The sequence below is a fragment of the Micromonospora sp. NPDC048907 genome, assembly GCF_055586885.1.
The window spans coordinates 945,804-1,039,242 of sequence record NZ_JBVJHI010000001.1; the positions used below are offsets into that span (position 1 = coordinate 945,804).

General features: G+C 73.9%; 85 protein-coding genes, 1 tRNA gene and 1 other RNA gene (1 of these 87 running past the window's edge). 59 read left to right on the forward strand and 28 right to left on the reverse strand.

Annotated features, from left to right (window positions below; all coding sequences use genetic code 11):
* The 6 genes in view from ACZ6PY_RS04720 to speB are tightly spaced (each overlapping or abutting the next) and all read left to right on the forward strand, a layout consistent with a single transcriptional unit that may run on beyond the window.
* Positions 1-760 carry the 3' portion of an ABC transporter ATP-binding protein gene (locus tag ACZ6PY_RS04720; protein ID WP_466069196.1) on the forward strand. It extends 410 nt beyond the left edge of the window, so 760 of the gene's 1,170 nt are visible here — the last part of the coding sequence; the start codon falls outside the window, past its left edge; its stop codon occupies positions 758-760.
* On the forward strand, positions 757-1,668 hold the full coding sequence (locus ACZ6PY_RS04725) for an ABC transporter permease (RefSeq protein ID WP_466069197.1): 912 nt from the start codon (positions 757-759) through the stop codon (positions 1,666-1,668). The genes ACZ6PY_RS04720 and ACZ6PY_RS04725 overlap by 4 nt, the downstream gene beginning before the upstream one ends.
* Positions 1,668-2,504 (forward strand): ABC transporter permease, encoded by an 837-nt coding sequence (locus tag ACZ6PY_RS04730; protein ID WP_466069199.1) that lies wholly within the window; start codon positions 1,668-1,670, stop codon positions 2,502-2,504. Before ACZ6PY_RS04725 ends, ACZ6PY_RS04730 begins: the two co-directional genes overlap by 1 nt.
* Positions 2,501-3,922 carry an NAD(P)/FAD-dependent oxidoreductase gene (locus tag ACZ6PY_RS04735; RefSeq protein WP_466069201.1) on the forward strand — a complete coding sequence of 474 codons (1,422 nt, stop codon included), beginning with the start codon at positions 2,501-2,503 and terminating at the stop codon, positions 3,920-3,922. Before ACZ6PY_RS04730 ends, ACZ6PY_RS04735 begins: the two co-directional genes overlap by 4 nt.
* Complete coding sequence (locus tag ACZ6PY_RS04740; RefSeq protein WP_466069203.1) at positions 3,922-5,124, forward strand: saccharopine dehydrogenase family protein; 1,203 nt, start codon at positions 3,922-3,924, stop codon at positions 5,122-5,124. Before ACZ6PY_RS04735 ends, ACZ6PY_RS04740 begins: the two co-directional genes overlap by 1 nt.
* Positions 5,121-6,134: an agmatinase gene (gene speB / locus ACZ6PY_RS04745; protein WP_466069204.1), complete on the forward strand. Its 1,014-nt coding sequence runs from the start codon at positions 5,121-5,123 to the stop codon at positions 6,132-6,134. The genes ACZ6PY_RS04740 and speB overlap by 4 nt, the downstream gene beginning before the upstream one ends.
* Before the next feature lie 3 nt (positions 6,135-6,137).
* Here the strand turns inward: speB and ACZ6PY_RS04750 are convergent, their stop codons facing one another.
* The 4 genes from ACZ6PY_RS04750 to ACZ6PY_RS04765 form a co-directional block, all read right to left on the reverse strand.
* Complete coding sequence (locus ACZ6PY_RS04750; protein WP_466069206.1) at positions 6,138-6,581, reverse strand: hypothetical protein; 444 nt, start codon at positions 6,579-6,581, stop codon at positions 6,138-6,140.
* A gap of 99 nt (positions 6,582-6,680) precedes the next feature.
* Positions 6,681-7,028: a DUF779 domain-containing protein gene (locus tag ACZ6PY_RS04755; protein ID WP_262286605.1), complete on the reverse strand. Its 348-nt coding sequence runs from the start codon at positions 7,026-7,028 to the stop codon at positions 6,681-6,683.
* A complete protein-coding gene (gene adh / locus ACZ6PY_RS04760) occupies positions 7,028-8,533 on the reverse strand; it encodes an aldehyde dehydrogenase (protein ID WP_466069208.1) in 1,506 nt (501 codons plus the stop codon). The genes ACZ6PY_RS04755 and adh overlap by 1 nt, the downstream gene beginning before the upstream one ends.
* Before the next feature lie 40 nt (positions 8,534-8,573).
* Positions 8,574-9,857 carry a GAF domain-containing protein gene (locus tag ACZ6PY_RS04765; protein ID WP_466069210.1) on the reverse strand — a complete coding sequence of 428 codons (1,284 nt, stop codon included), beginning with the start codon at positions 9,855-9,857 and terminating at the stop codon, positions 8,574-8,576.
* Between the two features lie 130 nt (positions 9,858-9,987).
* Here ACZ6PY_RS04765 and ACZ6PY_RS04770 point away from each other — a divergent pair, with 130 nt between their 5' ends.
* The 7 genes from ACZ6PY_RS04770 to ACZ6PY_RS04800 all read left to right on the forward strand — a co-directional run bounded on the left by ACZ6PY_RS04770 (position 9,988) and on the right by ACZ6PY_RS04800 (position 17,481).
* Positions 9,988-10,848, forward strand: a complete 861-nt coding sequence (locus ACZ6PY_RS04770; RefSeq protein WP_466069212.1) for an SCO6745 family protein — start codon at positions 9,988-9,990, stop codon at positions 10,846-10,848.
* Between the two features lie 182 nt (positions 10,849-11,030).
* On the forward strand, positions 11,031-11,696 hold the full coding sequence (locus ACZ6PY_RS04775) for a response regulator transcription factor (RefSeq protein WP_466069214.1): 666 nt from the start codon (positions 11,031-11,033) through the stop codon (positions 11,694-11,696).
* Positions 11,693-12,745 (forward strand): sensor histidine kinase, encoded by a 1,053-nt coding sequence (locus ACZ6PY_RS04780; protein WP_466069216.1) that lies wholly within the window; start codon positions 11,693-11,695, stop codon positions 12,743-12,745. Before ACZ6PY_RS04775 ends, ACZ6PY_RS04780 begins: the two co-directional genes overlap by 4 nt.
* Before the next feature lie 100 nt (positions 12,746-12,845).
* A complete protein-coding gene (locus ACZ6PY_RS04785; RefSeq protein ID WP_466069218.1) occupies positions 12,846-14,951 on the forward strand; it encodes a pyridoxal-phosphate dependent enzyme in 2,106 nt (701 codons plus the stop codon).
* Complete coding sequence (locus tag ACZ6PY_RS04790) at positions 14,948-16,084, forward strand: D-alanine--D-alanine ligase family protein (protein WP_466069220.1); 1,137 nt, start codon at positions 14,948-14,950, stop codon at positions 16,082-16,084. The genes ACZ6PY_RS04785 and ACZ6PY_RS04790 overlap by 4 nt, the downstream gene beginning before the upstream one ends.
* Complete coding sequence (locus ACZ6PY_RS04795; RefSeq protein WP_357947533.1) at positions 16,081-16,716, forward strand: M15 family metallopeptidase; 636 nt, start codon at positions 16,081-16,083, stop codon at positions 16,714-16,716. The genes ACZ6PY_RS04790 and ACZ6PY_RS04795 overlap by 4 nt, the downstream gene beginning before the upstream one ends.
* Positions 16,717-16,797: 81 nt before the next feature.
* On the forward strand, positions 16,798-17,481 hold the full coding sequence (locus tag ACZ6PY_RS04800; protein WP_466069222.1) for an RlpA-like double-psi beta-barrel domain-containing protein: 684 nt from the start codon (positions 16,798-16,800) through the stop codon (positions 17,479-17,481).
* A gap of 70 nt (positions 17,482-17,551) precedes the next feature.
* On the opposite strand, the gene ACZ6PY_RS04805 is transcribed toward ACZ6PY_RS04800, so the two are convergent.
* The 5 genes from ACZ6PY_RS04805 to ACZ6PY_RS04825 all read right to left on the reverse strand — a co-directional run bounded on the left by ACZ6PY_RS04805 (position 17,552) and on the right by ACZ6PY_RS04825 (position 22,921).
* On the reverse strand, positions 17,552-18,541 hold the full coding sequence (locus tag ACZ6PY_RS04805) for an ABC transporter permease (RefSeq protein WP_466069224.1): 990 nt from the start codon (positions 18,539-18,541) through the stop codon (positions 17,552-17,554).
* Entirely contained in the window at positions 18,538-19,428 is an 891-nt protein-coding gene (locus ACZ6PY_RS04810; protein WP_466069413.1) for an ABC transporter ATP-binding protein, read from the reverse strand. Before ACZ6PY_RS04810 ends, ACZ6PY_RS04805 begins: the two co-directional genes overlap by 4 nt.
* A gap of 11 nt (positions 19,429-19,439) precedes the next feature.
* Positions 19,440-19,856, reverse strand: coding sequence for a GntR family transcriptional regulator (locus tag ACZ6PY_RS04815; protein WP_466069226.1), 417 nt, complete (start codon positions 19,854-19,856; stop codon positions 19,440-19,442).
* Positions 19,857-20,208: 352 nt separating this feature from the next.
* Positions 20,209-21,480, reverse strand: coding sequence for a 4-aminobutyrate--2-oxoglutarate transaminase (gabT, locus tag ACZ6PY_RS04820; protein ID WP_466069228.1), 1,272 nt, complete (start codon positions 21,478-21,480; stop codon positions 20,209-20,211).
* Positions 21,481-21,484: 4 nt separating this feature from the next.
* A complete protein-coding gene (locus ACZ6PY_RS04825) occupies positions 21,485-22,921 on the reverse strand; it encodes a gamma-aminobutyraldehyde dehydrogenase (protein ID WP_466069230.1) in 1,437 nt (478 codons plus the stop codon).
* Positions 22,922-23,063: 142 nt separating this feature from the next.
* Between ACZ6PY_RS04825 and ACZ6PY_RS04830 the strand changes: the two genes are divergently transcribed.
* Positions 23,064-24,503 carry an aldehyde dehydrogenase family protein gene (locus ACZ6PY_RS04830; protein WP_466069232.1) on the forward strand — a complete coding sequence of 480 codons (1,440 nt, stop codon included), beginning with the start codon at positions 23,064-23,066 and terminating at the stop codon, positions 24,501-24,503.
* 3 nt (positions 24,504-24,506) lie between these two features.
* Here ACZ6PY_RS04830 and ACZ6PY_RS04835 read toward each other — a convergent pair whose 3' ends face one another.
* A complete protein-coding gene (locus ACZ6PY_RS04835; RefSeq protein ID WP_466069233.1) occupies positions 24,507-25,739 on the reverse strand; it encodes an SUKH-3 domain-containing protein in 1,233 nt (410 codons plus the stop codon).
* Between the two features lie 80 nt (positions 25,740-25,819).
* Here ACZ6PY_RS04835 and ACZ6PY_RS04840 point away from each other — a divergent pair, with 80 nt between their 5' ends.
* The 15 genes from ACZ6PY_RS04840 (at position 25,820) to efeB (ending at position 43,441) form a co-directional block, all read left to right on the forward strand.
* Complete coding sequence (locus tag ACZ6PY_RS04840) at positions 25,820-26,233, forward strand: YbaB/EbfC family nucleoid-associated protein (protein WP_466069235.1); 414 nt, start codon at positions 25,820-25,822, stop codon at positions 26,231-26,233.
* 4 nt (positions 26,234-26,237) lie between these two features.
* Entirely contained in the window at positions 26,238-26,594 is a 357-nt protein-coding gene (locus ACZ6PY_RS04845; protein ID WP_466069237.1) for a hypothetical protein, read from the forward strand.
* Between the two features lie 24 nt (positions 26,595-26,618).
* Positions 26,619-30,902, forward strand: a complete 4,284-nt coding sequence (locus tag ACZ6PY_RS04850; protein WP_466069414.1) for a toxin glutamine deamidase domain-containing protein — start codon at positions 26,619-26,621, stop codon at positions 30,900-30,902.
* A 20-nt stretch (positions 30,903-30,922) separates the two neighbouring features.
* A complete protein-coding gene (locus ACZ6PY_RS04855; protein WP_466069238.1) occupies positions 30,923-31,342 on the forward strand; it encodes a hypothetical protein in 420 nt (139 codons plus the stop codon).
* Between the two features lie 54 nt (positions 31,343-31,396).
* Complete coding sequence (locus ACZ6PY_RS04860) at positions 31,397-31,975, forward strand: DinB family protein (protein WP_466069240.1); 579 nt, start codon at positions 31,397-31,399, stop codon at positions 31,973-31,975.
* Between the two features lie 143 nt (positions 31,976-32,118).
* Positions 32,119-32,874, forward strand: coding sequence for a deoxyribonuclease V (gene nfi / locus ACZ6PY_RS04865; protein WP_466069242.1), 756 nt, complete (start codon positions 32,119-32,121; stop codon positions 32,872-32,874).
* A gap of 363 nt (positions 32,875-33,237) precedes the next feature.
* Entirely contained in the window at positions 33,238-34,221 is a 984-nt protein-coding gene (locus tag ACZ6PY_RS04870; RefSeq protein WP_466069244.1) for a hypothetical protein, read from the forward strand.
* Between the two features lie 177 nt (positions 34,222-34,398).
* Entirely contained in the window at positions 34,399-34,608 is a 210-nt protein-coding gene (locus ACZ6PY_RS04875) for a Trm112 family protein (protein WP_262286580.1), read from the forward strand.
* Entirely contained in the window at positions 34,605-35,801 is a 1,197-nt protein-coding gene (locus ACZ6PY_RS04880) for an SIS domain-containing protein (RefSeq protein ID WP_466069247.1), read from the forward strand. The genes ACZ6PY_RS04875 and ACZ6PY_RS04880 overlap by 4 nt, the downstream gene beginning before the upstream one ends.
* A gap of 28 nt (positions 35,802-35,829) precedes the next feature.
* A complete protein-coding gene (locus ACZ6PY_RS04885) occupies positions 35,830-36,843 on the forward strand; it encodes a cation diffusion facilitator family transporter (protein WP_466069249.1) in 1,014 nt (337 codons plus the stop codon).
* A 2-nt stretch (positions 36,844-36,845) separates the two neighbouring features.
* Positions 36,846-37,997 (forward strand): mannose-6-phosphate isomerase, class I, encoded by a 1,152-nt coding sequence (gene manA / locus ACZ6PY_RS04890; protein ID WP_466069251.1) that lies wholly within the window; start codon positions 36,846-36,848, stop codon positions 37,995-37,997.
* A 297-nt stretch (positions 37,998-38,294) separates the two neighbouring features.
* Complete coding sequence (ahcY, locus tag ACZ6PY_RS04895) at positions 38,295-39,794, forward strand: adenosylhomocysteinase (RefSeq protein ID WP_466069253.1); 1,500 nt, start codon at positions 38,295-38,297, stop codon at positions 39,792-39,794.
* A gap of 212 nt (positions 39,795-40,006) precedes the next feature.
* On the forward strand, positions 40,007-40,957 hold the full coding sequence (gene efeU / locus ACZ6PY_RS04900; protein ID WP_466069255.1) for an iron uptake transporter permease EfeU: 951 nt from the start codon (positions 40,007-40,009) through the stop codon (positions 40,955-40,957).
* A 28-nt stretch (positions 40,958-40,985) separates the two neighbouring features.
* Positions 40,986-42,116: an iron uptake system protein EfeO gene (gene efeO, locus ACZ6PY_RS04905; RefSeq protein ID WP_466069257.1), complete on the forward strand. Its 1,131-nt coding sequence runs from the start codon at positions 40,986-40,988 to the stop codon at positions 42,114-42,116.
* On the forward strand, positions 42,113-43,441 hold the full coding sequence (gene efeB / locus ACZ6PY_RS04910; protein ID WP_466069258.1) for an iron uptake transporter deferrochelatase/peroxidase subunit: 1,329 nt from the start codon (positions 42,113-42,115) through the stop codon (positions 43,439-43,441). Before efeO ends, efeB begins: the two co-directional genes overlap by 4 nt.
* A gap of 9 nt (positions 43,442-43,450) precedes the next feature.
* Here efeB and ACZ6PY_RS04915 read toward each other — a convergent pair whose 3' ends face one another.
* Positions 43,451-44,425 (reverse strand): RDD family protein, encoded by a 975-nt coding sequence (locus ACZ6PY_RS04915; protein ID WP_466069260.1) that lies wholly within the window; start codon positions 44,423-44,425, stop codon positions 43,451-43,453.
* A 35-nt stretch (positions 44,426-44,460) separates the two neighbouring features.
* Between ACZ6PY_RS04915 and ACZ6PY_RS04920 the strand changes: the two genes are divergently transcribed.
* On the forward strand, positions 44,461-45,414 hold the full coding sequence (locus tag ACZ6PY_RS04920) for a stage II sporulation protein M (RefSeq protein ID WP_466069262.1): 954 nt from the start codon (positions 44,461-44,463) through the stop codon (positions 45,412-45,414).
* Here the strand turns inward: ACZ6PY_RS04920 and ACZ6PY_RS04925 are convergent.
* The 5 genes from ACZ6PY_RS04925 to ACZ6PY_RS04945 are packed head-to-tail and all read right to left on the reverse strand — an operon-like array spanning position 45,392 to position 50,433.
* The gene (locus ACZ6PY_RS04925; protein WP_466069264.1) at positions 45,392-46,702 is read right to left on the reverse strand and encodes a DUF58 domain-containing protein; all 1,311 of its coding nucleotides are present in this window, start codon (positions 46,700-46,702) and stop codon (positions 45,392-45,394) included. The two genes, ACZ6PY_RS04920 and ACZ6PY_RS04925, sit on opposite strands and share 23 nt — an antisense overlap.
* Positions 46,699-47,673: an AAA family ATPase gene (locus ACZ6PY_RS04930; RefSeq protein ID WP_466069416.1), complete on the reverse strand. Its 975-nt coding sequence runs from the start codon at positions 47,671-47,673 to the stop codon at positions 46,699-46,701. The genes ACZ6PY_RS04925 and ACZ6PY_RS04930 overlap by 4 nt, the downstream gene beginning before the upstream one ends.
* 11 nt (positions 47,674-47,684) lie before the next feature.
* Positions 47,685-48,977, reverse strand: a complete 1,293-nt coding sequence (locus ACZ6PY_RS04935) for a DUF4350 domain-containing protein (protein ID WP_466069266.1) — start codon at positions 48,975-48,977, stop codon at positions 47,685-47,687.
* Complete coding sequence (locus ACZ6PY_RS04940; RefSeq protein ID WP_466069268.1) at positions 48,974-49,603, reverse strand: DUF4129 domain-containing protein; 630 nt, start codon at positions 49,601-49,603, stop codon at positions 48,974-48,976. The genes ACZ6PY_RS04935 and ACZ6PY_RS04940 overlap by 4 nt, the downstream gene beginning before the upstream one ends.
* Positions 49,600-50,433: a hypothetical protein gene (locus ACZ6PY_RS04945; RefSeq protein WP_466069270.1), complete on the reverse strand. Its 834-nt coding sequence runs from the start codon at positions 50,431-50,433 to the stop codon at positions 49,600-49,602. The genes ACZ6PY_RS04940 and ACZ6PY_RS04945 overlap by 4 nt, the downstream gene beginning before the upstream one ends.
* Positions 50,434-50,631: 198 nt before the next feature.
* On the opposite strand from ACZ6PY_RS04945, the gene mtrA reads away from it, so the two are divergent.
* From mtrA to hpf, 5 genes are all read left to right on the forward strand, one after another.
* The gene (gene mtrA, locus ACZ6PY_RS04950) at positions 50,632-51,321 is read left to right on the forward strand and encodes an MtrAB system response regulator MtrA (RefSeq protein WP_046564340.1); all 690 of its coding nucleotides are present in this window, start codon (positions 50,632-50,634) and stop codon (positions 51,319-51,321) included.
* A 46-nt stretch (positions 51,322-51,367) separates the two neighbouring features.
* Positions 51,368-53,086 carry an MtrAB system histidine kinase MtrB gene (mtrB, locus tag ACZ6PY_RS04955; protein WP_466069418.1) on the forward strand — a complete coding sequence of 573 codons (1,719 nt, stop codon included), beginning with the start codon at positions 51,368-51,370 and terminating at the stop codon, positions 53,084-53,086.
* On the forward strand, positions 53,083-54,882 hold the full coding sequence (locus tag ACZ6PY_RS04960) for an LpqB family beta-propeller domain-containing protein (RefSeq protein WP_466069272.1): 1,800 nt from the start codon (positions 53,083-53,085) through the stop codon (positions 54,880-54,882). The genes mtrB and ACZ6PY_RS04960 overlap by 4 nt, the downstream gene beginning before the upstream one ends.
* A gap of 7 nt (positions 54,883-54,889) precedes the next feature.
* Complete coding sequence (locus ACZ6PY_RS04965) at positions 54,890-55,585, forward strand: ComF family protein (RefSeq protein WP_466069274.1); 696 nt, start codon at positions 54,890-54,892, stop codon at positions 55,583-55,585.
* A 251-nt stretch (positions 55,586-55,836) separates the two neighbouring features.
* Positions 55,837-56,481 (forward strand): ribosome hibernation-promoting factor, HPF/YfiA family, encoded by a 645-nt coding sequence (gene hpf, locus ACZ6PY_RS04970; protein WP_466069276.1) that lies wholly within the window; start codon positions 55,837-55,839, stop codon positions 56,479-56,481.
* Positions 56,482-56,548: 67 nt separating this feature from the next.
* Here the strand turns inward: hpf and ACZ6PY_RS04975 are convergent, their stop codons facing one another.
* Both ACZ6PY_RS04975 and ACZ6PY_RS04980 read right to left on the reverse strand, forming a co-directional pair.
* On the reverse strand, positions 56,549-57,655 hold the full coding sequence (locus ACZ6PY_RS04975) for a GNAT family N-acetyltransferase (protein WP_466069277.1): 1,107 nt from the start codon (positions 57,653-57,655) through the stop codon (positions 56,549-56,551).
* A complete protein-coding gene (locus tag ACZ6PY_RS04980; protein WP_466069279.1) occupies positions 57,652-58,818 on the reverse strand; it encodes a GNAT family N-acetyltransferase in 1,167 nt (388 codons plus the stop codon). The genes ACZ6PY_RS04975 and ACZ6PY_RS04980 overlap by 4 nt, the downstream gene beginning before the upstream one ends.
* Positions 58,819-58,978: 160 nt before the next feature.
* Here ACZ6PY_RS04980 and secA point away from each other — a divergent pair, with 160 nt between their 5' ends.
* Positions 58,979-61,882 carry a preprotein translocase subunit SecA gene (gene secA, locus ACZ6PY_RS04985; RefSeq protein ID WP_466069281.1) on the forward strand — a complete coding sequence of 968 codons (2,904 nt, stop codon included), beginning with the start codon at positions 58,979-58,981 and terminating at the stop codon, positions 61,880-61,882.
* A gap of 73 nt (positions 61,883-61,955) precedes the next feature.
* On the opposite strand, the gene ACZ6PY_RS04990 is transcribed toward secA, so the two are convergent.
* Both ACZ6PY_RS04990 and ACZ6PY_RS04995 read right to left on the reverse strand, forming a co-directional pair.
* Complete coding sequence (locus ACZ6PY_RS04990) at positions 61,956-62,579, reverse strand: Rv3235 family protein (protein ID WP_466069283.1); 624 nt, start codon at positions 62,577-62,579, stop codon at positions 61,956-61,958.
* 102 nt (positions 62,580-62,681) lie between these two features.
* Positions 62,682-62,909, reverse strand: a complete 228-nt coding sequence (locus ACZ6PY_RS04995; RefSeq protein ID WP_262286558.1) for a helix-turn-helix transcriptional regulator — start codon at positions 62,907-62,909, stop codon at positions 62,682-62,684.
* A 208-nt stretch (positions 62,910-63,117) separates the two neighbouring features.
* On the opposite strand from ACZ6PY_RS04995, the gene ACZ6PY_RS05000 reads away from it, so the two are divergent.
* On the forward strand, positions 63,118-63,627 hold the full coding sequence (locus tag ACZ6PY_RS05000) for a DUF6912 family protein (RefSeq protein ID WP_466069286.1): 510 nt from the start codon (positions 63,118-63,120) through the stop codon (positions 63,625-63,627).
* 12 nt (positions 63,628-63,639) lie between these two features.
* On the opposite strand, the gene ACZ6PY_RS05005 is transcribed toward ACZ6PY_RS05000, so the two are convergent.
* Positions 63,640-64,665: a hypothetical protein gene (locus tag ACZ6PY_RS05005; RefSeq protein WP_466069288.1), complete on the reverse strand. Its 1,026-nt coding sequence runs from the start codon at positions 64,663-64,665 to the stop codon at positions 63,640-63,642.
* 416 nt (positions 64,666-65,081) lie between these two features.
* On the opposite strand from ACZ6PY_RS05005, the gene pruA reads away from it, so the two are divergent.
* The 10 genes from pruA (at position 65,082) to ACZ6PY_RS05055 (ending at position 73,788) form a co-directional block, all read left to right on the forward strand.
* The gene (pruA, locus tag ACZ6PY_RS05010; RefSeq protein WP_466069290.1) at positions 65,082-66,710 is read left to right on the forward strand and encodes an L-glutamate gamma-semialdehyde dehydrogenase; all 1,629 of its coding nucleotides are present in this window, start codon (positions 65,082-65,084) and stop codon (positions 66,708-66,710) included.
* 176 nt (positions 66,711-66,886) lie between these two features.
* Complete coding sequence (locus ACZ6PY_RS05015; protein WP_107078404.1) at positions 66,887-67,402, forward strand: PadR family transcriptional regulator; 516 nt, start codon at positions 66,887-66,889, stop codon at positions 67,400-67,402.
* A 99-nt stretch (positions 67,403-67,501) separates the two neighbouring features.
* Complete coding sequence (prfB, locus tag ACZ6PY_RS05020) at positions 67,502-68,623, forward strand: peptide chain release factor 2 (RefSeq protein ID WP_091313477.1); 1,122 nt, start codon at positions 67,502-67,504, stop codon at positions 68,621-68,623.
* Positions 68,624-68,742: 119 nt separating this feature from the next.
* Complete coding sequence (ftsE, locus tag ACZ6PY_RS05025) at positions 68,743-69,423, forward strand: cell division ATP-binding protein FtsE (protein ID WP_466069292.1); 681 nt, start codon at positions 68,743-68,745, stop codon at positions 69,421-69,423.
* Between the two features lie 65 nt (positions 69,424-69,488).
* Complete coding sequence (ftsX, locus tag ACZ6PY_RS05030; RefSeq protein ID WP_313722926.1) at positions 69,489-70,364, forward strand: permease-like cell division protein FtsX; 876 nt, start codon at positions 69,489-69,491, stop codon at positions 70,362-70,364.
* A 130-nt stretch (positions 70,365-70,494) separates the two neighbouring features.
* Entirely contained in the window at positions 70,495-70,974 is a 480-nt protein-coding gene (gene smpB / locus ACZ6PY_RS05035; protein WP_154230133.1) for an SsrA-binding protein SmpB, read from the forward strand.
* Positions 70,975-71,079: 105 nt separating this feature from the next.
* Positions 71,080-71,455, forward strand: a transfer-messenger RNA (tmRNA) gene (gene ssrA / locus ACZ6PY_RS05040).
* A gap of 81 nt (positions 71,456-71,536) precedes the next feature.
* Positions 71,537-72,199, forward strand: coding sequence for a hypothetical protein (locus tag ACZ6PY_RS05045; protein ID WP_466069295.1), 663 nt, complete (start codon positions 71,537-71,539; stop codon positions 72,197-72,199).
* Positions 72,200-72,317: 118 nt separating this feature from the next.
* Positions 72,318-72,770 carry a hypothetical protein gene (locus tag ACZ6PY_RS05050; protein WP_466069297.1) on the forward strand — a complete coding sequence of 151 codons (453 nt, stop codon included), beginning with the start codon at positions 72,318-72,320 and terminating at the stop codon, positions 72,768-72,770.
* A 40-nt stretch (positions 72,771-72,810) separates the two neighbouring features.
* A complete protein-coding gene (locus tag ACZ6PY_RS05055) occupies positions 72,811-73,788 on the forward strand; it encodes a hypothetical protein (RefSeq protein ID WP_466069299.1) in 978 nt (325 codons plus the stop codon).
* Between the two features lie 3 nt (positions 73,789-73,791).
* Here the strand turns inward: ACZ6PY_RS05055 and mdlC are convergent, their stop codons facing one another.
* The gene (gene mdlC, locus ACZ6PY_RS05060; protein WP_466069300.1) at positions 73,792-75,387 is read right to left on the reverse strand and encodes a benzoylformate decarboxylase; all 1,596 of its coding nucleotides are present in this window, start codon (positions 75,385-75,387) and stop codon (positions 73,792-73,794) included.
* 109 nt (positions 75,388-75,496) lie between these two features.
* Positions 75,497-76,300: an S-methyl-5'-thioadenosine phosphorylase gene (locus ACZ6PY_RS05065; RefSeq protein ID WP_466069302.1), complete on the reverse strand. Its 804-nt coding sequence runs from the start codon at positions 76,298-76,300 to the stop codon at positions 75,497-75,499.
* Between the two features lie 131 nt (positions 76,301-76,431).
* On the opposite strand from ACZ6PY_RS05065, the gene ACZ6PY_RS05070 reads away from it, so the two are divergent.
* A complete protein-coding gene (locus ACZ6PY_RS05070) occupies positions 76,432-77,022 on the forward strand; it encodes a YqgE/AlgH family protein (RefSeq protein WP_357822034.1) in 591 nt (196 codons plus the stop codon).
* A gap of 89 nt (positions 77,023-77,111) precedes the next feature.
* Positions 77,112-77,184 (forward strand) — tRNA-Ala (locus tag ACZ6PY_RS05075).
* A 45-nt stretch (positions 77,185-77,229) separates the two neighbouring features.
* Here ACZ6PY_RS05075 and ACZ6PY_RS05080 read toward each other — a convergent pair.
* Both ACZ6PY_RS05080 and ACZ6PY_RS05085 read right to left on the reverse strand, forming a co-directional pair.
* Positions 77,230-77,673, reverse strand: coding sequence for a MerR family transcriptional regulator (locus ACZ6PY_RS05080; RefSeq protein ID WP_466069304.1), 444 nt, complete (start codon positions 77,671-77,673; stop codon positions 77,230-77,232).
* Entirely contained in the window at positions 77,670-78,026 is a 357-nt protein-coding gene (locus ACZ6PY_RS05085; RefSeq protein WP_466069305.1) for a hypothetical protein, read from the reverse strand. The genes ACZ6PY_RS05080 and ACZ6PY_RS05085 overlap by 4 nt, the downstream gene beginning before the upstream one ends.
* Positions 78,027-78,144: 118 nt before the next feature.
* Between ACZ6PY_RS05085 and ACZ6PY_RS05090 the strand changes: the two genes are divergently transcribed.
* Entirely contained in the window at positions 78,145-78,792 is a 648-nt protein-coding gene (locus tag ACZ6PY_RS05090) for a dihydrofolate reductase family protein (RefSeq protein ID WP_466069307.1), read from the forward strand.
* 99 nt (positions 78,793-78,891) lie between these two features.
* Positions 78,892-79,233 (forward strand): VOC family protein, encoded by a 342-nt coding sequence (locus ACZ6PY_RS05095; protein ID WP_466069309.1) that lies wholly within the window; start codon positions 78,892-78,894, stop codon positions 79,231-79,233.
* A 54-nt stretch (positions 79,234-79,287) separates the two neighbouring features.
* Here the strand turns inward: ACZ6PY_RS05095 and ACZ6PY_RS05100 are convergent, their stop codons facing one another.
* On the reverse strand, positions 79,288-80,355 hold the full coding sequence (locus ACZ6PY_RS05100; protein WP_466069311.1) for a glycerophosphodiester phosphodiesterase family protein: 1,068 nt from the start codon (positions 80,353-80,355) through the stop codon (positions 79,288-79,290).
* Positions 80,356-80,514: 159 nt separating this feature from the next.
* Positions 80,515-82,788: a DUF4153 domain-containing protein gene (locus ACZ6PY_RS05105; RefSeq protein ID WP_466069313.1), complete on the reverse strand. Its 2,274-nt coding sequence runs from the start codon at positions 82,786-82,788 to the stop codon at positions 80,515-80,517.
* A 174-nt stretch (positions 82,789-82,962) separates the two neighbouring features.
* Here ACZ6PY_RS05105 and ACZ6PY_RS05110 point away from each other — a divergent pair, with 174 nt between their 5' ends.
* Positions 82,963-83,886, forward strand: a complete 924-nt coding sequence (locus tag ACZ6PY_RS05110) for a lytic polysaccharide monooxygenase auxiliary activity family 9 protein (protein ID WP_466069315.1) — start codon at positions 82,963-82,965, stop codon at positions 83,884-83,886.
* A 10-nt stretch (positions 83,887-83,896) separates the two neighbouring features.
* On the opposite strand, the gene mgrA is transcribed toward ACZ6PY_RS05110, so the two are convergent.
* Complete coding sequence (gene mgrA, locus ACZ6PY_RS05115) at positions 83,897-84,886, reverse strand: L-glyceraldehyde 3-phosphate reductase (protein ID WP_466069317.1); 990 nt, start codon at positions 84,884-84,886, stop codon at positions 83,897-83,899.
* A 96-nt stretch (positions 84,887-84,982) separates the two neighbouring features.
* Here mgrA and ACZ6PY_RS05120 point away from each other — a divergent pair, with 96 nt between their 5' ends.
* The 7 genes from ACZ6PY_RS05120 to ACZ6PY_RS05150 all read left to right on the forward strand — a co-directional run bounded on the left by ACZ6PY_RS05120 (position 84,983) and on the right by ACZ6PY_RS05150 (position 93,085).
* Positions 84,983-86,005 (forward strand): aldo/keto reductase, encoded by a 1,023-nt coding sequence (locus ACZ6PY_RS05120; RefSeq protein ID WP_466069319.1) that lies wholly within the window; start codon positions 84,983-84,985, stop codon positions 86,003-86,005.
* A 5-nt stretch (positions 86,006-86,010) separates the two neighbouring features.
* A complete protein-coding gene (locus ACZ6PY_RS05125; RefSeq protein WP_466069321.1) occupies positions 86,011-86,508 on the forward strand; it encodes a hemerythrin domain-containing protein in 498 nt (165 codons plus the stop codon).
* Between the two features lie 58 nt (positions 86,509-86,566).
* On the forward strand, positions 86,567-87,817 hold the full coding sequence (locus ACZ6PY_RS05130; protein ID WP_466069323.1) for a sensor histidine kinase: 1,251 nt from the start codon (positions 86,567-86,569) through the stop codon (positions 87,815-87,817).
* On the forward strand, positions 87,814-88,464 hold the full coding sequence (locus tag ACZ6PY_RS05135) for a response regulator (RefSeq protein ID WP_466069325.1): 651 nt from the start codon (positions 87,814-87,816) through the stop codon (positions 88,462-88,464). Before ACZ6PY_RS05130 ends, ACZ6PY_RS05135 begins: the two co-directional genes overlap by 4 nt.
* Before the next feature lie 76 nt (positions 88,465-88,540).
* On the forward strand, positions 88,541-89,635 hold the full coding sequence (locus ACZ6PY_RS05140) for a hypothetical protein (RefSeq protein WP_466069327.1): 1,095 nt from the start codon (positions 88,541-88,543) through the stop codon (positions 89,633-89,635).
* A gap of 58 nt (positions 89,636-89,693) precedes the next feature.
* Complete coding sequence (locus ACZ6PY_RS05145) at positions 89,694-91,130, forward strand: magnesium chelatase (RefSeq protein WP_466069328.1); 1,437 nt, start codon at positions 89,694-89,696, stop codon at positions 91,128-91,130.
* Between the two features lie 2 nt (positions 91,131-91,132).
* Positions 91,133-93,085, forward strand: coding sequence for a vWA domain-containing protein (locus ACZ6PY_RS05150; protein WP_466069330.1), 1,953 nt, complete (start codon positions 91,133-91,135; stop codon positions 93,083-93,085).
* The last annotated feature ends 354 nt before the right edge of the window (positions 93,086-93,439 follow it).

Genomic DNA, 93,439 nt, shown 5'->3' on the forward strand with positions numbered 1-93,439 from the left:
GCGCAAGCCGGCCCAGCTCTCCGGCGGCCAGCAGCAGCGCGTGGCGCTGGCCCGGGCGCTCATCAACCACCCGCAGGTGCTGCTGCTGGACGAGCCGCTCGGCGCGCTCGACCTCAAGCTGCGCCGGCAGATGCAGATCGAGCTGAAGCGGATCCAGACCGAGGTGGGCATCACCTTCGTGCACGTCACCCACGACCAGGAGGAGGCCATGACCATGGCCGACACCGTCGCGGTGATGAACGCCGGCCGGATCGAGCAGCTCGGCGCACCCGCCGACCTCTACGAGTACCCGGCCACCGCGTTCGTGGCGAACTTCCTCGGCCAGTCCAACCTGCTGGCCGGCGAGGCCGCCGGCCGCAGCGGCGAGGACGTGGCGGTCACCGCACACGGCGCGCGCTTCTCGGTGCCCGCCGGGCGGGCCCGGACCGACCAGGGAACGGTCTTCCTCGGGGTACGTCCCGAGAAGCTGCACCTGGCCGGCGGCCCCGACGAGGTGCCCGCCGGCCACCAGCACGTCGGCGGGGTGGTCACCGACGCCTCGTACGTCGGGGTGAGCACCCAGTACCTCGTGCGCACGGCGTGGGGCAGCGAGCTGTCCGCGTTCGCCGCGAACAGCGGGGACGGCGCACGGCTGCCCGTCGGCGCCCCGGTGACCGCGCACTGGGACCCGCGGCACGCCTTCCTGCTGCCCCGGGCGGCCGGCGAGGACGACCAGACCAGCCCGGTGCTCGACGAGCCGCCGGTGGGTGCGCTGTCATGAGCGCCCTGGCCCACGTACCGACCTCGGCGGGGCAACCGGCCGCGCCGCCGGGGCCCCGGCGGGGGCGGAGCAGATTGCTGCCGTACCTGCTGCTTCTGCCGGGCGCCGCCTGGCTGCTGGTGTTCTTCGTCCTGCCGCTGCTCCAGCTCGCCGCGGCCAGCCTCTACGACCCGAGTGGATCCCTGGCCACCGGCTACGCCATGACGGGGGAGGTCGGCAACTACTGGGACGCGCTGAGCGCGTACTGGCCGCAGTTCGCCCGGTCGTTCGTCTACTCGGCCATCGCACTGGTGCTGGCGCTGCTCCTGGGCTACCCGCTGGCGTACGCGATCGCGCAGAAGGCCGGCCGGTGGAAGAACCTGCTGCTGGTCGCCGTGGTCGCGCCGATGTTCACCAGCTTCCTGGTCCGCACCCTGGCCTGGAAGACCATCCTGTCCGACAACGGCGCCCTGGTCGGCCTGCTGCGGGACGTGCACCTGCTCGGTGCCGACGGCCGGCTGCTGGCCACCCCGTTCGCGGTGGTGCTCGGCCTGACGTACAACTTCCTGCCGTTCCTGGTGCTGCCGCTGTACGCGAGCCTGGAGCGGCTCGACCCCCGGCTGCTGGAGGCGGCGAGCGACCTGTACGCGAGCCCGCTGCGCGCCTTCCGGCGGGTCACCCTGCCGCTGTCGATGCCCGGGCTGATCGCCGGCACGCTGCTCTTCTTCATCCCGGCCACCGGCGACTACATCAACGCCGAGCTGCTCGGCACCCCGAACGAATACATGATCGGCAACGTCATCGACTCGGCGTTCCTGGTCCGGCTGGACTACCCGCAGGGCGCGGCGCTGTCGTTCCTGCTGATGGCGGCGATCCTCGCGATCGTCTTCGTCTACCTGCGCAAGGCCGGCACGGAGGAGGTGTTGTGATGCGACGTTGGCTCGCCGACCGGTGGGTGATGGGCGTGGCGCTGCTCGTCCTCGGCTACCTCTCGCTGCCGATCCTGGTGGTCGCCGGGCTCTCCTTCAACCGCCCGTCGAGCCGCCTCTCCTACGACTTCAACGAGTTCACCCTCGACAACTGGACCCACCCCTGTGCCACCTCCGACATGTGCGACGCGGTGGTCCGCAGCATGGAGATCGGCCTGATCGCCACGGTCGTCTCCACCATCCTCGGCACGCTCATGGCGTTCGCCCTGGTCCGGCACGGCTTCCGCGGGCGGTCCGGGATCAACGGCCTGATCTTCCTGCCGATGGCCACGCCCGAGCTGGTGATGGGCACCTCGCTGCTCGCCCTCTTCGTGGCCGCCGGGGTGCCCCAGGGCTTCTGGACCATCGTCATCGCGCACGTGATGTTCTGCGTGTCGTTCGTGGTGGTGACCGTGAAGGCCCGGCTCGCCGGCATGGACCGGCGGCTGGAGGAGGCCGCCATGGACCTCTACGCCAGCGAGTGGCAGACCTTCCGGCGGATCACCCTGCCCCTGGTGCTGCCCGGCATCGTGGCCGCCGCGCTGCTGGCCTTCTCGCTGAGCTTCGACGACTTCATCATCACGAACTTCAACGCCGGCACCACCGTCACCTTCCCGATGTACGTCTGGGGCGCCGCCCAGCGGGGCATCCCGCCACAGGTCAACGTCATCGGCACGGCGATGTTCGCGATCGCGCTGCTGCTGGTCGGAGCCACCTCCCTGCGGGGCCGCCGGGCCCGGCGGGCCGCCCTCGCGGCCCCCGTCGCCGCCGTCGGGGCACCCGAGAGCGCGTCATGAACCTCCCGCATACCGGCCGGGCGCTGGCCGACGCGGCGCCCGTCCCGTACTGGCTCGACCGGCCGGACCGCCCGGACCCGCTGCCGCCGCTGACCGGCGCCCACGACGCCGACCTGCTGGTGGTGGGCGGCGGGTACTCCGGACTCTGGACCGCCCTGCTGGCCAAGGAGGCCGACCCCGACCGGGACGTGCTCCTGGTCGACGCGGGCACCTGCGGCTGGGCGGCGTCCGGGCGCAACGGCGGGTTCTGCGCCGCCTCGCTCACCCACGGCCTCGCCAACGGGGCCGAGCGGTGGCCCGGCGAGATCGACGAGCTGGAGCGGCTCGGCCGGGAGAACCTGGACGCCATCGCCGCCACCGTGGCGAAGCACGGCATCGACTGCGACTTCGAGCGCACCGGCGAGCTGGCGGTGGCCGTCGAGCCGTACCAGCTCGCCGGCCTCGCCGAGGACGCGGACCTGGCCCGCCGGTACGGCCACGACGTCCGGCTGCTCGACCGGGACGAGGTGCGCGCCGAGGTGGCCTCGCCGACGTTCCTGGGCGGCATGTGGGACCGGGACCGGGTGGCCCTGCTCGACCCGGCCCGGCTGGCCTGGGGGCTGCGCCGCGCCGCCCTCGACCTGGGCGTCCGCATCCACGAGCACACCCGGGTCACCGGGCTGGCCCGCGAGGGCGGCGCGCTGCGCGCGGCCACGGCCGGCGGCCCGGACGCCGCCCCCGGGGCGGTGCGGGCCCGGCAGGTGGTGCTCGCCACCAACGCGTTCCCGCCGCTGCTGCGCCGGCTGCGTGCCTGGGTGGTGCCGGTCTACGACTACGCGCTCATGACCGAGCCGCTGACGCCCGCGCAGCGGGACGCCATCGGCTGGCGCAACCGGCAGGGGCTGGCCGACACCGGCAACCAGTTCCACTACTACCGGATGACCGCCGACGGCCGGATCCTGTTCGGCGGCTACGACGCGGTCTACCACTACGGCAACCGGGTGGCCCCCGAGCTGGAGCAGCGCCAGGCCACCTTCACGGCCCTGGCGTCGCACTTCTTCACGACCTTCCCGCAACTGGACGGGCTGCGCTTCAGCCACCGCTGGGGCGGCGTCATCGACACCTGCACCCGGTTCTGCGCGTTCTTCGGCACCGCCTACGAGGGACGGCTGGCGTACGCGGGCGGGTACACCGGGCTCGGCGTCGGGGCGACCCGGTTCGGCGCCCGGGTGATGCTCGACCTGCTCGGCGGGGAGGAGACCCCGCTGACCCGGCTCGACCTGGTCCGCCGCAGGCCGCTGCCGTTCCCGCCGGAGCCGATCCGGGCCACCGGCATCCACCTCACCCGCTGGTCGCTCGCCCGCGCCGACGCGCGGGAGGGGCGGCGCAACCTCTGGCTCCGTACTCTCGACCGTCTTGGACTGGGGTTCGACTCCTGATGCGTATCCTCCTCGTCGGCGCCGGTGGCGTCGGCTCCGCCGCCGTATCCATCGCCGCCCGCCGCTCCTTCTTCGAGACCATGGTGGTCGCCGACCACGATCCCGCCCGCGCCGCGCGGGCGGTGGCCGGCCACGGCGACCGGTTCGTCGCCGCGACCGTCGACGCCTCCTCGGCCGAGGCGGTCGCCGCGCTCTGCCGGGAACACCGGATCACCCACGTGCTGAACGCGGTCGACCCGCGCTTCGTCATGCCGATCTTCGACGGCGCGTTCGCCGCCGGGGCCGACTACCTGGACATGGCGATGTCGCTGTCCCGGCCGCACCCGGACGCGCCGCACGCCGAGACCGGCGTGAAGCTCGGTGACGAGCAGTTCGCGGCGGCCGCCGCCTGGGCGGAGGCCGGCCGGCTGGCGCTCTGCGGCATCGGCGTCGAACCCGGCCTCTCCGACGTCTTCGCGCGCTACGCCGCCGACGAGCTGTTCACCGAGATCGACGAGATCGGGGTACGCGACGGCGCCAACCTCACCGTCGACGGCTACGACTTCGCCCCCTCGTTCTCCATCTGGACCACCATCGAGGAGTGCCTGAACCCGCCGGTGGTCTGGGAGGCCGACCGGGGCTGGTTCACCACCCCGCCGTTCTCCGAGCCCGAGGTGTTCGAGTTCCCCGAGGGGATCGGCCCGGTCGAGTGCGTCAACGTGGAGCACGAGGAGGTGCTGCTCATCCCGCGCTGGGTCAAGGCGAAGCGGGTCACCTTCAAGTACGGCCTCGGCGACGAGTTCATCGAGGTGCTGAAGACCCTGCACAAGCTCGGCCTCGACGCGGTCTCCCCGGTGCGCGTCCGCGGCGTCGAGGTGTCGCCCCGCGACGTGGTGGCCGCCTGCCTGCCCGACCCGGCCACCCTGGGCGACCGGATGCGCGGCAAGACCTGCGCGGGCACGTACGTGACCGGGACCGGGGTGGACGGCCGGCCGCGCCGGGTCTACCTCTACCACGTGGTCGACAACGAGTGGTCGATGGCGGAGTACGGACACCAGGCGGTGGTCTGGCAGACCGCCGTCAACCCCGTCGTGGCGCTGGAACTGCTGGCCACCGGGGCCTGGTCCGGCACCGGCGTGCTCGGCCCCGAGGCGCTGCCTCCGGTGCCCTTCCTCGACCTGCTCACCGGCTACGGCTCGCCGTGGGGAATGGAGGAGCGGTGACCCGCTACGGCCCGATGTACGGCCCCGACGTGACGTTCCTCGGCGTGCCGCCGTGCACCCTCGAGGAGCCGGTGACGTACGCCGACGCCGACGTGGTGATCGTCGGGGCGCCCTTCGACGGCGGCACCTCGCACCGGCCGGGCACCCGGTTCGGGCCGTCCGCCATCCGGCAGGCCTGCTACCTGCCGCACGACGGCTCCCGCCCCTCCCTGGCCCTGCGCGTGGACGCGCTGCGGGACCTGTGCGTCTACGACGCGGGCGACGTCGAGATGTTCTCCGGCGACATCGAGCGCTCCCTGGCCGCGCTGGAGACCGCCGTGCACGCGGTCGCCGCCGCCGGGGCCATCCCGATCGTGCTCGGCGGCGACCACTCGATCGCGCTGCCGGACGCCACCGGGGTGGCCCGGCACCACGGGCTCGGCCGGGTGTCCCTGGTGCACTTCGACGCGCACGCCGACACCGGGGACATCGAGTTCGGCTCGCTGCACGGGCACGGCCAGCCGATGCGCCGGCTCATCGAGTCCGGCGCGGTACGCGGCGACCGCTTCCTCCAGATCGGCCTGCGCGGCTACTGGCCCGGACCGGAGACCCTGTCCTGGATGGCCGGGCAGCGGATGCGCTCGTACGAGATGACCGAGGTGGTGGCGCGCGGGCTGGATTCCTGCCTCTCGGAGGCGTTCGTGATCGCCACCGACGAGTGCGAGGGCGTCTTCCTCTCGGTCGACGTGGACGTGGTCGACCCGGGCATGGCCCCGGGCACCGGCACCCCCGAGCCGGGCGGGTTCACCTCCCGACAGCTCCTCGACGCCGTCCGCCGGGTCTGTTACGAACTGCCGGTGGTCGGCGTGGACGTGGTCGAGGTCGCCCCGCCCTACGACCACGCCGACATCACCGCGTACCTCGGCAACCGGGTGGTGCTGGAGGCCCTGTCGGCCATCGCCCGCCGCCGCCGCGACGCCGCCGGCGGCGACCCGTGGAACCCGCGACAACCCCTCCTCGACGCCCGCTGACCGTCAGGGTCGGGCGCAGTGTCGGACGAGGCGGAGTGGTTCGGTGGTCTCGGTGAGCGAGTTGGGCTCGACGACGAGGCGGGCGATGGCGGTGGCGGGCCCGCCGCGGAAGGCGCCCCGGTCGGCGGGGATGGTCGCCGTCCAGGTGCCGGCGGTCCGGTCGTCGGTGCACGCCCCGATCACGCCGAACCCGAAGCCGGTGATCGAGCCCCGGCGGACCCGCTGGTCGAGGTGGACCTCGATGTACGCCAGGCCCCGCTCGGCGCCGCAGGCGTACCGGCCGCCGATCGTGGCGGTGTGCGCGGGGGCGTCGGCCGTGCCGAACCAGTTGACGGAGATCCTCGGGGCCGGCGCGGCGACGGCGGCGCCGGGTGCGAGGCCGAGCGTGGCGGCGGTGGCGATCGTGGCGAGGCCGCCGGCGAGCAGGGACTGTCGGACCGGGCGCATGCGCGGGCTCCTGTCTGGCGGTGGTGCGGGCTGATCCGGTGTGGACCGGCGTCAGCATCCCACCACCGCGGCGCCGGTGAGCTGGAAGATCTCGGACAGTCAGCGGGCCAGGTGGGAGCGGATGAGGAAGCGGACGCCCTCCGGGGCCTCCAGGGAGAAGCCGCTGCCCCGGCCGGGCACCACGTCGACCGTGAGCCGGGTGTGTTTCCACAGCTCCCACTGGGCGGTGGACATCCAAAACTCGACCGGCTCGGGCACGCCGTCGACCTCGAGCGAGGCGAGCAGCACGTCGGAGCCGCCGGTGCGGAACTCGCCGGCCGGGTAGCACATCGGGGCGCTGCCGTCGCAGCAGCCGCCGGACTGGTGGAACATGATCGGCCCGTGGGCCGCCCGCAGCGACCGGATGAGGCCGGCCGCCGCGGGCGTCAGGGTGACGGGGTCGCCCATCAGAAGAAGCCCAGCTTCTTGGGGGAGTAGCTGACCAGCAGGTTCTTGGTCTGCTGGTAGTGCTCCAGCATCATCTTGTGGTTCTCCCGGCCGATGCCGGACTGCTTGTACCCGCCGAACGCGGCGTGTGCCGGGTAGGCGTGGTAGCAGTTGGTCCAGACCCGGCCGGCCTGGATCGCCCGCCCGGCCCGGTACGCGGTGTTGATGTCCCGGGTCCAGACGCCGGCGCCGAGGCCGTAGAGGGTGTCGTTGGCGATCTTCACGGCGTCGTCCAGGTCGGCGAAGGAGGCCACCGAGACGACCGGACCGAAGATCTCCTCCTGGAAGATCCGCATCGAGTTGTCGCCCTCGAAGATCGTGGGCTCGACGTAGTAGCCGCCGGAGAGTTCGCCGCCGAGGTCCGCGCGTGAGCCGCCGGTGAGGACGCGCGCGCCCTCCTGCCGGCCGATGTCCAGGTAGGACAGGATCTTCTCCAGCTGGTCGTTGGACGCCTGCGCCCCGATCATCGTGTCGGTGTCCAGCGGGTGCCCCTGCTTGACCTGCTGCGTCCGGTCGACGGCCGCGGCCAGGAAGTCCGAGTAGTGGCCCTGCTGGATCAGCGCCCGTGACGGGCAGGTGCACACCTCGCCCTGGTTGAGCGCGAACATGGTGAAGCCTTCGAGGGCCTTGTCCCGGAAGTCGTCGGAAGCGGCGCTGACGTCGTCGAAGAAGATGTTCGGGCTCTTGCCGCCCAACTCCAGGGTGACGGGTTTGATGTTCTCGCTGGCGTACTGCATGATCAGCCGCCCGGTGGTGGTCTCCCCGGTGAACGCCACCTTCGCCACGCGGGGCGAGGACGCGAGGGGCTTGCCCGCCTCGACGCCGAAGCCGTTGACCACGTTGACCACGCCGGGCGGGAGCAGGTCGGCGACCAGCGAGAGCAGGTAGTGGATCGAGGCCGGGGTCTGCTCGGCGGGCTTGAGCACCACGGCGTTGCCGGCGGCGAGCGCCGGGGCGAGCTTCCAGACCGCCATGAGGATCGGGAAGTTCCACGGGATGATCTGCCCGACCACGCCGAGCGGCTCGTGGAAGTGGTACGCCACCGTGTCGTCGTCGATCTCCCCGAGTGAACCCTCCTGGGCCCGGACCGCGCCGGCGAAGTAGCGGAAGTGGTCGATGGCCAGCGGGATGTCGGCGGCCAGGGTCTCGCGTACCGGCTTGCCGTTCTCCCAGGTCTCGGCGATGGCGAGGGATTCCAGGTTCTCCTCCATGCGGTCGGCGATCCGGTTGAGGATCAGCGACCGTTCGGCGACCGAGGTGCGGCCCCAGGCGTCGGCGGCGCCGTGCGCGGCGTCGAGGGCCTTCTCCACGTCCTCGGCGGTGCCCCGGGCCACCTCGCAGAAGGTCTGCCCGGTCACCGGGGTGGGGTTCTCGAAGTACCGGCCGCCGTGCGGCTTCACGTACTCGCCGCCGATGAAGTGGTCGTAGCGGGACTGCCAGTGGGTGGGGGCGTCGTAGCGCGTCATGGGTACCTCCGCCGTCCGTCAGGGGTGGACGGCGGGGACGTTAGTTTCCGCGACGTTGCAGCAACGTTGCGCGCGGCAGGTCGTACTCCTCGGCGAGCTGGCGAGCCCGGGCCAGGGCGAGCGGCCGGCGCGGGGCGCCCGGCGGCAACGCCCGCGCCAGGGCCTGCCAGGCGGCGAGGTCGTCGGCGCCGGTGGGCGTCGCGGTCCAGGCCGTGAGCAGCGCCGGGTCCGCGGCGGCCAGCACGGCCGCGCGGAGCTGGCCGTCGATCAGCCGGCGCAGTCGCGTCACTCCCGGCGCGTCCGACCCGGGCAGCAGGGGCCCGGCGTACGCCCGCAGCGCCCCCGCCGCGTCGCCGCCTTCGAGCAGTTCGGTGACGGTACGGAAGTCGGCGCGCACGGCCGGCCGCAGCCGGTACGGGCGGGAGTCGAGCAGCTCGTCGCCGAGGGCCCGGCGCAGCCGGGACAGTTCGGCGCGCAGGGTGACGGGGTGCAGCCGGTCGTCGCCGTAGAGGTCGAGGCCGAGCTGTTCCCCGGTGCGGCCCTCGGGGTGGTCGAGGAGCAGCACCAGCAGCTCGCTGTGCCGGCGACCGAGCCGGATCCGCCGGCCGGCCACGCGCAGCTCCGCCTCGTCCCGGCCCAGGGCGGCCACGTGCAGCACGTCGGGTTCGGCGGGCGCGGCGCCGGCCAGGAACGCCTCGGCGGCCCGGGCGGTGGCCCGGACCAGGGCCAGGCTCTGCGGGGTGGCCAGGTGGTCTCCGCCGGTGATGTCGATGGCGCCGAGCAGCCGGCCGGTGGTCGGGTCGTGGATCGGGGCGGCGGCGCAGGTCCAGCGCTGCACCGGCCGGACGAAGTGCTCGGTGGCGAAGATCTGGACACTGTGGTCGACGGCCAGGGCGGTGCCGGGCGCGTTCGTGCCGGCGTGGGCCTCGTCCCAGCGGGCGCCGGGCACGAAGTTCATCCGCTCGGCGTGCCGGAGCACGCCGGGATGCCCCTCCACCCAGAGCAGCCGTCCGTCCGCGTCGCAGACCGCCATGAGGTGCGCGCCGTCCAGGGCGATGCCGCCGAGCAGGTCGCGGAAGAGGGGCAGCACGCGGTGCAGGGGGTGGGCGGCGCGGTAGCTCGCCAGCGCGTCGTCGGTGAGGTCGACCGGGGCGGTGGCCTCCGGGTCGAGCAGCGCGGACCGCTCCCACGACCGGCGGACCACGTCGCGGACCCGGCCCGTGGTGGTGCCGGCGGTGAGGAACGCTTCGTGGGCGGCGCCGACCTGAGCGATCCGCTCGGCCGGATCGGCGCCGAATTCCAGGGCGAGCCACGGGTCAGCCATCGGCGACCTCCTCGCGCCCATGGTGACCCAGCTCACCGCCGATCGCCAAGCCGTCGCCGAACTTGTCATTGACAAGTTGCGGGCCGGCTCCCAGACTTGACGACGACAAGATGTGATCGGGGAGGCCGGGATGGAACTCGCGATGGTCCGCACGATGTGGCAGCTCATCGAGCCCGTGCACGCGCTGGTCTACTACGCGCCCGAGCTGACCGAGGAGGCCGCCGGCCTCGGCCTGGCCACCGACGAGCGCTGGCCCGGCTACTTCGCCCTGCGCAGCGCCCCGCTCGGCGCGGCCGGCCCGAACCTGGTCGCCGCCACCTACTACAGCTTCAGCCCCCGGATGGTCGCCGAGTACGTGCCGGCCGTCTGGGCCGCCGCCGACCCCGCGAAGGTGCTCGCCGCCCGGCTGTCCGGCGTGGACCGGGCGCTGCGCGCCCTGCTCGGCGACCGGGTCGAGTCGGCCGAGCTGGCCGAGGCCGCCACCCTGGCCCGCCGCGCGGTGCGCGCCGCCGACCTGGGCGGCCGCCCGCTGGCCGCCGCCAACGCCGACCTGCCCTGGCCGGACGCGCCGCACCTGGCGCTCTGGCAGGCGGTCACGATCCTCCGCGAGCACCGGGGCGACGGCCACGTCGCCGCGCTGCGGACCGCCGGGCTGGACCCGGCCGAGTCGCTGGTCTCCTTCGCCGCGGTCGGCGCCGCCCCGGTGGAGGTCTTCGCCAGCCGCCGGTGGACCGCCGACGAGTGGGCGGCCGCCCGGGACCGGCTGGCCGCCCGGGGCCTGGTCGACGGCGACGGCGTGGCCACCGAGGCCGGCCGCCGGCTCCGCGACGACGTGGAGCGGAGGACCGACGAGCTGGCCGCCGCGCCGTGGCGGGCGCTCGGGCCGGCGGTCGGCCGGTTCGCCCAGCTCGTGGCCCCGGTCACCCAGGCGGTCGTGGCCAGCGGCCTGCTCCCCGCGCAGAGCACCCTCGGGATCACACGCCCGCGGTGATCCGGGTCACTCCTCGGTCACCCGTGGCCCCTCCCGGTCGGGACGAACGCCCCAGACGGCGCGACGGGCACCGGCGCCCGGCCGCCGACGTGGAGGATTGCTCCGGCGGCGCTTACGGAACCCTTATCTCCTGCCTGGGACCGTATGCGGGACGGACGAGGAGCACGGGGGAGCGGACAGCGGTGCGGGTGTTGGTGGCGGACGACGAGCGGTTGCTGGCGGACACGGTGGCCGAGGGGCTGCGCCGGTTCTCGATGGCGGTCGACGTCTGCTACGACGGCGACGGCGCGCTGGAGCGGATCGGGGTCAACCGGTACGACGTGGCCGTGCTGGACCGGGACATGCCCGGCGCCACCGGCGACGAGGTGTGCCGCAGCCTCGCCGGGTCCGACGCCGGCACCCGGGTGCTGCTGCTCACCGCCGCCGCCGGCATCCGGGACCGGGTGGCCGGTCTCGGGCTGGGCGCCGACGACTACCTGACCAAGCCGTTCGCCTTCGCCGAGCTGGTGGCCCGGGTGCAGGCGCTGGGCCGGCGGTCCGCCCCGGCGGTGCCGCCCGTGCTGCAGCGGCACGGGGTGGTGCTCGACGTGGCCCGGCACACGGTCACCCGGGACGGGCGACCGCTCGGCCTGAGCCCCAAGGAGTTCGCCGTCCTGCACGTGCTCATGCGGGCCGGCGGCGGCGTGGTCAGCGCCGAGGAGCTGCTGGAGCAGGCCTGGGACGAGTTCGCCGACCCGTTCACCAACGCGGTCCGGGTCACCGTGATGACGCTGCGCAAGAAGCTCGGCCAGCCCTCGGTCATCCACACCGTGCCGAAGGCCGGTTACCGCATCGGCGAGCCGGCATGAGCCCCCGCCGCCGCGTCCTGCTGGTCGGGGCGCTCGCCCTGCTCGGCGGTTACTGGCTGCCCGGCCTCGGCAAGCAGCTGCTCGGCCAGGTGTGGTGGCGGGCTCAGGAATTCTGCGACCTGCAGACCGTCGGCGCGGTGTGCGAGCCCGCCCGCCCGTTCGTCCCGGTGCTGCCCGGGCTGATCGAGCTGCTGATCCTGCTGGCCGGTGTGTTCGCGGTCTGGGGCGCGGCCCGCTGGTGCCTGCGCCCGGTGCGCGACCTCGCCGACCCGATCGCCGACCTCGGGCCGCAGAACCTCGGCCACCGGATCCGCCGTGGCGGCCGGGACGAGCTGGCCCGGCTCGCCCGCGCCATCGACGACATGATGGACCGGGTCACGGCCGGCTACGAGGGGCAGCGGCGGTTCGCCGCGAACGCCTCGCACGAGCTGCGTACGCCGCTGGCGGTGCAGCGGACGCTCATCGAGGTCGGCATGGCCCAGTCGCTCACCGCCGAGCAGCTCGACCTGCTCACCGCCCAGCTGCTGGCCACCAACGAGCGCAACGAGCGGCTCATCGAGGGCCTGCTCGCGCTCAGCGAGAGCGACCAGGGGCTGCGCTCCTCCACCCCGCAGCGCCTCGACGAGATCGTCACCGCCGTCCTGGCCGCGTACGCGGACCGGGCGGCCGAGGCCGGGGTGACGGTGGAGAGCCGGCTGGCGCCCCGGGTCGTGCCGGGCGAGCGGGTGCTGCTGGAGCGCCTGGTCGGCAACCTCGTGGAGAACGGCATCAAGTACAACCGGCCCGGCGGCCGGCTCACCGTCACCGTGGGCGGGGACCCGGCGTTGACCGTCCTCAACACCGGCCAGACCGTGCCGGGCGAGGCGGTCGCCGGCCTCTTCGAACCCTTCCGGCGCCTGGCCCGGGACCGGACCAACCAGGGCGGCGGCGCCGGGCTCGGCCTGGCCATCGCCCGCTCGATCACCCAGGCGCACGGCGGCATCATCGCCGCCCGGCCCGGTGAGGACGGCGGCCTGCGGGTCGACGTCCAGCTACCCGCCGTGCGCTGACCCACCCCTTCCGGCCTCCGGGAGCCGCCCTCGCGGCGTCCCGCGATGCCCCCTGCCCGAAAACGACCGACGGCGTGCGACGCCGGGAGAGGAGACCGCCGTGCCGACCCGTACCGATCAGGCCGTGACGCCGGCCGACCGGGTGGTCTGGGCCGACGTGGCCAAGGGCGCCTGCATCATCCTCGTGGTGCTCTGGCATGTCATCGTCAAGCACTACCTGCGGATCGACTGGCGGATCGACCTGCCCGTGCCGGGTGCCTGGGGGTTGCTCGGCGAGCAACTGCTCCCGCTGCGGATGCCGCTCTTCTTCACCCTCTCCGGGATCTTCGCGGCGAACGCCGTCGCCCGGCCGTGGCGGGTCGCCGCCCGCCCCCGGATCGCCCGGAACCTCCACCTCTACGCGACCTGGCTGCTCATCCACACCGCCCTGCTGGCGCTCGTCCCGGACTTCCCGACCGACCGGGCCACCAGTCCCGGTGGCCTGCTGGCCCAGCTCACCGTCACGCCCTCGAACCTCTGGTACCTGTACGCGCTGGCGCTCTACTTCGCGCTGGCCAAGGCGCTGCGCCGGGTCCACCCGGCGGTGCTGCTCGCGGCCTCCGGCGCGCTCTCCGCGGTGGCGGCGACCGGCCTGCTGGACAGCCCGGGCAACCGGGGGCAGGTCTACCAGAACCTGGTGTTCTTCCTGGCCGGCGTGCACCTGCGGCCGTACCTCCAGCGCTGGGCGGCCGGCGCGACCAGCGGCCGCCTGGCCGCGACCGGGACGGCGTACGCCGTGGCGCTGGCGGCCATGGCCCTGGCCGGGGCGGAGAGCCGGCCCGGCGTGTGGCTGCTGGTGTCGGTCGTCGCCGTGGCGTTCGGCGTCACGGCCGCGGCCCGCGCGGCCCGGCTCCGGGTGGTCGGCGGGGCGCTCGCCCGGCTCGGCCGCCGCACGCTGCCGATCTACGTGATCCACATGCCGGTGCTCGCGCTGCTGCACCGGCTCCTCGCCGCCCCGGTCGCCGAGCTGAACCGACCGGGGCGGGCGCTGCTCGTCGCCGGCTACCCGGTCCTGCTCACCGCGCTGGTGCTGGCGCTCAGCCTGGCCGTCCACCGCGGACTCACGGCGGCCGGCGCGCGCTGGCTGTTCGACCTGCCGCGCCGCGCCGGCACCCACCACAACCGAGAAGGAGAGACCATGTCCACCAGCCACGCTCCGGCCCTGCCGGACCGGGCCCGCGTCGAGGAGGCCGCCTGGTGGCTGTCCGGCCGGGTGGTGCGTACCCCCGTGCTGAACTGCCCGGCGATCGACCGGCTGGCCGGCGCCCGGATCCTGCTCAAGGCGGAGAACCTCCAGACCGGAGGCTCCTACAAGATGCGCGGCGCGATGCTGGCGGTCGGCCGGCTCGCCGCGGACGGCCACACCGGGGTGGTCGCGCAGAGCACTGGCAACCACGCCGTCGCGGTGGCCCTCGCCGCCAACCGGCACGGGCTGGCCGCGACCGTGGTGCTGCCCGTCGACGCGGCGCCGGTCAAGGTGGCCCGGGCCCGTGCGGCCGGGGCGCGTGTCGTCCTCGCCGGCACCACCGTCGAGGAGCGGCTGGCCGTCGCCCGGCAGGTCGCCGGCGCCGACGGTCACCCGCTGGTCGACGCGTACGACCACCCGGACGTGGTCGCCGGGCAGGGCAGCGCCAGCCTGGAGCTGATCGAGGAGGCGGAGCGCGCCGGCACCCCGCTGGACGCGCTCGTGGTGCCGGTGGGCGGTGGCGGCGGCGTCGCGGGCGCCTGCCTGGCCGCCGCCGGCACCCCCATCGAGGTGTACGGCGTCGAGCCGGTCGGCTGCGACTCGCTGGCCCGCAGCCTCGCCGCCGGCCGGCCCACCCCGGTCGTGCCGGCCCCCACCATCGCCGACGGGCTCCGCCCGAGCTGCGTGGGCGACCTGCCGTTCGCGGTGGCGCGGGACGCCGTCCGGGGCGTCGTCCGGGTCGACGACGACGCGATCGCCGACGCGTTCCGGCTGCTCCTGCTGGAGCTGAAGGTGCTCGTCGAGCCGTCCGGAGCGGCCGGGCTCGCCGGCGCGCTGCGGCTCGCGGGCGGCCCGGAGGGCGGGCGGTACCGGACGGTCGGCGTGGTGCTGACCGGCGGCAATGTCGAAGCGGAGCTGGTGGCCCGGCTGGCGGGCGCACCCGTCGCCGGCCTGGCTCGGAGGGAAGGGGTGGCGGCGTGAGCGCTGCGATTCGGATCGGTGTCCTGTTCGGTGGCCCGTCGGCGGAGCACGAGGTCTCCTGCGCCTCGGCGCTCGGCGTGACCCGGGCGCTGGTCGAGCGAGGTCATCAGGTGGTCGCGCTCGGGATCACCCGAGCCGGCGGGCTGCGGCTGGTGCCCGAGCCGGTGCTGGTCGAGCGCTGCGCCAGCGTGGGCGCCGGGCTGGCCATCGACGACCGGTTGCCGGTGACCGGCCCGGCCGTGGAACTGCGGGCCGGGGCGCGCGCCGGAACGGTGGCCGTCACCGCGGCCGACGCGCCCGGTGCGGTGCACGCCGAGTTGGACGTCGTCTTCCCGGTGCTGCACGGCCCGTACGGCGAGGACGGCGTGGTGCAGGGGCTGCTCGAATCGCTCGGGGTGCCGTACGTCGGGTGCGGGATCCTCGCCTCCGCCGTCGGGATGGACAAGGTGGCGATGAAGCGGGCGCTGCGGGCCGAAGGCGTGCCGACCACCCCGCACGTCTGGTTCGACGCGCCGACCTGGCGGGCCGCGGAGGACCCGGAGAAGCTGGTCGTCGGGCTGCGCCGGCCGCTGTTCGTCAAGCCGGCCCGGATGGGCTCCTCCATCGGGATCTCCCGGGTGGCCGAGGGCGACGACCTGGCGGCGGCGGTCGAGGAGGCGCTCCGGCACGACCACGTGGTGCTGGTCGAGCAGGGCGTGACCGGCCGGGAGCTGGAGTGCGGGGTGCTCGGCGGCTGGCACCCGGAGGCGTCGGCGGTCGGCGAGGTCCGGGTCGAGGGCGGCTGGTTCGACTACCGGCAGAAGTATTTCGGCGACGCCGACCCCATGACCGTCCCGGCGCCGCTGCCCGACGAGGTCACCGAGCGGATCCGGGAGCTGTCCGTGCGGGCGTTCACGGCGATCGGCGGCTGGGGCCTGGCCCGGGTCGACTTCCTCTACGACGAGACGACCGGGGAGCTGTTCGTCAACGAGCTGAACACCCTGCCCGGCTTCACGGCGCACTCGATGTACCCGAAGGTGTGGGCCGAGTCCGGCGTCGACTACCCCGAGGTGGTGGACCGGCTGGTCGCGCTCGCCTTCACCCGGCACGAGGCCCGGCCGGCGGGTGCACACCCCCGGGGCGGTGCGGCATGATCCTGCTCTCCGATCCCCGGGTCGCCGCCGTGTCCAGCCGGGACGACGGCGATCCGCTCGTCGACCTGCGGGACCTGCCGGAGCTGCGGCTGGACACCCGGGCCGCCGACCCCGCCGGTGCGTACGCCCGGGTGCGGCGCGGGGTCGCGGACCGGTTGCTGGCCGCGCAGCGCGCGCTGCCGGCCGGCCTGCGCCTCCTGGTCGTCGAGGGGTACCGGCCGTACCGGGCGCAGCTCGACATCTTCACCGGCTACCGGGACGAGCTGCGCCGGCGCTACCCGGACTGGCCGGCGGACCGGCTGCACCGGGAGACCACCAAGTTCGTCTCGCCGGTCGAGGTGGCGCCGCACAGCACCGGTGGGGCGGTCGACCTCACCCTGTGCGACGCCGACGGGATCGAGCTGGACATGGGTACGGCCCTCGACGCCACCCCCGAGGAGAGCGCCGACGCCTGCTTCACGGCGGCCCGGCACATCCCGGTGAGCGCGTGGCGCAACCGGCAGGTCCTGGTGGCCGCGCTCAGCGGTGCGGGCCTGGTGAACTACCCGACCGAGTGGTGGCACTGGTCCTACGGCGACCGCTACTGGGCGCTGCTCACCGGAGCGCCACACACCCGTTACGGTCCGCTGTGATCGGCTGCCCCGACTGAACGGTCCGGCCCTCCCGTCCGTACCAGGCGTCGAACGAGACCACCGGACGACGGGAGAGACAACGTGAAGGTGCAGCGCAAGCACGTGCTGGCGGCGACCGTGGCACTGGCCGCCTCGGCGGTCGTCGCGGTGGGCACGGGGATGGGGTTCGCGGAGACCACCCCGGCCGGGCAGTCGGCCTGTGCGGGGTCGGTGACCTTCTCGGCGGAGCGCGGAGTGCCGGCGGCCACCAGCGACCGCTTCCCGGTGGGCACCCGGCTGCGGGTGACCAACCTGGACAACCGCAAGGTCGCGACCGTCACGGTGACCGGGCCGTCGGGCAGCTGCGTCCTGCTCAACGCGGCGGCCATGGACCTGGTCCGCGAGCCCGGCAAGAACGTCATCCGCCGCAACCTGGTCGAACGCCTCGACGGCGGCGCTCCGGCGGCCGGCGCGGCGGGGCCGGACGGCGGCGCCCCGATCGGCGAGGCCCGGCCGGGCAACGCCCGGCCCGGCGGCGCGCCCGCCAGCGTCTGCAGCGGGGCGATCACCTTCTCCGCCGAGGGCGGGGCGCCGGCCGCCACCAGCGGGCAGTTCCCGGTGGGCACCCGACTGCGGGTGACCAACCTGGACAACGGCAGGGCGGCGACCGTGACCGTCACCGGGCCGTCGGGAAGCTGCGTGCTGCTCAACGCCGCGGCCATGGACCTGATCCGGGAGCCGGGCAAGAACCTGGTCCGCCGCAACGTGGTGGAGTTGCTGCGCTGACCGCGCCCGGCCCGGCGCCGGGTGGAACGCCGGGGCGGCTGCCACGGGGCGTTCCACCCGGCCGGGCCGCTCAGGCGATCCGGCGGAGCCGGCGTACGGCGAGGTAGAGCAGCAGGGCGGCGAGAGCGACGAAGATGCCGGTCTCGATCCACTGGAACAACCAGAACCGACCGGCCGGCTGGTAGAGCTCCCAGTTGTAGGCACCGGGTTCGACGCCGAGTTCTGCCCCGCAGCGGCGGCCGTCCGGTCCCTGGCCGCCCGGCGGGCACATGATCCGGGTGTCGGCCGCCACCATCTTCCCGTCGGCGTTGCGCACACCGTTGGCGAGGACCCAGTTGCCGCGGTCCTCCTGCAGCGGTTCGGCCCCCTCGATCGGGAAGGTGCGGGTGAGGGCGGGCTGGTAGTGCGGTCTGGCCAGGATCGCCACCGCCGCCCGGACCCCGATGAACGCGGCCAGGGTGACGCCCATGGCGGGCAGCATCCGGCGCCAGAGGGTGCCGGCGAAGATGCCGAGCGCCACCGCGAAGAGGGTGTAGCCGATCGGGGCGATGCCCTGCAGGTCGAAGACGATGAAGCCGAGGCGGCCCTCGTGCGCGGCCTGGGTCAGCGGGCTGACCCACCAGGCCATGCCCAGTCCGTAGCCGATGGCCAGGGTCAGCGTGACGACGACGACCAGGCCGAACTTCACCAGGGCCCATCGCGTCCGGCCGACGCCCTGCGTCCAGGCGAACCGGTGCGTGCCGTGCTCCACCTCCCGGGCGACCAGCGGGGCGCCCCAGAACAGACCGACGAGCACCGGCAGGACCACGAGCAGGACCGCCATCAGGTTCAAGCTCTGGTACTGGTTGGTGAACCGGCGGAACCCCGACTCGCAGCCGTCCGCGGTGGCCTGGTCGGCCCCCGGACGCGCCAGCTGGCTGACGCAGTCCGGCAGCCCGAGCTCGGTGAAGCTGTGCCGCATGGACAGCCCGATAGGGATCATGAGGGCCGCCAGCGCGGCGAACCCGAGGAGGGTGAAGAGCAGCTGCTTGCGGTGCTGCCGCCAGGCCAGCCAGATCATGCCGGCACCTCCCAGGCCGCGTGGCTCGTGGTGGTCTCACCCTCGGCGAGGTGCGCCAGCACGAGGTCTTCCAGCGTCACGTCGTGCACCGTCCACTCCGGAGACAGGGCAGCACCGTTCGTACGGACCAGCAGCGTCGACTGCCGGGCGGTGTGGCTCGCCCGGACCACGGCGTCCACCCCCTCGATCGGTTCGCCGTCGTGCCGGGGCCCGACCAGCCGCCGGTGTGCGGCGACCAGGTCGTCGACCGCGCCCGCCAGGTGCACCCGGGCGGCCTGCAGCACGACCAGGTAGTCGCAGACCCGTTCCAGGTCGGCCAGCAGGTGCGAGGAGAGCAGCACGGTCGTCTCGGACTCGGCGACGCTGCCCATCAGCGACTGCAGGAACTCCCGGCGCGCGAGCGGATCGAGGCTGGCGACCGGTTCGTCGAGGAGCAGCAGCCGGGGCCGCTTCGCGAGTGCGAGCGCCAGCGCGACCTGCGCCCGCTGGCCGCCGGACAGCTTGCCGACGGGCAGCTTCGGCGGGATGCCGAGCTGGGCCAGCCGGTTGCGGGCGAGCGCACCGTCCCAGCGCTTGTTCATCCGGCGGCCCACCTCCACCAGTTCGGCCGCGGTGAAGTCCCGGTAGAGCGGGGTGTCCTGCGCGACGAAGCCGATCTCGGGCAGCACCGACGGGTTGGCGTACGGCGCTTCGCCGAAGATCCGCACCGTGCCGGCGTCCGGCCGCAGCAGGCCGACCGCGAGGTGCAGCAGGGTGCTCTTGCCGGCACCGTTGGGGCCGACGAGGGCGGCGATCCGCCCGGCGGGCAGGCGCAGCGAGCAGTCCCGCAGCGCCCAGGTTCGTCCGTACCGTTTGCCGAGCTGCTCGGCCTCCAGCGCGATCTCCATCAGCTGTCCTCTCATCCTGCTGAGGCGGGTTCGGCACGATTCGTGCCGGCGACGAGCGCGGCCCGCATGGTGGTCTCGACCAGGGCGGTGACGTCTTCCGGGGTGAGTCCTGCGGCGCGGGCGCGGTGCAGCCAGGACACCAGCTCCTCGCGGAGCTCGGCCTGATCGGCCAGGGACGAGCCGGCGATGGTCCGGCGGACGAAGGTGCCGACGCCGGGGCGTCCCTCGACCAGACCTTCGATCTCCAGCTCGCGGTACGCCTTCAGCACCGTGTTCGGGTTGATGGCCAGCGACTGTGCGACCTCGCGGACCTTCGGCAGCTGGTCGCCAGGCGTCAGCAGCCCCACCCGCAGGGCCTGTTTGACCTGCTGGATCAGCTGCACATAGGTGTTCACCTTGGACCGGCCGTCCAGTACGAACTCGATCACGCGACGCCCTTCTATTGTCCTACGACAGTAGGACTATAGAACAGGATCCGCTGTCGTGGTGTCTCTCGACGGGAGTGTCGGGGGTGAGTCGCAGCGTGCCGGGCGTGGGCATCCTGACCGGATACCTCGCGGCCACCCCCGAGCGGGCGCGAGCCGCCGCCGCGACCGGACCGGACGACGACCTGGATCCGCTGCGTTGTGAGAACGAGCTGCGCCGGGTGCGCGGGCGGCGGGCGCGGAGAGGCTCGACGCCTACTGCTGGATGTGCCTGTAGGCGGGGCGGGTGGAACACCACGGGCGGCACCTGGGGGATCGACACCCGTGGTGTTCCACGATCGAGGGCTGACCCCGGTCAGCCGAAGGCGGCCTCCAGGATGTCCAGGCCGCGGGCCAGCTCGTCGTCGGAGATGACGAGCGGGGGCAGGAAGCGCAGCACGTTGCCGTAGGTGCCGCAGGTCAGGGTGAGCAGCCCGGCCGCGTGACAGGCCGCCGAGATCGCCGCCGTGGCGGTCGGGTCCGGGGTCAGCGTGCCCGGCTGCCCGATCTCCACGGCGAGCATCGCGCCACGGCCGCGCACCTCGGCGACGCGCGGGTCGCGGGCGGCGACGGCGCGCAGCCGGTCGACCATCACCGCGCCGATCCGCCGGGCGGCGGCGGCCAGGTCCAGCTCGTGCATGGTCTCGATGGCCGCCAGCGCGGCCGCGCAGGCGATCGGGTTGCCCCCGTACGTCCCGCCGAGGCCGCCCACGTGAACCGCGTCCATCAGCTCCGCGCGGCCGGTGACCGCGGCGAGCGGCAGCCCGCCCGCGATGCCCTTGGCCAGGGTGATCAGATCGGGCTCCACGCCCTCGTGCTGGCAGGCGAACCAGTCGCCGGTCCGGCAGAACCCGGTCTGGATCTCGTCGGCCACGAACACCACGCCGGCGGCGGTCGCCCACGCGCGCAGCGCCGGCAGGAACCCCTCGGCCGGCACCACGAAACCGCCCTCGCCCTGGATCGGCTCGATCAGCAGCGCGGCCACGTTCTCCGCGCCGACCTGCTTCTCCACCATCTCGACCGCCCGGGCCGCCGCGGTCGCCCCGTCGAGGCCGCCGTCGCGCAGCGGGTACGACATCGGCACCCGGTAGACCTCACCGGCGAACGGCCCGAACCGGTGCTTGTACGGCATGTTCTTCGCGGTCAGCGCCATGGTCAGGTTGGTCCGACCGTGGTACGCGTGGTCGAAGACCACCACCGCCGGCCGCCCCGTGGCGTGCCGGGCGATCTTCACGGCGTTCTCCACGGCCTCGGCGCCCGAGTTGAACAGCGCCGAGCGCTTCTCGAACTCGCCCGGGGTCAGCGCGTTGAGCTGCTCGCAGACCGCCACGTACGACTCGTAGGGCGCGACCATGAAACAGGTGTGCGTGAAGCGCTCGACCTGCGCGCGGACCGCCTCGACCACCCGCGGCGCCGAGTTGCCCACGTTGGCCACCGCGATGCCGGCCGCGAAGTCGATCCACTCCCGCCCGTCGACGTCGGTGATCGTGCCGCCGCCCGCGCGGTCGACGTAGGAGGTGATCGTGCTGCCGACGCCCCGGGCCACCGCCGCCCCGCGCCGCTTGTGCAACTCGTCCGAACTCGGCATCGGTTCAGCCCTCGATGTTGTGCATGACGTGCTTGATCCGGGTGTAGTCCTCCAGGCTGTAGACCGAGAGGTCCTTGCCGTGCCCGGAGTGCTTGAAGCCACCGTGCGGCATCTCCGACACGAACGGGATGTGGGTGTTCACCCAGACGCAGCCGAAGTCCAGCCGCCGCGTCATCCGCATGGCCCGGCCGTGGTCCTTCGTCCACACCGAGGCGGAGAGGCCGTAGTCCACGCCGTTGGCCCAGCGCACCGCCTCGTCCTCGTCGGAGAAGCGCTGCACGGTGATGACCGGCCCGAACACCTCGTCCTGGATGATCTCGTCGGCCTGGCGGACCCCGGACACCACGGTCGGCGCGTAGAAGTAGCCGCGCTCGCCGAGCTGGGAGCCACCGGTCTCGACGGTCGCGTGGTCCGGCAGCCGGTCCACGAACCCGCGTACCCGGCCGAGCTGGTTGGCGTTGTTCAGCGGGCCGTAGAGCACGTCCTCGTCGTCCGGCGCGCCGGTCTTCGTGTTGCGGGCCTGCTCGGCGAGGGCCGCCACGAAGTCGTCGTGGATGCCCGGCCCGGCCAGCACCCGGGTGGCGGCCGTGCAGTCCTGACCGGCGTTGAAGTAGCCGCCCACCGCGATGGCCTCGGCCGCCGCCGCCACGTCCGCGTCGTCGAAGATCACCACGGGGGCCTTGCCGCCCAGCTCCAGGTGGGTGCGCTTGAGGTCCGGCGCGGCCGCCGCGGCGACCTCCATGCCGGCCCGGGTCGACCCCGTGATCGAGACGAACTGCGGGGTCGGGTGCGACACCAGCGCCCGGCCGGTGTCCCGGTCGCCGCACACCACGTTGAACACGCCCGGCGGGAGGAACTCCGACGCGATCTCGGCCAGCAGCAGCGTCGACACCGGCGTGGTGTCGGAGGGCTTCAGCACCACCGTGTTGCCCGCCGCCAGGGCGGGGGCGATCTTCCAGACCGCCATCATGAGCGGGTAGTTCCAGGGCGTGACCTGGGCGCAGACGCCGATCGGCTCCCGCCGCACGTACGAGGTGTGCCCGGCCATGTACTCGCCGGCCGAGCGCCCCTCCAGCAGGCGGGCGGCGCCCGCGAAGAACCGGAACTGGTCCACCGCCGGCGGCAGCTCCTCGTCGGCCGTGAGCTGGCGGGGCTTGCCCGTGTTGCGGACCTCCGCGTCGACCAGTTCGGCCGCCCGGGACTCCACGGCGTCGGCGAGCTTCAGCAGGGCCTTCTGCCGCTCGCCCGGCGTGGCGTCGCGCCAGCCCTCGAACGCGGCGGCGGCCGCCTTCATGGCCGCGTCCACGTCCGCGGCCCCGGAGACCGGCGCCTGGGCGAAGACCTCGCCGGTGCACGGGTCGATCAGGTCGGCGAAGCCGCCGTCCACCGGGTCGACGTACTCGCCGTTGACGAAGTTGCGCAGCTGCTGCTGATCGCTCATCAGGTGTCTCCGAGGGGGTGGCCGGGGCGAATGTCAGCGGAGGTTATCGCAATCTGACTGCCATCTTGGCTACTAAATCCGAGGCAGACAAGGGTTTGGGCAACTGTTTCCGCGCGGCCTTGCGTGGTCTACGCTGCGCAGCGTGGAGCCGAGAGCCTTCTATGTCGCCGGCCGCCCCGCCCACGGCGAGGGCGAGCTCACCGTCACCCACCCGTACGACGGCCGCACGGTCGGGCGTACCACCCTCGCCACGCCCGACCAGGTCGAAGTCGCCGTCGCGGCAGCCGCCGGCGTGGTGGCGGCGGCCGCGGCCCTGCCCGCGCACGCCCGCGCGGCCGCCCTCGACCACGTCTCCCGGCGGCTCGCCGACCGGGCCGACGAGGTCGCCGCGCTGATCACCGCCGAGAACGGCAAGCCGGTGAAGTGGGCGAAGGCCGAGGTGGGCCGCGCGGTCTCCACCTTCCGCTGGGCTGCCGAGGAGGCCCGGCGCTTCTCCGGCGAGCTGCAACGCCTCGACACCGACCCGGCGGCTACCGGCCGGATCGCCCTGGTCCGGCGGGTGCCCCGCGGCCCCGTCCTGGGGATCGCGCCGTTCAACTTCCCGCTGAACCTGGTCGCGCACAAGGTCGCCCCGGCCATCGCCGTCGGCGCACCCATCGTCGTCAAGCCGGCCCCGGCCACCCCGCTCTCCGCGCTGCTGCTCGGCGAGATCCTGGCCGAGACCGACCTGCCCGAGGGCATGTTCTCGGTGCTGCCGCTGCCCAATGAGCGCGCCGCCGACCTGGTCGCCGACCCCCGGCTGCCCGTCGTGTCGTTCACCGGCTCCGGGCCGGTCGGCGCGGCCATCCGCCGGGCCGCCCCCGACAAGCACGTCACCCTCGAACTCGGCGGCAACGCCGCGGCGGTGATCTGCGAGGACTGGTCGTCCGACGGGGACCTGACCTTCGCCGCGCACCGCATCGCCACCTTCTCCAACTACCAGGCCGGCCAGTCGTGCATCGCCGTCCAGCGGGTGTACGTGCACGAATGGCTCTACGACGGCTTCCTGCCCCGGCTCGTCGCGGCCGTCGAGGAGTTGCGCACCGGCGACCCGACCTCCGAACTGACCGACGTGGGGCCGCTGGTGTCCGTCGAGGCCGCCGAACGCGTCGAGGCGTGGGTCGACGAGGCGGTCGCCGCCGGGGCCACCATCGAGGTCGGCGGGCGCCGCGACGGCGCCACCTACCCGCCCACCGTGCTCAGCGGGGTGCCGTCGTCGGCCAAGGTGTGCACCGAGGAGGTGTTCGGGCCGGTGCTGGTGGTCGCCCCGGTCACCGACGCCCAGGCCGCGTTCACCGCGGTCAACGACTCGGCGTACGGGCTGCAGGCCGGCGTGCTCACCCACAACCTGCAGACCGCGTTCCTCGCGGCCCGGACGCTCGAGGTCGGCGGGGTGATCGTCGGAGACGTGCCGTCCTACCGGGCCGACCAGATGCCGTACGGCGGGGTGAAGGGCTCGGGCGTGGGGCGGGAGGGGCTGCGCAGCGCCATGGACGACTACACCGAGCCGCGGGTCATGGTGCTGACCGGGGTGAAGCTCTGAGGCTCACCAGGTGCCGTCGTCCCGGACCCGGGCGGGAGCCCGACCGAGCAGCAGCGTGGTGAGGGCGGCGTCGATGTCCGGGCCCAGGAACCACTCGCCGGCCTGATCGAGCGCGAAGATCCGGCCGTGCTCGTCGACGGCGATGATGCTCTCCTGCCGCTCGCTGCCGAGCGGGAACAGCCGGACGCCGAGCACCGCCCCGAAATCGGCGAGGCTGTCGGCGGTGTGGGCCATCTTTCGGGGACGGATGTCGAACCGGGAGATCCACACTTCTTCGCCCGGCCCTTGTCGGGCACCGACCAGGCCGGGAAAGGCGGTGATGGCCTCCAGCGCGGCCGGAAAGGCGTGGTGTGCGTGCCGGCGCCCGCTGACCTCCGTGACCTTCTGGATGGAGGCGGCGGCTGACACCTCGTCGCCGAAGTGCGGCTGCCAGCCGGCGACCACGAGGGCGTTCGCCACCTCGGCCGGGAACCGGCCGGGTTCGGGGTCGTTCTGCGGCTCCGCGTGCCACTCCTCGGCGTAGGCCAGTTCGGGCCAGGGGAGTACGTTGAAGTGCACCAGGAATCTGATGCAGGACTCGCAGCGAAGTTCGCACGGGCCGCCGGCTGGGTCGCCCGGTTCCCGGATGCGGAAGAACTCCATCCGGGCCTTGCCGAGAAGTGATCTGGCCTCTTCCAGGCCGAGCGGGGTGCGACCGGCGGACGTCAGTGCGTGGTCGTGATCGTGCAGGACGTCGGAGACGACGATCATCTCGGCGTGCCGCTCGCCGCCCCGGACCAGGTGGCCGGCGAGCAGATCGTCCAGATAGGACGCGACGAGCGGATGGTGGCGCAGCTCGACGTCGCCCTTGGCGCCCTGCGCTACGTGCGTGCGACCGTCGACGGTGAGGTGGGCCGCGGCGCCGGGCGTGGGCAACCGGGTGATCTGCCGGAGCAGTTGGCCGGCCGGGTCGACGGTGCGCGGCGCCCGGGGTGCGGCCGGGCGGCGCTGCCGGAACATCTGCTCGACGGCGGCGGCCGGCACGCGTGGCCAGGTCGACAGCTCGCCGGTCTCCTTGTCGATGACCGTGGTCGGCAGGTCGCCCGGGAGGGCCCGGGCCTCGGGGGCCACCGTGGACGTGACCAGGTAACCCATGTCGAACTCCTCGACGAACGGAGTGCACGGGAATCCCAGACGCTCGGAATCCCGTCGAGCCCAGACGGCGGCGAGTTCCTCGACCTGCTGTCGTTCGATCACAGCCTGAAGTTACCGGACCCCACGGATTCCGTGGCGCCCGGTATGGTCGGCCCTACTGACGGTGACGGAAGGGGAGCGGCGTGGCCGAGAGCGCGGACCGGGATGCGAACCGCGCGCTGCGTGCGCGGTTCGACGAGGTATACGGCCAGTACCAGCGACTGCGGTCCGGTTTGGACGAACTGCAGAGCAGGCTCGCGGAGCTGCGGGTGACCGAGCGCTCCGACGACGGGCAGGTGACGGCGGTCGTGGGCGCCCGCGGCGAGCTGATCAGCGTCGAGGTCGCTCCCTCGGTGTTCCGCGACCGTGACGCCGGCGCGCTGAGCCGGAAGATCACCGACACCGTGCTGCGGGCGTCCCGCGCCGCGGTCACCGCGACCCGTGAGCTGGTCGCCGGCTACCTGCCGCCCGGCTCGCCGTCGGTGGAGTTCCTGCGTACCCATGATTTCGGGTCATTGCTGGGCCGGGCCGACGCGGTCCTGTCCCGCGGCGAGTGACCGCATGTCCGGCGGGGAGATCTGGCTGAACCCGGACCGGGCCCGGCGCGGCGGCGCCGACCTGGCCCTGGCCGGTGAGGCGGTCACCGCCTCCCGGCGCGAGGCGGGCGACCCGATCGCGGCGGCCGGCGCGCGGCGCCCGTGGGGCCGGGACGACATCGGCGCCGCCTTCGACAAGCACTACCAGGGCTACGCGGAGACCCTGCTGCGCGCCTGGGAGATTCTCGGCCGGTCGCTCGAAGGTCTGGGCGCCGACGTGGTGCGTTCCGTCGTCGCCACTGTCGAGACCGACCTGACCAACGCCCGCCAGATCGGCGGGATCCCGCACCAGCAGCACAACCCGCACCGGCCCTGGCGCTGACCACCGGAGGATCCGCGCGTGAGCATGCTGCCCAGCCCGATCCCGCACCCGCTCGACTACTGCCCCTGGGACGTGCCCGGCTGGATCTACGAGGCGCTGGACTGGGTCGTCGGCGTCGAGTGGCCGGAGGGCGACGAACGGGCCGTCTGGGACCTGGCCGACCAGTGGTACGGCGTCGCCGACGTCCTGGCCGGCCCGCGGGACGACGCCACCACCGCTGCCGGCGAGGTCCGCAGCGGATATGGCGGCGTCGGCCTGGTGGCGCGGGCGTTCGACATCGCCTGGGGCAAGGTCGCCGAGGGGGAGGACGCGCCGCTGCACGTCCTCGTGGCGGCGACCGGCGAGCTGGGCAAGCTGGTCGACTCGTGCGGCTGCGACATCGAGGGCGCCAAGCTCGAAGCCTGGATCGAGCTGGGCATCCTGGTCGTCGAGTTGCTCTCGCTCGCGGTGGCCACCGTGCTGACCATGGGCGCCGCGTCGCCGGCGGCCGGCGCCGCGATCACGGCCAGCCGCGTCGCCGTGCAACAGATCTTCAAGCGGCTGGTGGCGCAGTTGGCCCGTAAGGCCGTCAAGGAGGGGTTGAAGGAGGCCGGCGAGCGGGCCGCCAAGGAGGTCGTCACGAGCGGCGCCCGCGGGCTCGCCCGCCGGGCCGTGCTGGCCGGACTCGTCGAGGCGGGGCAGGAGGCCGGCACCAGCCTGGCGACGCAGGCCTACCAGAACTCGACGGGCCGGCGTGACGGCCTGGACCTGACCGACGTGGGCACGTCGGGGCTCGGTGGCTTCGCCGGCGGGGCGGCGGCGCCGCTGGCCGGCCTCGGTCGGCACGCGCACGGGCGGTTCGCCCGGGTCGGCGAGCACTTCGGGCGGGAGATGGCCGGCGAGACCCTGGCCGAGAGCGCGGCGGGGCTCGCCACCGGTCAGGACCTGTCGCTGGAGGACATCGCCCGGGCCGCGGCCTCCGGCGCCAGCGGCTCCGCCACCGGCCAGGCCGACAACGCACTCCACCACCGGCTCGACGAGAAACTGGCCGGTCTTCCCGCGCAGCCGGTGGACCTGGGGCTTCCGCCGTCCGCCGGTGCCATCCCCTCCCAGCGGATGCCGGACCCGGTCACGCTTTCCGGGGATCCCGGCCCGGTGCCTCATCCCGGAACGGCCGATCCCGCCTCGGTGTCGGACCCTCCGTCGTCGCTCGCGAGCGACGGTCCTCCGGCGATCGCGTCCGTCGACGTTACGGCGGGCGCCGGCGCGACCCCGGATCACCGGGTGGACGTGGCGGTGACAACCGATCCTCCGACGGCGGACGCGACGACGACCCCAGCGCGGGCCTCAGCTGGCCCGGCGCTCTCGGCCGTGGCCGTCGACACTCCCGTTGCCGGGGCGCCCAGTTCCGACACCGCCGAGCCGACGTCCGGCTCCGTCAAGAGCTCCGGGCTGCCCGGCGTCGGCACGTCGACCCAGGCGGCGCCGACGCAGGCGGCGGCCCCGCCGACCGTGGCCGGCCTGCCTGCCGCCGTTGCCCCACCCGCGCACGGGCCGACACCGGCGCCCGCGGACCAGACACCGGTGGGCACCATGACCGGGCAGGTCGGTTCGCCGGCCGCCCCGTCGGCGCACCCGAACCCCGCACCGGCTGCTGGCCCGGGGCCGGGGGCACCGGTCAGCGGACCTGACCCCCGACCCGCGCCGAACCCCCGCTTCCCTCTGCTGGAGGCACTGGCCCCACAGCGTCCCGCGTCCGACCCTCCGTCGACACTGCCCGGCCCCTCTGACCCGCCGCCACCGCGCCGGACGAACCCCCGGGAACGGGCTGCGCGACTCGCCGCCGACCGGGAGGCCCTCGACCGGCGTCGGTACCAGGGCTATTACCGGTCGCAGCGGGAGTGGTACGAGGAGAGCCGCCGCCAGCAGCGGGCGGACTGGCTTCGCGAGCGCGCTGACTACCACGAGGAGCGGGCAAGCGACTGGGGTGCCCAGGCCACCCAGTTTGATCGCGCCGGCCGGGAGTTGGCCGCCGCCCGGTGGCACCGAGAGGCGCGCGAAGCCAGCATCGAGGCTCTTGATCTGCGTGAGGAGGCACAGCGCGTCCTCGCCGGATCAGTGGTGCCAACCGAGGTGGTGGTCGAGGACGACGTCGACTTCTATCGGATCAATGACGATGTCGCCGACCTCGCACTCGGTGCCGTCGAGACAGCAAACCACTCGGCGCTGACCGGCGACGGTCATCCACCGCCCATCGACCGCTCGCGCCGGTACGGCATGCGGGGCGGCCTCCGGCCACCGCTCGCGCTGCACCAGACCGACCTGGAGCGCCAGATGCCGCGGCATCCCGACGGCAGCGTGGTGCGGACGGCCGATCCGCGCCGGGGCGGATGGTTCCGGCTGGCGAACGACGGCGGGCCCGCCGCGGACGCCACCCGAGGCATCAACTGCCTGGACTGCACGTTGTCGCTCTTCGAGACCTGGATGCACGGCCGGCCGCGGGTCTCCGCGCCGCGTACCTTCGACGGCTACCTGCTAGGGGACGTCCATCGGCCGGTGGGCGGTGAGGCGGACGGACCGCGCCGGGTCGAGGAGACCACCGGCGGCCGGTTCCAGAATCTCTGTCCCGCCGCACTGCCGGACGCCCCTCATCACGAGGCGCGCGGAGTGATCGAGGGCGGTTACCGCGACCTGCACGGGCAGCTCCTGGCGGGCGGCCACGGGAGCTACGCGTTCCTCATCACCACCTTCGAGGGCGGGGGCTCGCATGCCTGGGTGGCGCTGAACCAGGACGGCGCGGTCCTCTACCTCGACCCGCAGACCGGCCGGATGAGCACACATCCGCTCTACACCCACAGTGGTGTCCGCGACCCGCACAACGTGGTGGGCGTCGACGCGCTGGTGCTCGGTCCCGACGGTCGTCCGATGCCGCTCGCGGGCCGGCCGCCAGGCGACTACAACGTCCTGCCCGACCCGGTGGAACCATCGCCGCCGCCCCGACCGCTCGAACCACCACCACCGCCCGAGGATGGCGATTCGCCGGACTTCAACCACGTCCACCTGCTCGGCGAAACCGCCACCTTCCACCACCGGCCGGACGGCACCTCGTTCCCCGGCAGCGCACCGGACAGCGAGCCGCAGGCGGTCCGGACATGGAACGCGCACCGCGACGCGCACGCCGACCGGATCGCCGCCGGCCTGTACGTGCGGGATGCGCTGGTCGCGAGCGCCAGCCTGGACGAGGTCTTCGCCGCCGGGGTGACGCCTGTCGAACTGGCGCAACACGTCGACGGGCCGACACTGCAACGGCTGGTGCCGGAGCTGGACCCGGCGGCGGCCGGTGACCTGACGCGACTGCTCGCCGACCCGCGCGTCAGGCAGATGCTCGACCACACGTGGGAGGCGCCACCCCGCCACGAGGAATTGCTGGCCGAGACGCTGGTCCGGCAGCTCACGCAGCGCCCCGACCTGGTCCGGATGATCCTCTCGACACCGGAACTCGCCAACTCGCTGACCGCCCGCCCGGTGACCCTCCACCACCTGGCCAGCCATCAAGAGGCGATCAACGTTCTGGGCGGAGTGCTGAATGACATCGCAGCACAAGGGCCCAAGGCGGTGATCACGCCGGAACCGCCGGAGCCGCTACCCACGCCCGTCACCGAACAGCAACGCCGGATTTCTGCTGCTATAGCGGGTCGCGGACAGGCTAACGTGCAGTTGAGTTTCGACATTTCCCGGCGTGATGACGAGACCTACCTGCTTGCCTACGTCGATCAGCTCTATGCCGACGCCGCTGTGGCGCAGCGCGAACTTAATGAGCTCGCCATCGCCGTTGCCGGGGACCATGGGCAGCCCCATTGGAGGACGGAGCCCAAGAGCCGTGAACGGGTGCAGGACAAGCTTGTGGAATACGCCAACGACGCATCCCGGCTCAAGGACCTCGCTGGCGCCAAGGTGCAGTTTCGCAGACTCGATGACGTCTACCGAGCCCTGGCGCAACTGGCCGACGACCCGGAGGTGGTGATCCTCCACATCAAGGATCGATTCCTCAAGCCGCAGGAGAGTGGCTATCGCGACATGCTGTTGAACCTCCGCATGTCGAACGACCATGTTGCGGAGCTTCGGCTGCACCTTGCTGCGCTCGACGAGGTGGCGGAGTGGGAACATGCCCTGTACGAAGTTCGGCGAGATCTTGAAGTGCTGCCCGAGGCGGGCGGCCGTCCGTTGACGGATGGTGAGCGAGCTGTCCGGGACGGACTGTTACGGCGGGCGCAAGACATCTACTGGCAAGCATTGAGTGAAACGCTCGGGGAGGCACCACCACGATGAGCCGGCCGAGAGGTTTGATCTTGCCCAGGTTCTTCAACTACTACGATTCCCCGCTGAAACTGGTCGAGACTGCCGAGGGTGGCGTCGCGGCGTGGCGGCTGTCCAGAGACACAGGAGGTTGGAACCACGCGAACAACCTCATCGACAAAGTGCTTTTTCTTGGCGGTGACGAGGTTAACCAGATTTCGCGGGACGAGTTCGTGCAACTCACGGAGCATAACCGCGGTTACTACCTCCGCGGCGAGGGAGCAGTGTTCGCTCTGTACGAGACGGTGAGGGCCATTGAGGAGACCCTGGGTCGTGAGCGCCGCTACCCGACCCTGGAGGAGCAGGCCCTCATCAGGGGAGTCAGGCGGCGGACGTTTGTGATGTTCGAGGAGCAGCTTCAGCAGGCCGGTGATCCGGGCGCCGACCCCACCATCGCCACCGCCGCGTCCTGACCCCGCCGGCAAAATCCCTTGCCGGCCGCCGCCGCGCAGCGAGAGGGTCCGGGCATGTCTGACGAGGGTACCGATACCGATCGCCCCACTCCGCACTTCGCCTGGTCGAACATGTTCGTCAAGCCGGAGGACGACCCCCGTTCGGAGGGCGGGTTCGACGACGAGTTGAGCGTCCTGGTCAACTACCTGCGGGACCAGCGCCTCACCCTGGAACTCAAGTGCGCGGGCCTCGACGCCGAGCAGTTGGCCCGGCGGTCGGTTCCCCCGTCGCCCATGTCGCTGCTGGGGTTGGTCCGGCACATGGCGGAGGTGGAGCGGGGCTGGTTCCGCCGCACCATGGCGGGCGAGGCCGCCCCGCGGATCTGGCGGCACGAGACGGACCGGGACGCCGACTTCCACGGCGCGGTGGGTGACCCGGCCGTGGTCGAGGAGGCCTGGGCGGCCTGGCGGGAGGAGGTCGCGTACGCGGAGCGGTTCGTCGCCGCGGCCCCGAACCTGGACGTCAAGGGGCGGCACGGTGACGGGGAGATCTCGCTGCGGGAGCTGCTGGTGCACATGATCGAGGAGTACGCCCGGCACAACGGCCACGCCGACCTGCTGCGCGAGCTGATCGACGGCCGCGTCGGCCAGTGACCCGGGCAGGTTGGCTACGGTGAGGCGATGACGGGCATTGGGGCCGATGCCGGCCGGCCTGCCAACCGGTCCGGCCGGCCGGAGCCGGGCCGGGGCGGCGGGGCGGACGGCCGCCGCGACGCCGGCCGGAGAGACGGCCGCTCGTGACGGGCGGTGGAGTGCCCTACCGCCCGCCGACCAGTGTGGCGGAGGCGCTGCGCGTCCAGGAGGAGTTGCGGTCGCGGGTCGATCTGGTGGGTCCGGGGCCGACGGCGCCCGCGACGGTCGCCGGGCTGGACGTCGCCTACGCCGAGAGCGGTGACCGACTCGCGGCCGCCGTCACGGTGCTGGACGCGACCACGCTCGCCGTGGTGGACGAGGCGGTGAGTGTGGGCCGGCCGGCGTTCGACTACGTGCCGGGGCTGTTCGCCTTCCGCGAGCTGCCGGCGTTGCTGGCGGCCCTGGACCGGTTGACCGTCCGGCCGGACCTGTTGATCTGCGACGGGCACGGGTTGGCGCATCCGCGCCGGTTCGGGCTGGCCTGCCATCTCGGGCTGGTGACGGGGCTGCCCGCGATCGGGGTGGGGAAGACGCCGCTGGTCGGGGTCTGGGACGAGCCGGCGCCCGAGCGGGGCGCCTGGACGCCGCTGCGCGACGGCGGTGAGGTGGTGGGCCGGGTGCTGCGGACCCGCGACGGGGTGAAGCCGGTGTTCGTCAGCGTCGGGCACCGGATGAGTCTGGACAACGCGGTCGACCGGGTGCTGGCGTCGACGCCCCGGTACCGGCTGCCGGAGACGACCCGCACGGCCGATCGGCTCTGCCGCCGGGCCCTTCCCGCGGGCCGCCCGGCCGCCGCGCCGACCGACGAGGCAGTTGCGGCCGCCGCGCCGACCGACGAGGCAGTTCCGGACGCCCGCTGAGGCAATTCCCCGGACGCCCGCGCCGGCCGACGAGGGCGACCCGGCCGCGAGCGCCTGACGGCCGGCCGCCGCACCCGGCTCGCTCCGATCGTGCGGGCGCCGATGTGAATCTTGGACAGTTGTCGTTCGTGCCGAACGGTAAGTGTCCAAGATTCGCACCGCGTCGCCGGTCATCGGCGATGGCGACCGTCGCTGTTGACGGCCGGAATTGATCATGCGGGCGGGCCGGGTCGCGTCGAGGATGGAGCGGGTGTCGCGGGGTGTCGCGGCACACATGCGGGGTGCTCGATGGGCGGGTGCTCCTCGGGGCCGGTAGTAACCTGACCGGCGGATCCCGTCCGGGACGGAAGCGGTGAGGTGGAGATGTCGGTGAGGCGACACGCGGCGCGGTGGGCCACGGTCGGTGCGATGCTGGGCGGCCTGGTGGCCGGCGCGGCGTCCCCGGCGCTGGCCGCCGACGACCGGGTGGAGGTGCGCTCGGCGAGCCGCTTCACGGCAGGTGGCTCGGCGGGCACGGTGGCGGTCGAGGTGCGCAAGCGCACCGACGGCTGCGTACTGCTCCGCACCGCGCTGGGGCTGCGGCTCGACGGCCTGCGGGCGGACCAGGTCCACGTGCAGGTGGCCAGCGGTGGCCGGTGGGTGCCGGTGCCGGTGTCCGGCGGCGGCGGCGCGGTCGCCACGGGGCAGACGTCGCCCGCCAACGCGGCTCTCTGCAAGGGCAAGGGGATCACGGTCCGCTACCGGGTGGCCTTCCTGGCCGGCGTGACTGGCGGGCGGTTGGACGTGGTCGCTGAGGCGAGCGCCGCGAACGGACGGGTCCTCGGCCGGTCCGCCACCGCGGCCCGTGTGGTGGGTGCGGAGCCCACCGCCAGCCCCAGCCCGACGCCGTCCCGCAAGCCGTCGCCGACCCCCACCCCGAGCGCCGTCGCGACCACGCCGGCGGAGTCCGGCACCACCGCGGCGGTGGCCGCCGCGCTCGACCCGGCCGCCGGCACCGAGGCCGACGACTCGTCCTCCGGAGGTTCCCCGATCATGTGGTTCGGCATCGCACTGGTGCTGGTCGGCGTCGCGCTGATCGTGCTGCTGGTCCGCCGCAACCGCGCGGAGAAGACGGACGGGCAGCCGGACGCCGGTCACCCGCCGGTCCCGCTCCCGCGCGGCAGCACGACCTACCGTTCCGGGGCGCCCGCCGGTCAGGTGTACGGGCAGCAGCCGCCCACCCCGACACCCCGCCCGTCGGGAAGCGTCTACGGCGCTCCCTCGGCCGTGACCGACCGGCCGGACGGCGAGCCTCCGGCCGCCGCGGGTGGTGACGCCACCACGGTGTTGCCCCGCATGCCCCGCTGAACCGGAACCCGGCCGGTCGCCGGGGTTACGGTGACGGTGGGTGACGGTGACCTGACCGGTCGCCATGCACCCGGTGCCGAGATGTGACGCGGTGGCCGGGCTGGTTCGCCGATAAGATCGCGTGCGCCGGACGGCACCGCCGACCGGTGAGACCGCATACGTGGAAGGAGCCGCGCCGTGGCCCTGGACCCGCAGTTGCTCGAGATCCTCGCCTGCCCGGACACGCACCACGCACCGCTCGACTACGACCCGCAGGCCCAGACGCTGACCTGCACCGAGTGCGGTCGGATCTTCGAGGTCCGGGACGACGTCCCGGTGCTGCTCCTCGACGAGGCCCGCGGCGGCCCCGCCGCGGACGACACGCGCGGCTCCGGGTCGCCGCGATGATGGAGGGTACGGCCGGGGTCAGCGGGCACCGGCACGCGGACGAGTCATTGCTGGACAGTCCGGACCGGCTGGCGGAGCACGATCCGGGCGGCATGCTCCGGTTCACCGCCTCCGCTGGCGCGCAGGTCCGTGAGTCGGCGGCGCTGGCCGCCGAGGCGAACCTGACCGTCCTCGCCGACGAGGGCCGCCCCCGGGCGGTGGTGATCGCGGGCATCGGCACGGCCGGGCGTACCGGCGACGTGCTGGCCACGGTGGCCGGGCCGCGCTGCCCGGTGCCGGTGATCCCGCACCGCAGCGCCGGCGTGCCCGGCTGGGTGGGCGCGGCGGACGTGGTCATCGCGGTGAGCGCCTCCGGCCGCAGCCCCGAGGCGCTGGGCGCCGCCGAGGCCGCACACCGGCGGGGCGCCCGCCTGGTCGCCGTCGGCGCGCCGGACTCGCAGCTCCAGTCGGTGGCCGAGCGGGCCCGCGCGCCGTTCATCCCGGTGCCCCGGCGCGCCCCGGCCCGGGCCAGCCTGTGGGCGCTCACCGTGCCGGTCCTGCTCGCCGCCCGTACGCTCGGGCTCGTGAAGGTCAACGAGGCGGACCTGGCCGAGACCGCGGCCCGGCTGGACGCCGACGCCGACCGGTGCCGGCCCACCGCCGAGTCGTTCGTCAACCCGGCGAAGTCGCTGGCCCTGGGCCTGTCCGGGTCGATCCCGATCGTCTGGGGCTCGTCGCCGCTGGCGACCGTCGCGGCCCGCAGGTTCGGCGACACGCTCTCCGCCAACGCCCGCTACCCGGTGGTCACCGGGGCGTTGGGCGAGGCGGGCCGGGGCCGCGTCGGCCTGCTCGACGGCGTCTTCGGCGGCCTGGTCGAGGGGGAGCGGGACATCTTCGCCGACCCCGAGGAGACCGACGGTGACGCCACCCGGCTGCGGCTGGTGCTGCTGCGCGACGGTGGCCTCAACGCCGAGGACGACACCGACGAGCCGCTGGCCGTGGAGGAGCGCCGGGCCGACGCGGTGCAGACCCTCGCCGAGCGGCGCGGGGTGCGCTGCGACGTGGTCACCGCGGAGGGCGGGTCCGCGCTGGAGCGGCTCGCCTCGCTGATGGCGGTCCCGGACTTCGCCTCGGTCTACCTCGCCCTGGCACACGGACTGGACCCGATGGCCGTGCCGGCCATCACCGAGATGAAGGAGCTGGCGAACCAGTGAGCACGTGCGGCATCGGGCGGGGAGTGGCGTGAGCGCCAATGGTGGGACTCGGGCGATCGTCGCCGCCCTGGCGGCCAACATCGGCATCGCCGTCACGAAGTTCATCGCGTTCCTGCTGACCGGCTCCTCGTCGATGCTTGCCGAGTCGATCCACTCGGTGGCCGACTCGGGCAACCAGGGCCTGCTGCTGCTCGGCGGCCGGCGGGCCAAGCGGGAGGCCACCCCGGAGCACCCCTTCGGCTACGGCCGGGAGCGCTACATCTACGCGTTCATCGTGGCGATCGTGCTGTTCAGCGTCGGTGGCCTCTTCGCGCTGTACGAGGCGTACCACAAGGCGCAGCATCCGGAGCCGATCACCGAGTGGCAGTGGGTTCCGGTGGCCGTCCTGGTGATCGCGATCGGCATGGAGGGCTTCTCGTTCCGGACCGCCATCCAGGAGTCCAACCAGATCCGCGGCAACCAGTCCTGGGTGCGGTTCATCCGCCGGGCCAAGGCCCCGGAGCTGCCGGTGGTGCTGCTGGAGGACTTCGGCGCGCTGATCGGTCTGGTGTTCGCGCTGTTCGGCGTGGGGATGACCCTGATCACCGGGAACGGCATGTGGGACGCGGCCGGCACTGCGATGATCGGTGTGCTGCTGGTGATCATCGCGATCACCCTGGCCATCGAGACCAAGAGTCTCCTGCTCGGTGAGGGCGCGGAGCGGAGCGACCTGGCCAAGATCGAGCGGGCGGTCACCGAGGGGCCGGAGGTCGAGCGGATCATCCACATGAAGACGCTCTACCTGGGCCCGGAGGAGCTGATGGTGGCCGCGAAGATCGGGGTGCCGGCCTGCGAGACCGCCGAGGAGCTCGCCCGGGGCATCAACGCCGTCGAGGCGCGGATCCGCGCGGCCGTGCCGATCGCCCGGGTCATCTACCTGGAGCCGGACATCTACAGCGCGGCGGCGGACCGGGCGGGCACCGGGCAGGCGGCGCACACCGCCGTCCCGCAGCCGGACGGCGACGCGGGGGGCGACGAGGTCGCCGGACGGCCCGGGAGCTGACCGTGGAACTGCTGCAGGGCCGGATCCGGGACTACGCCTGGGGCTCCCGCACCGCGATCGCCGAGTTGCAGGGGCGTGCGGTGCCGAGCGCCGGGCCGGAGGCCGAGCTGTGGCTGGGTGCCCACCCGGGCGCCCCGGCCACCGTGGACCGGGACGGCAGCCCTGTCAGCCTCACCGACCTGCTGGACGCCGAGCCGGCGCACTGGCTCGGCGAGCACCTGGTCGGCCGGTTCGGCACCCGGCTGCCGTTCCTGTTGAAGGTCCTGGCTGCGGACGCCCCGCTGAGCCTCCAGGCCCACCCGGACGCCGCGCAGGCCCGGACCGGCTACGCCGCGGACGCCGACCGGGTGAACTACGTCGATCCGTACCACAAGCCGGAGCTGCTGGTCGCGCTGTCGGAGTTCGAGGCGCTGTGCGGTTTCCGCGACCCGGCCGAGTCGGCCGCGGCGATCGCGGCGTTCGGCGTACCCGGGCTGGAGCCGGTGGTGGCGGCGCTGCGCACCGGGCCGGCGGGGCTGCGGGAGGCCGTACGCCTGCTGCTGAGCTGGCCGGCGGCGGAGCGGGCCGGGCTGGTGGCGGATGTGCTGGCGGCGGAGGCCGCCGGGCCGGACGCCGACCTGGCCCGGGCCCTGGCGGCCGACTACCCGGCCGACCCGGGTGTGGTGGTGGCGCTGCTGCTGCACCACGTCCGGCTGGCGCCCGGCGAGGCGATCTGGATGCCGGCCGGCAATCTGCACGCCTACCTGCGGGGCACGGGCGTCGAGATCATGGCGGCCAGCGACAACGTGCTCCGCGGTGGTCTCACCCCGAAGCGGGTGGACGTGGACGAGCTGCTGCGGGTGCTGCGCTTCGAGGTGCTCGACGAGCCGGTGGTCCGGCCGGAGCCGGTGGCGCCCGGGGTGGTGACCTGGCCGGTGCCGGTGGACGACTTCGCGCTGCACCGGGTCGAGGTGACGCCCGGCGGCCCGGAGGCGCGGCTGGCGCTGCCCGGCCCGCGGGTGGTGCTCTGCCGCGCCGGCGAGCTCGTCGTGGACGACGGGGTGGGTCGCGTCACCCTGGCGGCCGGCCAGGCGGCGATCGGCGCCGCGGCGGGCGGCCCGCTGGTGCTCGGCGGCGACGGCGAGGGGTTCGTCGCCACCGCCGGCGTGCGCTGAGCGATCCGCCCGCCCATCAAGTCCGACTTTCCCGAAATGGCTTGACGGGGTCGTGACGCGGTGTGACTCTATGGGTACGCAGCGTTGTCGCGACGAAGGTCTCGGTAGCGCGCGGGGGAACCAAACCGGGGGGATGCACGGGGCGGCCGGGCCGTGAGCGGAAAGTCCGTTCACGACCGACCGCCCCGTGCGCTGTCCGCCGACCGGTCACCACGCGGTCGGCCAACCGGGCCGGGGAGAAGAAGTCCACGCGCGTAAGGTGGAAGGCTGCGCAGTCATCGTTCGACAGGAGCTTCCATGACCAGCACCCTCCCGGCGGCCCCCCGTGGCGCGTCGTCCGGAGCCCGGCCGAGCACCCTCGCCGAGGGCGACTACAAGGTGGCGGATCTGTCGCTCGCCGCGTTCGGGCGTAAGGAGATCCGGCTCGCCGAGCACGAGATGCCCGGGCTGATGTCGATCCGTCGCGAGTTCGCCGAGGCCCAGCCGCTCGCCGGCGCCCGCATCACCGGCTCGCTGCACATGACCATCCAGACCGCCGTCCTGATCGAGACCCTCGTCGCGCTCGGCGCGCAGGTCCGCTGGGCGTCCTGCAACATCTTCTCCACCCAGGACCACGCCGCCGCCGCGATCGTCGTCGGCCCGGAGGGCACCCCCGAGGCCCCGGCCGGTGTCCCGGTCTACGCCTGGAAGGGCGAGAGCCTGGAGGAGTACTGGTGGTGCACCGAGCAGGTGCTCACCTGGCCCGACGGGCAGGGCCCGAACATGATCCTCGACGACGGCGGCGACGCCACCCTGCTCGTGCACAAGGGCGCCGAGTTCGAGAAGGCCGGCGTCGTGCCGCCGGTCGAGTCGGCCGACTCCGAGGAGTACGCGGTCATCCTCCAGCTGCTGCACCGCTCGCTCGCCGAGGACGGCCAGCGCTGGACCCGGATCGCCGCCGGCATCAAGGGCGTGACCGAGGAGACCACCACCGGCGTGCACCGGCTCTACGAGATGCACCGGGCCGGCACCCTGCTCTTCCCGGCCATCAACGTCAACGACTCGGTGACCAAGAGCAAGTTCGACAACAAGTACGGCTGCCGCCACTCGCTCATCGACGGCATCAACCGCGCCACCGACGTGCTGATCGGCGGCAAGATGGCCGTCGTCATGGGTTACGGCGACGTGGGCAAGGGCTGCGCCGAGTCGCTGCGCGGCCAGGGCGCCCGGGTCGTGGTGACCGAGGTCGACCCGATCTGTGCCCTGCAGGCGGCGATGGACGGCTACCAGGTGGCCACCCTGGACGACGTGGTCGAGCAGGCCGACATCTTCATCACGGCGACCGGCTGCTTCAACGTCATCACCCACGAGCACATGGCCCGGATGAAGCACCAGGCCATCGTCGGCAACATCGGCCACTTCGACAACGAGATCGACATGGCCGGCCTGTCGAAGCGCGCCGACGTGACGCGGGAGAACATCAAGCCGCAGGTCGACGTGTGGCGCTTCGAGGACGGCCACGCCATCATCGTGCTCTCCGAGGGTCGCCTGCTGAACCTGGGCAACGCCACCGGGCACCCGAGCTTCGTGATGTCGAACTCGTTCGCCAACCAGACCATCGCCCAGATCGAGCTCTTCACCAAGACCGACGAGTACCCGGTCGGGGTGTACGTGCTGCCCAAGCACCTGGACGAGAAGGTCGCCCGGCTGCACCTGGACGCGCTCGGCGCCAAGCTGAGCACGCTCACCAAGGAGCAGGCCGCCTACCTGGGCGTGTCCCCGGAGGGCCCGTTCAAGCCGGAGCACTACCGCTACTGAGTTCCGCACCCGGAGGGGACCGGTGCCGGCCGCCGCGCGGCCGTCCCGGTCCCCTTCGCGTACGCGGGGGAAAGCCGCGGTGATCTGCGCGTGTCGGGCTGCGGACGGTCCGGGTGACATGGCCATGAACGACTTGACGGCCGGCCGGATCAGGAGGAAGGTATGGCTGCCCTAAGTTAACTGAGGCGTGCCTTACCGACTACGGAGTACCGATGTTCGCCACGTACCTGATCGGCCTGCGGGAGGGCCTGGAGGCGACCCTGGTGGTCAGCATCCTGGTCGCCTTCCTCGTGAAGTCGCAACGGCGTGACCGGCTGCCGCAGGTGTGGGCCGGTGTCGGCCTGGCCGTGGTGCTCTCCGTCGTCTTCGGCTGGCTGATCGAGTACACCTCGACGTCGCTGCTGGCCCGCTCCGAGGACCGCGAGCTGTTTGAGGCCGTCACCTCGGTGGCCGCCGTGGTCTTCGTGACCTGGATGATCTTCTGGATGCGCAAGGCCGCCCGGACGATCGCCGGCGAGTTGCGCGGCAAGCTCACCGAGGCGCTCGCCGTCGGCTCCCTCGCGGTCGCCGGCATGGCCTTCCTCGCGGTGATCCGGGAGGGCCTGGAGACCGCGCTCATCTTCTACTCCGCCGCGCAGAGCGCGGCCGGCGGCACGGGCGTCGGCGCGCTGCTCTCCCTGGCCGGCGGCGTGGCCACCGCCGTGGTGATCGGCTTCCTGCTCTATCGCAGCGCCCTGAAGATCAACCTGAGCAGGTTCTTCACCTGGACGGGCGCGCTGCTCATCCTCGTCGCCGCCGGCATCCTCAAGTACGGCGTGCACGACTTCCAGGAGGCCGGCGTGCTGCCCGGCCTCAACAACCAGGCGTTCGACATCTCCTCGACGCTCGACCCGAACGCCTGGTACGGGGCGCTGCTCGCGGGCATGTTCAACATCACCGCCGCGCCGACCGTGCTGGAGACGATCGCCTGGGTGGCCTTCGCGGTCCCGGTGCTCGTCCTCTTCCTGCGCAAGCCGGCCACCCCGGCCCGGCCCGCCACGCCCGCCGCCCCGCCGGCCACCGCCGCCGCGCCCGAGCCGACCCCGGCCGGCGACGCCGCGACCACGCCGGCCGAGCCGGCCGCCACCGAGGCCTCCACCGACACCGCGCCCCAGCGCGCCTGACCCGCCCGTTTCCGAGGAGACACCACCGATGCGTACCACTCGATTCGTCGTGCCCGCCGCCGCCGGGGTGCTCGCCGTCGCCGGACTGGCCGGGTGCGGGGGCGGTGACGACGCCGACGCCAAGGCGGGCGGCCCGATCGCCGTCAAGGCCACCGACAGCGCCTGCGAGGTCGACAGCACCGAGATCGAGGCCGGGCAGGTGACCTTCAAGGTGACCAACTCCGGGTCCAAGGTCAACGAGTTCTACGTCTACGCCGCGGGCGACCGGGTGATGGGCGAGGTGGAGAACATCGCCCCCGGCCTCAGCCGCGAACTGCGCGTCGAACTGCCCGCCGGCACGTACGAGACCGCCTGCAAGCCCGGCATGAGTGGCCGCGGCATCCGGGGCGCGCTGAAGGTCAGCGGCACCGTCGCGACCGTCGCACCCGACGCCGCCCTCGGCGAGGCCACCGCCAGCTACCAGCGCTACGTGCAGAGCCAGACCGTTGCCCTGCTCACCAAGACCGAGGAGTTCGTGGCCGCGGTCAAGGCCAACGACGTGGCCCGGGCCAAGGAGCTGTACCCGGTGGCCCGCACCTACTGGGAGCGGATCGAGCCGGTCGCCGAGAGCTTCGGCGACCTCGACCCGAAGATCGACGGCCGCGAGGAGGTCGTCGAGGAGGGCATGCAGTTCACCGGCTTCCACCGGATCGAGAAGGACCTGTGGACCACCGGCGACGTCAGCAAGGACGGCGCCATCGCCGACCAGCTGCTCGTCGACGTGAAGGCGATCGTGGCCAAGGCCAACGCCGAGAAGCTCACCCCGCTCCAGCTCGCCAACGGCGCCAAGGCCCTCCTCGACGAGGTCGCCAGCGGCAAGATCACCGGCGAGGAGGAGCGGTACTCGCACACCGACCTCTGGGACTTCAACGCCAACCTGGAGGGCTCGAAGGCCGCCATCGCCGCGCTGCGTCCCGCCCTGGAGCAGCGCTCCCCCGACCTGGTCAAGCAGCTCGACACCGAGTTCGCCGCGGTCGAGACCGCCCTCGGCAAGCACCGCGCCGGCGACGGCTGGAAGCTGCACACCCAGCTCAGCAAGGCCGAGCTCAAGGAACTGTCGGACAGCATCAACGCCCTGGCCGAGCCGATCAGCAAGGTGGCCGCGGTCGTCGCCCGATGACGACCGGGTACGGAGGTGACGTGATGAGCGAAGCGAGCACCGACGAGGCGACCCGCGGGACCGGGGTGTCCCGGCGCCGGGCCATCACCCTGGCCGGAGCCGGCGTGGCCGGCGTGGCCGGGGTGGCGGTCGGCGCGGGCACCCTGTTCGGCGGCGGGGAACAGGCCTCCGCCACCGAGACGGCGGCCGGCGCGGTCCCGTTCTACGGCGAGCACCAGGCCGGCATCACCACCCCGGCCCAGGACCGGCTCCACTTCGTCGCGTTCGACGTCATCACCAAGGACCGGGCACGGCTCGTCGCGCTGCTGCAGGAGTGGACCGCCGCCGCGGCCCGGATGACCGCCGGCAAGGACGCCGGGCTGATCGGCGCCGTCGACGGCATGCCGGAGGCCCCGCCGGACGACACGGGCGAGGCGCTCGGGCTGCCCCCGTCGCAGCTCACCATCACCGTCGGCTTCGGCCCGACGCTGTTCCGCGACGCCCAGGGCCGGGACCGGTTCGGCATCGCCGACAAGCGGCCCGCCGCCCTGGCCGACCTGCCGCACTTCGCCGGTGACGCGCTCAAGCCGGAGCTCTCCGGCGGCGACATCTGCGTCCAGGCCTGCGCCAACGACCCGCAGGTGGCGGTGCACGCCATCCGCAACCTGGCCCGCATCGGGATGGGCGTGGTCAGCGTCCGCTGGTCCCAGCTCGGCTTCGGGCGTACCTCCTCGACGTCGCGGGGACAGGCCACCGCACGCAACCTGTTCGGCTTCAAGGACGGCACCGCCAACCTCAAGGCCGAGGACGCCGACCTGCTCCGCGAGCAGCTCTGGGCCCAGCCCGGGGACGGCGCCGACTGGATGACCGGTGGGTCCTACCTGGTCACCCGCAAGATCCGGATGCTGGTCGAGACGTGGGACCGCAGCCCGCTGGCCGAACAGGAGATGATCGTCGGGCGGACCAAGGGCACCGGTGCGCCGCTCGGCAAGCGCGCCGAGTTCGACGAGCCGGACTTCGCGGCCAAGGGCGACGACGGCGAGCCGGTGATCGCCGAGACCGCGCACGTCCGGCTCGCCCACCCCGACCAGAACGACGGCGCCCGCCTGCTGCGCCGCGGCTACAACTTCGTGGACGGCTCGGACGGGCTGGGCCGGCTCGACGCCGGGCTCTTCTTCATCGCCTACCAGCGGGACCCGCGCCGGCAGTTCGTGCCGATCCAGACCCGGCTCGCCCGCAACGACGCGATGAACGAGTACCTGCGGCACGTCTCCAGCGGCCTGTTCGCCTGCCCGCCCGGCGTCCGTGACGCCGCCGACTGGTGGGGCCGGCCGCTCTTCTCCTGACCCCGGGGGTCAGCGCCGGGTGTCGACCGAGGCGGGCTGTCCGCGTACCGGATCGGGCTGGTGGGGAACGGCGCGTGACGGCGCGGCGGGCCGCAGCACGGCCGGCGCCGGCGCGGTGGCCGGCGCGGGCACCAGCTCGGGCCAGAGCATGGCGGTGACCGCCCGGGACCGCCCCAGCCGGTACGCGGCCCGGCGGCCCCGCTCGGCCAGCACGGCGGCCAGGTAGGCCGGCTCGGGCGCGGCCCACGGCGGGGGCGGCGAGGTGACCGCCGCGACCTCCGCCCACAGCTCCCGGCCCAGCCGGACCCGGTCCGGCCCGGCGAGCTGGTGCACCCGGCCCAGGTACTGCCGGACGGCCAGCGCCAGCCCGTCGTCCATCCGGGTCAGGTCGAGGGTGCCGGCCCAGCCGAGCAGCGGCGGCACGGGCAGCGGGGCCCGCCGCCACCCGCCGGCGGCCCGGGTGTGCACCACGAGCGTCCCGGCCACCAGATCGCCCAGCCGCCGCCCCCGCGGGTCGCTCAGCATCACGGTCACGCTCGCCGCCCAGCTCAGCAGCGGCAGCACCAGCCCCGGCCACTCCACCGCCACGCCCACCAGCGCCCGGGTCAGCGATTGGCCGACCCCGACCGGGCCGCCGTCGGCGCGGACCACCCGCAGCCCCACGGCCAGCTTGCCCAGCGTCCGGCCGCCCGCGAAGCGCTCCATCAGCACCGGGTAGCCGACCAGTACCAGCACCACCAGCACGAGCTGCATCCCGCCGGCCAGCGCGGCGTCCATGACGTCCGCCGGCAGGCTGCGCACCAGCACGGACAACGCCGTGCCGAGCACCAGCGCCACCGCGAGCTGGGCCACCAGGTCGATCAGCAGGGCGAGCACCCGGGAGCCGAGCCGGGCCGCCCGGACGTCCAGCTCCACGGCCTCGCCGCTGACCAGACCGGCGTCGGCCCACGGTGCCGGAGGGGGTGGTTGCGCGCGCACTCGCACAGTGAACACTATGGGCGCCGGACGGGGGAGGACGAGTGGATCTCGACGCGTACGTGGCCGAGCACGGCGCCGAGTGGCGGCGGCTGGAGCAGCTGACCGGCCGGCGCAGGCTGGACGCGGCGGAGGTGGACGAGCTGGTGGCGCTCTACCAGCGGGCGGCCACCCACCTCTCCGCGCTGCGCAGCCGGGCCCCGGAACCGGCGCTGGTCGGCCGCCTCTCCCATCTGGTGCTCGCGGCGCGGGCCCGGATCACCGGCCGCCCCCGGGCCTCCTGGGCGGCGGTGGGCCGGTTCCTCGTAGCCGACCTGCCGGCCGCCCTCTATCGGGCCTGGCCCTGGTGGTGCGCGGTGGCCACCGGGTTCAGCGCGCTCACCGCATTCCTCATCTGGTTCGTCGCCGGCCACCCGGACACCGCCGCCGCGTTCATCGGGGCCGAGGCGGCCCGGCAACTCGTCGACTCCGGCTTCGCCGGCTACTACACCGAGTTCACCGCGCCGACCTTCGCGTTCCACCTGTGGACGCACAACGCCTGGCTGGCCGCGCAGTGCCTGGCGGCCGGTGTGCTCGTGGTGCCCGTGTTCTGGCTGCTGTGGCAGAACGCGCTCAACGTCGGCGTGGTCGGCGGCGTGATGGTCTCCTACGGCCGGGCCGACGTGTTCTTCGGCATGATCACCCCGCACGGGCTGCTGGAACTCACCGGCATCTACGTTGCCGCCGGGGTCGGGCTGCGGACCGCCTGGGCCTGGATCGCGCCGCCGGCCCAGCTGAGCCGGGGCCGGGCGGTCGCCGAGGCGGGCCGCTCGGCAATCGTGGTCGCCGCCGGCCTGGTCGGGCTCTTCGCGGTCTCCGCGCTGCTCGAGGCGTTCGTGACCCCGGCGCCGCTGCCGGTCGCCGTCCGGGTGGCCATCGGCGCCACGGCCTGGCTGGCCTTCCTGGCGTACGCGCTGCTGCTCGGCGGGCGGGCCGTCAGAGCTGGCCGAGGGACTTGAGCCGCAGGTAGGTGTCGGCGACCGCCGGGGCGAGCCGGTCGGCGGGAACGTCCACCACGGTCACCCCGTGCCGGGACAGGGCGGCCCGCACCCGGTCCCGCTCGGCGAGGGCCCGCCAGGCCGCCGCGGCGGCGTACGCGTCGTCGGGGCTCGCGGGCGGGGCGGTGGTGAGCCCGGCCAGCACCGGATCGTGGGTGGCCGCGAGCACCACCCGGTGCCGGGCGGCCAGCCGGGGCAGCACCGGCAGCAGGCCCTCGCCGAGCGCGCCGGCCTCCAGGGCGGTGAACAGCACCACGAGGCTGCGCTGCCGTTCCCGGCGCAGCACCTCCCCGGCGACCAGCTCGAAGTCGGTCTCTACGAGCGCCGGCTGGAGCGGCGCGACCACGTCCACCAGCCGGGCGAGCAGGGCGGGCCGGCCGCTGCCGGTCACCCGCGCCCGGATCGCGGTGTCGGCGGCGAGCAGGTCGACCCGGTCGCCGGCCCGGGCGGCCAGCGCGGTGAGCAGCAGCGCCGCGTCGATCGCGGTGTCCAACCGGGGCTCGTCGCCGAGCCGGACCGCCGAGGTGCGCCCGGTGTCCAGCACGCACACCAACCGGCGGTCCCGCTCCGGCCGCCAGGTGCGGACGAGCACGTCGGAGCGGCGGGCGCTGGCCCGCCAGTCGATCGAGCGCACGTCGTCGCCGACCACGTACTCGCGGAGGGTGTCGAACTCGGTGCCGTGGCCGCGCCCCCGGGTCACCTGGACGCCGTCGATGACCCGCAGCCGGGCCAGCTTCTCGGGCAGGTGCCGCCGCGAGTCGAAGCGGGGCAGCGCCCGCAGCGTCCACGGTGGTGTGGCGGGGTGGCCGGTGCGCTGCCGGAAGGCCAGCCGCAGCGGCCCGAGCGAGCGGACGGTCAGTGCCACCGCGGGCCGGTCGCCGCGCCGGGTCGGGGTGAGCCGGACCGGCAGGGTGGCCGTGCCGCCGGGTGCGACGGTGAGCACCTGCCCGGCGGGGACGTCGGGCCGCGCCCCGGCCGAGGGCACCCAGGCGTCGCGTACCTGGGCGTGCAGGGTGCGGGCGGAGGTGTTGGCCAGGTGCAGGGTGACCGTGGCGGTCCCGCCCAGCCGGACGGCGCGGTCACCGGCGCGGGTGGCGGTGACCGCGTGCAGCGGCGCCGCGAGGGCCCAGTCGAGGGCGGCCAGCAGCAGCACCGCCGCGGTCAGCACGGCGACGCCGAGGAACGGCTCGGGCCAGGCCGGCAGGGTGGCCGCGCTCACGGCGAGCAGCAGACCCGCCCGCCAGGTCATCGCGGTGTCGGCACGGTGGCCAGCACCGTGTCCAGCACGGCGTCCACGGTGACGCCCTCCAGCTCCACCTCCGGGCGCAGCCGGAGCCGGTGCCGCAGGGTCGGTCGGGCGACCGCCTTCACGTCGTCCGGGGTGACGTGGTCCCGGCCGGCCAGCCAGGACCACGCCTTGGCGGTGCCCAGCAGGGCGGTGGCGCCCCGGGGCGAGGCCCCCAGCTCCAGCGCCGGGGCGGCCCGGGTGGCCCGGCACAGGTCCACGATGTAGCCGAGCACGGGCTCGGCCACGTGCACGGCGTGCACCGCCGCCCGGGCGGCGGCCAGGTCGGCGGCGGTGGCCACCGGGCGTACGCCGGCGGCGCGCAGGTCACGCGGGTCGAACCCGGCGTGGTGGGCGCGGAGCACACCCAGTTCCTCGTCCCGCCCGGGCAGCGGGACGGTCAGCTTGAGCAGGAACCGGTCGAGCTGCGCCTCGGGCAGCGGGTAGGTGCCCTCGTACTCCACGGGGTTCTGGGTGGCCGCCACGATGAACGGGTCGGGCAGCGGGCGGCGCTCCCCCTCGACGGAGACCTGCCGCTCCTCCATGACCTCCAGCAGCGCAGACTGGGTCTTCGGCGGGGTGCGGTTGATCTCGTCGGCGAGGAGCAGGTTGGTGAAGACCGGCCCCTCGCGGAAGGTGAAGGCGGCGGTGCGCGGGTCGAAGATCAGCGACCCGGTGACGTCGCCGGGCATCAGGTCGGGGGTGAACTGCACCCGCTTGGACTCCAGGTCCAGCGCGCCGGCCACCGTGCGCACCAGCAGGGTCTTGGCGACCCCGGGCACGCCCTCCAGCAGCACGTGCCCCCGGCAGAGCAGCGCGATGACCAGGCCGGTGACGACGGCGTCCTGGCCGACGACGGCCTTGGCCACCTCGGCCCGCAGGCGGTGCAGGGCGGCGCGGGCGTCGGGCTGCGCGGTGGGCGACGCGGCGGCGATGACGGGTCCGGTCACCGGGGGTCTCCTTCGGTCGGGTGGGGGGCCAGGGTACGGGTCAGGGCGTCCAGCTCGCGGGCCAGCTCCAGCAACTCCCGGTCGTCCTCCGGGACGGCGCCGTGCAGCAGCTCGGCCACCCGCTCCGGGGCGGCCCCGGTGTGCGCGGCGACCCGGGCGGCCACCTCGTCGGGCGGCGTGTCCGGGGGCAGGTTGAGCCGGGGCAGCAGCCGGTCCAGGGCGGCGGTGCGCAGCGTCGCGGCGGTGGTGTCCCGGGCGCCGGCCCGGCGGTAGAGGCGGGCCCGGCCGAGCACCGTCTCGGCGGCGCGGACCGTCACCGGCAGCGGTTCCGGCACGGGCGGGCCGAGCCGGCGGGCCCGCCACAGCACCAGCAGCAGCCCGGCCACGGCGAGCTGCGCCAGTATCGCCCAGAACCAGGGCGGGAACGCGTCCCAGAGCGGGTTGTGCCAGCTCGGCGGCGGGTCCGCCCGGTCGTCCCCGCGTCCGCCGGTGTCCCGGGGCCGGGGCGTCCCGCCGTCGTCCGGGCTCGGCGACCAGCCCGGGCCGGTCGGCGCCGGCGCGGGGCCGGGCAGGTCGAGCCAGACCAGCGGGCGGCCGCCGCCGAGCAGGCCGGTGGCGAGGGCACGGTTGCCCCACTCGTCGATCCGGTCGTTGCGGAACGGGTCGCTGGCCCCGATCACCACCACGTCGGTGCCCCAGGAGATGCGCCGCAGCGCGCCCGCGTAGCACCGGTCGGTGCCGGACGGCCCGGCGTAGCGCTGGTGGTCCACGGCGGCCGTGCCGGCCCGGAGCGCCTCGGGCAGCCGGCAGGGCCCGCCGTCGGCGTCGGGCGGCACGGCCCGGCTGGCCCACCGGCGGTCGGTCGGTTCGAGCGGCAGACCCACCCCGGCCAGCACCCGGCGGGACGGCTCGACCAGCACCAGCCGGCTGCCGGGCGGCAGCACCGTCAGGGCGGCCAGGGTGTCCGGGTGCACCAGGTCCGGAGCCGGCACGAAGAGAGTGGTGGGACCCGCTCCGGCGGCCCGCAGGGCGTCCAGCGTGTCGGTCTCCCGGCGGATCGGCACCCCCTGCCCGCGCAGCGCCTCGGCCAGCCGGCTGCCCCCGTCGTCGCCGGTGGCGGCCGGCGCGAGGAAACCCGGGTCGTCCGGGTCGGGCTGGTCCACGGCGTGCAGGACCAGCGTTGTCACGATCAGCAGCACGGCCAGCCCGGTCGGGACCAGCACCCGGTGCCACCGGCGGCGGGGCGTGGGCGGGGCCGCCGGCCGGGCCGGGTCGAGGGTGGCGGTCACCGGGGGTCCCCGTCGGCGGCCAGTTCGCGGCGCAGGTCGGCGGCGAGGTCCCGCATCCGGTGGTCGTGCGCGGCGGTGGCCGGGCGCTGGGCGTACCAGAGGTCGGAGAAGATCGCGCCGGCGGTGTGCACGGTGGGCCGCACCTCGGGCCGGGCCCGGCCCACGGCCGCGGTCAGTTCGGTGACGGTCAGCCCGGGGCGGGGCTCCACCAGTTGCCGTGCCACCAGGAGGCGGACCATCTCGCGCAGCCGTTCCCGGACCGCCTCGGCGTACCGGCCCTCGGCGGCGAGCCGGTCGGCGAGGCCCGCCCACGCGACCGTCGCCGGCTCGGCCGCCCGGGGCGCGGGCACCGGCACCACCGGGGCGTCCGACCGGGCCCGGCGCCGCCGCCGGGGCAGTCGCAGCCTCGGCAGTCGCAACGTCGGCCGCCGCAACCGGGGCAGCCGCAGCCGGAGCCGGGGCAGCCGGGGCCGGCCGATCCGGGGCAGCCGGCGGGGCACCCAGGCCGGAAAGAAGTACCAGGCCAGCGCGACCAGCAGCGCCCCGGCCAGCAGGAGCAGCGCCGCCAGCGGCAGCGGCACGGCGTCGCCCAGCGCGGCGGCCGTCTCGGTCCACCACCGGCTCACCGGGGCACCGCCAGCAGGACGGGTTCCGCGGCCGGGGCCCGGGAGAGCCGGATGTCCAGCCCCTCGGTGCGCATCCGGGTCTCCAGGTGCAGCACCGCGTCCAGGCAGGCCAGCGCCGGGTACGCGACCGCGTTCACCGCCACCCAGGCGACGGTGGCGACCGGCAGGGCCCAGGCGGAGACGTCGAAGAGGCCCAGCAGCCCGAGCCCGTGATAGGCGCCCAGCCCGATGCCGAGCCGGATGAGCCACCAGCCCAGGTAGCCGAGCAGCCGGATCGCGGCGGCCCGCCCACCGACCCGGACCGCCAGCCGCAGCGCCCGCCCCGGCGCCCGGTACGCCGGCACCCGGTCCACCACGAGCACCGGCACCAGCGCGCCGAGCAGCCCGTACGCGACGAACCAGGCCGGCCCGGCCAGCCCGGCGAGCAGGATCGTGCACCCGACCGCGGCGCCGGCCAGCAGGGTAGCGGCCCAGCGGGCGTCGCGGAGCAGCTCGCGTGGCCCGCTGCGGCGGCCTAGCAGCGCGGCTCCGGCGGCCCGGGCGGCCGGGTTGCCGAGCAGCGCGATGATCATGGCCTCGGTGCCGGCGCCGAGGGCGAGCAGCAGCCAGTACCACCCGAACCGGTCCGGGTCGGGCCACCACTCGGGCGGCCGGGCGCCGGCCAGCACCCGCAGCGGGTGCAGGAGGGCCTGCTCGCCGAGGGCCAGCAGGACGGCGAGCGGGACGAGCGCCCGAGCCTGGTCGCGCAGCAGCAGGACGGCCGAGTCGAGCAGTTCGCCGACGGTCAGCGGGCGGCGTGGGAGCACCGCGGTCGGGCCGGCGTCGGGCACGGGTACTCCTGGCGGGCGGGCGGAGGTGGCGGGCGGCGACACGCCCGAGGGATCATGGTTGCACGGCGCGTCCCCGTCCGGTGGACCCGTCCGTCCGGGCGCGCCACCCGGTCAGCTGTGGTGCCGGACCGTCCTCGGCGCTACGGTGCCGTGAAGACGCCGACCCTCCGAACGAACGGGGATGGAACGATAAACCCCATGAGAGCCCGGGTACTGGTGGTCGACGACGACCCCGCACTCGCCGAGATGCTCGGCATCGTCCTGCGCAGCGAGGGCTTCGTGCCGTCCTTCGTGGCGGACGGGGAACGGGCACTGGCCGCGTTCCGGGACAGCCGGCCCGACATCGTCCTGCTCGACCTGATGCTCCCCGGCATGAGCGGCATCGACGTGGCCCGGGCCATCCGGGGCGAGTCCGGCGTGCCCATCGTCATGCTGACCGCCAAGAGCGACACGGTCGACGTGGTGCTGGGGCTGGAGTCCGGCGCCGACGACTACGTGGTCAAGCCGTTCAAGCCCAAGGAGCTGGTGGCCCGGATGCGGGCCCGGCTGCGCCGGGGCGAGGACGTGGCGCCGGAGCTGCTCACCATCGGACCGCCCGGCAACCAGATCACCATCGACGTGCCGGCGCACACGGTCAGCCGGGACGGCGAGGAGGTGAAGCTGACCCCGCTGGAGTTCGACCTGCTGGTCGCGCTCGCCCGCAAGCCGCGCCAGGTCTTCACCCGCGAGGTGCTGCTGGAGCAGGTCTGGGGTTACCGGCACGCCGCCGACACCCGCCTGGTCAACGTGCACGTGCAGCGGCTGCGCGCCAAGATCGAGCCGGATCCGGAGCGACCCGAAATCATCCTCACCGTTCGGGGCGTGGGTTACAAGGCGGGCACCGGATAGCCTGGTCAGCACTGTGGTGACCTCCCCGCTCCGCGACTCGCCGACCATCGCGCCCCGCCGGCTCCGTGCCGCGCGGGCGCTGTGGCGCCTCCTGGCGGGTCGTACGGCCCGGCTCGTCGCCGGGGCGCACCAGACCTGGCGGAGGTCGCTCCAGCTCCGTGTGGTGACCATCACACTGGTGGCGTCGAGCCTGCTGGTGGGCGGTTTCGCGTACCTGATCGCCGACAAGCTCACCAACATCCTGCTGGAGAACGCCGAGACCGACGTGCTGCTGCGGCTGCAGAACGGCAGCGACTACGCCTCGAAGCAGTTCAACCTCTACAGCCAGCCGCAGGAGGCCCAGCTCCAGGACACGATCGACGGCACGGTCAACTACCTGGCCGGCGGTGACCCGGCGCAGACCAGCGGCGTGGTGGTGGCGATCACCGCCGACAACTTCACCAACATCGCGCCGCGCACCTCCCCGGATGTGCAGGTGCGCCCGATGATCAGCCAGGAGTTGCGGGCCTCGGTGGCGGCCGGCAACGTCGCCCACCAGATCCGCACCGGCTACCTCGGCGGCCAGCGCACCAAATACCTGGTCTACGGCTCGCCGGTGCCCACCCGGTTCGGCCAGCTGGAGCTCTACTACCTCGTACCCCTGTCCCGGCAGGACGCCACCGCGGCCGACGCCCGGGCCACGGTGGTGGCCACCGGCGCGGCCCTGGTGCTGCTGCTCGGCCTGCTGGCCGCCCTGGTCACCCGCCTCGTGGTGACCCCGGTGCGGGTGGCCGCCCGGACCGCCCAGCGGCTCTCCGCCGGCCTGCTCGACCAGCGGATGGTGGTCAACGGCGAGGACGACCTGGCGCTGCTCGCCGCCTCGTTCAACCAGATGGCGACCAACCTGCAACGGCAGATCCTCCGGCTGGAGGAGATGTCCCGGCTGCAACGCCGCTTCACCTCCGACGTCTCCCACGAGCTGCGGACGCCGCTGACCACGGTCCGGATGGCGGCCGACCTGATCTTCGCCGAGCGGGACGAGTTCGACCCGGCGGTGGCGCGCAGCGCCGAGCTGCTCCAGGCCGAGCTGGACCGGTTCGAGGAGCTGCTCACCGACCTGCTGGAGATCAGCCGCTTCGACGCCGGCTTCGCCATGCTCGACAGCGAGCCGACCGACCTGGTGCCGGTGGTGCACCGGGTGACCGAGCGGCTGGCCGGGCTGGCCGAACGGGTCGGGGTGGCCATCGAGCTGGACCTGCCGGACAGCCCGGTGATCGCCGAGGTGGACCCGCGCCGGGTCGAGCGGGTGCTGCGCAACCTGGTCGGCAATGCCGTCGAGCACGGCGAGGCCAAGCCCGTGCGGATCACCCTCGGCGTCGACCAGAGCGCGGTGGCGATCACCGTGCGGGACCACGGCGTCGGGCTCAAGCCCGGCGAGGAGAAGCTGGTCTTCAACCGGTTCTGGCGGGCCGACCCGTCCCGGGCGCGGCAGACCGGCGGCACCGGGCTGGGCCTCTCGATCAGCCTGGAGGACGCCCGGCTGCACGGCGGCTGGCTGGAGGCGTGGGGAGCGCCGGGGCAGGGCGCCCAGTTCCGGCTGACCCTGCCGGCCCGCGCCGGGGACCGGCTGACCACCTCGCCGCTGCGGCTCGTGCCGGCCGACGCCACCCTGCCGTTCGGCGGTCCGCGCGACGGCGGCCCGCTCGCCATCGGGCCGGGCAGCGGCGCGGGCGCGCTGGCCATCGGGCCGGCGGAGCCGGGCGACCGGGCCGAGGTGACGTCATGAGGCGGCGGGCGCTGGCCGCGCTGCTGGCCGGCCTGCTGCTCCCGGCCGGCGTGGTCGGTTGCGGGATCCCGGCCGAGAGCGAGGTGCAGGTCGACGGCTCGGGTCCGGCCGCCGAGGCGGGCGCGGTCAACGGCAGCCCCGCGCGGCCGCCGACCCCGACCGACAGCGACGAGCCCGGCCCGTTCATCGAGAACTACCTGCGGGCGGCCGCCGCCGGCGAGCGCGAGCAGGCGTACGCCCGGGCGAAGGAGTTCATCGCGCAGGAGGCCAAGAGCCTGCTCCCGGAGAAGCAGCAGAGCAGCGAGATCGGGCTGACCGTGGTCCGGCTCCGGGAGAAGCCCGAGGTCACGCCGCCGAACAACCAGGGCACCAGCACGGTGACCATCAAGGTGCAGCAGGTCGGCGTGCTGCGGGCCAACGGCACCCTGGCGCCGCCGGAGGCCAGCGAGACCGAGTACGTGTTCCAGCTGCGCCGGGCCGATCCGGGCGCACCCGGGCTGCTGCTCACCGCCGTGCCGAACGTGCTGCTGGTCAGCGACACCGCGCTGCTGGCGTACTACCGGTCGCACACCATCTACTTCTGGAACCCGGACCAGACCCGGCTGGTGCCCGACCTGCGCTACCTGCCCTCGTCGGTGCCCACCGAGCGGCGGGTCACCGAGGTGGTGAAGTGGCTGACCGGGGATCCGTCCGGCTGGCTGGCCACCGGCGTCACCGGGCTCCCGGACGGCACCCGGCCGATCAACAACGCCACCGGCGCGGACGGGCACTGGGAGGTCAACCTCAGCATGCCGGGGGCCGACGACAAGAAGCTCGGTCTGCTCGCCACCCAGCTCGCCTGGTCGCTGCCCGAGTTGAGCGGCCAGCTCGACCTGAAGATCCAGAACCAGAAGCGGCGCACCGTCGACCTCCAGCAGGAGCGGACGACGCACGCCGCGTACCCGACCGGGGACGTCCCGGCGCGGTTCAGCGTCTACGACGGTGCGATCCGCCCGCTGGCCATCGGCAACGAGCCGCGGGCCGCCGTCCCGCTGGCGCCCGCCGACAACCGGAACGTGGTCTCCGCGGCGCTCGCGCACGCCGGCGACCAGATGCTGGCCGCCCTGGTGGTCACCGGCGCGGACCGCCGGCAGCGGCTGCGGGTCGGCTCGGGTCCGGCACCGGTCGCCGTGTTCAACCCCAGCGGCCGGTCCTACGGCGCCATCAGCCGCCCCACCTGGCTGCGCTCGCTGGACAAGAACCATCCGGCCGGCCTGGTGGCGGCCGACGGCAAGCTCTACCGGTTCGACGGTGCGGCCGCGATGAGCCAGGTCCCACTGAACGTCACCGGCCCGGTCGTGGCGGTCGCCGGGTCTCTCGACGGGCACCGGATCGCCCTGGTCGTCGGGGGCGCCCTCTACGTGGCCGCGGTCAGCGTCGACGGCGGCGTGGTGAGCGTGGGCCAGCCACGTCGGGTGGTCACCCTGCTTACCGGCATCAGCGCCGTCGACTGGCTGACGGAGAACGAGCTGGTCCTCGCCGGGAACGAGCCGGACCGCCGGCCGGCGATCCACCAGGTCAGCGTCGACGGCACCGAGGAGACCGCACTCAAGCGGGACATCGGGGCCGAGGTGACGCAGCTGGCCGCGTACCCGGGCGGCGCGGTCGGCGGGCTGCCGTCGCTGTCGTACATGTACGAGGCGAACCGGGCGGCCTACCGGAACAACCCGTTCGACATCATCAGGCGGGAACAGGTGCTGGACGTGCCGGCGGGCAGCCGGGCGACCAACCCGACCGCACCCTTCTTCCTCTACTGAGGCGCCGGTGCCGGGCCTGGGTGGACTCTGGTCGGATCTGACCGACCTGGTGCTGCCGGCCGGGTGCGCCGGCTGCGGGGAGCGCGTCCCCGGCCTGCGGCAGGGTTTCTGCCCGGGCTGCGCGCGTGACCTGGAGGCGCTGACCCCCGCGCTGACCCGGCCCGATCCGGCCCCGGCCGGCCTGCCGCCCTGCGTCGCACTCGGCCCGTACGCGGGCGCGCTGCGGAACGGGCTGCTGGCGTACAAGGAGCGGGGCCGGCACGGGCTGGCCCGGCCGTTGGGCGCGTTGCTGGCCGAGGTGGTCGCCGCGGCGGCCGGCGGGCGACGCCCGGTGACCCTGGTGGCGGTGCCGGACACCGCGCGGGCGGCCCGGGCCCGGTACGGCGACCACCTGGACCGGCTGACCCGCCACGCGGCGGCCCGGCTGGGCGCGGCCGGCTGGCCGGTACGCGTGCTCCGGCCGCTGCGCGCGCTGCCCCGGCCCGACTCGGTGGCGCTGGACAGCGCCGGCCGGGCCGCCGCGGCCGAGGCGGCGTTCCGGCTGCGCCGGACCGGTGAGGTGGCCGGTCCGGTGGTGCTGCTGGACGACATCGTCACCACCGGGGCCACGCTGGCCGCGGTGAGCCGCGTCCTGCGCGAAGCGGGAATGACGCCAAAGGCCGCGGCGGTGCTCGCCGCAACGCAAAAGCGGCACCATCAGTGACGCTTCGTGTTTCCGTTTCACCCCATGGTGTATGAGCTGTTAAATTTCGCGGCCTCTCCCGGCAACTGGGGGTGACTGGTGGCCGAACAGGAGTTAGCGTTTTCGTGTCGGGGGTAGGAGGGTTGCCAACCTTCCCCCGGCATTGGAAGGAGGCGTAGCCGTACATCATCGGTCGACGCCGAACGGGGTTCTCCCAGGGCGCGTCGACCGGAAGATCCGGACCGAACGACCGTCCGAACAAGGGAGGTCACGTGGACATCGTGGTCAAGGGCCGTAACGTCGAAGTGCCGGACCATTACCGGGTGCACGTAGCCGAAAAGCTCGCAAAGATCGAACGCTACGACCACAAGCTCATTCGCGTGGACGTCGAGTTGTTCCACGAGCGCAATCCGCGCCAGGCCGATCATTGCCAGCGGGTGGAAATCACCTGCGTGACGCGCGGTCCGGTGATCCGGGCCGAGGCCTGCACGAATGATTTCTACAGCGCGCTCGACGCCGCCATCGCCAAGCTGGACACCCGCTTCCGCCGGGCGGCCGACCGCCGCCGCGTGCACCGCGGCCGGCACGCGCCGCTGTCCGTCGCCGCCGCCACCGCGGACCTGCCGGTGGCCGACCTGGAGGGGCCGGGCCTGGCGGCCCTGAACGGGCACGGGACGGCCACCGCCGTCGCGGAACGGCCCGACGAGGGCGGCTACGAGGAACACGACGACCAGCCGTGGCACATCGCGCGGGCGAAGGTGCACCCCGCCGAGCCGATGACGGTCGACGACGCGCTGTTCCAGATGGAGTTGGTCGGCCACGACTTCTACCTGTTCCAGGACAAGGAGTCGGGCCGCCCGAGCGTGGTCTACCGCCGGCACGCCTACGACTACGGGATCATCTCGCTCGACACCTGACCCCTGACCACCCCGCGGGACACAACCGGCCGGAAGCCGTGGTGGGCGACCACCGCGGCTTCCGCCGTCAGTCGGCGCGGTCGCCCGCCAGCCGGCCGAAGACGAGCGTGTCGACCCGGGTCCCGTCCGGACCGGGTAGCCGGCCGCGCAGCAGCCCCTCCCGCCGGAAGCCGGCCTTCGCCAGCACCCGCTGCGAGGCGATGTTGTCCGGCCCGGTGCCGGCCCAGAGCCGGGCCAGGCCGATCTCGAACGCCCAGGCGGCGACGAGGCGTACCGCCCGGGTGGCCAGCCCCCGGCCGCGCGCCTCGGGCAGCAGGCTGTAGCCGAGCATGGCCTGGCCGGTGGCGGGCTCGTCGTGGACGAGGGCGCAGCCGCCGGCCACCGCGCCGGTCGCCGCGTCGACGATCGCCAGGTCGGCCGAGCGGCCGGCCAGCCAGTGGCTCTCCGCCAGCCGGCAGCGCCGCTCGATCGCCTCCCGGGCCGGCGCCACCGGCGGGACCCGGTTCGCCACCACCTCGGGCCGGGTGTGCAGCCGGTACAGCGGGTCGGTGTCCTCCGGCCCGAGCCGCCGCAGCGTCACCACGCCGTCGGTGAGCCGGCCGCCGGGCAGGTCCGGCAGCAGCCGCGCGGTCGGGCCGGGCGGGTCGCCGGCGAGGCGTACCCAGACGGCCAGGTCGTGCCGAGCGTCCCGGCCCTGGCCGGCCGACCGGCGTACCCCCTCGTGCCGGAATCCGGCGGCCAGCGCCACCCGCTGGCTGGCCGTGTTCTCCTCGTGGGCGAGCAGTTCGAGTCGGACGGTGCCGGCGGCGAAGGCCGCCTCGGCCAGCGCGCGGGTGGCGGCCGTGGCGACGCCCCGGCCGCGCGCCCACGGCGCGACCCAGAAGCCGATCTCCGCCTGCCGGCGCTCCGCCACCGGGTGGCTGAGGCCGGCCGCGCCGAGCAGCCGGTCGGTGGCCGGGTCGGCGATCGCGTACGTCGCGCCGCCGGTGGCCCGGGCCGCCGGCGCGCCCTCGGTGATCCACCACCTGGCGCTCTCCTCGGTGTACGGGTCCGGCAGGCCGGGCAGGAACCGCCGGATGACCGGGTCGGCGCACGCCGCGGCCAGGTCCGTCACGTCGGTGAGCCGGTCCGGCCGCAGCCGCACCCCGTACGCCTCGATGGTCTCCGGCGTCACCGCAGGTCCTGCGGGAGCAACCCGCCGATCCAGACGTCCTGCCGTTCGCCGCGGTGCTGGACGCCGCCGCGGAGGGTGCCCTCGACGGCGAAACCGGCCTTCTCGGCGGCCCGGCGGGACGCGGTGTTGCCGACGTTGGCCCGCCACTCGATCCGGGCCAGGCCGAGCGTGGTGAAGCCCCAGGCGCAGAGCGCGGCCAGCGCGGCCGGCAGGTAGCCCCGGCCCCGGGCGTGCGGCGCGGTCATGAAGCCCACGTCGGCGACGAGCGGGTCGCCGGGGGAGACGCGCAGGTCGATCGAGGCGACGTAGCGGTCCTCGGCGTCGGCGACCGCGTAGGAGGCGCCGGTGCCCCGGGCCCAGGCCGCCTCGGCGATGTCCCGCAGGAAGCCCTCGGCGTGCTCCCGCCGGTAGGGGTGCGGCACCGTGGTCCAGCGGATGGTGTCCTCGTCCCGGCAGGTGGTCACGAGCGCGTCGATGTCACGCTCCTCGAACGCGCGCAGCCGCAGCTCGGTGGGGCCGGCGGTGGCGAACAGGACCGGCTGGGGCCGGCCGAAGACGGCCGCCCGGCGGGCCTGGAGGGTGTCCGGGCCGTACGGGGCGGGCTCGCCGGGCGCGGCCAGGTCGGCCGGGAAGAGGGAGCCGATCCAGCCCTCGGGGCGGCCGTCGACCGCCGGATGGGCCATCCGCAGCTCGCCCTCGACCCGGAAGCCGGCCCGGAGCGCGACCAGCCGGGAGGCGTGGTTGCCGACCTCCGCCTGCCAGATCATCCGGCGCAGCTTGAGCGCGTCGAACGCCCAGCGGGCGACCGCCCGGGTGGCGCGCACCGCCACGCCCCGGCCCCGGGCCCAGGGCGCCGTCCAGTAGCCCACCTCGGCGGAGTCCAGGCCGCGGTCGACGGAGACGAGCCCGCAGGAGGCGAGCAGTTCGCCGGTCTCCGCGTCGCAGACCGCGAAGGGCGCACCGGTGCCGGCCGCCCAGGCCGCCCCACTGATCGTGGTCACGAAGGCGAGGGCGTGTTCGGGTAGGTACGGGCGAGGTACGGTGGTCCAGCGCTGGATGTCCGGATCCTGGCAGGCGCGGTGCACCGCGTCGGCGTCCTCAGCCCGCCAGGGTCGCAGCAGCAGGCCGTCCTCGACGATCTCCACAGGCTCCACCCGAGCCATCGTGCCGGATCGTTCGCGTACGGCGTAACCCGATTACCGCCGCTCGGCGCCCCCGCTTGGCGTTATGTCGGGTTCGCCGCCCCGGACCGCCGCCACCAGTGACCATCGCCGGGTCGGAGCGCCTACGATGGTTCGAGACTGTCTAGGGGAGCGTTGATCCGTGTCGATTCTGGAAAAGGTCCTTAGCGCTGGCGCGGGCCGTATGGTGCGTCGGCTCAAGGCCATCGCCGCCGCCGTCAACTCGATCGAGGACGACTACGTCAACCTCAGCGACGACGAGCTGCGGGACATGACCGACCAGTTCAGGGAGCGGCTCGCCGACGGTGAGACCCTCGACGACCTGCTGCCCGAGGCGTTCGCGGTGTGCCGGGAGGCCGCCGCCCGCGTGCTCGGCCAGCGGCCCTACGACGTCCAGGTGATGGGTGGCGCGGCGCTGCACTTCGGCAACATCGCCGAGATGAAGACCGGTGAGGGCAAGACCCTGACCTCGGTCATGCCGGTCTACCTCAACGCGCTCGCCGGCAAGGGCGTGCACGTGATCACCGTCAACGACTACCTGGCCGAGCGCGACGCCGCCTGGATGGGCCGGGTGCACGAGTTCCTCGGCCTGACCGTGGGCGTGGTGCTGCCCAACCGGCCGGCCACCGAGCACCGCGCGGCCTACGAGTGCGACATCACCTACGGCACCAACAACGAGTTCGGCTTCGACTACCTGCGCGACAACATGGCCTGGTCGAAGGAGGAGCTGGTCCAGCGCGGCCACTTCTTCGCCGTGGTCGACGAGGTCGACTCGATCCTCATCGACGAGGCCCGGACCCCGCTGATCATCTCCGGTCCGGCCGAGCACTCCGCCCGCTGGTACCAGGAGTTCGCCGCCGTGGTGGCCCGCCTCCAGCCCGGCACCGACGGCGAGGGCGACTACGAGGTCGACCACGCCAAGCGCACCATCGCCATCACCGAGCGCGGTGTCGCCAAGATCGAGGACCGGCTCGGCATCGACAACCTCTACGAGTCGGTGAACACCCCGCTCGTCGGCTACATGAACAACGCGATCAAGGCCAAGGAGCTCTACAAGCGCGACAAGGACTACATCGTCAGCGACGGCGAGGTCCTCATCGTCGACGAGTTCACCGGCCGCATCCTGCACGGCCGCCGCTACAACGAGGGCATGCACCAGGCGATCGAGGCCAAGGAGGGGGTGGAGATCAAGCAGGAGAACCAGACCCTGGCCACCATCACCCTCCAGAACTACTTCCGCCTCTACGAGAAGCTCTCCGGCATGACCGGCACGGCCCAGACCGAGGCGAGCGAGTTCAACAAGGTCTACAAGGTCGGCGTCGTGACCATCCCGACGCACCGGCCGATGGTCCGGCTCGACCGCGCGGACGTCATCTACAAGACCGAGAAGGCCAAGTTCAACGCCGTGGTCGAGGACATCGCCGAGCGGCACGAGCACGGCCAGCCCGTGCTGGTCGGCACGGTCTCGGTGGAGAACTCGGAGATCCTCTCCCACATGCTGCGCCGCCGCGGCATCCCGCACTCGGTGCTCAACGCGAAGTTCCACGCCAAGGAGGCGGAGATCGTCGCCCAGGCCGGGCGCAAGGGCGCGGTCACCGTCGCCACCAACATGGCCGGCCGCGGCACGGACATCCTGCTCGGCGGCAACCCCGAGTTCCTCGCCGCCAACGAACTCCGCCAGCGCGGCCTCGACCCGGTCGAGCAGCCGGAGGAGTACGCCAAGGCGATGGAGGAGGTCCTGCCCGCCTGGAAGCAGGCCTGCGACGCCGAGGCGGAGGAGGTCGCCGCCGCCGGTGGCCTCTACGTGCTGGGCACCGAGCGGCACGAGTCCCGCCGGATCGACAACCAGCTGCGCGGTCGCGCCGGCCGCCAGGGTGACCCCGGCGAGTCCCGCTTCTACCTGTCCCTGCAGGACGACCTGATGAAGCGCTTCCGGGCCGGCGCCGTCGAGGCGGTGATGGACCGCTTCAACATCCCCGAGGACGTGCCCATCGAGTCGAAGATGGTCACCCGCCAGATCAAGAGCGCCCAGGCCCAGATCGAGGGCCAGAACGCCGAGATCCGCAAGAACGTCCTCAAGTACGACGAGGTGCTCAACAAGCAGCGCCAGGTGATTTACGCCGAGCGCCTCCGGGTGCTCAACGGCGAGGACCTCTCCGAGCAGGTCCGCAACATGATCGACGACGTGGTCGGTGCGTACGTGGTGGGCGCCACCAGCGACGGCTACGCCGAGGACTGGGACCTCGATCAGCTCTGGTCCAACCTCAAGCAGCTCTACCCGGTGGGCATCACCATCGACGAGCTGGAGGAGGAGGTGGGCTCCCGGGCCGGCCTCGACCAGGACTTCCTGCTCGCCCGCCTCAAGGAGGACGCGCACGCCGCGTACGACCGGCGCGAGGAGCAGCTCGGCGAGGAAGCCGTACGCCAGCTCGAGCGGATGGTCCTGCTCCAGGTGATCGACCGCAAGTGGCGCGAGCACCTCTACGAGATGGACTACCTCCAGGAGGGCATCAGCCTTCGGGCGTACGCCCAGCGCGACCCGGTCATCGAGTACCAGCGCGAGGGCTTCGACATGTTCGCCACCATGATGGACGGCATCAAGGAGGAGACGGTCGGCTTCCTCTACAACCTGGAGGTGCAGGTCGAGGAGCCCGAGCCGGAGGCCGAGGAGGTGCAGCTGCTGGAGAAGCCGGTGGAGGTCCGGGCCAAGGGTCTCAACCGCACTCCGCAGCAGCAGGGCCTGCAGTATTCGGCACCGTCGGTCGACGGCGAGGCAGGCCGTGGCGCGCCGGTGCTCGAACGGGCCGAGGAGCAGGCGCCGGCGCTCGGCATCGGCCGCCCCGAGACCTCGGAGCGCCCCGCCGCCTCCACCCCGCGCCGGACGGCCGGGATGAGCGGCCAGGCGGTCGCGGCGAGCACGGCCCGGCGGGCCGCGCCCGGCCAGGTCGACGGCGCGGGCGAGGGCCCGTCCCGGAACGCGCCGTGCCCGTGCGGCTCCGGCCGCAAGTACAAGCGCTGCCACGGCGCCCCCAACGGCGGCAACTGACCAGCGTCAGCCCCGACGGGCCCCGGCCACCGGCCGGGGCCCGTCGCCGTCTCCACCCCCGGTCGGGCCGGGATCAGAGGGCGTCGAGGACGGTGCAGAGCCAGGTGCCGCGGCGGTGTTCCAGGCGCAGGGCGATCGCCCAGCTCGCGCCGCCGGCTCCGGCGAGCACGGCGGCGGCCTCGACCGCGCCGGTCCGGGGCTCGCACACCCGCAGCCGGCGGAGGTGGAGGACCGGCCGGGCGGTGCGACGGCGGGCCGGACCCACCCGGCGGGCGGCGCGGGTCAGCTCGGCGGTCACCCGGGCGGCGGCCTCGGGGAGGCACAGCGGCCGGAGCTGCCCGGGTGGGCGGTAGCCGTTGGCGATCTCCAGGAAGGTGCGGACGAACCGGTGGGCCGCCCGGGCCGCCTCGGGGGTCGCGGTCACCAGGGCGGCGGGCGGCGGGCCGGCTGAGCGCCCCGGCCCGGCGGGCACCGGCCGGACGTCGGCGCCCCGGCCGGTCGACCGGTCGGCGGCCCGGCCGGCGGGGCGGTCGGGGTCCCGGCGACGCGCGTCGAAGAGGTCGAGGGCGAGCTGGTCCACGTTGCCCCAGGTGTCGCCCCAGGTCGGATCCTGGTCGGTGCAGGGCGGGTCGAGGGGCGGGGCGGGCCGGAGCCGGACGGGGGGACGCGGTGCCAGCGGGCGGCGGGTGTCGGCCATCCTCAACCCCTGTTCATTGCGTTTGCCTTCGTTTGCCTTCGATGATTCCTCATTCTCGGGCAAGGCAACGCCGACCGTCAATGCCGGTGCGGCATCGGGCGGTCACTCCACGTCGCGATCGGTGAGCGGATTCCCGCGCACCCACTCGGCGGTCTCGGCGTACTTCCGCTGGATGTACTGCTCCAGTTGCGCGCGCTCGACGCGCCACTGGCCCCGGCCGCCGATCTTGATGGCGGGCAGCTCCCCGCTGCGCACCATGTGGTAGACCTGCGAGTCCGAGACGTTCAGCTCGGCGGCCACGTCGGACAGCAGCAGGAACCTCGGCTCCACGGTGACTCCCGGGGTTGGCTACGTTTGCTTCAGTTTGCCATCAGGAGCCGGATCGCCCCAGGCCACGCCGGCGAATCCGGCCGGGGGACACACCGGCGTGGAACTTCTCCGCGACGGGTGCGGGGTGTATGACGGTCACGGCGTACGGCATGATCGGCGCCCGGAGCCGGCGTCCGCCGGCCGGCGGCCTGAGGGCGGGGAGACACCGGTGACCGACGAGCTTGTCCGGGTGTACGTCCCGGCGACCGTCCCCATGCTGGCCCGGCTGCGCGAGGAGGGCCTGGCCGGCGACGAGGCGCACGCCGTCACCCCGGAGCTGCGGGAGTGGTACGCCGAGGGCGACGAGGAGGAGCTGGAGTACGTCGCCTTCACCCGGGCGGCCCAGGAGGCACTGCTGCTGCTCCGGGCCGATCCGGGCGCGCCCCGCCGGCGGGTCGTCGTCTCGGTGGACCTGCCGGCCCGCGCGGTCGGCCGGGTCGGCGGCGAGCTGGGCTCCAGCGTGGTCCGGCTCTCCGGCCCGGTGCCGGTGAAGTCCGTCGCCGCGATCCACGTGGACGGCGGGGACGCGATCGAGGACGTGGCCGCCGCCGCCGAGGTGGTGGCCGAGGCGCAGGCCGGTGACCCGGACGCCCAGTTCACCGTCGACGGGGCCGAGGACCACGAGCTGGAGTGGTACGACGTGACCGAGCTGGACCTGCTGCTGCGCGAGGTCTCCTGACGCCGCGGCGCCTCAGGAGTCGGACTCGTCCTCGTCCTCCGCGGCGCGCGGGCCCAGGGTGCGGCCGAACAGGATGAGCGTGGTGAGCGCCCCCACGAAGAGCACCCAGATGCCGTTGTCCACCCGCGAGGTGCCCAGCGCCGTCTGCGCCACCTGGTCCGCCTCGCTGAGCGCGGCGGCAAGGTCGAGCAGCCCGCGCCCGCCGACCCGGATGATCACCTCGGTGAGCAGCAGGAGCAGGCCCGCGCCGGCCCCGGCCACGAGGTACGCCGGCCAGCGCAGCTCCGCGACGGCCCCACCCCACCGCTCGGCGCGGCGGCGGGCCCAGGCCAGGTAGAGATAGGCCACGAGACCGGCGATCAGCCCGGCCAGCAGGGATTCGGTCCGGGACACCCACTTCGCGGCGTCGAGCACCGACTGCTGGGTGTCGCCGGCGCCGAAGAGGTCGGAGAGCGGGTCCCGGGCACGGCTGAACAGCACCACGAAGACCTGCGCGGCCAGCGTGGCGGCGGCGAGCCCGCCGACCACCCGGGCGGTGCGCGCACCGGCCGCCGCCCCGCCGATGATCGCCGCGGCGGCGGTGGTGCCGGCGATGGTGTTGGTGGTCGCGTTGTCGGCGTACGTCAGGTTGACCGCGACCGCGGCGGCGAGCCCGACCAGCAGGCCGGCGCCGGCGGCGACGAGGAAGCGCAGGGTGGCCCGGTCCAGCCGGTTGGTCGCCGCCAGGGCGACCGCGGCGCCGGCGACCAGCGCGGCGGTGATCACGCCGGGCAGGGCGTACGCGGAGAGACTGAGCGCGGTGACCCCGGCCGCGGCCGAGGCGATCGCCTCCCGGGTGGACCAGAGCATGGCGGCCAGCCAGCCGAGCGACAGCACGGCCAGCACCAGGGCGCCGGGCGCGTGGGCGAGGTGGCCACCGGCGGCGGGCGCCGCCCCAACGCTCCCGTCCGAGGGGGATCCGGCCGGCGTGGCGGCCGTCGGTTCGGTGGCGGGCTGGTCCGGCTCCGCGGCCGTGGAGCTGCCGGGCTGCTTGCTCATCGTCTCCCTCTCGACGGACGCCGGTCGGCCGCGACGGCCGGGCAGGTCACCGGTCATCCAGCGTACGCGGCCCGCCGGGCACCCCTCCCGGCCCGGCCGGCCGGTGCCGTCGGTCCCGGGCGACCGCGCCGTGCGCTGACGGATCGCAGGCGAGCGATCGGGCTGACCGAGGATCCGTCGGGAGGGGGTGGCTTGTCGCCTACGGTCCGGTGTGCGGCGTGACGTCCGGGTGCACCGGCCGGGGCGGCCCGAACCGGGGCGGTGCGGGCAGGGCCGGCCCCCTCGCATGGAAGAATTGGCCGAGGTCCCGCCGCCGCGACCGGTACCCCGCGAGCGGCGCCCGGCGACCCGGCCACCCGGCCGGCGCCCGCGGGTCCGGTTTCGCCACCGCCGTCGAGATCGCACAGGAGCCTGTGATGGACGCCGTGTTCTCCGTACCCGAGCCGCGCAACGAGCCGGTCCACACCTACGAGCCCGGCAGCGCCGAGCGGGAGCGGCTCCAGCGGCGGCTGGCCGACCTGGCCGCCGAGCGGATCGACCTGCCGATGACCATCGCCGGCGAGCAGCGGATGGCCGCCGGTGACCCGATCAACGTCGTCCAGCCGCACAAGCACGCCCACGTGCTCGGCGTCACCGGCCACGCCTCCCACGACGACGCCCGCGCCGCGGTCAAGGCCGCCAAGGACGCCGCGCCGATGTGGCGGGCGCTGCCGTTCGAGGAGCGCGCCGCGATCTTCCTGCGCGCCGCCGACCTGCTCTCCGGTCCCTGGCGGGACACGCTCAACGCGGCCACCATGCTGGGCCAGTCCAAGACCGTGGTCCAGGCCGAGATCGACTCGGCCTGCGAGCTGATCGACTTCCTCCGGTTCAACGTCTACTTCGCCCGCAAGCTCCTGGCCGAGCAGCCGCTGTCCTCGCCGGGCGTGTGGAACCGCTTCGACCACCGGCCCCTGGAGGGCTTCGTCTACGCGGTCACCCCGTTCAACTTCACCGCGATCGCCGGCAACCTGCCCTCGGCGCCGGCCCTGCTCGGCAACACCGTGGTCTGGAAGCCGGGCCCGACCCAGCAGTTCGCCGCCCACTTCACCATGCGGCTGTTCGAGGCGGCCGGCCTGCCGCCCGGTGTGATCAACATGGTGACCGGGCGCGGCGAGGAGGTCTCCGACGTCGTACTCGCCGACCCGGACCTGGCCGGCATCCACTTCACCGGCTCCACCAAGGTCTTCCAGCACCTCTGGAAGACGGTCGGCGACAACATCGCCCGCTACCGGGGCTACCCCCGGCTGGTCGGCGAGACCGGCGGCAAGGACTTCGTGGTCGCGCACACCAGCGCCGACGTGGACGCCCTGCACACCGCACTGATCCGGGGCGCCTACGAGTACCAGGGCCAGAAGTGCTCGGCCGCCTCGCGGGCGTACATCCCCCGGTCCATCTGGGAGGGCGGGCTGCGCGACCGGCTGGCCGCCACCGCCGACTCGCTCACCTACGGCGACGTCACCGACTTCAGCAACTTCGGCGGCGCCGTGATCGACGACAAGGCCTTCGGCCGGCACACCGCCGCGCTGGAGCTGATCAAGGGCGACGACAGCTGCCGGGTCCTGGCCGGCGGCACGGCGGACGACTCGGTCGGCTACTTCGTCCGGCCGACCCTCTTCGAGTGCTCGGACGCCGCGCACGAGACCTTCACCACCGAGTACTTCGGCCCGATCCTCGGCGTGCACGTCTTCGACGACGCCCGCTTCGACGAGGTGGTCCACCAGGCCGAGTCGATCGCGCCGTACGCGCTGACCGGCTCGATCTTCGCGACCGACCGCCGGGTGGTCGACCAGGTGGCGGAGAAGATGCGGTACGCGGCCGGCAACTTCTACATCAACGACAAGCCGACCGGCGCGGTGGTCGGGCAGCAGCCGTTCGGCGGCGCCCGGGCCAGCGGCACCAACGACAAGGCCGGCTCGTGGCACAACCTGGTCCGCTGGATGTCGCCGCGGACGATCAAGGAGACCTTCGTCCCGCCGACCGAGCACGGCTACCCGCACATGGGCTGACCTGCGCGCGGTCGCCGGTGGCGCACCCAGCGTCACCGGCGACCGGCCGGGCGGGGGAGGGGCCGGACGTCCCCGGCGGACTGTCGTCGGCCGACAGTGCACATCGGACGACCCGAAGGGCGGCGAAAACGGCAAATCCTGGACGGCAGGTCCGACAAAGTGGCAGCTTAGAGGGCATGGCGGAATCCGGAGTCAACCCGACGGCGGCGGCCCTGCTGGGCCTGCTGCACGACGGCCCGATGACAGGCGGTCAACTGATGGCCGCCGCCGAGCGCCGGCTGGCGCCGTACTGGTCGATGACCCGCAGCCAGGTCTACCGCGAGCTTCCGGTCCTGGCCGAGAAGGGTCTCGTGCGGCTGGGCAAGCCCGGGCCGCGGTTGAGCCAGCCGTACGCGATCACGGCGGCCGGAAAACGGACATTCTCCCGCTGGCTCGCGGAGAACCCGGGCCGGGACACCATCCGTAACCCGATAGCGCTACGGATCGCCTTCGGCAACCTGCACTCGGCGAGCCAGCTCAAGAACCTCTACGCCTCGGCGAACGAGTACCACACCGAGGCCCTGGCGGCGGTGCGCGAGCAGGTCAAGAACGCCAAGAAGGAAGGCGACGACTACGACGCCAGCGCGCTGGAGTTCGCGGTCGCCTACCACCGCGCGGCGCTGTCCTGGCTCAAGAGCGCCCCGGTCGGCTGACCACCCGCCGCAGCCGGGGCGACCTGGCGGTGCGACTTTTCGCGCCTGCCTGCGGGGCTCGCAAGCTCACTGCTCGCACGCGCAGTAGTCTTGTCTGTCGTGACCGCTGCCGATTACGCCGAACAGCTCAAGGAACTCGACGCCACCCTACGCAACATCGAGGCCGTGCTCGACCTCGACAAGCTTCGCGAGCAGAAGGCTCGCCTGGAGCAGGAGGCCTCCGCGCCGGACCTGTGGGACGACCAGGCCAAGGCGCAGCAGGTGACGTCGCAGCTGTCGTACGTCAACGGCGAGATCTCCAAGCTCGGCAGCCTCCGCTCCCGGCTCGACGACGCCGGGGTCCTGCTGGAGCTGGCCCAGGCCGAGTCCGACCCCGGCACCCTCACCGAGGTCGAGTCGGAGATCACCGGGCTGACCAAGGCCATCCAGGAGATGGAGGTCCGCACCCTGCTCTCCGGCGAGTACGACTCCCGGGAGGCGCTGGTCGCCATCCGGGCGGGCGCCGGCGGCGTGGACGCGGCGGACTTCGCCGAGATGCTGCTCCGGATGTACCTGCGCTGGGCCGAGCGGCACGGCTACCCGACCGAGGTCTACGAGACCTCGTACGCCGAGGAGGCGGGCCTCAAGTCGGCCACCTTCACGGTCAAGGTGCCCTACGCGTTCGGCACGCTGAGCGTCGAGTCCGGCACCCACCGGCTGGTCCGGATCAGCCCGTTCGACAACCAGGGCCGCCGGCAGACCAGCTTCGCCGGTGTCGAGGTGCTGCCGGTGGTGGAGCAGACCGACCACATCGAGATCCCCGAGAACGAGATGCGGATCGACGTCTACCGCTCCTCCGGCCCGGGCGGCCAGAGCGTCAACACCACCGACTCGGCGGTCCGGATCACCCACATCCCGACCGGCATCGTGGTGACCTGCCAGAACGAGAAGTCCCAGCTGCAGAACAAGGCGTCGGCGCTGCGGGTGCTCCAGGCCCGGCTGCTGGAGCGCAAGCGGCAGGAGGAGCAGGCCAAGCTCCAGGGCCTGAAGACCGACGCCGCCGGCTCCTGGGGCGACCAGATGCGCTCGTACGTTCTGCACCCTTATCAGATGGTGAAGGATCTGCGGACCGAGCAGGAGACGGGCAATCCGTCCGCGGTCTTCGACGGCGAGCTGGACAGCTTCATCGAGGCGGGTATCCGCTGGCGGAAGCAGCAGCAGCTCACCGCTGACGGTGCGTGATCGATCTCCGACGCAGCGCGTCATCGATCTCTGTCTGACCGGCTGAATCGATGACGCGACTCGCTTCGGAGGGGCGGGGGGGCTTGGCTCCCCGGTTACACCGCGTAGACTCTCGACCCGTGATTCAGCTTGAGCAAGTGACGAAGACGTACCCGAAGGCGTCCCGGCCTTCGCTCGACAACGTGTCCGTCTCGATCGAGAAGGGCGAGTTCGTCTTCTTCATCGGTCCATCCGGCTCCGGCAAGTCCACGATCATCAAGTTGCTGCTGCACGAGGTCACCCCCAACAAGGGGCGGGTCATCGTCAACGGCAAGGACGTCACGTCGATGCGTTCCTGGAAGCGACCCCACTTCCGGCGTTCCATCGGCTGCGTCTTCCAGGACTTCCGTCTCCTGCCGAACCGCACCGCCTACGAGAACGTGGCGTTCGCGTTGGAGGTGATCGGCAAGACCAAGGCGGTCGCCCGCCGGGTCGTGCCGGAGGTGCTGGAGCTGGTCGGTCTCGGTGGGAAGGAGCACCGCTACCCCCACGAGCTCTCCGGTGGTGAGCAGCAGCGTGTCGCGGTGGCCCGGGCGTTCGTGAACCGGCCGCTGATCCTGCTGGCGGACGAGCCCACCGGAAACCTGGACCCGGACACCTCGATCGAGATCATGCGCCTGCTGGACCGGATCAACCGCACCGGCACGACCGTCGTGATGGTCACGCACGACTCCAACATCGTGAACCAGATGCGCCGCCGCGTCGTCGAGATCGAGAGCGGCCGCATCGTGCGCGACCAGGCCCGCGGCGTCTACGGCTGAGCGGCTGACGACCCGCAGCCCCTGACGACGAACACCTCACGCCGGAGAGCCGGAGGAATATCCCGATGCGGATGAAGTACGTCCTGTCCGAGGTACTGGTCGGACTGTGGCGAAACGTCACCATGACCCTCGCCATGATCATCACCATGGCGGTGTCGCTGTTCATGCTGGGCGGCAGCGGCCTTCTGTACCAGAAGGTCGGTGACATGAAGGACCTCTACTACGAGAACGTCGAGGTCTCGATCTTCCTGAAGACCGACGTCAACGAGCAGCAGCGCACCGACCTGGAGACCAAGCTCAAGGCCGACCCGCTGATCAAGGAGGTCACGTACGTCGACAAGACGGAGGCGTACAAGCGCTTCCAGCAGATGTACGCGGACGCGCCGGACCTCGTCAACGCGGTCAAGCCGGACCAGCTGCCCGAGTCGTTCCGGCTCACGCTGAACAACCCGGAGCAGTACAAGAACATCTACGACGAGTACAAGGCCTCCGAGGGCATCGACACGATCGTCGACCAGAGCAAGCTGCTCGACAAGGTCTTCGGCGTGCTCACCGGCTTCCAGAACGGCGCGCTGGCCATCGCGATCGTCATGGCGATCGCCGCCCTGCTGCTGGTCGCGAACACCATCCAGGTGGCCGCGTACAGCAAGCGGCGTGAGGTCGCGGTCATGAAGCTGGTCGGCGCCTCCAACTGGTTCATCCAGGCGCCGTTCGTGCTGGAGGCGGTGGTCGCCGGTCTGATCGGCTCGATCCTCGGCCTCATCGCGTTGATCGTGTTGAAGACACTCGCGGCGGGGAGTTCGATGGCGGCCCTGGAGGGCCTGATCACCCCGATCTCCTGGTCCGAGATCTTCCTGACGTTCCCGCTGATGGCCGCCGTCGGTGGTCTGGTCAGCGCGGTCACCGCCTGGGTCACGCTCCGCTTCTACCTGCGGGTCTAGTTACCGGTACGGCTCTCCGAGGGCCCTCCCGCGCCGGAATAAACGGCGCGGGAGGGTCCTTGTCATTCGGGTAGCATGATCTCGCTCCGCGGCCGGTGGTCGCGGGACGGACCGGAAGGGGGTGGCGCCGATGCCACGGGAAAAGGGTCGCAAGGTGGTCGCCTCCAACAAGAAGGCGCGGCACGACTACGCCATCCTCGACACGTACGAGGCGGGCATGTCGCTGACCGGCACCGAGGTCAAGTCGCTGCGGGCCGGGCGGGCGTCGCTTGTCGACGCGTTCGCCCAGGAACGCGACGGCGAGCTCTACCTGCACGGCATGCACATCCCGGAGTACACCCAGGGCACCTGGACCAACCACGAGCCCCGGCGGACCCGGAAGCTGCTGCTCAAGCGGCTGGAGATCGACCGGCTGATCGGCAAGACCAGGGAGAGCGGTCTCACCATGGTGCCGCTGCAGGTCTACTTCTCTGACGGCTGGGCGAAGGTGGAGATCGGCCTGGCTCGGGGTAAGAAGTCGTACGACAAGCGCCAGGACCTGGCCAAGCGGGACGCCGACCGGGAGATCGCCCGGGTGGTGGGCCGGCGCGGCAAGGGCATGGCTGAGTAAGATGTCCGGGTTTGTCCGGATGCCGGCTTCGCGCCGGCCTCGGAATGAATCCGGTTGCGCCAGGCGTTAGGCTTGGTGATGCTGCCGACAGGGGCAGCCCGTCGAGGGGGTGACTGGTTTCGACTTCGTACGTTGCGGCAGGGGAAGCGAGCCGAGGAAGCCGACGTCGTCTCGAGAATCGTTCGTCGGAAACCAATAAGCGCCAAGAACAATCGCGCTGACTTCGCTCTCGCCGCCTGAGGCGAGTAGCAAGTCTGTCGGCCTGGGAGCGCCTTCGACCCAGTTAGCCGGCATCAGCTAGAAGGCTGGCCAACCGGACCCGGTCGCGGGGTCCGTGCGGCGAGATCAATCAGCGACTGGGCCCGTCACACCGACTCGCTCGCGTGATCGGAGGGGCCGAGTAGAGGCACAGCGAGCTGCGCTCGGAGAAGCCCTGACAAGGCGGCGAAGGACCCGGGTTCGATTCCCGGCACCTCCACCACCACCTGTGCGCCCCGGTCCACCGGACCGGGGCGCACAGTCGTGTCCGGACCCGGTTGCGCCGGCGCTCTAGGCTCCGCCCGTGACGAACGAGCGGATCCGACTCTCCGTCGGCGCGGCATCCGGCCAACGCGCGCCGGCCGTCGTGGTGGGTGTCCTGTTCACCGCCTCCGGCGCGGCCTTCGTGCTGCTGCCGCTGGTCGCCGGCGGCCTGCTGCGCCGGGTCACCGGCTTCGGCGACCCGGTCCCCTCGTACGACGACGTCCGGGACCTGCCGCCCGAGCTGCTCCCGCCGGACCTGCACGACGGCGCCGCCGCCCCGCCCACGCCGCTGCGCTACGCCGGGCTCTGCGGGCTCCCGTTCGTGCTGCTGGGGCTCTACCTGGTCCTGCGGGTGCTGCGCACGGCCGCCTGGCTGGACGGGACGCGGGCGTCGGTCCGGGGCGCGTTCGGCACCCGTACCGTCGACCTGGCCACCGCCGAGGTGCGCGGCGGCACGATCGCCCACCGGGTCGGCGACGACGGCGTGGTGCGGGTGCCCAGCCTGATCGCCCGGGACCGGGACAGCGGCCGGCGGGTCACCATCCCGTTGCGGGGCCCGGGGCTGGGCAACCTCCCGGCGTACGAGCTGCGGGCGCTCGCCGAGGCGATCACGGCGGGCCGGCCGGACCAGGGCCGGGACGCCGACGCGCACGTCCTCGCCGGCCGGTTGCGCACCATGGCGGGGAATCCGCTGGGGCTGTAGGGGCCGGTGTGACTGGTGGGGTGGATGGGGCAGATGAGGCGTCCACCCCTCCTGGACAGGTCGGGGACCCGGGTTCACCATCGCTGTACGCGGTAGCACAGCAGCGCGGGAGGTGCCCATGGTCACCAATCCGATCCAACAGCCCTCGACCGTCACCGCCGTGCCTCGTCCGCGGCCCGCCCTCGCCGGCGACCTGTGTGCTCTCGTGCGGGCGCTCGCCACGCCGCCGGCGGAGCCGGGCTGGCGGGAGCAGATGGTCGGCCGGCTCGGCCCGGTCCGGCGGGGCTTCGCGGAGCACGTACGGCTCACCGAGGGCCCGGCCGGCCTCTACGCCGAACTGCTCCACCAGGCGCCCCGGCTGGACCGGGGCGTACGGCTCCTGGCCGACGAGCACGTCGCCATCGCGGCGGCGATCGTCGCGCTCCAGCACGCGGTGCGGCTCCCCGCGGTGCCCGCCGAGGAACTGCGGGAGCTGGTCCGGACCCTGCTGCGGGCGCTGGACCGGCACCGGCAGCGCGGCGCGGACCTGCTCTGGGAGGCGTACCAGGCCGACCTGGGCGGGGAGGACTGACCGGGGGGAACCGGCCGGGGAAGCCCCGCGTCCAACCCGCATGCGTCGCTCTCTCGCCCTGCTCGGGCTACCGCTCCTGGTCCTGGCCGGCTGCGCCGCGCCCGGCGCCGACCCGGCCGGCCCGCCGGCCGCCGGCGGTCCGTCGGTCTCCGGCCCCGATCACCGGTGGGAGGCCTTCGACCAGCGGGCCGCCGAGGTGGCCGACGCGTGGCGCCCCGGGCCCGCGTGGCGCAGCGGGTACGTCCCGCTCGACGAGGCCACCGTGCTGACCGGCGACCCCGGCTTCACCGACGAGACGAAACAGGCCTTCCTCAACGGCTGGTACCGCGACCAGATCGCCCTGCCGACCGCCCGGCCCGCCGACGGGACGATCCGCTTCCCGGACGGCACGCTGCGCGTCCCGCTGGTCAGCGCCGCCGACGCGTACGCTCAGCTCGACCAGGGCGACCCGCCGCCCTGCGAGGGCCGGCCGAGCACACCCGGTCCGGGGCGGCCCAAGGGCGGCCCGACCATCGAGCCCGGCCCGGACGGCTGGGTCGCCACCCAGGCGCCCAGGCCGTGCATCCCGCTCACGGTCACCGGGGTGACGCTGGGCAGCGCGTCGGTGCGTACCAGCCGGGGCGGGGCCGACGTGCCGGCCTGGCTGTTCACCGTGGAAGGCCTCCGGGTGCCGGTGGCCCGCCTCGCCGTGGCGCCCGGCGCGGTCGGGACCGCGCCGGAGGGGATCGCGCCGAGCCGCCCGGCGGACGACGGTGTCGTGGGGGCGACCGACCTGCGCGCGGTGACCGGGAACCGGATCGACTACCGGGTCGGCACGGGCGCCTGTGACGGGCCGCCGACCCCGCTGGTACTGGAGCGGGACGACGTGGTGGTGCTCGGGGCCGGGCTGGTCCGGTCCACCGGGCCGTGCACCATGCAGCTCGTCCTGAAGCCGCTGACCGTCACGCTGAAGGCGCCCCTCGGCGACCGGGCGGTGCTCGACGTGGCCAGCGGCACCCCGCTCGTCGTGCGCCGCTGACCGCTACAGGATCCGTGGCACCTCGGTGCTGATCGGCACCGGCAGCACGGTCGGCCGATCGGCCGCGAGCGCGGCGGCCAGCGCCGGGCCGAGCGCGTCCAGCGACTCCACCACCTCCGCGGCGCAGCCGTAGCCGCGCGCCACCGCGGTCACGTCCAGCCCCGGCAGGTCCAGCGCCGGCACCCCGGGGGTGTGCTTCAGCTCGGCGAACGCCTTGAGGATCGCGTACTGCCGGTTGACCGGGACCACGACGGCGAGCGGCAGGCCGAGTTGCGCGGCGGTCCACAAGGCCTGCACCGAGTAGTGGAACGAGCCGTCGCCGATCACCGTGACCACCGGCCGGCCCCGCCCGCTGTCCCGCTCGGCCAGCGCGATGCCCACCGCCGCCGGCAGGCCGAACCCGAGGCCGCCGCTGGCCATCGTGAAGTACGACCGGGGCCGGCCGATCCGCAGCCGGCGGCGCAGCGCCGCCAGGTTGGACGGCGACTCCTGCACGAGCACCCCGTCGGCCGGCCACTGCCCGGCCAGCGCGGTGAAGAGGGCGTCGGCGCTCGGCGGGTCGGCCGACCCGGCCGGCGCCGGAGCCTCCCGGGCCGGCGGCGGCGACCGGTCCGTCGGGGGCAGCAGCTCCACCAGCCCGGCCATGGTCAGCCCGGCGTCGCCGAGCAGGCTCTCCCCGACCGGGGCCCGGGCCGCCTCGTCCGGGTCGTCGGTGACGTGCAGCAGCCGGGCGTCGCCGGGCAGGTAGTCGCCCGGCACGTGCGGGTAGTAGCGGAACACCGGCGCGCCGACCACCAGCACCGTGTCGTGGCCGCGCAGCGCCTCGGCCAGCGGGCCGATCGCGTACGGCAGGACACCCCGGAAGTGCGGATGGTCCTCGGGGAACACGGCCCGCTCCGGCGCCGGGGCGGCCCAGACCGGCGCGGCCAGCCGCTCGGCCAGCGCCACGGCGACCGGCCAGGCGTCGGCCCGGTCGACCGCGGCACCGAGCACCACCACCGGAGCGCGGGAGCCGGCCAGGGTGGCGGCGAAGCCGCGCAGCCGGTCCGGGTCCGGCGCGATCCGGGTGGCCACCGTCCGCACCTGCGGCGGCGGGTCGGTCGGCCGGTCCCAGTCGTCCATCGGCAGCGAGAGGAAGACCGGCCCGGTCGGTGGCTGCACCGCCGAGGCGTACGCCCGCATGAAGGCCGCCGGGATGTCCTGCGCCCGCGCCGGCTCGTGGGCCCACTTGACGTACGGGTGGGCCAGCTCGACCGCCCGGGGGTTGGCCAGGCGGGGTTCGATGAGCAGCATCTCCCGGGTCTGCTGGCCGGCGGTGACGATCAGCGGCGTCCGGTTGTGCCAGGCGGTGACCAGGTTGCCCATGCCGTTGCCGAAGCCCGGGGCGGTGTGCAGGTTGACGTGCGCGGGCCGGCCGGTGGCCTGCGCGTAGCCGTCGGCCATGGCCATGGCCGACGCCTCCTGCAGCGCGTGCACGTAGCGGAAGTCGGCCGGGAAGTCCTTGAGGAACGGCTCCTCGGTGGAGCCGGGGTTGCCGAAGACGGTGGTCAGGCCCAGGGCGCGGAGCAGGTCGTAGGTCGTGTCGCGGACCGTTGCCATCGCCGGCTGCCTCCCGTCCCCCGCGCGAGCCGGGGACGGCCCGGTGATCAGCTCCCCGACCAGCCGAATCTATCGGGCCGAGCGTGATTTTTCGGGCGCTTCCCGGCGCTCAGGGCAGCGGGAACGGCAGCTTGATCCCGTCCAGCGCCCGCCCGCAGGGGCAGTCCCGCTCGGCGGGCAGCGCGGCGACCGCGTCCAGCAACACCCCGCGCAGCCGGTCGGTGTTCTCCGCGAAGACCCGGAAGACCTCCTCCTGGGTGACCGACTCGCCCGCCTCGACGCCCGCGTCCAGGTCGGTGACCAGGGCGATCGAGGTGTAGCAGAGGGCCAGCTCGCGGGCGAGCACCGCCTCCGGGTGGCCGGTCATGTTGACCACCGTGCCGCCGATCGAGGCGAACCAGCGCGACTCCGCCCGGGTCGAGAAGCGCGGCCCCTCGACCACCACCACCGTCCCGCCGTCCACGGCGGGCACGCCCCGCCCGGCCGCCGCGTCGAGCAGCGTCCGCCGCCCCACCGGGCAGTACGGGTCGGCGAAGGACACGTGCACGGCGCCCTGGTCGTAGTAGGTCTGGACGCGCCCGCTGGTGCGGTCGACGAGCTGGTCCGGCACCACGAACGTGCCCGGACCCAGCTCCGGCCGGAGCCCGCCGACCGCGCAGGGGGCCAGCACCTGGCGTACGCCCAGGGACCGCAGTGCCCACAGGTTGGCCCGGTAGGGGATCAGGTGCGGCGGATAGCGGTGGTCGCGCCCGTGCCGGGGCAGGAACGCCACCCGCCGGCCGGCCACCTCGGCGATGGTGACCGGATCCGACGGCGCCCCGTACGGCGTCTCCAGCACGTGCTCGGTGGCGCCGTCGAGGAGGGCGTAGAGGCCCGACCCGCCGATCACCGCCAGTTCGGCCGTAGCCGCCATCCGACCCTCCCTCGATCCCACACGATCACCCGCCGGTCAGACCTTAGCCAGCGGGCGGACCGCAGGCTATGGTGCCTTGCATGGCGTTGACAGCGCGGCTGGTCGCGGCGTACGGCTGACGGGTGTCGGACATGCAGGGTGAGGGACAGGCGATCGGTGGCCGAGCCATGGACTCCATGACCGGGCGGCTGCTGGTCGCGACGCCTGCGTTGAAGGACCCGAACTTCGACCGCACCGTCGTGCTGCTGGTCGCCCACGAAGCCGGCGGCGCCCTCGGCGTGGTGCTGAACCGCGCCACCGAGGTGCCGGTGGCCGACGTCCTGGGCGACTGGAGCGACCTGGCCCGGCACCCCGCGGTGCTCTTCGAGGGCGGCCCGGTCCAGCCCGACTCGGCGATCTGCCTGGCCCGGATGCGCCACCCGATCAAGCCGGTGAAGGGCTTCCACCGGGTCTCCGGCGCGGTGGGCACCATCGACCTCTCGGTCGACCCGGAGAAGCTGCGCGACGCCGTCGGCGGGATCCGCGTCTTCGCCGGTTACTCGGGCTGGGGCGCCGGGCAGCTGGAGCGGGAGATCGAGGACGGGTCCTGGTTCGTGCTCGACGCCCTCCCCGGCGACGCCTTCGTCGACCGCCCGGACGACCTCTGGCCGATGGTGCTGCGCCGGCAGGGCGGCATGATGGCGGCGGTCGCCCACTTCCCCCCGGATGTGGCCCTGAACTGAGTGGCCGGCCGGGAGACCCCCGCGAGATGACCATGCCAACCGGCGTGTGTATAGTTCTTTCCGTGCCCGGGCGACCGGGGACGACGCAAGGGGCCGTGGCGCAGCTGGTAGCGCACCACACTGGCAGTGTGGGGGTCAGGGGTTCGAGTCCCCTCGGCTCCACCCTTCGCGATCAGGGCGTTCGTCAGACATGACGGACGCCCTTCGTCATTCCGGACACGGTTCCCGCCGTCCCTCGGTGAGCTCGGTGAAGGGAAGCGGGCAGCTGGAGCTGCCGGCGCAGGTGACCAGATCGTCACAACCGGCCGAGACGGCGGCGCGGAGCGTATCGCGGATGACGGTGAGGTCGGTCAGCTTCTGTTCCACCTCGACGAGCTTCTCCCTGGCCTGTGCCCGGAGGCCGCTGCCGGGTCGGCGGTGGTGCCGGCCGGCGTCCAGCAGGTCGGCCACCTCCTTGAGGGTGAACCCGAGGCGCTGGGCGATCTTGATGACCCGCAACAGGGTGACCGTGTCGGACGGGTAGAGCCGGTGCCCGCCCGGCGACCGCCGCGGGGCGGCGAGCAGCCCTCGGCGCTCGTAGTAGCGCAGCGTCTGCGGGTTGACGCCGGCCGCGTCGGCCAGCTCGCCGCTGCGCAGCCCCGATCCGGTCATCTCGGGGCTCGGACAACCGCGGCCCGCGCGGCGAGGGCGTCGAGCACGTCGACATGTTCGGCTGGTACCCGGACGTCCAGCGTCAGCAGGTCCGGGCCGTGTCGCGCGATGTCGAAGGCGAAGAACGAGCAGCACGACGACTCACGGGCCGTCAGAGCCCGCGCCGTCTCCTCGACGTGCTCCGCGCCGTCGAGCCGCAACCGCAGGTGCTGTGCCGAGACCCGATCGGTACCCCGGACCGCGGCGCGGAAGAACTGGTCGAACTCGGCGAGCCGCAGCGGCCGTTCGGCCGTCGGCAGGGTGCACGCATCCGGCACCCAGGATTCGTCCGTCGTGATGTCGTGGTCGCTCATCCTCCGACGGTAAGCCTGTACCGAGGTACCGGATGCAAGCCCCGAGCCGGGGGAGGCCTCCGGGCCCGCCGTAGGTGGGGCGTAAGTTGCAATCACAAGGCTCGTCGGAGGGGAATTCGTGCCACAGCAGCGGTTGAGGGTGCAGAGCTTCGCCGTGTCGCGCGACGGGTTCGGCGCCGGCGAGGGGCAGAGCCTGGAGCGGCCCTTCGGCCACGCGGACCCCACCGCCCTGTTGGCCTGGCGTGCCGCCACCGCCAGCTTCGTGTACCGCACCGAGCCCGGGGGCACCCGCGGCCTGGACGACTACCTGACCCGCGACTACGACCGCAACATCGGCGCCGAGATCATGGGCCGTAACAAGTTCGGCCCGCAGCGCGGCCCCTGGGAGAACCACGACTGGCAGGGGTGGTGGGGGGACAACCCACCGTTCCACGTGCCGGTCTTCGTGCTCACCCACTACGAGCGCCCGTCGTTCACCCTGGCGGACACCACGTTCCACTTCCTCGACGCGAGCCCGGCCGAGGCGCTGGCACGTGCGAAGCAGGCCGCCGACGGCCGGGACGTACGCCTCGGCGGTGGAGTCGCCACCATCCGCGAATTCCTCGAGGCCGACCTGGTCGACGAGATGCACATCGCCGTCGCGCCGGTCGACCTCGGTCGCGGCGAGCGGCTGTGGGAGAGCCACCAGGAGCTTCTCGACCGCTTTCACCTCGAGTCGGTGCCGAGCCCCAGCGGAGTCACCCACCTCCTGTTCTGGAGGCGATGACCCCGCTCCCGGTGGCCGTCGGGTTGGTGGCCATGGGTGGCGCCCGCTGGCACGACGGAGAGCCGGAGGAGAAGCCCGGCTGATCCCTAGCATGGGCTCATGACCGTAGACCTGTTCGCGGGCCTCCCCGTCCGCGACCGCCGCGCGGCGGCGGCCTGGTACGAGCGGCTCCTCGGCGCGCCGCCCTCGTTCCTGCCGAACGACACCGAGGCGGTGTGGGAGCTGGCCGAGCACCGGTTCCTGTACATCGAGGTGCGGCCCGAGCACGCCGGGCACGCCATGCACACCGTCTTCGTCGACGATCTCGACGCCCGCCTCGCGCAGATCGCCGAGCGCGGCCTGGCACCCGCCGAGCGCGAGACCTACGACAACGGGGTCCGCAAGGCCATCTTCCGCGACCCGGACGGCAACGAGATCGGCTTCGGCGGCGGCCCGGCCTGACCGGGCCCGCCCGTGGCGGCGTCCGCCCGGTCGACCGGGCGGACGCCGCGGGCCTCAGCGCGGCTCGTACGCCTTCGGCAGCCGCATGCCCCGCTCGGCCATGAGCTGCCGGACCCGGTTCGGGTAGTTGGTGATGATCCCGTCGACGCCCAGATCCATCAGCGCCGCCACGGTGGCCGGGTCGTCGCAGGTCCACGGCACGACCTTCAGGCCGCGGGCGTGCGCGTCGGCGATCATCTTCCGGTCCGGGTAGAACCGGAAGGCCGGGTCGGCGACCGTGCCGTTCTGCGGGAAGCCGTAGTTGGGGGACAGGGCGGTCACGCCCGGGATCGCGGCCGCCGCGCGGACGAAATCGCCACCGAAGTCGTCGGCGTCCAGGCCGCCCAGCCACGGCGAGGCGCCGGGCTTACCGACCTGGAGGAAGTCGTAGTTGGTGAGGGCCACCAGCGGCCACCGCGGCGCGAGCCGGTGCATCACCCGCAGCGAGCCCCAGTCGAAGGACTGGATGGTGACCTGGTCCTCGATGCCGGAGGCGCGGATCTCCTCGAAGACCCGGCGGACGAACAGCTCGCGCGGGGCGGTCTGCTCGGGCGCGCCCGCCTCCACCTTGGTCTCGATGTTCAGCGTGAGCTGGTGAGCGTGGTAGCTCTTCACCAGGTCGAGCACGTCCCGCAGCTCGGCCATCCGGACGCCGGCGATCTGCTCCTGCTCCGGGAAGCCGGGCAGCTGCTGGTAGCCGCAGTCCATGGTCTTGATCTGGGCCAGGGTGAGGTCCTTGACGTACTTCCCGACGTACGGGTACTGCGGGTCGCCGGCGGTCACCGGGGCGGTGTCGCGGCACTTCTGCGCGCTGACCTGTCGGTCGTGCGTGACGACCACCTTCTCGTCCCGGGTGACCTGGGTGTCGAGCTCCAGCGTGGTGACGCCGAGGCGCATGGCCTTGGCGAAGCCGGCCAGCGTCTCCTCGGTGGTCAGCCCGATCCCGCCCCGGTGCGCCTGCAGGTCGAAGTGGGTCTTCTGCGGCAGCACGCCGGGACCGGCGCCGGGGGCCGCGTGGGCGGCCGTGGGCACGGCCAGCGCCGCCCCGGCGGCCAGCACCGTCATGAGCTGACGGACGGACATGGAGGAACCTCCGCTACTTCGGTTGACGTTCGCGCAGCCGAAGGTAGGTGCGGTGTCGGTGTCCGCCGTGGCCCGCACGTGAGGGGCCGGTGAACGTTCACGGACGGGCCGGGTGCGCCCCCGGCCGGGCCACGGCGTGCCGCGGCCCGGCCGGCAGGGTCACCGGCGGGACTTGGGCAGGTCGAACTGGTCGGCCCGGCGGCAGTCCTTCGGGCCGCCGATCGCGCCCGGCCCGACCCGGTCGAGGGCCTGGCGGGCCCGGTGCCGGCCCAGGTTCCAGGCGTACCAGGGGTCGGCTTCCTCCAGGTCGTCGGCGATCCAGCTCAGCGTGCAGCGGCGCACCGGGTCGGGGAGCCGGGTCAGCGCGGGCGTCGCGTCGGCCGAGAGTGCCCGCAGGTACCACGCGTCGATCTTGCCGGTCTGCTCGTAGCGGAGTATGTTGCGCTTCGCCGCGTAGTCCTCGGGGTTCAGGACGGCCAGGCCGAGCAGCATCGCCACGGCCAGCGCGACGGTCGTGCCCGGGATCCACCGGCCCTGCCACCGCACGCCGGCCGCCAGGATCATCAGGAAGACCGCGCCGAGCAGCAGCTCGAACGCCATCACGAAGATCCGCTCGCCGGTGAAGCTGTAGACCTTCTGGTACGTCCACATCCGGGACAGCGCGGACACCACGATGACCACGCTGAGCGCGCTGAGCAGGCCCAGCAGCACGCGCAGCAGGTGGCGCTCGACCGGCCGCTCGCGGCTGGCCCAGCGGCTCACCCCGCCCAGCACGGCCAGGGTCAGCAGGGTGACGAAGAGGAGCTGCCAGAAGCCGCTGCGGGCGTACTCGGAGTAGCTCAACCCGGCGACCTTCTGCACGTGCCGCTGACCGCCGAAGAGCACGGTGAACTGCACGATCACGAAGCCGGCGAAGAGCAGCGTCAGCGCGCCGATGGCCGGCGCCCACTCCAGCGCGCCCAACCGGCGGCTGCTCGGCCGGTCCACGGTGGACAGGTCGGGCGGGGCGGCCAGCGTGTAGACCGCCGCGACGGCGATCAGGCCACCGACCGCGGCCAGGAAGACCCAGCGGAACACCGTACCGATGTTGATCTCGGGCACGATCGCGGTGAGCACCTCGGAGAAGGCCGCGTCGGCCGAGGCGAGCAGGCTGCCGAAGACCAGCAGCACCAGCACGGTGGCGACCACCGAGCCGGTGATCTTGCGGACCGTCCCGGCCTCCGGTGAGGCGGTGACGTGCCGCCGCACCCAGGGCAGGCCGCGGAGCGCCGCGAACGGCGTGGCGACCAGGCCGAACAGGATCGAGCGGACCAGCCGGCCGCCGACGATCGCCAGGGTGGCGCAGCCCAGTGCGCCGAGCACGCAGAACGTCACCAGCCACCAGGCGTTGCGGAACGCCAGCACGGCGAGCAGGACCAGTGCCGCCGCCGCCCACCCGCCACGGATCAGCCGCTCGGCGCGGGGCAGGCCGGCGGTGCGCCGGCGTACCGCGACCAGCACGCCGAGGGTCAGCGTGAGCCAGCCCAGGAACCAGCCGATGCCGACCCGGCTCAGCGGCACGAAGAACGCGGCGCCGAGTGCCCCGGCCAGCACGGCGAGGGGGACGGCCCGGCCGGTGGCCGGCTTCGGGCCCGGCCAGCGCGCGCCGAGGAACGAGGTGCGGGGGGTGCGAGGCCGGGGCGTCCAGCCGGGCTGGGGCGGGTAGACGCCCCAGGGCTGCATCCCGTGCCCCGGGTACGGCGGGGCGGCGGCCGGCTGCGGCGGGACGGCGGCGGCCGGCTGAGCCGGAACGGCGGCGGCCGGCCGGGCCTCGGCGGCGGCCGGTGTCGCCGGCGAGCCGGCCGGCGGAGCAGGGGCCGTCGAGGTCGCCGGGCCAGCCCCGGCCGTCGGTTCCGGCTCGGTCTCCGCCTCCGGCTCGACCTCCGCGGCCGGTGTCGGCCCGGCGCCCGCGCTCGGCGGCCCGGCGGAGGAGGGTGCCTGCGTGGGCGCATCGTCGGTCGCCGTAACGGCCTCAGCGCCACCGGCCGGGGACGCCGCCGCCGGGGGCGCGCCGGCGGGCGCCGGGCCGGTCGCCGAGGTCGTCGGGGTCGAGCCGGCCGTGGCCGCGACACCCGGGGTCTCGACGGCCGGCGGGGCGGCCTGGGTGGGCACGCCGGGCGCGGGGACCAGCAGCCGCGGGGCGGCCGGTTGTTCGGCGGACGCGGCCGGCTGGCCCTCCGCCACGGGCACCAGCGGCACGAACAGCGCGTAGCCGCGGGTGCCGGCCGGGACGACCACCGGGATCGCCCAGGCGGGCTGCCCCTCCGGGCCCGGCCACGGCACCGTGGGCGGCGCGCCCGCCACGTCGGGCACGACGAGCAGGTGCGGCGTGACGTCCGACCCGGCCGCCGGAGCGGGTCGGGGCGCCTCTGGCGTCTGTGGCGGCTCGGACACGGCTCGCTCCTTGATCGCGGGGTTTCGTCACTCTAGGGCCCACGCCGCTCCGCCGCCGCCCCGTCCAGCCGTTCGGTCAGCACGCCCGAGCCGGCCGTGGGGTCCGGCGCGCCGGACGCGCGGATCGAACCTTTGCCGCCCGGCGCCCGTACCAGTGCGCGGGAGGTCGATGACATGGCCGTACGCCGCACGCTCGCCGGGCTCGCCGCCGTCACCGCGACCCTGCTGCTCACCGGCGTGCCGGCGAGCGCGCACGGCGCCCCCACCAGCCCGTTGAGCCGGGCCGCCGCCTGCGGACCGGAGGGTGGCCGGGCGGACACGCCGGCCTGCCGGGCCGCGATCGCCGAGGGGGCGGCCGTGCGGGAGTGGGACAACATCCGGGTGGCCCGGATCGACGGGCGGGACCGGGAGCGCATCCCCGACGGGGAGCTGTGCAGCGGCGGGCTGTCGGCGTACCGGGGGCTGGACCTGCCCCGGACCGACTGGCCGGCCACCACGCTCACGGCCGGCGCCCGGTACACCTTCCGCTACCGCACCACGATCCCGCACAAGGGCACGTTCCGGTTCTACGCCACCACCGCCTCGTACGCGCCGACCCGGCGGCTGACCTGGTCGGACCTGGCGGAGAAGCCGTTCCTCACGGTCACCGACCCGCCGATCCGGGACGGCGCCTACCAGATGCCGGGGCGGCTGCCGGCGGGCCGCACCGGGCGCCACATCATCTACACGATCTGGCAGAACTCCAACACCCAGGACACCTACTACTCCTGCTCCGATGTGGTGTTCCGGTCGCCGTCCGGCGGGGCGGCGACCACGCCGCGTGCAGAGCCGTCGCCGCCGGCGAGCGCGGCGGCCCCGCGTACCGTGCCGAGGGCCGCGACCGGCGACGCGGCCGGCGACCCGGCGGCGGGGGTGCCGGTGGCGGCCGTGACCGACACCGGACGGTTCCCCCGGCCGCTCGTGGTCGGCGCGGCGGCCGGGGTCACCGTGCTGCTCGTCGTCGTGGTGGCGATGCGGTTGCGGCGGGCCGGCAGCGTGCCCGTGGGCCGGCCGTGCGGGGTCCGCAGTCACCGCGCCGGCCGCCGCCGGGTCTGGTGAGCGCCCGCCGTCAGCCCAGGTGGCGGTCGATCTCGGCCAGGTCGTCGGCGCCGAGGTCGAGGTTGTCCAGCGCGGCCACGTTCCCCTCCAGTTGGGCCACGCTGCTCGCCCCGATGATCAGGCTGGTCATGCGCGGGTCGCGCAGCGCCCAGGCCAGCGCGAGCTGGGCCAGGCTCTGGCCGCGCCGCTCGGCGACCGCGGCGAGCCCGCGGATGGTGGCCATCCGCTCCTCGCTGAGGTCGCTCTCGTTGAGGAAGACGCTGGTGCGCACCCGGGAGTCGGCGGGGATGCCGCCCAGGTAGCGGTCGGTGAGCAGGCCCTGCGCCAGCGGGCTGTAGGCGATGCAGCCCGCGCCGGCCTGCTCCAGGGTGTCCAGCAGCCCGTCGGCCTCGGTCCAGCGGTTGAGCATCGAGTACGACGGCTGGTTGATCAGCAGTGGGGTGCCCAGCTCGCGGAGGATCCCGGCGGCCCGGGCGGTCTGCTCCGAGTCGTAGTTGGAGATGCCCACGTAGAGCGCCTTGCCGGAGCGCACGATCGCGTCCAGCGCGCCCATCGTCTCCTCCAGCGGGGTGTCCGGGTCGAACCGGTGGGAGTAGAAGATGTCGACGTAGTCGAGGCCCATCCGGCGCAGCGACTGGTCCAGCGACGAGATCAGGTACTTGCGCGAGCCCCACTCGCCGTACGGGCCGGGCCACATCAGATAGCCGGCCTTGCTGGAGATGACCAGCTCGTCCCGGTACGGCTTCAGGTCGGTGGCGAGCAGCCGGCCGAAGTTCTCCTCGGCGGCGCCGGGCGGCGGGCCGTAGTTGTTGGCCAGATCGAAGTGGGTGATCCCGAGGTCGAAGGCGCGCCGGACGATGTCCCGCTGCCGCTCGTACGGGCGGTCCGGCCCGAAGTTGTGCCACAGCCCGAGCGAGATGGCGGGCAGGCGCAGGCCGCTGCGGCCGGTGCGCCGGTAGATCATCGAGTCGTAACGGTCTTCGCTGGCGAGGTAGGTCACGCCTCCGACCCTAGTCCGGGGCCGCGCCCAGGCCGGCGCGGAGGTGGGCCGCCGGAACCGGCGTGCGGTCCCGCCCGCTTGGGTAGCTTCGAGTCCATGCGCTACGTCCCGCTCGACACCCCCAAGCCCATCTCCAAGATCGGCCTCGGCACGTGGCAGTTCGGCTCGCGCGAGTGGGGCTACGGCCCCGACTACGAACGCCGGGCGGCGCAGATCGTCCGGCGGGCGCTCGACCTGGGCGTCACCCTCTTCGACACCGCCGAGATCTACGGCTTCGGCCGCAGCGAGCGCATCCTCGGCGCGGCCCTCCGACCACTCCAGCACGGCGCGTCGGACGCCGCGCTGCCACCCGGAGCAGTCGTCGGCGACGACCGGGCCAGGGTCGTGGTCGCCAGCAAGGTATTCCCGGTGCTGCCGCTCGCCCCGGTGGTGCAGCAGCGGGCGGTCGCCTCCGCCGCCCGGCTCGGCGTCACCGGCATCGACCTCTACCAGGTGCACCAGCCCAACCCGGTGGTCGCCGACACCACCACGATGCGCGGCATGCGCGCGCTCCAGGACGTCGGGCTGGTCGGCGAGGTCGGGGTCAGCAACTACACGCTGCGCCGCTGGCGGTTCGCCGAGGCCGCGCTGGGGCGCCGGGTGCTGAGCAACCAGGTCCGCTACAGCATGGTCGACCGCCGCCCCGAGGAGGACCTGATCCCGTACGCGGAGCAGGCCGGCCGGATCGTCATCGCGTACAGCCCGCTGGGGCAGGGCTTCCTCTCCGGCCGCTACGACGCCCGGAACCCGCCCGCCGGGGCGATCCGGCGGGCCAACCCGTACTTCCTGCCGGAGAACCTGGAGCGGGGCACCGAGCTGATCGCCACCCTGCGCGAGGTCGCCGGCGCGCACGACGCCACGCCCAGCCAGGTCGCCCTGGCGTACCTGCTCCGGCACCCCAGCGTGGTGGCCATCCCCGGCGCGTCGAGCGTCGAGCAGGTGGAGCGCAACGCGGCCGCCGCCGAGATCGACCTGGCCGACGACGAGTACGCCGCGCTGGCCACCGCCGCCCACGCGTTCCGCCCGGTCACCGGGCTGGCCGCCGTACCCAAGCTCATCCGCGCCCGAACCCGGAAGTGACCACCATGGACGACATCACCGCACTGATCCTCGACGACCACGCCGCCTTCCGCCGCGGCTTCGCCCGGCTGGACGACGCCCGGGACCCGGCCGAGCTGCTGGCCGTCTGGGAGGCGCTGGCGCTGCACCTGGACATCCACGCCGAGGCGGAGGAGGCCATCCTCTACCCGCACCTGGTCAAGCACGGCGACGACGGCGCCGAGGAGACCGAGGACGCCATCGGCGACCACAACAAGATCCGCGACGCCGTCGCCGAGTCCAAGCTCCACGAGGTCGGTTCCGACGCGTGGTGGGCGGCCGTGTGGCGGGCCCGCCGGGAGAACAGCGAGCACCTGGCCGAGGAGGAGGACGAGGCGCTGCCGGACTTCCGCCGGCACGCGAGCGTCGAGCTGCGGGCCGAGCTGGGGCAGCGCTGGCTGACCTTCTACGGCGAGCACAAGAACGGGCGCAACCTGCCGTTCCGCGACAAGGACCCGCAGCGGTACGTCCAGGACCACCGCTGACCGGATCTCCCCGTCTCGGGGGAGTCGGCGGGCCGCTGCCGGGCGGCAGAATGACCGGGTGACGGTCCCGGGCGTGCTGGCGCCGCTGGTGCGCGGGAGCACCTGGCGGCGCGCCGTGTTCCTGCTCCTCGGCGGGGTGCTCGCCCTGCCGTACGCGCTGCTCGCGGCGGCGTTCGCGCAACTGCTCGGCAACGCCGACGTGCCCCGCCCGGTCGGCGGCGGGCTGCTGCTGGTCGCCGCCGGGCTCGCCGCCGTGCCGGTGTTTCTCGCCGGCAGCCGGGCACTGGAGATCGCCGCCGCCCGGGCGCTGCTCGCCGTCGACCTCCCCGATCCCGCCCCGGGCCACCGGATCGACCGGGAGACCCGGGTACGCGCGGCGCTCTGGATCGCCCTGCACCTGCTCACTGGCGCAATGGTGCTGTTCGCGGCGATCAGCGCGTTCCCCATGGCGCTGGTCTTCCTCGCCGGGCTGGCCGGCGTGGACACCGGCGCCACCGCCGAGGACGGCTTCGGCCCGTTCGACCCGGGCCGCCCGGTCGTGGCGGGACTGGCCGGGCTGGCCCTGCTGGTCGCCCTCGGGTACGCGGTCGCGGGGCTGGGCGCGCTCGCCGCCTCGATGGCGCCCGTGCTGCTCGGCCCGGCGCAGGCCGAGCGGATCGCCGCCCTGGAGGCCCGGTCCGCCCGGTTGGCCGAGCGCAACCGGCTGGCCCGGGAGCTGCACGACTCGGTGGGGCACGCGCTGACCGTGGCGACCCTCCAGGCCGGGGCGGCCCGGGAGCTGCTCGACAGCGACCCGGAGTTCACCCGCCGGGCGCTGGGCGCCATCGAGGAGACCAGCCGCCGCGCGATGGACGACCTGGACCACGTGCTCGGGCTGCTCCGGGAGACGGCCGACGGGCGGGCACCGGCGTCCACCGCGCCGCAGGCCACCCTGGACGGGCTGGACCGGCTGGTCGCCGACACCCGGGCCGCCGGCCTGGCCGTGGACTCCCGGGTCAGCGGGACGCTCGGTGGCCTGCCCGCCGTGGTGTCCCGGGAGGGGTACCGGATCGTGCAGGAGGGCCTGACCAACGCGGCCCGGCACGGCCGCGGTCCGGTGCGCCTGCGGGTGGCCGTACCCGACGGTCGCCTGGAGATCGAGCTGGTCAACGCGCTGCGCGGCACCACCGGGCCGCGTGGCGGCGGGCGCGGGCTCGACGGCATGCGGGAGCGGGTGCTGCTGCTCGGCGGGCAGCTCGCCGCCGGCCCGGACGGCGACCGCTGGCGGGTCCGGGTCACCCTGCCGGCACCGAGAGGGGAGACCGGGTGACCATCGACGTGCTGATCGTCGACGACGACGAGCTGATCCGGGTCGGCCTGCGGGCGATCGTGGACGCCCAGCCGGACCTGCGGGTGGTCGGCGAGGCCGCGGACGGCGCGGAGGTGCCGCCGCTGGTGGCCCGGCTGCGACCCCGGGTGGTGCTCATGGACGTCCGGATGCCGTCCATCGACGGCATCCAGGCCACCCGGCGGCTGCTGGCCGCCTCCGCCGACCCGCCCCGGGTCCTGGTCGTCACCACATTCGCCAACGACGAGTACGTCTACGAGGCGCTGCGCGCCGGCGCGAGCGGCTTCCTCCTCAAGCGGGCCCGCCCGGCCGAGGTGGTGGAGGCCATCCGGGTGGTGGCCGCCGGTGAGTCGCTGCTGTTCCCGGCGGCGATCCGCCGGCTCGCCGGCGCGTACGGCGGCCGGGGCGGCGACGCGCTGCGCGCGGCCCGGCTCACCGAACGGGAGGGCGAGGTGCTGCGGCTGATGGCCGCCGGGCTGTCCAACCCGGAGATCGCCGAGCGGCTGGTGGTCGGCGTGGAGACGGTCAAGACGCACGTCGGCAACGTGCTGGCCAAGCTCGGGGTGCGGGACCGGACCCAGGCGGTGATCGCCGCGTACGAGTCGGGATTCGTGGTCCCGACCGGCTGAGGAGTCCCTCCCGTGGGGGAGGCGGTCCACCCCGGCGCGGGAGGGATCCGGGGGCCGACCCGCCGACGCTGAGAGCATGACGACAACCACCGATTCCCCACCCCGCCGGGCCGCCCGGACGCGGCTCGACCTGGCCGCACCGCTCGCCGCCGCCTGGCTCGGCGGCTGGGGCGTTCTCGCCCTGCTCTCGACCCTGACCGGCGCCGGCTACCCGTTCGGCGCCAACGACCCGCACGGCGGCGACGTCAGCCTGCTCCGGCTGCTGCCGGTGGACGTCGGCGCCCCGCTCTTCGCCGGGGTGCTGCTGCTGGCGGCCGTCGCGGCCCTGGCCATGAGCGGCCCGGCGACGGTACGCCGGCCCGGCCCGCCCCGCGCGCTGCTGCTCGGCTACGGCTGGACGGTCGCGTTCGCGCTGACCGTGGTCGTCCCCGACGCCCGGGTGCTGATCGTGCTCGGCTACCTGCCGATCCTGCTCGTCGGCGCGCCGTTCGGCTGGCCGCCCGTCGACTACGGGCAGATCTTCGACTGGCCGCTGGCCGCCCGGTGCGCCGCCCTCGTCGGGGGCGTCCTGCTGGCCGGCGCGCTGCTGCTCTGGCAGCGCCGGACCGCCGGCGCCTGCCCGGCCTGCGGCCGGGACGACCACGAACGCGGCTGGACCACGCCCGCCGCGGCCGCCCGCTGGGGACGCTGGGCCGCGTACACGGCCGCCGTCATCCCGTTCGCCTACGCGGTCACCCGGTTCGCCTGGGCGGCCGGCATCCCGCTCGGCATCCCCCGGGACTTCCTCGCCGAGATGCGGGAGACCGGGCTGGTCTGGGCCGGCGCCGGGCTGGGCGGCTTCGCCACCGTCGGGGCGATCCTCACCCTCGGGCTGGTCCGCCCCTGGGGCGAGCGGTTCCCCCGCTGGCTGCCGGGGCTGGCCGGCCGGCGGGTGCCGATCAGGCTGGCGGTCGTTCCCGCGGCGCTGGTGGCGCTGTCGGTGACGGCGGCCACCCTCGGCCTGATGAGCAACGCCGAGTTCTGGCACCTGACCGGCGGATTCAGTCTGGCTTCCGCGCCGATGCTGCTCTGGCCCCTCTGGGGCGTCGCGCTCGGGGCCGCCACCCTGGCGTACCACCTGCGGCGGCGGGGCGCCTGCGCCCGCTGCGGGCGGCCCGTCGCCCGTCCGTGACGGTCCGGCCAGCTCCGAAGGCGGCGCGCGGTCACCCGACCGAGATAGCGTTGGTCGGGTGACTGCGCCCAACCAGGTTCCCCCGGCCCCGCCCGCCGACCTGCCCGGCACGCTCGGCGAGCTGCGGGCCGCCGGCCATCGCCACCGCACGGTCAAGCAGGAACTCCGTGACAACCTCCTGGCCCGGATGCGCGCCGGCGAGGAGCGCTTCCCCGGCATCGTCGGCTACGGGGACACGGTGCTGCCCGAGGTCGAGCGGGCCCTGCTCGCCGGCCACGACATGGTGCTGCTCGGCGAGCGCGGCCAGGGCAAGACCCGGCTCATCCGCTCGCTCGGCGCGCTGCTCGACGAGTGGACCCCGGTGATCCCCGGCTCGGTGCTCAACGAGCACCCGATGCACCCGCTCACCCCGGCGTCCCGCGCCCTGGTCGCCGAGCGCGGCGACGACCTGCCGATCGGCTGGCTGCACCGCTCGATGCGCTACGGCGAGAAGCTCGCCACCCCGGACACCAGCGTCGGCGACCTCATCGGCGACGTCGACCCGATCCGGCTCGCCCAGGGGCGTACCCTCGGCGACCCGGAGACCATCCACTTCGGACTCGTGCCGCGCACCAACCGGGGCGTCTTCGCCGTCAACGAGCTGCCCGACCTGGCCGAACGCATCCAGGTGGCGCTGCTCAACGTGCTGGAGGAGCGGGACATCCAGGTCCGCGGCTACCAGCTCCGGCTCCCGCTGGACCTGCTCCTCGTGGCCAGCGCCAACCCGGAGGACTACACCAACCGGGGCCGGATCATCACTCCACTCAAGGACCGCTTCGGCGCGGAGATCCGCACCCACTACCCGCTCGACCTGGAGCTGGAACTGTCCCTGATCCGGCAGGAGGCCGACCTGGTCGCCACCGTCCCGGAGCACGTGCTGGAGGTGCTCGCCCGCTTCGCCCGCGCCGTCCGGGAATCACCGTCGGTGGACCCGCGCTCCGGCGTCTCCGCCCGGTTCGCCATCGCCGCCGCCGAGACCGTCGCCGCCGCCGCGCTGCGCCGCGCCGGCCTGCTGGGCGCCGCCGTCCACGAGGCACCGGTCGCCCGCGTCGGCGACGCCGTCTCGGTGACCTCCACGCTGCGCGGCAAGGTCGAGTTCGAGAGCGGTGAGGAGGGGCGGGAGATCGAGGTCCTCGGCCACCTGCTGCGGACCGCCACCGCCGAGACGTTCCGGGCCCGACTGGCCGGGCTGGACCTCTCCGGATTCACCGCGCTGGTCGCCGAGGGCACCGAGATCGAGACCGGCGAGCTGGTCTCCTCGGCGGAGCTGCTCGGCCAGGTCGGCACCGTTCCCGGGCTGGCCAAGGTGCTCGACCGGCTCGGCCTCGGCGACGCGCCCACCCCCGAGGAGGCCGCCGCCGGGATCGAGTTCGTCCTGGAGGGGCTGCACCTCACCCGCCGGCTGGGCAAGGACGTCACCGAGTCCGGGCGCACCGTCTACGGCGGCCGGGGCTGACCGTGGCCGGCAACCGGTTCCGGTACGGGCAGTGGCGCGGCGGGCCCGACCCGCTCGCCCCGCCGTACGACGTACGCGCCGCGGTGGACGCGGTCGGCTCGGAGGTCCTCGCCGGCGGCAGCCTGCGGGAGGCGCTGCGCGACCTGCTGCGGCGCGGCCCGCAGGGGCGCGGCGGCCTGGACGACCTGGCCGCCCGGGCCCGCCGGCTGCGCCGGGAGGCGCTGCGCCGGGGCGACCTGGACGGCGCGGTGACCCGCGCCCAGGCGCTGCTCGACCAGGCCCTCGCCGCCGAGCGGGAGGAACTGCGCGGGCGGGACGGCGACGACGCCCGCTTCGCCGAGGCGGTGCTGAACAACCTGCCTCGCTCGACGGCCCGCGCCGTCGAGGAGCTGTCCGGGTACGACTGGGCCAGCGACGAGGCCCGCGCCAGCTACCAGCGGATCCTCGACGGGCTGCGCGGCGAGGTGCTGGAGCAGCGCTTCGCCGGGCTGCGCGACGCGGCACGGGCCGCCGGCGACCCGGCCACCCAGCGGCAGCTCGCCGAGATGATGAGCGACCTCAACGACCTGCTCGCCCGGCACGCCCGGTCCGAGGACACCACCGACGCGTTCGCCGAGTTCATGCGCCGGCACGGCGAGTTCTTCCCGGAGCAGCCGAAGGACGTCGACGAGCTGATCGACGTGCTGGCCCGCCGGTCGGCGGCCGGGGAGCGGCTCATGCGGTCGCTGTCCGACCGGCAGCGCGAGGAGCTGGCCGGGCTCATGCGCCAGTCCCTCGGCGAGCAGCTGGCCGGGGAACTGGCCCAGCTCGACGAGCACCTGCGGTCGCTGCGCCCCGACCTCAACTGGCGCCGCGGCGAGCGGATCCGGGGCGACCAGCAGCTCGGCTACGGCGAGGCCACCGGCGCACTCGGCGAGATCGCCGAGCTGGACGAGCTGCTCGACTCCCTCGACCAGGACCACCCGGGCGCCACGCTGGACGACGTCGACGTCGAGGCGGTCGCCCGGACGCTGGGCCGGGACGCCGCCGACGACGTACGCCGGCTGCAGGAGCTGGAGCGTGAGCTGCGCCGGCAGGGCTGGGTGACCCGGGACGCCGAGGGGCTGACGCTCAGCCCGAAGGCGCTGCGCCGGCTCGCCGGCACCGCCCTGCGCCGGGTCTTCGCCGACCTGACCGCCGGGCCGCGCGGCCAGCACGACCTGCGCTCCGCGGGCGCGGCCGGCGAGGTGAGCGGCGCCTCCCGGCAGTGGGAGTACGGCGACGAGCAGCCCCTCGACGTGGTGCGCACCCTCACCCGCGCGGTCCGCCGGGCCGGCCCCCGGGTGCCCGTGCAGCTCGCCGTCGAGGACTTCGAGGTCATGGAGACCGAGCGGCGCGCCTCGGCGGCCGTGGCGCTCTGCGTCGACCTGTCGTACTCGATGATCTCCCAGGGGCGCTGGGGGCCGATGAAGCAGACCGCGCTGGCCCTCTCGCACCTCATGGCGACCCGCTTCCCGCAGGACGCCCTGCAGATCATCGGATTCGGCCGGGAGGCCATGCCGCTGACCCAGCAGGAGCTGGCCGCGGTGGAGCCCGACATGGAGCAGGGCACCAACCTGCAGCACGCGCTGCGGCTGGCCGGGCGGCACCTGCGCCGGCACCCGGGCGCCGAGCCGGTCGTGCTCGTGGTCACCGACGGTGAGCCCACCGCCCACCTCGACCCGTCCGACGGCGAGGCGTACTTCCACTGGCCGCCGCTGCCGGAGACCATCCAGGCGACCATCCGCGAGGTGGACAAGCTGACCCGGTACGGGGCCACGCTGAACCTGTTCATGCTCGGCGACGACCCGGGCCTGCGCCGGTTCGTGGACGCGGTGGCCCGGCGCTCCAAGGGCCGGATGTTCACCCCCGACCTCGACGACCTGGGCGAGTACGTCGTCTCCGACTACCTCCGCGCACGCCACGGCCGCCACTGATCGTTCCCTGCTGCTGTTCGCAGTGAGGCCAGGTCGGTGGGGGATCAGGGCTCGGGTCGTCATCCCGGCACGGGTGGCGGGCGGGTGCTCCATGCCCGCCTTTGCTCTGCAGCCATCGCCGCAGCGGGCACGGAGCGTAGGTGGTGCGTGGATGGCTGCAGAGCAAAGCGGGTCGGGCTGGGTGGGCGGGTGGCTGCGTGGCCTGTGGATGGGGCTGGGGCGGTCGCGCCGATCCAGCCAGGTCGTCACGTTGCGCCGACACGGGCGGTGAGCCTGGGACGAATGTCCGGTTCATGCCTGGCTTGCGGCGGTGAGTGGAGCGCTATGGCTGTCTCCGGGGTCCGGATACCTCCA

What these genes read in the sequence shown, in the direction of transcription:
- ACZ6PY_RS04805 (WP_466069224.1), bottom strand. Translation starts at nt 18,541, where the DNA reads ATGATCTGGCTGGCCTGGCGGCAGCACCGCAAGCAGCTGCTCTTCACC.
- ACZ6PY_RS04850 (WP_466069414.1), top strand. Translation starts at nt 26,619, where the DNA reads ATGCTGCCCAGCCCGATCCCGCACCCGCTCGACTACTGCCCCTGGGAC.
- gabT (WP_466069228.1), bottom strand. Translation starts at nt 21,480, where the DNA reads ATGCCGAGTTCGGACGAGTTGCACAAGCGGCGCGGGGCGGCGGTGGCC.
- ACZ6PY_RS05080 (WP_466069304.1), bottom strand. Translation starts at nt 77,673, where the DNA reads ATGACCGGATCGGGGCTGCGCAGCGGCGAGCTGGCCGACGCGGCCGGC.
- ftsX (WP_313722926.1), top strand. Translation starts at nt 69,489, where the DNA reads ATGCGGATGAAGTACGTCCTGTCCGAGGTACTGGTCGGACTGTGGCGA.
- ACZ6PY_RS04730 (WP_466069199.1), top strand. Translation starts at nt 1,668, where the DNA reads ATGCGACGTTGGCTCGCCGACCGGTGGGTGATGGGCGTGGCGCTGCTC.
- ACZ6PY_RS05005 (WP_466069288.1), bottom strand. Translation starts at nt 64,665, where the DNA reads ATGAGCAAGCAGCCCGGCAGCTCCACGGCCGCGGAGCCGGACCAGCCC.
- ACZ6PY_RS04880 (WP_466069247.1), top strand. Translation starts at nt 34,605, where the DNA reads ATGATGGAGGGTACGGCCGGGGTCAGCGGGCACCGGCACGCGGACGAG.
- ACZ6PY_RS04825 (WP_466069230.1), bottom strand. Translation starts at nt 22,921, where the DNA reads ATGAGCGATCAGCAGCAGCTGCGCAACTTCGTCAACGGCGAGTACGTC.
- ACZ6PY_RS05125 (WP_466069321.1), top strand. Translation starts at nt 86,011, where the DNA reads ATGGACGACATCACCGCACTGATCCTCGACGACCACGCCGCCTTCCGC.
- ACZ6PY_RS05140 (WP_466069327.1), top strand. Translation starts at nt 88,541, where the DNA reads ATGACGACAACCACCGATTCCCCACCCCGCCGGGCCGCCCGGACGCGG.
- ACZ6PY_RS05110 (WP_466069315.1), top strand. Translation starts at nt 82,963, where the DNA reads ATGGCCGTACGCCGCACGCTCGCCGGGCTCGCCGCCGTCACCGCGACC.
- mtrA (WP_046564340.1), top strand. Translation starts at nt 50,632, where the DNA reads ATGAGAGCCCGGGTACTGGTGGTCGACGACGACCCCGCACTCGCCGAG.
- ACZ6PY_RS04870 (WP_466069244.1), top strand. Translation starts at nt 33,238, where the DNA reads ATGTCGGTGAGGCGACACGCGGCGCGGTGGGCCACGGTCGGTGCGATG.
- ACZ6PY_RS05070 (WP_357822034.1), top strand. Translation starts at nt 76,432, where the DNA reads ATGCAGGGTGAGGGACAGGCGATCGGTGGCCGAGCCATGGACTCCATG.
- smpB (WP_154230133.1), top strand. Translation starts at nt 70,495, where the DNA reads ATGCCACGGGAAAAGGGTCGCAAGGTGGTCGCCTCCAACAAGAAGGCG.
- efeO (WP_466069257.1), top strand. Translation starts at nt 40,986, where the DNA reads ATGCGTACCACTCGATTCGTCGTGCCCGCCGCCGCCGGGGTGCTCGCC.
- ACZ6PY_RS05120 (WP_466069319.1), top strand. Translation starts at nt 84,983, where the DNA reads ATGCGCTACGTCCCGCTCGACACCCCCAAGCCCATCTCCAAGATCGGC.
- ACZ6PY_RS04925 (WP_466069264.1), bottom strand. Translation starts at nt 46,702, where the DNA reads ATGACCTGGCGGGCGGGTCTGCTGCTCGCCGTGAGCGCGGCCACCCTG.
- ACZ6PY_RS04725 (WP_466069197.1), top strand. Translation starts at nt 757, where the DNA reads ATGAGCGCCCTGGCCCACGTACCGACCTCGGCGGGGCAACCGGCCGCG.
- ACZ6PY_RS05015 (WP_107078404.1), top strand. Translation starts at nt 66,887, where the DNA reads ATGGCGGAATCCGGAGTCAACCCGACGGCGGCGGCCCTGCTGGGCCTG.
- ACZ6PY_RS04735 (WP_466069201.1), top strand. Translation starts at nt 2,501, where the DNA reads ATGAACCTCCCGCATACCGGCCGGGCGCTGGCCGACGCGGCGCCCGTC.
- mdlC (WP_466069300.1), bottom strand. Translation starts at nt 75,387, where the DNA reads ATGGCAACGGTCCGCGACACGACCTACGACCTGCTCCGCGCCCTGGGC.
- ACZ6PY_RS05050 (WP_466069297.1), top strand. Translation starts at nt 72,318, where the DNA reads ATGGTCACCAATCCGATCCAACAGCCCTCGACCGTCACCGCCGTGCCT.
- ACZ6PY_RS05065 (WP_466069302.1), bottom strand. Translation starts at nt 76,300, where the DNA reads ATGGCGGCTACGGCCGAACTGGCGGTGATCGGCGGGTCGGGCCTCTAC.
- efeB (WP_466069258.1), top strand. Translation starts at nt 42,113, where the DNA reads ATGACGACCGGGTACGGAGGTGACGTGATGAGCGAAGCGAGCACCGAC.
- ACZ6PY_RS04740 (WP_466069203.1), top strand. Translation starts at nt 3,922, where the DNA reads ATGCGTATCCTCCTCGTCGGCGCCGGTGGCGTCGGCTCCGCCGCCGTA.
- ACZ6PY_RS04810 (WP_466069413.1), bottom strand. Translation starts at nt 19,428, where the DNA reads ATGGAGATCGCGCTGGAGGCCGAGCAGCTCGGCAAACGGTACGGACGA.
- ACZ6PY_RS04765 (WP_466069210.1), bottom strand. Translation starts at nt 9,857, where the DNA reads ATGGCTGACCCGTGGCTCGCCCTGGAATTCGGCGCCGATCCGGCCGAG.
- ACZ6PY_RS04860 (WP_466069240.1), top strand. Translation starts at nt 31,397, where the DNA reads ATGTCTGACGAGGGTACCGATACCGATCGCCCCACTCCGCACTTCGCC.
- efeU (WP_466069255.1), top strand. Translation starts at nt 40,007, where the DNA reads ATGTTCGCCACGTACCTGATCGGCCTGCGGGAGGGCCTGGAGGCGACC.
- ACZ6PY_RS04780 (WP_466069216.1), top strand. Translation starts at nt 11,693, where the DNA reads ATGAGCCCCCGCCGCCGCGTCCTGCTGGTCGGGGCGCTCGCCCTGCTC.
- ahcY (WP_466069253.1), top strand. Translation starts at nt 38,295, where the DNA reads ATGACCAGCACCCTCCCGGCGGCCCCCCGTGGCGCGTCGTCCGGAGCC.
- ACZ6PY_RS04980 (WP_466069279.1), bottom strand. Translation starts at nt 58,818, where the DNA reads ATGGCTCGGGTGGAGCCTGTGGAGATCGTCGAGGACGGCCTGCTGCTG.
- ACZ6PY_RS04990 (WP_466069283.1), bottom strand. Translation starts at nt 62,579, where the DNA reads ATGGCCGACACCCGCCGCCCGCTGGCACCGCGTCCCCCCGTCCGGCTC.
- ACZ6PY_RS05095 (WP_466069309.1), top strand. Translation starts at nt 78,892, where the DNA reads ATGACCGTAGACCTGTTCGCGGGCCTCCCCGTCCGCGACCGCCGCGCG.
- ACZ6PY_RS04960 (WP_466069272.1), top strand. Translation starts at nt 53,083, where the DNA reads ATGAGGCGGCGGGCGCTGGCCGCGCTGCTGGCCGGCCTGCTGCTCCCG.
- ACZ6PY_RS04845 (WP_466069237.1), top strand. Translation starts at nt 26,238, where the DNA reads ATGTCCGGCGGGGAGATCTGGCTGAACCCGGACCGGGCCCGGCGCGGC.
- adh (WP_466069208.1), bottom strand. Translation starts at nt 8,533, where the DNA reads ATGACGCGCTACGACGCCCCCACCCACTGGCAGTCCCGCTACGACCAC.
- ACZ6PY_RS04755 (WP_262286605.1), bottom strand. Translation starts at nt 7,028, where the DNA reads ATGGGCGACCCCGTCACCCTGACGCCCGCGGCGGCCGGCCTCATCCGG.
- ACZ6PY_RS04750 (WP_466069206.1), bottom strand. Translation starts at nt 6,581, where the DNA reads ATGCGCCCGGTCCGACAGTCCCTGCTCGCCGGCGGCCTCGCCACGATC.
- pruA (WP_466069290.1), top strand. Translation starts at nt 65,082, where the DNA reads ATGGACGCCGTGTTCTCCGTACCCGAGCCGCGCAACGAGCCGGTCCAC.
- ACZ6PY_RS05100 (WP_466069311.1), bottom strand. Translation starts at nt 80,355, where the DNA reads ATGTCCGTCCGTCAGCTCATGACGGTGCTGGCCGCCGGGGCGGCGCTG.
- ACZ6PY_RS04795 (WP_357947533.1), top strand. Translation starts at nt 16,081, where the DNA reads ATGATCCTGCTCTCCGATCCCCGGGTCGCCGCCGTGTCCAGCCGGGAC.
- ACZ6PY_RS05085 (WP_466069305.1), bottom strand. Translation starts at nt 78,026, where the DNA reads ATGAGCGACCACGACATCACGACGGACGAATCCTGGGTGCCGGATGCG.
- ACZ6PY_RS04770 (WP_466069212.1), top strand. Translation starts at nt 9,988, where the DNA reads ATGGAACTCGCGATGGTCCGCACGATGTGGCAGCTCATCGAGCCCGTG.
- ACZ6PY_RS05055 (WP_466069299.1), top strand. Translation starts at nt 72,811, where the DNA reads ATGCGTCGCTCTCTCGCCCTGCTCGGGCTACCGCTCCTGGTCCTGGCC.